At 72.4% G+C, this 109421-nt stretch carries 97 protein-coding genes and 2 pseudogenes; 48 read left to right on the forward strand and 51 right to left on the reverse strand.

The genetic code is table 11. The annotated features are described in order from the left end of the window. The first annotated feature begins 128 nt into the window (after positions 1–128). Positions 129–1427: an aldolase gene (locus tag AB0D93_RS31865; protein ID WP_362126864.1), complete on the forward strand. Its 1299-nt coding sequence runs from the start codon at positions 129–131 to the stop codon at positions 1425–1427. Positions 1428–1548: 121 nt separating this feature from the next. Next, positions 1549–3285 carry a protein kinase gene (locus AB0D93_RS31870; RefSeq protein ID WP_362126867.1) on the forward strand — a complete coding sequence of 579 codons (1737 nt, stop codon included), beginning with the start codon at positions 1549–1551 and terminating at the stop codon, positions 3283–3285. On the opposite strand, the gene AB0D93_RS31875 is transcribed toward AB0D93_RS31870, so the two are convergent. After that, entirely contained in the window at positions 3231–4010 is a 780-nt protein-coding gene (locus tag AB0D93_RS31875) for a hypothetical protein (RefSeq protein ID WP_362126870.1), read from the reverse strand. The two genes, AB0D93_RS31870 and AB0D93_RS31875, sit on opposite strands and share 55 nt — an antisense overlap. Positions 4011–4017: 7 nt before the next feature. Further along, positions 4018–5067, reverse strand: a complete 1050-nt coding sequence (locus AB0D93_RS31880; RefSeq protein WP_362126873.1) for a LacI family DNA-binding transcriptional regulator — start codon at positions 5065–5067, stop codon at positions 4018–4020. 258 nt (positions 5068–5325) lie between these two features. Here AB0D93_RS31880 and AB0D93_RS31885 point away from each other — a divergent pair, with 258 nt between their 5' ends. Beyond that, the gene (locus AB0D93_RS31885; RefSeq protein ID WP_362126876.1) at positions 5326–6276 is read left to right on the forward strand and encodes an ROK family protein; all 951 of its coding nucleotides are present in this window, start codon (positions 5326–5328) and stop codon (positions 6274–6276) included. A gap of 213 nt (positions 6277–6489) precedes the next feature. Here AB0D93_RS31885 and AB0D93_RS31890 read toward each other — a convergent pair whose 3' ends face one another. The 4 genes from AB0D93_RS31890 to AB0D93_RS31905 form a co-directional block, all read right to left on the reverse strand. Further along, positions 6490–8511: an NPCBM/NEW2 domain-containing protein gene (locus tag AB0D93_RS31890; protein WP_362126878.1), complete on the reverse strand. Its 2022-nt coding sequence runs from the start codon at positions 8509–8511 to the stop codon at positions 6490–6492. 213 nt (positions 8512–8724) lie between these two features. Next, positions 8725–9495 carry a maleylpyruvate isomerase family mycothiol-dependent enzyme gene (locus AB0D93_RS31895; RefSeq protein ID WP_362126881.1) on the reverse strand — a complete coding sequence of 257 codons (771 nt, stop codon included), beginning with the start codon at positions 9493–9495 and terminating at the stop codon, positions 8725–8727. Then, positions 9492–9845 (reverse strand): hypothetical protein, encoded by a 354-nt coding sequence (locus AB0D93_RS31900; RefSeq protein WP_362126884.1) that lies wholly within the window; start codon positions 9843–9845, stop codon positions 9492–9494. The genes AB0D93_RS31895 and AB0D93_RS31900 overlap by 4 nt, the downstream gene beginning before the upstream one ends. A 110-nt stretch (positions 9846–9955) precedes the next feature. Then, the gene (locus AB0D93_RS31905) at positions 9956–10288 is read right to left on the reverse strand and encodes a hypothetical protein (protein WP_362126887.1); all 333 of its coding nucleotides are present in this window, start codon (positions 10286–10288) and stop codon (positions 9956–9958) included. An 85-nt stretch (positions 10289–10373) separates the two neighbouring features. Between AB0D93_RS31905 and AB0D93_RS31910 the strand changes: the two genes are divergently transcribed. Then, complete coding sequence (locus tag AB0D93_RS31910) at positions 10374–10637, forward strand: hypothetical protein (RefSeq protein WP_362126890.1); 264 nt, start codon at positions 10374–10376, stop codon at positions 10635–10637. A 160-nt stretch (positions 10638–10797) separates the two neighbouring features. Beyond that, complete coding sequence (locus AB0D93_RS31915; protein ID WP_362126893.1) at positions 10798–11841, forward strand: NUDIX domain-containing protein; 1044 nt, start codon at positions 10798–10800, stop codon at positions 11839–11841. Positions 11842–11987: 146 nt separating this feature from the next. Here the strand turns inward: AB0D93_RS31915 and AB0D93_RS31920 are convergent, their stop codons facing one another. Beyond that, the gene (locus AB0D93_RS31920; protein WP_362126896.1) at positions 11988–13343 is read right to left on the reverse strand and encodes a dipeptidase; all 1356 of its coding nucleotides are present in this window, start codon (positions 13341–13343) and stop codon (positions 11988–11990) included. A gap of 140 nt (positions 13344–13483) precedes the next feature. Between AB0D93_RS31920 and AB0D93_RS31925 the strand changes: the two genes are divergently transcribed. Further along, entirely contained in the window at positions 13484–14725 is a 1242-nt protein-coding gene (locus AB0D93_RS31925; RefSeq protein ID WP_362126899.1) for a geranylgeranyl reductase family protein, read from the forward strand. A gap of 19 nt (positions 14726–14744) precedes the next feature. Here AB0D93_RS31925 and AB0D93_RS31930 read toward each other — a convergent pair whose 3' ends face one another. Beyond that, positions 14745–15203 carry a nitroreductase family deazaflavin-dependent oxidoreductase gene (locus AB0D93_RS31930; protein ID WP_362126902.1) on the reverse strand — a complete coding sequence of 153 codons (459 nt, stop codon included), beginning with the start codon at positions 15201–15203 and terminating at the stop codon, positions 14745–14747. A gap of 126 nt (positions 15204–15329) precedes the next feature. Between AB0D93_RS31930 and AB0D93_RS31935 the strand changes: the two genes are divergently transcribed. The 3 genes from AB0D93_RS31935 (at position 15330) to AB0D93_RS31945 (ending at position 18272) form a co-directional block, all read left to right on the forward strand. Further along, positions 15330–16016 carry a TetR/AcrR family transcriptional regulator gene (locus tag AB0D93_RS31935; protein WP_362126905.1) on the forward strand — a complete coding sequence of 229 codons (687 nt, stop codon included), beginning with the start codon at positions 15330–15332 and terminating at the stop codon, positions 16014–16016. A gap of 370 nt (positions 16017–16386) precedes the next feature. After that, entirely contained in the window at positions 16387–17610 is a 1224-nt protein-coding gene (locus AB0D93_RS31940; protein ID WP_362126908.1) for a sensor histidine kinase, read from the forward strand. Continuing rightward, positions 17607–18272: a response regulator transcription factor gene (locus tag AB0D93_RS31945; protein ID WP_362126911.1), complete on the forward strand. Its 666-nt coding sequence runs from the start codon at positions 17607–17609 to the stop codon at positions 18270–18272. Before AB0D93_RS31940 ends, AB0D93_RS31945 begins: the two co-directional genes overlap by 4 nt. On the opposite strand, the gene AB0D93_RS31950 is transcribed toward AB0D93_RS31945, so the two are convergent. Both AB0D93_RS31950 and AB0D93_RS31955 read right to left on the reverse strand, forming a co-directional pair. Then, the gene (locus AB0D93_RS31950) at positions 18233–18517 is read right to left on the reverse strand and encodes a DUF6332 family protein (protein ID WP_362126914.1); all 285 of its coding nucleotides are present in this window, start codon (positions 18515–18517) and stop codon (positions 18233–18235) included. The two genes, AB0D93_RS31945 and AB0D93_RS31950, sit on opposite strands and share 40 nt — an antisense overlap. A 158-nt stretch (positions 18518–18675) precedes the next feature. Beyond that, complete coding sequence (locus tag AB0D93_RS31955) at positions 18676–20166, reverse strand: MFS transporter (protein ID WP_362126917.1); 1491 nt, start codon at positions 20164–20166, stop codon at positions 18676–18678. An 85-nt stretch (positions 20167–20251) separates the two neighbouring features. On the opposite strand from AB0D93_RS31955, the gene AB0D93_RS31960 reads away from it, so the two are divergent. Then, on the forward strand, positions 20252–20650 hold the full coding sequence (locus AB0D93_RS31960) for a MarR family transcriptional regulator (protein WP_362126920.1): 399 nt from the start codon (positions 20252–20254) through the stop codon (positions 20648–20650). Positions 20651–20657: 7 nt separating this feature from the next. Here the strand turns inward: AB0D93_RS31960 and AB0D93_RS31965 are convergent, their stop codons facing one another. Further along, complete coding sequence (locus AB0D93_RS31965; RefSeq protein WP_362126923.1) at positions 20658–21392, reverse strand: maleylpyruvate isomerase family mycothiol-dependent enzyme; 735 nt, start codon at positions 21390–21392, stop codon at positions 20658–20660. A 331-nt stretch (positions 21393–21723) separates the two neighbouring features. Then, a complete protein-coding gene (locus AB0D93_RS31970; RefSeq protein WP_362126926.1) occupies positions 21724–22902 on the reverse strand; it encodes an MFS transporter in 1179 nt (392 codons plus the stop codon). Positions 22903–23545: 643 nt separating this feature from the next. Between AB0D93_RS31970 and AB0D93_RS31975 the strand changes: the two genes are divergently transcribed. After that, positions 23546–23755, forward strand: coding sequence for a hypothetical protein (locus tag AB0D93_RS31975; RefSeq protein WP_362126929.1), 210 nt, complete (start codon positions 23546–23548; stop codon positions 23753–23755). Between the two features lie 364 nt (positions 23756–24119). After that, complete coding sequence (locus AB0D93_RS31980) at positions 24120–24515, forward strand: luciferase family protein (protein ID WP_362126932.1); 396 nt, start codon at positions 24120–24122, stop codon at positions 24513–24515. 39 nt (positions 24516–24554) lie between these two features. Here AB0D93_RS31980 and AB0D93_RS31985 read toward each other — a convergent pair whose 3' ends face one another. Continuing rightward, a complete protein-coding gene (locus tag AB0D93_RS31985; protein ID WP_362126935.1) occupies positions 24555–25334 on the reverse strand; it encodes a DeoR/GlpR family DNA-binding transcription regulator in 780 nt (259 codons plus the stop codon). 127 nt (positions 25335–25461) lie between these two features. On the opposite strand from AB0D93_RS31985, the gene AB0D93_RS31990 reads away from it, so the two are divergent. Both AB0D93_RS31990 and AB0D93_RS31995 read left to right on the forward strand, forming a co-directional pair. Beyond that, the gene (locus AB0D93_RS31990; RefSeq protein ID WP_362126938.1) at positions 25462–26343 is read left to right on the forward strand and encodes a sugar isomerase; all 882 of its coding nucleotides are present in this window, start codon (positions 25462–25464) and stop codon (positions 26341–26343) included. A 31-nt stretch (positions 26344–26374) separates the two neighbouring features. Then, complete coding sequence (locus tag AB0D93_RS31995) at positions 26375–27232, forward strand: class II fructose-bisphosphate aldolase (protein WP_362126941.1); 858 nt, start codon at positions 26375–26377, stop codon at positions 27230–27232. Here AB0D93_RS31995 and AB0D93_RS32000 read toward each other — a convergent pair. Beyond that, positions 27229–28362 carry a methyltransferase gene (locus AB0D93_RS32000; RefSeq protein WP_362127140.1) on the reverse strand — a complete coding sequence of 378 codons (1134 nt, stop codon included), beginning with the start codon at positions 28360–28362 and terminating at the stop codon, positions 27229–27231. The two genes, AB0D93_RS31995 and AB0D93_RS32000, sit on opposite strands and share 4 nt — an antisense overlap. A gap of 80 nt (positions 28363–28442) precedes the next feature. Here AB0D93_RS32000 and AB0D93_RS32005 point away from each other — a divergent pair, with 80 nt between their 5' ends. Genes AB0D93_RS32005 through AB0D93_RS32015 form a run of 3 tightly spaced genes read left to right on the forward strand, consistent with a single transcriptional unit; the run spans position 28443 to position 31096 of the window. Beyond that, positions 28443–29087, forward strand: a complete 645-nt coding sequence (locus tag AB0D93_RS32005; RefSeq protein WP_362126944.1) for an alpha-ketoglutarate-dependent dioxygenase AlkB — start codon at positions 28443–28445, stop codon at positions 29085–29087. Between the two features lie 48 nt (positions 29088–29135). Beyond that, on the forward strand, positions 29136–30374 hold the full coding sequence (locus tag AB0D93_RS32010; protein ID WP_362126947.1) for an ROK family protein: 1239 nt from the start codon (positions 29136–29138) through the stop codon (positions 30372–30374). Then, complete coding sequence (locus AB0D93_RS32015) at positions 30371–31096, forward strand: NUDIX domain-containing protein (protein WP_362126950.1); 726 nt, start codon at positions 30371–30373, stop codon at positions 31094–31096. The genes AB0D93_RS32010 and AB0D93_RS32015 overlap by 4 nt, the downstream gene beginning before the upstream one ends. A 33-nt stretch (positions 31097–31129) precedes the next feature. On the opposite strand, the gene AB0D93_RS32020 is transcribed toward AB0D93_RS32015, so the two are convergent. From AB0D93_RS32020 to AB0D93_RS32030, 3 genes are all read right to left on the reverse strand, one after another. Beyond that, entirely contained in the window at positions 31130–32041 is a 912-nt protein-coding gene (locus tag AB0D93_RS32020; protein WP_362126953.1) for a phosphotriesterase, read from the reverse strand. After that, on the reverse strand, positions 32038–32622 hold the full coding sequence (locus AB0D93_RS32025; protein WP_362126956.1) for a DUF4865 family protein: 585 nt from the start codon (positions 32620–32622) through the stop codon (positions 32038–32040). The genes AB0D93_RS32020 and AB0D93_RS32025 overlap by 4 nt, the downstream gene beginning before the upstream one ends. A gap of 125 nt (positions 32623–32747) precedes the next feature. After that, entirely contained in the window at positions 32748–33374 is a 627-nt protein-coding gene (locus tag AB0D93_RS32030) for a TetR/AcrR family transcriptional regulator (RefSeq protein WP_362126959.1), read from the reverse strand. 165 nt (positions 33375–33539) lie between these two features. On the opposite strand from AB0D93_RS32030, the gene AB0D93_RS32035 reads away from it, so the two are divergent. From AB0D93_RS32035 to AB0D93_RS32045, 3 genes are read left to right on the forward strand one after another with little or no spacing between them, the layout of a single operon-like run. Beyond that, complete coding sequence (locus AB0D93_RS32035; protein WP_362126962.1) at positions 33540–33830, forward strand: SHOCT domain-containing protein; 291 nt, start codon at positions 33540–33542, stop codon at positions 33828–33830. Continuing rightward, positions 33827–34573 (forward strand): ABC transporter ATP-binding protein, encoded by a 747-nt coding sequence (locus AB0D93_RS32040; protein WP_362126965.1) that lies wholly within the window; start codon positions 33827–33829, stop codon positions 34571–34573. The genes AB0D93_RS32035 and AB0D93_RS32040 overlap by 4 nt, the downstream gene beginning before the upstream one ends. Further along, entirely contained in the window at positions 34570–37131 is a 2562-nt protein-coding gene (locus tag AB0D93_RS32045; protein ID WP_362126968.1) for an FtsX-like permease family protein, read from the forward strand. The genes AB0D93_RS32040 and AB0D93_RS32045 overlap by 4 nt, the downstream gene beginning before the upstream one ends. 44 nt (positions 37132–37175) lie before the next feature. Here AB0D93_RS32045 and AB0D93_RS32050 read toward each other — a convergent pair whose 3' ends face one another. Both AB0D93_RS32050 and AB0D93_RS32055 read right to left on the reverse strand, forming a co-directional pair. Next, on the reverse strand, positions 37176–37877 hold the full coding sequence (locus AB0D93_RS32050; RefSeq protein WP_362126971.1) for an ATP-binding protein: 702 nt from the start codon (positions 37875–37877) through the stop codon (positions 37176–37178). Between the two features lie 255 nt (positions 37878–38132). After that, complete coding sequence (locus AB0D93_RS32055; protein WP_362126975.1) at positions 38133–38456, reverse strand: hypothetical protein; 324 nt, start codon at positions 38454–38456, stop codon at positions 38133–38135. Between the two features lie 416 nt (positions 38457–38872). Here AB0D93_RS32055 and AB0D93_RS32060 point away from each other — a divergent pair, with 416 nt between their 5' ends. Then, the gene (locus AB0D93_RS32060; protein ID WP_362126978.1) at positions 38873–39997 is read left to right on the forward strand and encodes a PLP-dependent cysteine synthase family protein; all 1125 of its coding nucleotides are present in this window, start codon (positions 38873–38875) and stop codon (positions 39995–39997) included. Between the two features lie 12 nt (positions 39998–40009). Here AB0D93_RS32060 and AB0D93_RS32065 read toward each other — a convergent pair whose 3' ends face one another. Together AB0D93_RS32065 and AB0D93_RS32070 are read right to left on the reverse strand one after the other, a co-directional pair. Then, the gene (locus AB0D93_RS32065; protein ID WP_362126981.1) at positions 40010–40471 is read right to left on the reverse strand and encodes an SRPBCC family protein; all 462 of its coding nucleotides are present in this window, start codon (positions 40469–40471) and stop codon (positions 40010–40012) included. Between the two features lie 68 nt (positions 40472–40539). Beyond that, positions 40540–41391: a DeoR/GlpR family DNA-binding transcription regulator gene (locus AB0D93_RS32070; protein ID WP_362126984.1), complete on the reverse strand. Its 852-nt coding sequence runs from the start codon at positions 41389–41391 to the stop codon at positions 40540–40542. A 374-nt stretch (positions 41392–41765) separates the two neighbouring features. On the opposite strand from AB0D93_RS32070, the pseudogene AB0D93_RS32075 reads away from it, so the two are divergent. Next, positions 41766–43951: pseudogene (locus tag AB0D93_RS32075) on the forward strand (hypothetical protein); the annotation flags it as partial. Between the two features lie 83 nt (positions 43952–44034). Here AB0D93_RS32075 and AB0D93_RS32080 read toward each other — a convergent pair. The 4 genes from AB0D93_RS32080 to AB0D93_RS32095 form a co-directional block, all read right to left on the reverse strand. Continuing rightward, positions 44035–46476 (reverse strand): right-handed parallel beta-helix repeat-containing protein, encoded by a 2442-nt coding sequence (locus tag AB0D93_RS32080; protein ID WP_362126986.1) that lies wholly within the window; start codon positions 46474–46476, stop codon positions 44035–44037. A 232-nt stretch (positions 46477–46708) separates the two neighbouring features. Next, on the reverse strand, positions 46709–47314 hold the full coding sequence (locus AB0D93_RS32085) for a hypothetical protein (protein WP_362126989.1): 606 nt from the start codon (positions 47312–47314) through the stop codon (positions 46709–46711). 195 nt (positions 47315–47509) lie between these two features. Further along, the gene (locus tag AB0D93_RS32090; RefSeq protein ID WP_362126991.1) at positions 47510–48334 is read right to left on the reverse strand and encodes an MOSC N-terminal beta barrel domain-containing protein; all 825 of its coding nucleotides are present in this window, start codon (positions 48332–48334) and stop codon (positions 47510–47512) included. A gap of 43 nt (positions 48335–48377) precedes the next feature. Continuing rightward, positions 48378–48815, reverse strand: a complete 438-nt coding sequence (locus tag AB0D93_RS32095; RefSeq protein WP_362126994.1) for a DUF6643 family protein — start codon at positions 48813–48815, stop codon at positions 48378–48380. 293 nt (positions 48816–49108) lie between these two features. Here AB0D93_RS32095 and AB0D93_RS32100 point away from each other — a divergent pair, with 293 nt between their 5' ends. Continuing rightward, positions 49109–50452 carry a TerD family protein gene (locus tag AB0D93_RS32100; protein WP_362127143.1) on the forward strand — a complete coding sequence of 448 codons (1344 nt, stop codon included), beginning with the start codon at positions 49109–49111 and terminating at the stop codon, positions 50450–50452. Positions 50453–50458: 6 nt separating this feature from the next. On the opposite strand, the gene AB0D93_RS32105 is transcribed toward AB0D93_RS32100, so the two are convergent. Beyond that, positions 50459–51622 (reverse strand): glycosyltransferase, encoded by a 1164-nt coding sequence (locus AB0D93_RS32105; protein WP_362127147.1) that lies wholly within the window; start codon positions 51620–51622, stop codon positions 50459–50461. A 69-nt stretch (positions 51623–51691) separates the two neighbouring features. On the opposite strand from AB0D93_RS32105, the gene AB0D93_RS32110 reads away from it, so the two are divergent. Further along, positions 51692–52477, forward strand: a complete 786-nt coding sequence (locus AB0D93_RS32110; RefSeq protein ID WP_362126998.1) for an aspartate/glutamate racemase family protein — start codon at positions 51692–51694, stop codon at positions 52475–52477. 107 nt (positions 52478–52584) lie between these two features. After that, entirely contained in the window at positions 52585–53130 is a 546-nt protein-coding gene (locus AB0D93_RS32115) for a hypothetical protein (RefSeq protein WP_362127001.1), read from the forward strand. Between the two features lie 38 nt (positions 53131–53168). Here the strand turns inward: AB0D93_RS32115 and AB0D93_RS32120 are convergent, their stop codons facing one another. Beyond that, positions 53169–54140 (reverse strand): O-antigen ligase family protein, encoded by a 972-nt coding sequence (locus tag AB0D93_RS32120; RefSeq protein WP_362127150.1) that lies wholly within the window; start codon positions 54138–54140, stop codon positions 53169–53171. 416 nt (positions 54141–54556) lie between these two features. Between AB0D93_RS32120 and lnt the strand changes: the two genes are divergently transcribed. From lnt to AB0D93_RS32140, 4 genes are all read left to right on the forward strand, one after another. Continuing rightward, a complete protein-coding gene (gene lnt, locus AB0D93_RS32125; protein ID WP_362127004.1) occupies positions 54557–56167 on the forward strand; it encodes an apolipoprotein N-acyltransferase in 1611 nt (536 codons plus the stop codon). An 89-nt stretch (positions 56168–56256) separates the two neighbouring features. Next, on the forward strand, positions 56257–56736 hold the full coding sequence (locus AB0D93_RS32130) for an NUDIX domain-containing protein (protein WP_362127007.1): 480 nt from the start codon (positions 56257–56259) through the stop codon (positions 56734–56736). 55 nt (positions 56737–56791) lie between these two features. Continuing rightward, positions 56792–57607, forward strand: a complete 816-nt coding sequence (locus AB0D93_RS32135) for a 3-hydroxybutyrate dehydrogenase (RefSeq protein ID WP_362127010.1) — start codon at positions 56792–56794, stop codon at positions 57605–57607. 76 nt (positions 57608–57683) lie between these two features. Next, complete coding sequence (locus AB0D93_RS32140) at positions 57684–59603, forward strand: GAF domain-containing protein (protein WP_362127013.1); 1920 nt, start codon at positions 57684–57686, stop codon at positions 59601–59603. Positions 59604–59663: 60 nt separating this feature from the next. Here the strand turns inward: AB0D93_RS32140 and AB0D93_RS32145 are convergent, their stop codons facing one another. Together AB0D93_RS32145 and AB0D93_RS32150 are read right to left on the reverse strand one after the other, a co-directional pair. Then, on the reverse strand, positions 59664–61049 hold the full coding sequence (locus AB0D93_RS32145; RefSeq protein WP_362127016.1) for an MFS transporter: 1386 nt from the start codon (positions 61047–61049) through the stop codon (positions 59664–59666). Between the two features lie 301 nt (positions 61050–61350). Then, complete coding sequence (locus tag AB0D93_RS32150; protein ID WP_362127019.1) at positions 61351–62571, reverse strand: metallophosphoesterase; 1221 nt, start codon at positions 62569–62571, stop codon at positions 61351–61353. 618 nt (positions 62572–63189) lie between these two features. Here AB0D93_RS32150 and AB0D93_RS32155 point away from each other — a divergent pair. Continuing rightward, on the forward strand, positions 63190–64374 hold the full coding sequence (locus tag AB0D93_RS32155) for a type III polyketide synthase (protein WP_362127022.1): 1185 nt from the start codon (positions 63190–63192) through the stop codon (positions 64372–64374). Positions 64375–64475: 101 nt separating this feature from the next. Here the strand turns inward: AB0D93_RS32155 and AB0D93_RS32160 are convergent, their stop codons facing one another. Continuing rightward, positions 64476–66644 (reverse strand): SpoIIE family protein phosphatase, encoded by a 2169-nt coding sequence (locus AB0D93_RS32160; RefSeq protein WP_362127025.1) that lies wholly within the window; start codon positions 66642–66644, stop codon positions 64476–64478. Positions 66645–66944: 300 nt separating this feature from the next. On the opposite strand from AB0D93_RS32160, the gene AB0D93_RS32165 reads away from it, so the two are divergent. After that, positions 66945–67148 (forward strand): cold-shock protein, encoded by a 204-nt coding sequence (locus AB0D93_RS32165; RefSeq protein ID WP_020943502.1) that lies wholly within the window; start codon positions 66945–66947, stop codon positions 67146–67148. A gap of 87 nt (positions 67149–67235) precedes the next feature. Next, positions 67236–68957, forward strand: a complete 1722-nt coding sequence (locus AB0D93_RS32170) for a DEAD/DEAH box helicase (RefSeq protein WP_362127029.1) — start codon at positions 67236–67238, stop codon at positions 68955–68957. 402 nt (positions 68958–69359) lie between these two features. Here AB0D93_RS32170 and AB0D93_RS32175 read toward each other — a convergent pair whose 3' ends face one another. The 7 genes from AB0D93_RS32175 to AB0D93_RS32205 form a co-directional block, all read right to left on the reverse strand. After that, the gene (locus AB0D93_RS32175; protein ID WP_362127032.1) at positions 69360–70379 is read right to left on the reverse strand and encodes a histidinol-phosphate transaminase; all 1020 of its coding nucleotides are present in this window, start codon (positions 70377–70379) and stop codon (positions 69360–69362) included. A 3-nt stretch (positions 70380–70382) separates the two neighbouring features. Further along, entirely contained in the window at positions 70383–71402 is a 1020-nt protein-coding gene (locus AB0D93_RS32180) for a ketoacyl-ACP synthase III family protein (RefSeq protein ID WP_362127035.1), read from the reverse strand. Beyond that, entirely contained in the window at positions 71399–72052 is a 654-nt protein-coding gene (locus AB0D93_RS32185) for an SRPBCC family protein (protein ID WP_362127038.1), read from the reverse strand. Before AB0D93_RS32185 ends, AB0D93_RS32180 begins: the two co-directional genes overlap by 4 nt. Beyond that, positions 72024–73781 carry a thiamine pyrophosphate-binding protein gene (locus tag AB0D93_RS32190; RefSeq protein WP_362127041.1) on the reverse strand — a complete coding sequence of 586 codons (1758 nt, stop codon included), beginning with the start codon at positions 73779–73781 and terminating at the stop codon, positions 72024–72026. The genes AB0D93_RS32185 and AB0D93_RS32190 overlap by 29 nt, the downstream gene beginning before the upstream one ends. Then, on the reverse strand, positions 73778–74800 hold the full coding sequence (locus AB0D93_RS32195; RefSeq protein ID WP_362127044.1) for a GlxA family transcriptional regulator: 1023 nt from the start codon (positions 74798–74800) through the stop codon (positions 73778–73780). Before AB0D93_RS32195 ends, AB0D93_RS32190 begins: the two co-directional genes overlap by 4 nt. Before the next feature lie 578 nt (positions 74801–75378). Beyond that, positions 75379–76200, reverse strand: a complete 822-nt coding sequence (locus tag AB0D93_RS32200; protein ID WP_362127047.1) for a hypothetical protein — start codon at positions 76198–76200, stop codon at positions 75379–75381. 3 nt (positions 76201–76203) lie between these two features. Beyond that, entirely contained in the window at positions 76204–77085 is an 882-nt protein-coding gene (locus AB0D93_RS32205; RefSeq protein ID WP_362127050.1) for an alpha/beta hydrolase, read from the reverse strand. Between the two features lie 197 nt (positions 77086–77282). Here AB0D93_RS32205 and AB0D93_RS32210 point away from each other — a divergent pair, with 197 nt between their 5' ends. The 3 genes from AB0D93_RS32210 to AB0D93_RS32220 are packed head-to-tail and all read left to right on the forward strand — an operon-like array spanning position 77283 to position 79917. Beyond that, positions 77283–78482, forward strand: coding sequence for an acetyl-CoA C-acyltransferase (locus AB0D93_RS32210; RefSeq protein WP_362127053.1), 1200 nt, complete (start codon positions 77283–77285; stop codon positions 78480–78482). A gap of 59 nt (positions 78483–78541) precedes the next feature. Continuing rightward, complete coding sequence (locus AB0D93_RS32215) at positions 78542–79171, forward strand: HAD family phosphatase (protein WP_362127056.1); 630 nt, start codon at positions 78542–78544, stop codon at positions 79169–79171. A 53-nt stretch (positions 79172–79224) separates the two neighbouring features. Continuing rightward, a complete protein-coding gene (locus tag AB0D93_RS32220) occupies positions 79225–79917 on the forward strand; it encodes a TetR/AcrR family transcriptional regulator (protein ID WP_362127059.1) in 693 nt (230 codons plus the stop codon). 29 nt (positions 79918–79946) lie between these two features. On the opposite strand, the gene AB0D93_RS32225 is transcribed toward AB0D93_RS32220, so the two are convergent. Continuing rightward, a complete protein-coding gene (locus tag AB0D93_RS32225) occupies positions 79947–80756 on the reverse strand; it encodes an SDR family oxidoreductase (RefSeq protein ID WP_362127062.1) in 810 nt (269 codons plus the stop codon). After that, entirely contained in the window at positions 80749–81399 is a 651-nt protein-coding gene (locus tag AB0D93_RS32230; protein WP_362127065.1) for a carboxymuconolactone decarboxylase family protein, read from the reverse strand. Before AB0D93_RS32230 ends, AB0D93_RS32225 begins: the two co-directional genes overlap by 8 nt. Before the next feature lie 224 nt (positions 81400–81623). Between AB0D93_RS32230 and AB0D93_RS32235 the strand changes: the two genes are divergently transcribed. Continuing rightward, on the forward strand, positions 81624–82820 hold the full coding sequence (locus tag AB0D93_RS32235) for a helix-turn-helix domain-containing protein (protein WP_362127068.1): 1197 nt from the start codon (positions 81624–81626) through the stop codon (positions 82818–82820). A 67-nt stretch (positions 82821–82887) separates the two neighbouring features. Here the strand turns inward: AB0D93_RS32235 and AB0D93_RS32240 are convergent, their stop codons facing one another. Further along, on the reverse strand, positions 82888–84504 hold the full coding sequence (locus AB0D93_RS32240) for a cation acetate symporter (RefSeq protein WP_362127071.1): 1617 nt from the start codon (positions 84502–84504) through the stop codon (positions 82888–82890). Further along, positions 84501–84956, reverse strand: coding sequence for a DUF485 domain-containing protein (locus tag AB0D93_RS32245; protein ID WP_362127074.1), 456 nt, complete (start codon positions 84954–84956; stop codon positions 84501–84503). The genes AB0D93_RS32240 and AB0D93_RS32245 overlap by 4 nt, the downstream gene beginning before the upstream one ends. A 235-nt stretch (positions 84957–85191) precedes the next feature. Between AB0D93_RS32245 and AB0D93_RS32250 the strand changes: the two genes are divergently transcribed. The 4 genes from AB0D93_RS32250 to AB0D93_RS32265 all read left to right on the forward strand — a co-directional run bounded on the left by AB0D93_RS32250 (position 85192) and on the right by AB0D93_RS32265 (position 89719). Beyond that, positions 85192–86199 (forward strand): NADP-dependent oxidoreductase, encoded by a 1008-nt coding sequence (locus AB0D93_RS32250; RefSeq protein WP_362127077.1) that lies wholly within the window; start codon positions 85192–85194, stop codon positions 86197–86199. Then, positions 86196–86999, forward strand: a complete 804-nt coding sequence (locus AB0D93_RS32255) for an SDR family NAD(P)-dependent oxidoreductase (protein ID WP_362127080.1) — start codon at positions 86196–86198, stop codon at positions 86997–86999. Before AB0D93_RS32250 ends, AB0D93_RS32255 begins: the two co-directional genes overlap by 4 nt. Positions 87000–87233: 234 nt before the next feature. After that, positions 87234–88925, forward strand: coding sequence for a hypothetical protein (locus tag AB0D93_RS32260; protein WP_362127083.1), 1692 nt, complete (start codon positions 87234–87236; stop codon positions 88923–88925). A 98-nt stretch (positions 88926–89023) separates the two neighbouring features. After that, the gene (locus AB0D93_RS32265) at positions 89024–89719 is read left to right on the forward strand and encodes a type 1 glutamine amidotransferase domain-containing protein (RefSeq protein WP_362127086.1); all 696 of its coding nucleotides are present in this window, start codon (positions 89024–89026) and stop codon (positions 89717–89719) included. A 75-nt stretch (positions 89720–89794) separates the two neighbouring features. Here the strand turns inward: AB0D93_RS32265 and AB0D93_RS32270 are convergent, their stop codons facing one another. Together AB0D93_RS32270 and AB0D93_RS32275 are read right to left on the reverse strand one after the other, a co-directional pair. Beyond that, entirely contained in the window at positions 89795–90211 is a 417-nt protein-coding gene (locus tag AB0D93_RS32270; RefSeq protein ID WP_362127089.1) for a GNAT family N-acetyltransferase, read from the reverse strand. 209 nt (positions 90212–90420) lie between these two features. Continuing rightward, a complete protein-coding gene (locus AB0D93_RS32275) occupies positions 90421–91698 on the reverse strand; it encodes a vanadium-dependent haloperoxidase (protein WP_362127092.1) in 1278 nt (425 codons plus the stop codon). A 311-nt stretch (positions 91699–92009) separates the two neighbouring features. Between AB0D93_RS32275 and AB0D93_RS32280 the strand changes: the two genes are divergently transcribed. Both AB0D93_RS32280 and AB0D93_RS32285 read left to right on the forward strand, forming a co-directional pair. Further along, positions 92010–92474: a LysR family transcriptional regulator gene (locus AB0D93_RS32280; RefSeq protein ID WP_362127095.1), complete on the forward strand. Its 465-nt coding sequence runs from the start codon at positions 92010–92012 to the stop codon at positions 92472–92474. Beyond that, positions 92368–92970 (forward strand): annotated as a pseudogene (locus tag AB0D93_RS32285) (M4 family metallopeptidase); the annotation flags it as partial. The gene AB0D93_RS32280 and the pseudogene AB0D93_RS32285, both read left to right, overlap by 107 nt. Positions 92971–93094: 124 nt before the next feature. Here AB0D93_RS32285 and AB0D93_RS32290 read toward each other — a convergent pair. Further along, complete coding sequence (locus AB0D93_RS32290; RefSeq protein ID WP_362127098.1) at positions 93095–93979, reverse strand: alkaline phosphatase family protein; 885 nt, start codon at positions 93977–93979, stop codon at positions 93095–93097. A 394-nt stretch (positions 93980–94373) separates the two neighbouring features. On the opposite strand from AB0D93_RS32290, the gene AB0D93_RS32295 reads away from it, so the two are divergent. From AB0D93_RS32295 to AB0D93_RS32305, 3 genes are read left to right on the forward strand one after another with little or no spacing between them, the layout of a single operon-like run. After that, positions 94374–95093 carry an FCD domain-containing protein gene (locus AB0D93_RS32295; protein ID WP_362127101.1) on the forward strand — a complete coding sequence of 240 codons (720 nt, stop codon included), beginning with the start codon at positions 94374–94376 and terminating at the stop codon, positions 95091–95093. Beyond that, positions 95090–96532, forward strand: a complete 1443-nt coding sequence (locus AB0D93_RS32300; RefSeq protein WP_362127104.1) for a hypothetical protein — start codon at positions 95090–95092, stop codon at positions 96530–96532. The genes AB0D93_RS32295 and AB0D93_RS32300 overlap by 4 nt, the downstream gene beginning before the upstream one ends. Continuing rightward, complete coding sequence (locus AB0D93_RS32305; RefSeq protein ID WP_362127107.1) at positions 96529–98364, forward strand: GMC family oxidoreductase; 1836 nt, start codon at positions 96529–96531, stop codon at positions 98362–98364. Before AB0D93_RS32300 ends, AB0D93_RS32305 begins: the two co-directional genes overlap by 4 nt. A 7-nt stretch (positions 98365–98371) precedes the next feature. Here the strand turns inward: AB0D93_RS32305 and AB0D93_RS32310 are convergent, their stop codons facing one another. The 5 genes from AB0D93_RS32310 to AB0D93_RS32330 all read right to left on the reverse strand — a co-directional run bounded on the left by AB0D93_RS32310 (position 98372) and on the right by AB0D93_RS32330 (position 102362). Beyond that, positions 98372–99556, reverse strand: coding sequence for a cytochrome P450 (locus AB0D93_RS32310; protein WP_362127110.1), 1185 nt, complete (start codon positions 99554–99556; stop codon positions 98372–98374). Positions 99557–99593: 37 nt separating this feature from the next. After that, entirely contained in the window at positions 99594–100949 is a 1356-nt protein-coding gene (locus AB0D93_RS32315; RefSeq protein WP_362127113.1) for an FAD-dependent oxidoreductase, read from the reverse strand. Next, positions 100939–101148, reverse strand: coding sequence for a ferredoxin (locus AB0D93_RS32320; protein WP_362127116.1), 210 nt, complete (start codon positions 101146–101148; stop codon positions 100939–100941). The genes AB0D93_RS32315 and AB0D93_RS32320 overlap by 11 nt, the downstream gene beginning before the upstream one ends. Positions 101149–101264: 116 nt before the next feature. Continuing rightward, positions 101265–101489: a translation initiation factor IF-1 gene (infA, locus tag AB0D93_RS32325; protein ID WP_362127119.1), complete on the reverse strand. Its 225-nt coding sequence runs from the start codon at positions 101487–101489 to the stop codon at positions 101265–101267. A gap of 6 nt (positions 101490–101495) precedes the next feature. After that, positions 101496–102362 carry a GNAT family N-acetyltransferase gene (locus AB0D93_RS32330; RefSeq protein ID WP_362127122.1) on the reverse strand — a complete coding sequence of 289 codons (867 nt, stop codon included), beginning with the start codon at positions 102360–102362 and terminating at the stop codon, positions 101496–101498. 547 nt (positions 102363–102909) lie between these two features. Here AB0D93_RS32330 and AB0D93_RS32335 point away from each other — a divergent pair. Beyond that, entirely contained in the window at positions 102910–104199 is a 1290-nt protein-coding gene (locus tag AB0D93_RS32335) for a glycoside hydrolase family 3 N-terminal domain-containing protein (RefSeq protein ID WP_362127125.1), read from the forward strand. Positions 104200–104692: 493 nt separating this feature from the next. Here AB0D93_RS32335 and AB0D93_RS32340 read toward each other — a convergent pair whose 3' ends face one another. Further along, positions 104693–105031, reverse strand: coding sequence for a hypothetical protein (locus AB0D93_RS32340; protein ID WP_362127128.1), 339 nt, complete (start codon positions 105029–105031; stop codon positions 104693–104695). Between the two features lie 343 nt (positions 105032–105374). Between AB0D93_RS32340 and AB0D93_RS32345 the strand changes: the two genes are divergently transcribed. Both AB0D93_RS32345 and pntB read left to right on the forward strand, forming a co-directional pair. Next, positions 105375–106898, forward strand: a complete 1524-nt coding sequence (locus AB0D93_RS32345; protein ID WP_362127131.1) for a Re/Si-specific NAD(P)(+) transhydrogenase subunit alpha — start codon at positions 105375–105377, stop codon at positions 106896–106898. Positions 106899–106900: 2 nt separating this feature from the next. Further along, entirely contained in the window at positions 106901–108370 is a 1470-nt protein-coding gene (gene pntB / locus AB0D93_RS32350) for a Re/Si-specific NAD(P)(+) transhydrogenase subunit beta (protein WP_362127134.1), read from the forward strand. A gap of 66 nt (positions 108371–108436) precedes the next feature. Here pntB and AB0D93_RS32355 read toward each other — a convergent pair whose 3' ends face one another. Next, the gene (locus AB0D93_RS32355; protein ID WP_362127137.1) at positions 108437–109081 is read right to left on the reverse strand and encodes an amidase domain-containing protein; all 645 of its coding nucleotides are present in this window, start codon (positions 109079–109081) and stop codon (positions 108437–108439) included. Positions 109082–109421 lie beyond the last annotated feature (340 nt).

Genomic DNA, 109421 nt, shown 5'->3' on the forward strand with positions numbered 1-109421 from the left:
TGCATCCTGAAGACGGCTCGGTGGCCGACGACCAGGGTGCGGACGGGGTGTTGACCAGCGACAACCACACGGATAACTTCATTATACGGATTGTTGATTCCGTAGAGCGGAAAATTGGAGGGTGTGGGATGGGTCAGCAGGAGAAGGTGGCGACGAGCCTCGCGGGCGCCGTCAGCGAGGAGATCAGCGCCTCCCTCGCACGGGTCGACGCGGAGCTGGAGCGCCGCTACCCCGGGGACCCCGGCACCCGGCAGCCCGTCCACACCGTCTATGTCCCCGGTGACGCCTTCGCCGCCGACACGATCCGCTCGTGGGGCGACCGGGCCCTCGCCGCTCTCGACGAGCACGCCCCGGACGCCGCCTCTTTCGCGGCCGTCCTCGGCCTGTCCGACGAACTCGCCGAGCCGGTCTACTCCCGTGTCCGCGCCAAGCTGGAACGCGAACCGATCGAAGACCTGCGCGTCGACTTCGAGGACGGCTACGGCCCCCGCCCCGACGCCGAGGAGGACGAGACGGCGGCCCGCGCGGCCCGGCTGATCGCGGAGGCGTACCGCAACGGCACGGCGGCGCCGTACATGGGTATCCGCATGAAGTGCATGGAGGCCGCGGTACGCGACCGGGGCATCCGCACCCTCGACGTCTTCCTCAGCGGGCTGGTCGAATCGGGTGGCCTGCCCGAGGGCCTGGTGCTGACCCTGCCGAAGGTGACGTACCCCGAGCAGGTCACCGCGTTCGTACGCCTCCTGGAGGCCTTCGAGAAGGTGCACGGCCTGGACGCCGGCCGGCTCGGCTTCGAGATCCAGATCGAGACCAGCCAGTCCATCCTCGCCACCGACGGCACCGCCACCGTCGCGCGCATGATCCAGGCCGCGGAGGGGCGTGCCACCGGGCTGCACTACGGCACCTTCGACTACAGCGCCTGCCTCGGCGTCTCCGCCGCCTACCAGGCCAGTGACCACCCGGCCGCCGACCACGCCAAGGCGGTCATGCAGGTCGCGGCCGCGGGCACCGGCGTACGCGTGTCGGACGGCTCCACGAACGTCCTGCCCGTCGGCCCGACCGAGAAGGTCCACGACGCCTGGCGCCTGCACTACGGCCTGACGCGGCGGGCGCTGGCCCGCGCCTACTACCAGGGCTGGGACATGCACCCCGGCCACATCCCGACCCGCTACGCGGCCGTCTTCGCCTTCTACCGCGAGGGCTTCGAGCAGGCCGCCGGCCGTCTCGCCCGCTACGTCAACCGGGCCGGCGGCGACGTCATGGACGAGCCCGCCACCGCCAAGGCCCTCAGCGGCTATCTGCTGCGCGGCCTGGACTGCGGCGCGCTGGACATCGCCGAGGTCGCCCGTCTCACCGGCCTGACCCGCGCCGACCTGGAGGGCTTCGCGGCGCCCCGGCGCGGTGACCTGACGGCCTCCGCGAAGTAGAGGTACCGGACCGGTCACAGCCTCCGGTGGGGGGAGTGGACCGTCACCGCCGCCCCGTACGCTGGACGCCACGCATCGACCGGGCGGACGCGGCAGAGGACGACAGAGGAACGGGGCGGCGGTGTCTTCGGGGGAGCAGGGACCGAAGGAGTACGGGCACACGGACGACGGGGCCGGCCGGCTGCTGGCCGGGCGCTACCGCGTCACCGCACGGCTCGGGCGCGGCGGCATGGGCGTGGTCTGGCGGGCGGTGGACGAGGTCCTCGGCCGCGAGGTCGCCGTCAAGGAGTTGCGGACCTACACCGACACGGCCGGGCCCGAACTGTCCGAACTGCGGCTGCGGATGCAGCGCGAGGCCCGGGCCGCCGCCCGGGTCCGCCATCCCGGTGTCGTCGCCGTGCACGACGTCGCCGAGGTCGACGGGCGCCCGCTGATCGTCATGGAGTTGATCGACGGGCCCTCCCTGGACGACGTCCTGCGCGAGCGCGGCACCCTCGACCCGTACGAGGCGGCCCGTGTCGGCGCGGCCGTGACGGACGCGCTGGCCGCCGCCCATCGCGTCGGCGTGCTGCACCGCGACGTCAAACCCGGCAACATCCTCCTCGACCGCTCCGGCCGGGTCGTCCTCACCGACTTCGGCATCGCCACGATCGACGACCCCGGCGACGGCTCGGCCACCCGCCTCACCCGCAGCGGCGAACTCGTCGGCTCCCTGGACTACCTGGCCCCCGAGCGCGCGCAGGGCGCCGAGCCGGGCCCGCCGTCCGACGTGTGGGCCCTGGGCGCCACGCTCTACGCGGCCGTCGAGGGCGCCTCGCCGTTCCGCCGTACGTCCACCTACTCGACGCTCACCGCGATCGTCCTCGACCCCCTGCCCGAGCCCCGCCGGGCGGGCCCGCTGGCACCGGTCCTGCGGCGCCTGATGGACAAGCGCCCGGACGCCCGCCCGGACGCCGAGGAGGCCCGCGAGGCGCTGCGCGAGGTGGCGCGGGCACGGACCGCGGACACCCCGACGACCACCCTGCGCGCGACCCCGTCCCGGCCGTCCGAGCCCACGGACCGCGGCACGCCGCCGGGGTTCGGCCCGGTCCGGCCGGGACCGGCGTACCACTCGGCACCCGGGGCCGGTGCGGCGATGACGCCCTCGTCGGCCGCAGGCGCCGCTCCCCCCACCGGACCGACCTCCGCGTACCTGCCCGGCGCCCCCACCGGCCCCGTGGGCCCCCGCCGCAGGGGCCGAGCCCTGCTCGCCGCCGCTGCCGTGGCCGTCGTCCTCGCCGCGGCCGGGGCCACCGTCGCCCTGATGCGCGACTCGCAGGCAGCGAAGACGGACTCGGCGCCGCCCGCGTCCCGCACGTCGACCACGGTGACGTCCACACGGGCCGGGACCGAGCGGTCCACGTGGCCCGCGGACGCGCGCGGGGGCGGAAAGAAGCGCGCCGCGCCCACCGGGAAGCCGGGCGGTACGGGTGGCACCGAGCCGTCCTCGCGTGCCTCCGCCTCCGCTACGACGCCGGGAAGAACCGCCAACAGCCCAGAACCCACAGCCGGTTCGGAGCACAGCTCCGTCCCGGCCACCGCGTGCCGGTCCGCCGGCGGCGGCAGGTACGACTGTCAGGTGTGGCGCACCGCCAAGTCCTACACGGCCTCCGGCGCCGAGGCCGGGACCCTGAACGCAGGCACGAGCTACTTCTACTGCCAGTCCGACCTGCGACGCCGGGAGACCTACGGCCGGTGGACGAACGTGTGGTGGGCGAAGACCGACGACGACAGCGGCAACACGGGGGTGTACGTCAGCGACGTCTACCTCAAGGGCGGGAACAACGACGAACCGGTGCCCGGGCTTCCGGTCTGCTGACCGTCGGCGTACGGCTCGAAGCCCGACTCCGTCACCCACTTCATCTCGGCGAACAACTGCGTACCCCGCGCGCACAGCCAGGCGTCACGGCGTGCCCGTGCGCAGAACTCCTCCGGTGTGACCCCGAACAGCTCCCGCAACCGCGCCGATCCCGCGAGGAGTTCGCTGAGCAGGGCGTGCTGGTCGCCGGGATGGCGGCGCGGCGTACCGGTGCCGTGGCGCAGCACGCCGTGCCGGTTGACATAGGCGTACGCCCCGGGAAGCGCGGAACCGTCCGGCAGCTCGATCCGCACGACCGGGGCGGGCAGCCAGGACCGCCAGAAATTGGGCTCGCTGGCGTCGATCACGTCCAGCTGCCGCCGGTCCAGCCAGATGACGAACAACTCCCGTAAGGCCTGTGCGGACTTGACCGGGGACGCCGAGACATAGCCCAGGCGGCTGACGTGCGCCGAGACGCCCGTGTCGAGCCCGGACACCCGTGTCCGCACCATCGGCACCGGGGAGTCGATCTCGAACTCCGCCATCTTGTGGCGCAGTTGGCCGGGGCAGGCGTTGGAGCCGACGGCGATCACCGGCACCCGGTCGTCGTACACCAGGCGCTCCAGGGGGAGCATCCGGTCGCCGTCGAGCAGTCCGGAGTCAGCGGGCCACGCGCCGGGATAGGTCAGCGGATGGTCTCGGGGAGCCCCGGCGAGGCCGAGTTCCTCCAGGGTGCGGCCGGTCATCGGCGGCTCAGTCGGCCGGCGGCAGCTCGCCCGAGCCGCGCGTGATCAGCCGGGTGGGCAACTCGATGCGTTCCGGCGCCACGAGCCCGCCGTCCAGCCGGCGGAAGAGGCGCTCGGCCGCGGTACGGCCGAGGGCGGCCGCGTCCTGGGCGACGACCGTGACGCCCGGCTGGAGCAGATCGGCCAGCTCGATGTCGTCGAAGCCGACGAGGGCGACCTGGCGGGAGCGCTCGGCCAGCACCCGGATCACGGTGACCGTCACCCGGTTGTTGCCCGCGAAGACCGCGGTGACGGGGTCGGGCCCGGAGAGCATCTCCTCGGCCGCCCCGCGCACCCGCTCCGGATTCGTCTGCCCGAGGGACATCCACGCGTCCTCCACGGTTATCCCCGCGTCCTCCATCGCCGCCCGGTAGCCGCGCAGTCGCTCGGCGGCGGTGTGGATGCGCGGCATGTCGCCGATGAACCCGATCCGGCGGTGGCCGTGCGCGATGAGATGGGCGACGCCGTCCCGGGCACCGCCGAAGTTGTCGGACAGGACCACGTCGGCGTCGATCCGACCGGCCGGGCGGTCCACGAACACGGTCGCCACGCCGGCCCTGATCTCCGGCTCGAGATAGCGGTGGTCGTCACCGGCCGGGATCACCACCAGACCGTCCACCCGCCGTGCGCACAGGGCCAGCGCCAGCTCCTGCTCGCGCTCCGGGTCCTCGGCGCTGGAGCCGTTGATCAGCAGGGCGCCGTGGGCCCGGGCCACCTCCTCCACGGCGCGGCTGAGCGGGCCGTAGAAGGGGTCGGCGAGATCCTCCAGCACGAGGCCGATGCTGGCGGTACGGCCCTTGCGCAGCACCCTCGCGCTGTCATTGCGGCGGAAGCCCAGGGCCTCGATCGCCTCCTGCACCCGGCGTTCGGTGTCCGGGGTGACGCCGGGCTCGCCGTTGACCACCCGGGAGACCGTCTTCAGCCCGACCCCGGCCCGGGCCGCCACGTCCTTCATGGTGGGGCGGTTGCCGTAACGGTTGCCGGGGAGGCCGGCTGTGCGGCGGGTGCTCTCGGGCACGATGTGGCGTCCTGTCCTGTCGTCCGTCTCGGCCACGGAACCGACGCGCTGTGGGGGTGCGCCGCTGCACGAGAGGTCACGTCCCCCGGGTAGTGCGCCGATCCGTGGTTTGTATGAGGATGTGGCGTCGAGCATAGAGCCTGGACAACGTTGTCAGATGCGCGAGAGACTGTCCACCGCTGATGTCGGCCTGCGCCCCCACCGCTCGACCGGCCTGTTTCTTTGGTTCGCACGCTTCAACGGGGAGATCTGACTCTGATGCACACCGACCTCGTCGCGGCCCTGGACATCGGCGGCACCAAGATCGCCGGCGCGCTGGTGGACGGCGACGGACGGATACTGGCGCGGGCCCAGCGCGGCACGCCCGCCCAGCAGGACGGGGAGACGGTCATGCGGGCCGTGGAGGAGGTGCTCGGCGACCTCGCCGGGGCGCCGCTGTGGGACCGCGCCGGTGCCGTCGGCATCGGCAGCGCCGGTCCGGTGGACGCCTCGGCGGGCACCGTCAGTCCGGTGAACGTGCCGGGCTGGCGTGACTTCCCGCTGGTCGAGCGCGTGCGGTCGGCCACCGGCGGTCTCCCGGTCGAGCTGATCGGCGACGGTGTCGCGATCACCGCGGCCGAGCACTGGCAGGGCGCCGCGCGCGGCCACGACAACGCGCTGTGCATGGTGGTGTCGACCGGTGTGGGCGGCGGCCTGGTCCTGAACGGTCAGCTGCACCCCGGCCCCACCGGCAACGCCGGGCACATCGGTCACATCAGCGTCGATCTCGACGGCGATCCGTGCCCGTGCGGCTCGCGCGGCTGTGTGGAGCGGATCGCCAGCGGGCCCAACATCGCCCGCCGTGCCCTGGACCGGGGCTGGCGTCCCGGCCCCGACGGCGACACCTCGGCCGCAGCGGTGGCCGCCGCCGCGCGCGGGGGCGACCCCGTCGCCGTGGCCTCCTTCGAGCGGGCGGCACAGGCGCTGGCCGCCGGCATCGCGGCCACCGCGACCCTGGTCGAGATCGACATCGCGGTGATCGGCGGTGGGGTCGGCAACGCGGGCGACATCCTCTTCACGCCCCTGCGCAAGGCCCTCACCGACTACGCGACCCTGTCCTTCGTCCAGCGTCTGACGGTCGTCCCCGCGCAGATGGGCACGGACGCGGGCCTGGTCGGCGCCGCGGCGGCCGCGCTGTCCCGTAGGCCGGATGCGACGGCGGGAGTGTGATGCGCGGCGTCCGGTGGGCTCTGGCGGCGGGCGTGTGATCGGCGGCGGAGTGGTGTGCCGGTTGCGTCTGGTGGGTTGTGGCGGCCGGGGCCGGGGGCGCCCCGCAGGCGGCGGTGCCGTGGTTTGGCAGGGGTGCGTGGGAGCTGAGCGGTCATGCCCCCACGCACCCGTGGGCGCGGACGGTCTCCTCCGCCTCTGCGGCGGGGGGCGCCGTCAGCAAGTCAGGCGTGCCTCCGCCCAGTCCGCGTGGTCGGAGTCGTTGCCGTCTCCCGCGTCGGTGACGACGAGGTCGATCACCCGGGCGCCGGCGATGTCGGCGGTGAGGGGTTGCGCGGGCATCGTGTTGGTCAGGGTGCCCGTCGAGGCGACCTTCGTGCCGTCCGCCCAGATCTCGAAGGCGACAGTGCCCTTGGTGCCCTTCTCGTCGTCGACGCCGACGTCCGCGGTGACCTTCGAGCAGGCCTTGCCGGTGTAGAAGGAGACGTCGCTCGGCGCGTGCACGCCGAGGCCCTTCGCGTACACCGTGCCGCCGATGGTGATCGGGTGGCCGTCGCCCGCGTCGCTCTCCCCGTTGCTGGTGTCGCGCTCCACCGGCCCCCAGCCACTGCTCGCCGACAGCCAGGTGAGGTCGCTGAGGTACGACGTCCCGGAGGGCGGCCGTACCACCACGGAGGCGGTCGGCGTCAGGGTGCTGGTGACGCGCTGTCCGTCCGGTGACCGGTATCGCGCCTGGAGCGTGAGGCCGTAGGAGCCGGTCGGTGTCCCGGCCGGCGCGGTGACGCTCCAGCCGGTGCTCAGGGTCTTGCCGGTGGCGAGGCCGTCGGACGTGGTCGCCGAGGTGGGCCGTACGGTCCACCCGTCGGGGGCGGTCAGCGACACGGACACCCGGCGCGCGGGGGTTCGGCCGAGGTCGGTGACGGTGCTGTTCAGCGTCGCCGGCGCACCGGCCTCCAGCAACGGACTGCCGTCCAGGCCCAGTTCGACGGCGGGCGGGTGCGCCGCCCAGTGCGGGTCGGCCGAGACGCGCAGCAGGACCGTGCCGTGGGCGGGGACGGTGGCCGCGAGGGTACCGGCGGTGTTGTAGTCGCGGTGCTGCCACAGGTCCCGCAGGGTGTAGGCGGAGGCGTCGGGCAGGCCGACGGCGGCCGCCGTGGTGGTGATCCGCTGGGTGGTGCCGGACTCGTTGAAGAGGGCCACGGCCCGGCTGCCGTCCTTCATCTCCTTGGCGATCACCCAGCGTCCGCCGGCGGAGGAGACGACGGTGCCCTGCTTGCCGAGCGGATCCTGGTCGACGGCTATGACGTCCTTGTTGTCCAGGATGTCGAAGGTGGCCTGGGAGGCCTTGCGCAGGTCGGTGCCGATGAGCAGCGGCGCCGCCATGACCGACCAGAGGGAGAAGTGCGAGCGGTACTCGGTGTCCGTCATGCCGCCGTTGCCGACCTCCAGCATGTCGGGGTCGTTCCAGTGGCCGGGCCCCGCGTACGGGGCGAGCGGCAGGTTCTGCTTCAGGATCGACAGCATCGAGCCCCAGTTGTCGCTGATGTCGCCCGTGGTGCGCCACAGCTGGCCCACGCCCGACGCCCACTCCCAGGGCTTGTTCTCGCCCCACTCGCAGATGCTGTAGACGATGGGCCGCCCGGTCGCCCTGAGCGCGTCCCGCATGGTGGTGTACCGCTTCTTGGCGTCGACGCCCTGGTTGTTGCAGTTGTCGTACTTCAGGTAGTCCACGCCCCAGTCGGCGAACTGCTGCGCGTCGCTGTACTCGTGGCCGAGCGCGCCCGGAAAGCCCGCGCTGTTGCAGGTCTTGGTGCCGGCGCTGGTGTAGATGCCGAGTTTGAGTCCCTTGGAGTGGACGTAGTCGGCGACGGCCTTGATGCCGTTCGGGAAGCGGGCCGGGCCGGGCACCAGCTTGCCCTCGGCGTCGCGCTGCGGCAGAGCCCAGCAGTCGTCCAGGTTGACGTACTGGTAGCCGGCGTCCTTCAGGCCCTTCGCCACGAAGAGGTCGGCGATGCCCTTGACCATGCTCTCGTTGAAGTCGGCGCGGCAGTGCGTGGAGTTCCAGTTGTTGAAGCCCATCGGCGGGGTGAGGGCCAGTCCGTCGGCCAGGGCGGGCGCGGCGGGTTGCCGGGCGGGGGCCGCCAGGGCGGGGGTGGCGAGGCCCGCCGCGCACAGCAGGCCTGCGGTGAGTGCTCCGAACAGTCTTCGGGCGGTTGTGCGGGTATGAGGGTGACGCATCGTTGACGTTCCTCCGACTCGCGAACGGTGGCTGACGAGACACACCTGCCTGGGTGTCATGTGTGGGTCAGCTGTGCGCGTTTACGGTAGGACCTGTCGGAGTGTGTTGGAAGAGGAGCGGCTCTATTGTTCGATGTCGCGTCAAAAGCCTTGACAATGAGGCTGCTTGGCCCTGTGGGCCCGCTGAGTGTTCGGAAGTGTTTGCTTCCGGGGCTATGCCTCGTCGTCGACGCGGCCCCAGCCGGGCAGTGGGGGCTGGGGCCACGCGGGCGGGAGCGGCAGCGGACGGCCCGGGTGGTCGGTCGTCAGTGCGTCGGCCGGAGTGCGCCCGCTCAGCCAGCCGAGCACCTGGTGCCCGGCCCCGGCGACCGAGGGGCCCTCGGTCGCGACGGTCCAGCGGCGGCCGAGGTCCACGGCCTGGACCGAGGCGAGCGGGAAGCCCTGGGCGCGCAGTGTGGTGAGGGTGTCGTCCAGCGCCCAGGAGACGTAGGCGTCGGGCCACTGCTCGGTGCCGTGGCCGAGACCCAGGTCGAATCGGTGGGTCTCCAGCTCCCGCAGACAGCGCAGCAGGAGGTACCAGGCCGGGTGCCGCCAGCCGGCCAGTGCCGCGACCGGACGCTCCCAGGCCGGGGCGGGCATCTCGCGCGCCTGCGCCGTGAACCGGTCCAGGCTCTCCCGCAGCCGGGTCACGAGCCGGTCGGCGGACAGGGCCGCGTCCCGCTCGATCGCCGCGGACAGCGTCGCCGCGTTCGCGCGCGGACCCGGTTCGCGGCCGGTGTGCGCGAGCCGCATGAGCCACACGTAGGCGTCGACGCTGTGGGCGACGTGGGCGAGCACCTTGCCGCGCGTCCACCCCGGCAGCTCCGACGGGACGCGGAGCCCCGCCCCGGACAGGCCGGCCGCGGCGCGCAGGAGCCGGTCGCCGGAGCGCCGGACGCCCTCGATGTGGTCGCCTCCGGCGCGGAGGGCCGCGAGCTCGCTCACCGGAACTCCCGAACGACTTCGATCCGGCCGACGATGTGGGCGTTGAACTCGTCCAACTCCTTCGCCGGGACCCACAGTTCGAGGATCGTCTCGCCACCGGCCCGCCGGACCGGATAGCGGCCGAGGAACTCCCTGTCGACCTCGAAGCGGGTCACGAAACCGGCGCCGTCGTGCCTGACGTTCCAGTCCCGGGCGATCCGGGTCGCGTAGTCCTCGTTGAGGACCGGGTAGAAGATCGGCTGCTCCGGGAGCCGGGGCGGCCAGGCCCGCCAGTCGAGCGCGCGGACCAGCTCCAGCTCCTTGGGGCCCGTCGGTCGCCAGAGGGTCGTCGTCGGGGACGAGCTGGTCATGATGCCGCATTTCTGGTCGGGGCCCGCCACGGGAGCGGGCGGACCGGCGCGTCGGACGATACCGGCCCCACGGGAGAGCGGACCAGCGGGTTTCGGCGGGCGCCGCACCCTCACGGTGCCGCGAACCGCCGCGCCAGATCGCGGTGTTGGGCCGCGGCCCGCTCCACCCGGGCCCGGTCGGCGGTCGGCCCCGGCTGCCCGGCCAGCCGCTCGAGCCGGTCGGCGAGCCGCTCGTGCCGGTCCCGGGCCTGCTCGCGGCACGGCAGGCAGGTGACGCGCTCGGGGTGCCGGGAGACGAGGGCGCGGGACACGCGCAGCCCGCACCCCGTGGTGGCCTCGGCGGAGAGCGTGCCGATCAGACCGAACGTCGCGGCGATGACGTTGCGCACGGCCGCCGCGTCGCCCTGCGCCTCGACGTGGATGTGACCGTCGGACTTCTCCATGTGCCCTCCCACCGGGACGGTAGCCCCTGTGGCCCGCTCGCGGGTATACGCGTGACCCCTGGGCCGGTCCGTAGTTGATCAGCGCATGAAGAAGCGCAGCATGCTCGCCATCGCCACCCTGGCCACCGGATTCGTCGTGGCCGCCGTCACCCCCTCCCACGCGGCGGACGACGGTTCCCTCGCCGACTTCCCCGTCCTCAGCGTCGTCGACTCGCTCGGCCAGTTGGTGGGCCAGAACCCCTTCGCGGACGACGACGCCTCCCGGGGCCATGAGAACGGCGCCTCCCAGGGCCATGAGAACGGCGCCTCCCGGAGCCATGAGGACGGCGCCTCCCAGGATCATGATTAGGCCACGGTTCACGGTGTATGCCGGTCTCCACGGGCCCACGTGCCGGTGTCCCCGCCGAGGGGGCACCGGCTCTCCCGTTCCGGCGCCCTCACCGGGGCGGGGTTTCCGTGGCAGGGTGGAGCGGGCAAGCCTCAGGGGGCCAACACAAGAGGGGGAGTCAGTGACCGTCGTCTGGATCAACGGCGCGTTCGGTGCGGGGAAGACCACCACCGCACGGGAACTGATCGACCTGATCCCGAACAGCGCGCTCTTCGACCCCGAGGTCGTCGGCGGGACGCTCACACAGTTGCTGCCGGCCAAGCACCTCGCCGGGATCGGCGACTTCCAGGACCTGCCGATCTGGCGGCGGCTCGTGGTCGACACGGCGGCCGCGATGCTCGCCGAGCTGGGCGGGACCCTCGTGGTGCCGATGACCCTGCTCCGCCAGGAGTACCGCGACGAGATCTTCGGTGGCCTCGCCGCCCGCAGGATCCCCGTGCACCATCTGCTGCTTGCCCCGGCTGAAACGATCCTGCGCGAGCGGATAGCCGGGCGGGACGTCCCGCCCGATCTGCCCGACGGCGAGATACGGCAGCGGCAGTGGGCCTACGACCACATCGAGCCCTACCGCGCCGCCCTCGCCTCCTGGCTCACCGCCGACGCCCACCTCGTGGACACCAGCGCCCTCACGCCGTACGCCACCGCCGCCCGCATCGCCGACGCCGTCGGCAGCGGGGCCGTACCGCCGTGCGACATCGTGCAGACCCCCGAACCCACCGCCGAGACCCTCGCCGCCGGCGTGCTGCTCTTCGACGAGGACGACCGGGTGCTGCTCGTCGACCCCACCTACAAGCCCGGCTGGGAGTTCCCCGGCGGAGTGGTCGAGCGCGGCGAGGCGCCGGCCCGCGCCGGGATGCGCGAGGTCGCCGAGGAGACCGGGATACGGCTGAGCGAGGTGCCCCGGCTGCTCGTGGTGGACTGGGAACGGCCGGTGCCGCCCGGCTTCGGCGGACTGCGGCTGCTCTTCGACGGCGGCCGGCTGGAGTCCGGCGAGGCGTCCCGGGTGCTGCTCCCCGGGCCCGAACTGCGCGGCTGGCGCTTCGCCACCGAGCAGGAGGCCGCCGACATGCTGCCACCGGTCCGCTACGAGCGGCTGCGCTGGGCCCTGCGGGCCCGCGAACGCGGTTCCGCGCTCTATCTGGAGGCGGGCGTGCCGGTCGGCTGACCGCCACCACGGCGCCGGAGACAGGCCAGGCCGACGGGGAAACGCAACAGGTGCGGCCGGGGGGAGCGGTTCGATGACGTCCGTGCGGCGACCGCGGGGCGCGCCCCCGCCCGTGGGCGAGGGCGCTGTGCCGTCGGCAGAAGGACTCAGCCCCCCGCGTAGTTGCGCAGGAACAGCGCCTCGGCGACCGACAGCCGCTCCAGCTCCTCGGGGGACACGCTCTCGTTGACCGCGTGGATCTGCGCCTCCGGCTCGCTCAGGCCGATGAGCAGGATCTCCGCCTGCGGGTACAGGCTCGCGAGGGTGTTGCACAGCGGGATGGAGCCGCCCTCACCGGCGTACTGCATGGTCTCGCCGGGGTAGGCGACCGCCATCGCGTCGGCCATCGCCTGGTAGGCCGGGCTGGAGGCGTCGGCGCGGAAGGCCTGGCCCTGGCCGATCTGCTCGGTGGTGACCCGGGCGTCCCAGGGGGTGTGGGCCTGGAGGTGCGCCTGGAGCAGCTTGGTCGCCTCCGTGGCGTCCACGCCCGGCGGCACCCGCAGGCTGATCAGCGCGCGGGCACTGGAGTGCACCGAGGGGGTGGCGCCGACGACCGGCGGGCAGTCGATGCCGAGTACGGTGACGGCCGGACGGGCCCAGAGGCGGTCGGCGACCGAGCCATCGCCGATCAACCCGACCCCGTCGAGCACCTTGGCGTCGGCGCGGAACTGCTCCTCGGTGTACTCCAGGCCGTCCCACTTCCCCGTGGCGTCCAGCCCGTCGACCGTCGTCGAGCCGTCCTCGGCGCGCAGCGAGTCCAGCACGCGGACCAGCGCGGCGAGCGCGTCCGGGGCGGCGCCGCCGAACTGGCCGGAGTGCAGGTTGCCCGCGAGGGTTTCGATGCGCACGCGGACCAGGGTCATGCCGCGCAGCGTGGTGGTCACCGTCGGCAGCCCCACGCGGAAGTTGCCCGCGTCGCCGATCACTATGGTGTCCGCCTCCAGCAGCTCCGGGTGCTCCTCGGCGTACCGCTCGAGGCCACCCGTGCCCTGCTCCTCCGAGCCCTCGGCGATCACCTTGATGTTCACCGGGACGCCGCCGTTCGCCTTCAGGGCGCGCAGCGCGAGCAGGTGCATGATCACGCCGCCCTTGCAGTCGGCGGCCCCGCGGCCGTACCAGCGGCCGTCGCGCTCGGTCAGCTCGAACGGCGGGGTCGTCCAGCCCGCCTCGTCCAGCGGCGGCTGCACGTCGTAGTGCGCGTAGAGGAGAACCGTTTTGGCGCCCTCCGGGCCCGGCAGGTAGCCGTACACGGACTGCGTGCCGTCCGGGGTGTCGAGCAGGGCCACGTCGACGAAGCCCTCGGCGCGCAGCGCGTCGGCCACCCAGCTCGCGGCGGCCTCGCTCTCGCTCTTCGGGAACTGCGTGAAGTCCGCCACCGACTTGAAGGCGACCAGCTCGGCCAGCTCCGCCTTGGCGCGGGGCATCAGCGAGGCGACGGTCTCGGCGACCGGATTCGACGACATGGGCACGCTCCTCGTGGGTGCGACGTTGAACAGCTTGAACAGGGTGTGTGTCCCGATACTCCCACAGTGGCCTGCGACGACGGCCGCCGTAGGATGCGAGGGACACTACGGCAGCGGCTTGATCGGAGCGGTAGACCATCGTGAGCGGCGAGAACTCTTCGGCGGACGACGTGCAGCGGGTGTGGGACGTCGTCGTGGTGGGCGCGGGACCCGCGGGCGCGTCGGCGGCCTATGCGGCCGCGGTCGCGGGACGGCGCGTGCTGTTGCTGGAGAAGGCCGAACTGCCCCGCTACAAGACCTGCGGCGGCGGCATCATCGGCCCCTCGCGCGACGCGCTGCCCCCGGGCTTCGAGCTGCCCTTCCGCGACCGGGTGCACGCGGTCACCTTCTCGAACAACGGCCGCTTCACCCGCACCCGCCGTTCCAAGCAGATGCTGTTCGGACTGATCAACCGGCCCGAGTTCGACCAGCAGCTGGTCGAGCACGCGCAGAAGGCGGGCGCCGAGCTGCGTACGGGCGTCACGGTGCAGCGGGTCGAGCAGCACGGCTCGGCCGTCCCCGACCGGCGCACGGTCGCCGTCGTCCTCCAGGGCGGGGAGACGGTGCTGGCCCGCGCGGTCGTCGGCGCCGACGGCAGCGCCAGTCGCATAGGGGCCCACGTCGGCGTGAAGCTCGACCAGGTGGACCTCGGCCTGGAGGCGGAGATCCCGGTCCCGGAGCCGGTCGCCGAGGACTGGAAGGGCCGGGTCCTCATCGACTGGGGACCGATGCCGGGCAGTTACGGCTGGGTGTTCCCGAAGGGCGACACCCTGACGGTCGGCGTGATCTCCGCGCGCGGTGAAGGCGCCGCCACGAAGCGGTACTTGGAGGAGTTCACCGCGCGGCTGGGCCTGTCCGGCTTCGAGCCGGCCGTCTCCTCCGGGCACCTGACCCGCTGCCGCGCCGACGACTCGCCGCTCTCCCGGGGCCGGGTGCTGGTCTGCGGTGACGCCGCGGGGCTGCTGGAGCCCTGGACCCGCGAGGGCATCTCCTTCGCGCTGCGCTCGGGCCGGCTCGCGGGGGAGTGGGCGGTGCGCGTCGCCGAGGCGCACGACGCGGTCGACACCCGGCGTCAGGCCCTGAACTACGCCTTCGCGATCAAGGCCGGGCTCGGGGTCGAGATGAGCGTCGGCAAGCGGATGCTGGCCGTGTTCGAGAAGCGCCCCGGCCTCTTCCACGCGGCCCTCACCGGTTTCCGCCCGGCGTGGAGGGCGTTCCGGGACATCACCCAGGGCTCGACCTCGCTGGGCGAGCTCGTCCGCTCCCACCCGTTCGCCCAGCGCGCCCTGACCGCGATGGACCGGGGGCAGGCCGTCCCGGCGGAGGAGCCCGCCGGTTCGTGACGGTCCGGGTCCCGGGGGTTCAGTTCGTGACGGCGATCCGGAAGACCGGGTGGTCGCCGGCGCAGGCGATGATCTCCTCGTCGGAGGACTTGGCGGTCACGCCGGCGAAGTACTGGTTGACCTCCCAGCCCCACTTCTCCAAGTAGGTCCGCAGGACGGGGAGCTTCTCGGTGTCGGGCAGCTCCACCGCGGTGAAGGTGCGCACCTTGCGCCCGACGCGCAGCTCGCCGCCGCCCGCGACCCGCATGTTCCGCACCCACTGCGAGTGGCCGCGCGCCGAGACCAGGTACTGCCCGCCGTCGTAGGAGTGCGGGTTCACCGGAACGCGCTGCATCTGACCGCTCTTCCGGCCCCGGACGGACATCTCGGCGCTGCCCGCGAGGCTGATGCCGTGCCGGGCGAGCCAGCCGATGACGCCGTTGAGACGGACGTTCAGGCGGCTGCTCTTGAGGTAGTACGGCGAAGAAGACGACGACATGGTGACCCCCACTGTTTGGGAGAGCGATGCTCTCGGTTGACTCCAGTGTGGAGTATCCCGCCCTGAGAAAGCAAGAGCGATGCTCTCTTTTGTGTGCACCGCTCTCCTTCATGGCACACTGCTGACATGAGCACCCCCCAGGGCGCCCGCGCACGGGCCAGGATCGAAGTCACCGCCGCCATCAAGGAAGCGGCCCGCAGACAGCTGGCGGAGGAGGGCGCGGCCAAGCTCTCGCTGCGGGCCGTCGCCCGCGAACTGGGCATGGTCTCCTCGGCCCTGTACCGCTACTTCCCCAGCCGGGACGAGCTGCTCACCGCCCTGATCATCGATGCCTACGACTCCCTCGGCGAGGCGGCGGAAGGGGCGCGGGACGCCGTGGCCGACGCCGCTCCCGTGGCCCGGTGGACCGCGGTCTGCGAGGCGGTGCGCGGCTGGGCGCTCGCCCACCCGCACGAGTACGCGCTGATCTACGGCTCACCCGTGCCGGGCTATGCCGCCCCCCAGAGCACCGTCCGGGCCGCCGCCCGCGTCGGCCTGGTCCTCATCGGCATCGTCCGCGACGCCCACGAGGGCCCCGGCCTCGCCGGCCTGCCGCTGCCCGCCGAACTCCGCCCCGAGGCCGAGCGCATGGCGGCCGACCTGGCCCCCGAACTGCCTCCCGAGGTGGCCGCGGCGCTGGTCGCCGCCTGGGCGCAGCTGTTCGGGCTGGTGGGTTTCGAGCTGTTCGGCCAGTTCAACAACGTGGTGGAGGAGCGGGAGACCTTCTTCCGGCACGCGGTGACGGGGCTGGCGCACGGGGTGGGGCTGCGGTAGTCGCGTGGTGGGGTTGCGGGGGCACGGGGTGTCCGGCGCACCGGGTGGGGCGGTAGTCGCGGGGCGGGTCGCGTGGGCACGGGGCGGATGCCGTAGTCGCGGCACGGGGCGGGGCTGCGGTGGTCGCGGGCCGGCGACGGGTGTGGTGGCCTCAGGGGGGCGGCCCGACGGCCAGCATGGGGGCGGCTGGACGGCAGAGAAGGCCCGACGCCTTGTGCCGACCGTCGGGCCACCCCCTGTGCCGGCCGCCGAGCCACCCCCTATGCCGGGCGACGTGCACCCCCGCCGGCCTCGTACTTCCCCGGGAGTACGCGTGATCACCTCGCCCGGCTGACGTCCTGCCCCGCCGTCGGCGTCTAGCGTGGCGGGCATGGATGAGCAGCATGCGCCCGCGCACTGGTGGCGGTACGGGCCTCCGTGGCGCAGTGCCCCGGACGGAGGTGAGGCGGAGCCGCGGCGCGGTCGGCGGTGGCCCTGGCGCTCCACCGTGCTGCTCACCGCGTTCGTGCTGATCGGCACCAACTTCGCCGAGCACAGCCAGCCCCAGCGTGTGCCCCTGAACGGCTACGCGCGCGTGCTGCTGCTCGTCGCCTCGGTCCTGCTGCTGTGGCGGCACCGGCACCCGGCCGCCGTGACGTTCGGCACCGCGGCGGTGACCCTCGGCTATCTGGCCGCGGGGTTCCCGTACGGGCCGGTCTTCCTGGCCGTGGCCGTCGGCTGCTTCAGCGCGGTCGTCGCCGGGCACCGGCGGGCCGCCTGGGCCTCGGTCGGCCTGCTGTGGGTCGGCCACGCCCTGGTCGCCCTCTGGCTCTACCGCTGGCTCCCGCCCTCGGGGGACAGGAGCGGGGGCCTCACCCAGGAGATCGTCATCGCCACCTGGGTGCTGGCGATCGTCGCCCTGTCCGAACTGGCCCGGGTGCGGCGCGAACAGTGGGCCCGGGAGCGTGCCGACCGGGCCCAGGCGGCGCGGCGCCGCGCGGACGAGGAACGGCTGCGGATCGCCCGCGAGTTGCACGACGTCCTCGCGCACAGCATCTCCGTCATCAACGTCCAGGCCGGCATGGGGCTCGCGCTGCTCGACAGCGACCCCGAACAGGCGCGCGCCGCGCTCACCACCATCAAGGCCGCCAGCAAGGAGGCGCTCGGCGAGGTGCGCCAGGTCCTCGACACCCTGCGCGCCCCCGGCGCCGCACCGCGCGCCCCCGCCCCCGGCCTGGACCGGCTGCCGGAACTCGTGGAGCAGGCGGCCGCGGCCGGACTGACCGTGGAGATCGAGGGCGAGCCGCCCCGGCTGTCGCCCGGCGCCGACCTCGCCGCCTTCCGCATCGTGCAGGAGGCCCTGACCAACGTCGTACGGCACTCCGGATCGCGGCACGCGCGCGTGCGCTTCGCCCGCGACGCGGAGGCGCTGCGACTGCGCATCGACGACGACGGGCCGGCCACCGGCGCCGACGCCGGCGGCAGCGGGAACGGGCTGGCCGGGATGCGGGAGCGGGCCGCCGCGCTCGGTGGCACCATCGAGGCGGGCCCGCGCGCCGACGGCGGCTTCCGGGTGCTCGCCGTACTGCCGTCACACACCGGGGAGGATCAGTGATCCGCGTACTGCTCGCCGACGACCAGTCGCTCGTGCGGGCCGGTTTCAGGGCGTTGCTCGACGCGCAGCCGGACATCGAGGTGGCCGGGGAGGCGGCCGACGGCGAGGAGGCGCTGCGGCTGGTGCGCGAACTGCGGCCGGACGTCGTCCTGATGGACATCCGCATGCCCCTGCTGGACGGCCTCGCCGCGACCCGGCGCGTCACCGGCGATGCGGAGCTGAAGGACGTGAAGGTGGTCATGCTGACCACCTTCGAGCTGGACGAGTACGTCTTCGAGGCGATCCGCTCGGGCGCCTCCGGCTTCCTGGTGAAGGACACCGAACCGGATGAACTCCTGCGCGCCGTGAGGGCGGTGGTGCAGGGTGACGCGCTGCTGTCGCCGGGCGTCACCCGGCGCCTCATCGCCGAGTTCGCGGCCCGCTCCAAGGAACCCGCGGCCGCGGACGCCCTGGCCCAGCTCACCGAGCGGGAACGGGAGGTGATGGCGCTGGTCGGCATCGGTCTGTCCAACGAGGAGATCGCCCGTCGGCTGGTGGTCAGCCCGCTCACGGCCAAGACCCACGTGAGCCGCACGATGGTGAAGCTGGGCGCCCGCGACCGCGCCCAACTCGTGGTGCTGGCCTACGAGTCGGGGCTGGTACGGCCCGGCTGGCTGGGCTGAGCCGCCCGCCGGAAGCGCATCAGCACGCTGACCACCCGGGCCACGAACACCACCGGCGCGACCGTCATGCCGAGCCGCAGCAGGGCCTTGGACAGCAGGTGCGGCAGTTCGAAGAGCAGGGCGGGACCGGTCAGGGCCCCGAACAGCACCGCCGCCGCGAAGGCCGCGCTCACCAGCGCGTAGCCGATCTCGACCGTGGCCGCGTCCTGTTGGGCTTTGGTGCGGCGTCCCCCGTATGCGTGCATTCCCCCAGTTTCACAGACGCGCGCCCGGCGGGACAATCAGCCCCGCCGGGCGCGCAGTTGGAGGCTTCCCCCTCTGGGACCTGCCATTTGGATCACGCCGCAGACGCGGGGCCGATCAGTCCCGGCGCTGTCCCGCGACCTGATCCAAACGACCGGGCCTAGTCGCGGACCGCCACGCGCTCCGCTTCCGCCTCCTCCACGGTGGACCTGGCGACCACGAGCGACGGCCCGGTACGGCGGCCGCGCAGACCGGTGAGGGTGATCAGCAGGCCGACCGCCGCGATGCCCGTGACCACCATGAAGCCGGGCCGGTAGCTGTCGAGGACGGCCTGCGGGGTCGTGTGCGCGGGAGCGCCCGCGGTCACCACGGCCGTGACCACCGCCAGGAAGATCGCGCCGCCCACCTGTACCGAGGTGTTGAGCAGACCGGAGACCATGCCCTGCTCGTGGTCCTCGACCCCGTTGGTGGCCTGGATGTTGAGAGACGGGAAGACCAGCGCGCAGGCGGCGCCGATCAGCAGCATGGACGGCAGGACGACGGCCGCGTAGACCGGGTCGAGGTCGACGCGCAGGAAGAGCGCGTAGCCGAGGACCATGAAGGCGAAGCCGGTCGCGATCAGCCGCGGCGTACCGAACCGGTCGACGATCGCGCCGACCTTGGTGGAGGACACCGCCACCAGCGCACCCGCGGGCAGGAACGCGAGTGCCGTGTGCAGCGCCGACCAGCCGAGCAGGGACTGCATGTACAGCGTCGTCAGGAACTGGAACCCCACGTACGAGCCGAAGAAGGCGATCGCGCCGAGCTGGGCGCGGACCTGGCTGCCCGAGCGCAGTACGCCGAGCCGGATCAGGGGGCTCGGCGAGCGCCGCTCGACCAGGACGAAGGCGGTCAGCAGCACGGCGACGGCGAGGAACGACAGCAGCGTGCGCGCCGAGGTCCAGCCGGCCTGGGGGGCCTGGACGACGGTGAAAACCAGCAGCAGCATCGACGCGGTGCCGAGGACGGCGCCGGGGATGTCGTAGCCGTCGTGGTTCTCCTCGCGGGCGCTGCGCGGCAGCAGCCGCAGGCCGGCCAGGAGGGCGATCACCGCGATCGGCGCGGGCAGCAGCATGGTGAAGCGCCAGCTGGCCTCGGTGAGCAGGCCGGAGAGCACGAGGCCCATGGAGAAGCCGGTGGCGGCGCAGGTGGTGTAGATGGACAGGGCGCGGTTGCGCAGCGGGCCCTCGGGGAACGTCGTGGTGATGATCGACAGGCCTGCCGGTGCCGTGAAGGCCGCGCTGAGGCCCTTGATGAAGCGGCTGGCGATGAGCAGCGGACCCGAGTCCACGAGTCCGCCGAGCAGCGAGGCGAGCGCGAAGACGCCGAGGGCGACGAGGAAGACCTGACGCCGGCCGAGCAGGTCGGCGGTGCGGCCGCCGAGCAGGAGCAGGCCGCCGTAGCCCAGGATGTAGCCGCTGACGATCCATTGCAGCGTCGACGTGGACAGGTGGAGGTCGGAGCCGATGGACGGCAGCGCGACGCCGACCATCGACACGTCCAGCGCGTCCAGGAACATCGCCGCGCAGAGCACCAGCAGGGTGCCCCACAGCCGGGGAGTCCAGCGAACCGCCGAGGACGCGGACGCGGAGGGGGTGAGCGGAGAGGTCATGCGGACCACACTACATGCGCATGCATCAGATGCAAATGCATTTAATTCCGATGCAATAATCTTGTTTCTCTGCTACGGTGCGCTCATGGCGTCCAACAGGGCCGAGCAGGCGCTCGTGGAACAGTGGCGGGACATCCTCGCGCTGCATGCCCGCACCCAGTGCGAGCTGGACCGGGCGCTGCACGGACACGGCCTGTGCGCCAGTGACTTCGAGGTCCTCGACCTGCTGGCCGAGGGGGCGGCGGCGGACGGCGGCTGCGCCTACCGCGTGCAGGAGATCTCCGAGCGCGTCCATCTCAGTCAGAGCGCGCTGTCCCGGCTGATCGGCCGCCTGGAGAAGGACGGTCTGGTCGAGCGCGCGATGTGTGCCGAGGACCGGCGCGGGGTGCGCGTCGGGCTCACCGCGAAGGGGCGCGCGCTGCACGGCGAGGTACGGCCGGTGCAGCGCGCCGTGTTGACCCGGATGCTGACCGACGCCGACTGATCCGGCGTCAGATCCCGCTCTTCTCCCGCCACAGCGCGGCGAGGGAGCGGTCACCCGACACGCTCGGCACGGGCCTTCGGTTCCACAGCGCCAGATACAACTCGTCGGCGGGCCCGGCCAGTTCGGCCTCGGCCTCTTCCGCCGCGTGCGGTACGGCCACCGGCGGCTCGGCCGTGAGCCGTACGGTCCACACCGCGTCCGCGTCCACCGCGCGCACCCCCAGCACCCGCGGCTCGGGTGTACGCACACGGCTCCTGGAGCGGGCGTGGAAACCGCGCAGCAACTCGTCGATGCCGTCCACCGCGAAGTCCGGCGCGATGGGTGACGCCGGGCCACCGCGGGCGGCCTCGGCGTCGTACCGGTGGACGGTCGTCTCGTGCGCCTGCCGGCGCGTCCAGAACGCCAGCGGTGAGGGGCTGGGTGCCGGATGGAAGGTCCAGCACTCCAGGTCGGCGGGCGCGGCGGTCAGGGTGTCGACCAGGAGGCGGTGGCTGTCCCGGTACCAGTCCACCAGTTCGGCACCGTCGAGGTCCGGGGGGTCGCCGAAGGGGCGGGGCTCCGTGCACCCGCCGGCGACGATGCCCGCGGCCCACCGGTGCACCGCTCCGGTGTGCCGCAGCAGGTCCCGCACCTGCCACTCCGGGCAGGTCGGCACCTTGGCCTCGGTCCCCGCCACGGCGGCCGCCGCCGCGAGCAACCGGCCCTCGCGGTCCAGGGTCTGAAGGAAGTCGGCAGTGTTCATGGTCGAGAGTGTGCCGGATGCGGGGCGCTCGGCGGCCGGGATTTTTCCGGCGCCGCCGCGTCCGTGCCGCTGGGCTGCCGCCGCACGTGCCCGTCCGGCGCGGTGGCAGCGCTTGTCGGTACGGCGCTGTCGGGCAGGCGGTGGTGCGTGGCCGGCGGTGTGGCGGCTCTCGGAGTGGCCGGGTGCGTACGTTCCGGCGGTCGGCTCAGGTGCCTGTCCGGTGCGGTGACCATGTGCTCGTCGGTGCGGCGCCGTCGGGCGAGGAGCCGTGGGTCGCAGGCCGCGCCGAGGCCGTGGGCGCCGCCGGGGTCCTGCCCCGTCGGGTGTTCCCTCAGGTGCCCATCGTCCGTCGTGTGGACACCCCGATGAGCGCGGCGACGGCGGCCAGTGCCGCCACGCTGGTGAGCGCGGTCGGCAGGGAGAACCAGTCGGCCATGAAGCCGATCGCGGGCGGTCCGAGGAGCATGCCGCCGTAGCCCAGCGTCGAGGCGACGGCCACACCCGACGGGCCGGTCAGGGCGCCCGCCCGTTCCACGGCGACCGGGAAGAGGTTGGCGAGACCCAGACCGGTGACGGCGAAGCCGGTCAACGCGGCCCACACGGAGGGGGCGAGCGAGCCGAGCAGCATCCCGGCCGCCGCGACGGTGCCGCCGGCGATCACCGTGCGGGCACGTCCGAGCCGCTCCAGAAGGGTCGTGCCGGTCGCCCGGCCCACGGTCATGGCCAGCGCGAAACACGAGTACCCGGCCGCCGCCACGCCGGACGACGCCGCCAGGTCCTGCTGGAGGTGGAGCGCGCCCCAGTCGGCCATGGCGCCTTCGCCGTAGGCGGTGCACAGCGCGACCAGCCCGAAAACGAACACCAGCGCGCGGCCGCCGGTCCGCTGCGACGCGGTGGGGCCCGGCTCCCGTTGGGCGGAGGGGGCCCGGTCGGCCGGCGCGGGCGGCTCCTGCCGCAGCAGGGTGCGTCCGGCGACGGCGGTGACGAGCAGCCCGATCAGCGTGAGGCCGAGCAGGTGCCGCGTGGGGGAGAGCGCACCGGCGACCAGTCCGCCCAGCCCCGCGCCGATCATGCCGCCGAGGCTGAACGCGGCATGGAACGTGGGCATGATCGGCCGCCGCAACGCGGCCACCAGGTCGACGGCGGCGCTGTTGAAGGCGACGTTGATGCCGCCGTACGCGGCGCCGAACAGGAGGAGCACGGCGCCGAGGGCGGGCGCGGAGTGGGTGAGCGGGGGCAGGCTGACGCTGAGGGAGAGCAGCACCGCGCAGATGACGGTGACCGGATGGCTGCCGTAGCGGCGGCAGAGCCGGCCGGTGAGCGTCATGGTGATGACGGCGCCGACGGAGACGCCGAGCAGAGCCATGCCCAGAGCGCCGGTAGAAGCGTCGGTCTGCTCCTTGATGGCGGGGATACGGACGACCCAGCCCGCGAAGACGAAGCCGTCGAGGGCGAAGAAGGCGGTCAGAGCGATGCGGAGGCGGATGAGACTCCGGTCGGTACCCGGCACGACGCTGTGCGATCGGGGTTTGTTTATTAGCGGCACAAAGTCAGGCTAGGCCGGGTCGCGGGGTGGGGCAAGAGGTGTCGCGGGGCGTGGAGCCGCCGAGGGCCGTACCGTGCCGCTCCGGCCGACGCTGTGCGCGATGGGCAGGGGTGCGGCGTTTTCCGTGCCCTGGCCGCCCTCATGTGCCTGTCCTCGTGTGGTGGCCGGGCCTCGCCGGCGTGTCCGCGCGCCCTCGCACGGCCGGCGGCCGCAACCCGCGAGCCGGCCCGTCCGCCACTCGACGTGCCCGAGTCCTCGCGCCGCTCCGCAGGGGTCCGGTAGGAGCCCTGCCGGGACGCCCTGTCGGCGGACCTGTCCGGCACCGGGCCGGGACCGGGCGCCCGTTACGAGGGACCGGAGGCGTCGGCGCTGTCGTTCACGGCCGAGCTTCGGTACCTGCCGCCACGGCAGCGCGCGGTCCTGGCGCTGCGCGATGTGCCGGCTTCCGTGCCGCCGACGTGGCCGAAGTCCTCGACAGCAGCGGGGTGTCGGGTGAACAGCGTCCTGCTGCGGGCGAGCGCGCTGAACGGCCGGCTGCCCGCGCCCGGACCGGGACCGTGCGCCGCTGCCCCGCTCGGCGCGCGAACGCGCGCTCGCCGGACGGTTCGTGGACGCGATGGAGAACTCCGGCGTCGACGGCCCCGCCGCGCTGCTCGCCGAGGACGCCCGGCCGACGACGCCGCCCGAGTCGCTCGAATACCAGGGGCACGAGGCGACCGCCCGGTTCTACGGTGCCCTGCCCTGGCGGGGTGGCCGGGTGCTCCTTCTGGTGGCCACGCGCGAACGGGCAGTCGGCGTCAGGCAGCCGTCTGCCTGAGCCCGGGGGCTCATCTGCGTAAACGCAGGGGTCCGTTCGCACACGCCTACGGACCGGTCGTTCTCACTCTGCGAGACGACCGGATCGGTGCCCTCACCCCGTTCGGCGAAACCGCCCCTTTCCCGCCACCCGGGCCGCCTCGGACACCCCGCGGCCCGAGCCCGGCGCCCCTCGGACCGCCGATGTGGCCCTGACCTGCGCCGACTTGTGCCGCCAGAGCGCGGGGCGGCGTCAACAGGGCGCTGCCGTACGCCCCGTTCGTGCGCTTCGAGGGTGTCCACGCCCCGCCTCGCGACGGGATACGGCTCGGTTAATGCTTGCTCACGACCTGGTTGCCGAGGGGTGAGCGGTCCATGATGGGCCCATGACGTTGGCCTCGCGCGCTCTCGCGCAACTGGCGATCTGGCCCGACCTGAGTCAGACGGACCCGAGCTGCGGCGTGGGCCAGGCGGTGAGTTCGGCCCAGGGCGAGATCGCCCACTTCCACTCGGACCGCGATGTCGATCTGCGGCTGACCGACCGGGCCATCCGGCGTTTCGCCAAGGATCTGCGGGACTCGGGTGCGATCAGGGTCGTTCCGGGCTCGCAGTGGGTGACCCTGCGCCTGGACGCGGCGAGCGACGTCGACCTGCTGCTCACCCTGGTGAGTGTGGCGCTCCAGGCCCAGCAGACCTGGCCGGATCCGCTCGACCGGCCGGTCACGGGCTGCAACGACCAGCGCGGCGCCGGTTTTGTGAAGGCCGATCTCGGCGGCATCTGAGCCGGAGCGTGCGAAGACCCGCCGGAGCCGGCCCGGCCGTCACACCGTGAGGACCCGGACACCCGCCTCCTCGAAGCGCCGTACCGTCTCCTGCCCCACCGCCGCGTCCGTCACGAGCGTGTTCACCAGTTCCGCCCCGCAGATCCTGGCGAACGCCCGCTGGCCCAGCTTGCTGGAGTCCGCGGCCACCACCACCCGCTCGGCGCGCTCGCACAGCAGCCGGTTGATCGCGGCCTCCGCCTCGTCGTGCGCCGCCGCCCCGTGCGTGACGTCGAAGGCGACGACACCGAGCACCGCCACGTCGAGCGTGATCTGCCCGAGCACCCCGTCCGCGAGCGGACCGATGAGCTCGTACGACTGCGGGCGCGCCACCCCGCCCGTCACCACGATCTTGAACTGGGGCCGTACGGCGAGCTCGTTGGCGATGTTGAGCGCGTTGGTGACGACGGTGAGCGCGGGCGAGCCGGTGGACAGGTCGCCGCGTACGGCGAGGGCGCGGGCCACCTCCGTGGTGGTCGTACCGCCGGTCAGCCCCACCGCCTCGCCCGGCGCCAGCAGATCCGCCACGGCCTTGGCGATGCGCTGCTTCTCCGAGGCGCGGCGGGCCGTCTTGTAGCGCAGCGGGAGCTCGTACGACACCCCGTGCACCACCGCGCCGCCCCGGGTGCGCACCAGCATCTGCTGCTCGGCGAGCTGGTCGAAGTCCCGGCGGATCGTCGCCGCCGACACCTCCAGCTCGGCCGCCGCCTCCTCGACGTCCAGCCGGCCGCGCTCGACGAGCAGTTCCAGCAGCGCCTTCCAGCGGGCGTCCCGGGACATCCGCAGCCTCCGTTCTGAAGTGTTCCCGGCGACCCTAGCGCACCTCCCTCTGCGCACGAATGCTTGATTGTGCTCGAAAGCTCGCTATATCTTGCAGGAACAAGCAGTCAGGGGAGGGGTGTGGGCGATGACCCATGTCGAGGACGAGCTGAACAGCCAGCCGGAGTGCTGGATACGGGCGGCCGAGGAGGCGGGGCGGTACCGGGACGCGCTGCCGGGGCCGGGGGAGCGGGTCGCGATCGTGGGGTGCGGGACCTCGTACTTCATGGCGCAGGCGGTGGCCGGCCTGCGGGAAGGCGCCGGTCTGGGCGAGACCGACGCGTTCGCGGCCTCCGAGTTCCCGTACGGGCGCTCGTACGACCGGGTCGTGACCCTCACCCGCTCCGGCACCACCACCGAAGTGCTGGAGCTGCTGGGCGAGTTGAGGGGCAGGACGCGGACCACGGCCGTCACCGGCGATCCGGACACCCCGGTCGCGTCGGCCGCGGACGACCTCGTCGTGCTGGACTTCGCCGACGAACGCTCCGTCGTCCAGACCCGGTTCGCCACCACCGCCGTCACCCTCCTGCGCGCCCACCTGGGCCTGCACGGCGACTCCGTCGTCACCGACGCGCGCTCGGCCCTCACCACTCCTCTTCCCGAAGGGCTGGTCGGCTGCACCCAGTTCACCTTTCTCGGGCGCGGCTGGACCGTCGGGCTGGCGAGCGAGGCCGGGCTGAAGATGCGCGAGGCCTCGCTGTCCTGGACCGAGGCCTACCCGGCGATGGAGTACCGCCACGGCCCGATCAGCATCACCACCGAGGGCACGGCCACCTGGATGCTCGGTGAGGCACCGGACGGGCTCGCCGAACAGGTCCGCACCACCGGTGGATTGTGGATCGCCGGTCGCCTCGATCCGCTCGCCGAACTTGTCCGGGTCCAGCGGCTCGCGGTGGCCGTCGCCGCCGCGCGCGGACTCGACCCCGACCAGCCGCGCCATCTGACCCGCTCGGTGATCCTCGCCCCCTGAGCCCCGACCCGCGCCCGGAAGGACACCTCACGTGCCCCTTGCGTCCACCGGCGGGCTGGTCACCGCAGCCGCCGAGAACCGCTCCGCCGTCGCCGCGTTCAACGTCATCACCCTGGAACACGTCGAGGCCGTCATCGCCGGTGCCGAGTCGGCCGGCGCGCCCGTCGTCCTCCAGGTCAGCGAGAACGCCGTCAAGTTCCGCTACGGACGGCTGCTGCCGCTGGCCCGCGCGGCCGTGGCAGCGGCCGAACGAGCCGCCGTACCGGTCGCGTTGCACCTGGACCACGTGCAGAGCGACGACCTGCTGCGCCAGGCGCCCGGCGCCGGATTCAGCTCGGTGATGTACGACGCGGCCCGCCTGCCCTACGCCGACAACCTCTCGGCCACCCGGGCCGCCGCCGACTGGGCGCACTCCCAAGATCTCTGGATCGAGGCCGAGTTGGGTCAGATCGGCGGCAAGGACGGCACCCGTCCGCTGGACGCCCACGCGCCCGGCGCCCGCACCGACCCCGACCAGGCCCGCGACTTCGTGGCCGGCACCGGCGTCGACGCGCTCGCCGTCGCGATCGGCAGCGTGCACGCCATGACCACCCGCACCGCCACCCTCGACCACGGCCTGCTCAAGCGGCTGTCCGCCGCGCTGGCCGTCCCCCTCGTCCTGCACGGCTCCTCCGGCGTGCCGGACGACGGTCTGGTCGCGGCGGTGACGGGCGGCATCGCCAAGGTCAACGTGGGGACGGCGCTGAACGTGGCCATGACCGGGGCGATTCGCGCGTTCCTCGCGGCCCACCCGGAGGCCGTCGACTCGCGCAAGTACCTGAGTGTGGGCCGGGAGGCGATGGCCGACGAGGTGGGCCGGATCATCGGAGTCCTCCGCGGGACGGCCTAGCCCTTCTTGACCGCCCTCAGCACCACGAACTTCGGGTCGAAGGCGACCAGTTCGCTGTTCCCGAACAGTCGCCTCAGCTTCACGTGGTACCCCAGGTGCCGGTTCCCGATCACCCACAGCTCGCCTCCCGGCCGAAGCGAGCGCAGTGCCCCCGTGAACATCCGCCACGCCGTCGCGTCCGTCGTGGCCTGGTGGGAGTGGAACGGCGGGTTGTTCAGGACCAGGTCCACACTGCCAGGCGCCACCCCGGCCAGCCCGTCACCGACCCGGAACTCCGCGTGCCCCGGTACCCCGTTGGCCTTGTACGTCGCCTCCGCCGAGGCCACCGCCTGGAAGGACTCGTCCACGAACAGCACCTCGGCCGACGGGTCCGCCAGGGCCACCGCCGTGCCGACGACGCCGTTGCCGCACCCGAGGTCCACCACGCGGCTCGCCCCCGGTCCCGGCAGGTGCCGGAGGAAGAAGCGGGTGCCGATGTCGAGGCGGTCGGCGCAGAAGACGCCCGCGTGGTTGACGACCGTACGCCCGGAGACCGCGCCGACGCCCTCCGGGAGCGCGTAGCTGTACGGCCACGGGTTCACGGGCCGCTCCAGCGCCGGGTCGGGGCTGCACAGGATCAGCCGGGCCTTCTGCCGCGCCAGCGAGGTCCGGGTCGGGCCGAGGACGCGCTCGAACAGCTGGAGCGTGGAGGTGTGGATCTCCTTCACCATCCCCGTGCCGACGACCACCGTGCCCGCGTGCACGGCGGGCGCCAGCCGCAGCAGCTGGTCCTCCAGCAGCGCCAGGCTCTTCGGCACCCGCACCAGGAGCACGTCCACCCGCTCCGGCGGCGGATCCTGGGTCGTCAGCAGCCGGACGGCACCGGGCGCGACACCGGCGCGCGCCAGATTCGCCCGGGTCGCCTCCTGGCTCAGGAAGGAGTCGGTGATCTGCGTCGGCCGGTGCTCGGCGAGCGCCGTGACCAGCGCACCCCAGCGGTCCCCGACCACCACGACCGAGCCCGTGAGCGGCACCCCCTCCTCGGCCAGGTGGCGCAGCAGATACGCGTCGGAGGCGTCCCAGGCACGCAGCCGGTCACGCGGATCCTCGGGGAAGCGGGACAGTTCGACCTCGCCCCACGGTGTCGTCATACGCTCGCTCATCGTGCCTCCCAGGCTAGCGGAGCCGCAGCTCAGGAACGGTGGCGCGGGCCTGCGGCAGGATGGAGCGTGTGGACGCGGAACTGTTTCCCCGGGAGCGCGCGGAAGTCGCGCCGGGCGCCGTGCACGTCCCGGACTGGCTGGACGCCGGCGGGCAGCGCGACCTGCTCGCCGCCTGCCGCGAGTGGGCGCGGCCACCGGCCGGGCTACGCACGGTCCGCACCCCGGGCGGCGGCACGATGACCGCGCGCCAGGTCTGCCTGGGCTGGCACTGGTACCCGTACGCCTACGCCCGCACGGCCGTCGACGGCGACGGCGCACCCGTGAAGCCGTTCCCGGCCTGGCTCGGCGAACTGGGCCGCCGCGCCGCCGTCGCCGCGCTGGGCCCGCAGGAGCCGTACGCGTACGACATCGCGCTGATCAACTTCTACGACGGCGAGGCCCGCATGGGCATGCACCGCGACGGCGACGAGCAGGCGGACGCCCCGGTGGTCTCCCTCAGCCTCGGCGACACCTGCGTCTTCCGCTTCGGCAACCCCGAGACGCGCGCGAAGCCGTACACCGACGTGGAGCTGCGCAGCGGTGACCTGTTCGTCTTCGGCGGGCCCTCCCGGCTCGCGTACCACGGCGTGCCGCGCGTGCACCCGGGCACGGCACCGCCCGGGCTGGGGCTCGCCGGACGGCTGAACATCACCCTGCGGGTGAGCGGGCGGTAGCCGACGGCGCGGGCAACCCGGAGTGCGGATCATGGGAGACTCGCCCTCATGAGCGGCAAGGCGGATCCCCGTACGGCGGGGGAGAGGACCACCTCGAGAGCGCGGCTGGACCGCGGGCGCGGCGCGCTCGGACCCGCGCTGGAGCTGGTGCACACCGGGCGGGCGCCGACCCGCGCCGTGCTCACCGCGGAGCTCGGTGTCACCCGGGCGACGGCGGGGGCGGTGGCCGCCGAACTGGAGGCGCTCGGGCTGATCCGGGTGGACGCCCGGCCGGGTGCCGCGGCCGGCTCCCAGGGCCGCCCCTCGCACCGGCTTCTGGTCGCCGAGGACGGCCCGGTGGCGCTCGCCGCGCAGGTCCACGCCGACGGCTTCCGGGCGGCGCTGGTCGGCCTCGGCGGGCGGATCGTCGCGACCGCGCCCGGCTGCGAGACCGTCGACGCCGACCCGGCGAAGGTGCTCGGCTCGGTGGTGGAAGCGGGCGCCGAACTGCTGCGCACCACCGGCCGCCGCTGTGTCGGCGCCGGACTCGCCGTACCGTCCGCCGTGGCCGAACCCGACGGCCTCGCCCTCAACCCGCTGCACCTGGCCTGGCCCGTAGGCGCCCCGGTCCGCACGATCTTCGCGGAGTGCGTACGCTCGGCCGGCATCACGGGCCCGGCGTTCGCGGGCAACGACGTCAACCTCGCCGCCCTCGCCGAGCACCGGCACGGCGCCGGCCGGGGCGCCCGGGACCTGCTGTGCGTGGCCACCGGACACCGGGGCGTCGGCGGCGCACTCGTGCTGGACGGCCGTCTGCACACCGGCAGTTCGGGCCTCGCCCTGGAGGTCGGACATCTCACGGTCAACCCGGAGGGCCGCCCGTGCCACTGCGGCAGCCGCGGCTGCCTGGACGTCGAGGCCGACCCGCTGGCCCTGCTGATCGAGGCCGGCCGCGAGCCGGGCCCCGAGGTGTCGCTGCTCCAGCAGGCCAACGACCTGCTGCGCACCCAGTACGACGACCCGGCCGTCCGCAGGGCCGCCGAAGCCCTGATCGACCGCCTGGGTCTGGGCCTCGCCGGACTGGTCAACATCCTCAACCCCGACCGCATCATCCTCGGCGGTCTGCACCGCACCCTCCTGGACGCGGACCCCGGCCGACTGCGCGCGGTCGTCGCCGACCGCAGCCTGTGGGGCCAGAGCGGCGGCGTACCGATTCTGCCCTGCACACTCGACCACAACAGCCTCGTCGGAGCGGCCGAACTGGCCTGGCAGCCGGTGCTCGACGACCCGCTGGGGGCGCTGCGGTGACCCCCGCGGCCGTGGAGATCCTGCCCGCCGGGCGCATCCGCCTGGTCGAGACGGCCCTGCCGGAGCTGTCGGGCCGCCACCGCTCGGCGATGGACCGCGCGTGGGAGGAGGCGGTACGCGCCAACCCGGCCCTGTTCGACGGACCGGTGGCCGCGCTGACCGGCCTGGAGCGGGACGGCTCCGACGGCCTGGTGCTCTCCTGGGCCCGGGCCACCTACCGGTACCGCGCCCTGCGCCGGGTGCCCGACGCTCCCGAGTACGCCTCCCTGTTCGTGTCCGTGGTGCAGCCGGCCGACGACGGCCGTCTGCTGGTGGGCCGCATGGCACCCTCCACCGCGTCCCCGGGGCGCTGGCAGCTGCCCGGCGGAACCGTCGAACCACCGGAGGGCGACGGTGAGTTGGACTTCACGACACTGCGCGCGCACGCGGCCCGGGAACTCGCCGAGGAGACCGGAAGCGACACCCCGCCCGACTCCCTGACCGGCTGGCTGACCACCCGGGGCCAAAGCGGCAACGTCGGCGTGATGTTCACCGCCCCGCCCCGCCCCGCACAGGAGTTGTGCGACCGGTATGCCCAGTTGGTGAGGACGGAGACCGCGCACGGTGACGAGCCCGAGTTCGACCGGATCGACCTGATCGGCTCACCCGCCGACCTCGAACGGCTCGAAGGGCCCCTCGCCGACTATCTGAGGCCCGTCGTAGGCGCTCACGCGGCCGCCTGAGCCGCACCCGGGCAGGTACTGGGCGACGGTCCGTCACCGCCAGTCGACCGCGAACGCCCGCCCCGGATGCTCGGCAAGGATCCGCCTCACCAACTCCGCGCCCAACTCGGCCTCCAGCCGCGGCCTAACCCCGCGCAGCAGGTACGGCATGCCGGGCCCGCCGTCGACCGAGCGGGCCCCGGCGACCACCGTGTCCCCGCCCAGCAGCAGCCGGTCGCCGAAGCCGGCCTCGGCCAGGGCCCGTACCGCCTCCGGCATCCGCCAGTCGGTGGCGTGATGGGCACGGGAGGGGCCGTCGAAGGCCAGCCAGCAGCCCGACGATGCGGCCTGGCGCTGCACCACCGGGTCGGGGCAGCGGTTCAGGTGTCCCAGGATCACCCGGTCGCCGGGCACCCCCAACTCGCCGCAGAGCAGGTCGAGTACGTCGAGCGCGCCGGTGCCCAGCTCCAGGTGCACGGCGATGGGCGCGCCGGTGGCGTGGTGCGCCTCGGCCGCGGCGCGCATGGTCCAGCGGGCGTGCGCGTCGAGCGTGTGGAAGCCGCCCGCCACCTTGATCAGACCGGCCCGCACCCCGGTCGTACCGATGCCGTCGGTCAGCTCGGACACGAACAGCTCGCCGAGGTCGCCGCCGCGCAGCCTGGCGAGCAACTCGGAGTCGTAGTGCGCGGCCTGGTGCAGTCCCGTGGCGCAGACCAGCCGCACGCCGGTGGCCCGGGACAGCTCCGGCAGGTCCGCGACCCGCCGTCCCATGCCGTACGGCGTCCACTGCGCGACGGCCGCTCCGCCCGCCGCCCGGAACGCGGCCAGCTCGGCCCGCGCGGCCGACAGGTCCTCGAGCTCCCGGCCCGGCAACCGGGGACTGTGCAGGAAGAGATGGTCGTGCGCGTCGCACACGCCGAGCTCCTCGGGCCTCGTGTCGCCGAGAACCGTACGGACGTGGCTCACCACTGCCGCCCGCGCGGGAGCCGGCCCCGGCCGGGGGCGGACAGGTGCAGCACCTGGAAGAGGTCCCCGTCGGCCTTCGGTGCATCGTGCTCCCAGAGCGAGAAGTGCACCAGTTCCCACGCGCGCGTGTCCACGGCCGCCGCCGCGAGCACCGCGCCGTCCTGCGCGGCAAGCCGCCCGGCCTCGGCCGCGGCGTCCGCCATGAACGCGGCCAACTCCACGCCCTCCGGCACCGGTTGGCGTCGGCGTACGGCGAACGCGGGCGCCGCACCGGCCGCTGCGCCCTCCTCGAAGGCCAGACCCGTCCACTGCCGGATCGCCGGCCGCCCGAAGTCGTCGACGGGCCCCTGGAAGGCTCCTCCCCACAGGAACCTGTTCATGCCCTCCAGGGTGTTCCAGAGGTAGAACGGCCCGTACTGGTTCACCGGTGAGCCGTGCACCCCGCGCTCGCGCAGCACGTACGTCTTGATGCCGAGGCCGTCCCAGTCGTCCAGCAGATGCGCCACGCGGGCGACGCGGGAGCGGATGACGCCCATGTCGTAGTCGGCGGGCAGGGTGTACTCGTACTGCATGGCGTGCATGTCGGGTTTCCCTTCTCGGGTGTGGGGCCGGGCGGTCGTCCGCGTGCGCGTGCCGCTCGGTCGTCGTGCCGTCCTCGGCGGCCTCCACGTCGCCGGGCCCGCCGCCCCGTCCCGGCCGCGCGTGTTCAACGTCCACTTCGCTCCGGGTGCTCACACCGGCTGGCACCGGCATCCGCACGGGCAGGTGCCGCGAGCAGGGAGAGCAGCCCGCGGACCCCGGCGTCGAAGGCGGCGGGGGAGCCGGAGGCGCGGGCGAGGACGTAGCCGCCCTGTACGGTCGCGAGGACGGCCGCAGCGATCTCCTCGCCGTCCAGCGAGGGCGCGAACTGCCCCTCCCGCTTGCCCTCCTCGACGAGCTGGGCGATCCGTGCGCGGATGGCGGCGATCGTCTCGTCCACCGGCGCGCGCAGCTCCTCGCTGGCGATCACGTCGGGGTCCATGGTCAGGCGCCCGACCGGGCAGCCGCGCAGTACGTCACGCTCGCGCAGCAGATACGCCTCGATGCGCTCGTACGGCGTGCCGGGCCCGCCGAGGACCCCCTCGGCGGCGGCGCGCAGCTCCTCCGCGGTCCGCCGGATCGCCGCCAGGGCGAGGTCCGGCTTTCCCTTGAAGTGGTGGTACATGCTGCCCTGGCCGGCGCCCGAGCGCTCCAGGATCGCCTTCGGGCTCGTGCCCACGTATCCGCGCTCCCACAGCAGCTCACGGGTGGACTCGATCAGTCGTTCCGGGGTGCTCATGCGGCCACTGTACATACTAGTAGTTACAGCGCGCCAGTCCGCCGGGAGCAGTTCGCCGCCCACGCCGTACTCCCCGGGAGGTACCCGCACTGCCGCCGGCCGCACGACGACCAGGACCCCTTCCCGGAGGGAGTCTCGTGGCATCCCCGCAGAGCGAACCGACAAGGGAGATGACCCGAGATGCAGACCCTGGCCGACTGGGACGGCGGTCCCGGCCCGTGGATCCTTTTCTTCCCGCTGGTCTGGGCGGCCGTCGTGATCGGCGCCGTCACCTTCCTGCGCCGCACGGCCTGGCGCGGGCGCGGCGGCCCCTGGCGGCCCGTGGACGGCGCACGCCCCGCGGGTGACTCGCCGCTCGCGGTCCTCGGCCGCCGCTTCGCCTCCGGCGAGATCGACGAGGACGAGTACTGGCGCCGGATGTCCGTCCTGGAGGAGCGGTTCGGCGGCACGGGCAAGGGGGGCGCGGCATGACCACGACGGCACTGCGGGTCGCGGCCCGCGTGGTCGGCGCGGTGAAGGTGTACGGCGGTGGCGACACCGCCGTACGTGCCCTGGACGGCGTCGACGTCTCCTTTCCCGCCGGGCGCTTCACCGCGATCATGGGTCCCTCGGGCTCCGGCAAGTCCACCCTCATGCACTGCGCGGCCGGCCTCGACACGCTCACCTCCGGCGCCGCCTGGATCGGCGACACCGAACTCGGCGCCCTCGACGACCGGCGCCTGACCCTGCTGCGCCGTGACCGGGTCGGCTTCGTCTTCCAGGCGTTCAACCTGGTGCCCACGCTGACCGTCGTCGAGAACATCACGCTGCCCCTGGACCTGGCCGGCCGGCGCGGCGACCAGGAGTGGATCGACGCGCTCGTCGACGTGGTCGGGCTGCGCGACCGGCTGCACCACCGGCCTTCGGAACTCTCCGGGGGCCAGCAGCAGCGCGTCGCCGTGGCCCGGGCATTCGCCGGACGGCCCGACGTGGTCTTCGCCGACGAGCCGACCGGCAACCTCGACTCCCGCTCCGGCGCGGAGGTCCTCGGCCTCCTCGGCTCCGCCGTCCGGGAGATGGACCGTACGGTCGTCATGGTGACGCACGACCCGGTGGCCGCCGCGCACGCCGACGAGGTGCTCTTCCTCGCCGACGGACGGCTCGTCGACCGCATGCAGGCGCCGACGGCGGACCGGGTCCTGGACCGCATGAAGGCCTTCGAGGTGCGGTCGTGAACGCGTCGCTCCGGCTCAGCCTCACCTCCCTGCGCGCACACCGGCGCCGCTTCGCGGGCACCTTCTTCGCCGTGTTCCTCGGCGTCGCCTTCCTGACCGGCACCCTCGTCATGGGCGACACGCTGCGCGCGAGCTTCGGCAGCATGTTCGGCGAGGCCACCAGCGGCACGGACGCCGTCGTACGCGGCGCCGACGCCATCACCACGCCGGGCGAGGCCCAGGGCGTACGGCGGCCGGTCGACACCTCGCTGGTGAAGACCATCGAGCGGGTACCCGGCGTGGCGGCCGCCGCCCCGGACATCCAGGGCGCCGGCCAACTCGTCGGCTCCGACGGCAAACCCGTCGGCGGCCAGGGACCGCCCACCCTCGCGGGCAACTGGATCAACGACCCGGGCCTCAACCCGTACCGGATCGCCGAGGGCCGCGCGCCCGCCCGGCCGGGCGAGGTCGTGGTGAACCGCGGTGCCGCGAAGAAGGGCGGTCTCAGGATCGGTGACACCACCACCCTGCGCACCCCCGACCCGGTCAGGGTCACCGTCGTCGGCCTCGCCACCTTCGGCGGCCAGGACGGCATGGCCCAGGTGACGTTCACCGGCATGACCCGGGCCGACGCCGAGAAGTACCTCACCGCGCGGCCCGGCCGGGCGGCGTCCATCGAGGTGCGGGCCGGACCCGGGGTGAGCCAGCAGGACCTGGTCCGGCGGCTGACCCCGGTACTGCCCGAGGGAGTCGAGGCGATCACCGGTCAGCAGTCGGCGCAGGAGAACACCGACATGATCTCCAGCCAGTTCCTGACCGTCTTCACCACCTTCCTGCTCGTGTTCTCCGGCGTCGCCCTGCTCGTCGCCACCTTCTCCATCCACAACACCTTCGCCATCGTGGTCGCCCAGCGCACCCGGGAGAACGCCCTGTTGCGTGCCCTCGGCGCGGCCCGCCGCCAGGTGACCGGGGTCGCCCTTGCCGAGGCCTGCCTCGTCGCGCTCACCGCGTCCCTCACCGGACTCGCGGGCGGCATCGGCATCGCCGCCGGGCTCCAGTCGCTGTTCCCGGCGATCGGATTCCCCTTCCCCGACGGCGACCTGGTGATCAAAACCCTGTCGATGGTCCTGCCGCTCGCGGTGGGGATCGTGGTCTGCCTGGGCTCCGCGCTCCTGCCGGCCCGGCGCGCCGGACGGACCGCGCCGCTCGCCGCCCTGCGCGAGACGGCCGTGGACACCTCCGGTGCCTCCCGGTCGCGCGCGGTCGCCGGAGCCGTCCTCGGCGCGCTCGCACTCGCCGCGAGCCTCGCCGGCGTGCTCGTCACACCCTCCGTATGGCTGGCGGGACTCGGCGCGCTGCTCGCCCTGGCGGCCTTCGTCGTCCTCGGCCCGGTCGCCGCCACCACGGCCGTACGCCTGCTCGGCGGCCCCCTGCACCGGCTGCGCGGAGTCACCGGCTCCCTGGCCCGGCGCAACGCCCTGCGCAGCCCGAAGCGGACGGCCGCCACCGCGAGCGCGCTGATGATCGGCGTGGCCGTCGTGTCGCTGTTCACCGTCTTCGGCGCCTCGCTGAAGGCCACGATGGACCAGACGGTGTCCCGCTCCTTCGCCGGCGACGTCGCCGTCAGCAGCCCGTCCTTCGGGGCGGGCGGCAGCGGACTCAGCCCCCGGCTCGCCCCGGCACTCCAGCGGCTCCCGCAGGTGGACACGGCCGTCGGGCTCGGCCGCGGCGTCGCCGAAGTGGACGGCAAGGGGCGCGCGTTGACCGTCACCGACCCGGCCGCGCTCGCCCGCACCTTCGACCTCGGCACGGTCACCGGCTCCCTTCGGGGCCTCGGCACCGACGGCATCGCCCTCACCCGGAAGGAGGCCGACCGGCAGCATCTGCGGGCCGGCGACACGGCCCGGCTGACCTTCACCGACGGCAGGAGCGAGGACTTCACCGTCCGGGCCGTGTACGGCCGGTCGGAACTCGCCGGGGACTACGTCATCACCCGCGCGGCCTGGGCCCCGCACCGCACCCAGGACGCGGACAGCCTGATCGCCGTCACCTTCAGGCCGGGCGTGAGTGCCGACGCGGGCAAGGCGGCGGTGCGGAAGGTCGCCGCACGGTACGGCAACCCCGAGGTGCAGACCCGCGACGAGTACGCGCAGTCGTCGGCGGGCGGCATCGACATGATGCTCACCCTCGTCTACGCCCTGCTCGTCCTCGCGGTCGTCATCGCCCTGCTCGGCATCGCGAACACGCTGACCCTCGCGGTGCACGAACGCACCCGGGAACTGGGCCTCCTGCGGGCCGTCGGCCAGACCCGCGCCCAGCTGCGGGCCATGGTCCGCTGGGAGTCGGTGCTGGTCGCCGCGTTCGGCACGGTCGGCGGCCTGGGACTCGGCGGCTTCCTCGGCTGGGTCCTGGTGAAGGCCTCGGACGGGGCGAGCGACACCGCGTTCGCCTTCGCGCTGCCGCCCGCGCGGCTCGCCGTGGTGGCCCTCGTCGGCCTCGTCGCCGGCGCCCTCGCGGGACTGCGCCCGGCCCGGCGGGCGGCCAGGCTGGACGTGCTGCGGGCCATCGCCACGGAGTGAGGAGCGGGAGCCACCACCGTCGTACCGGGGAGGTCACCGCCCGGTCAGCCGGAAACGGCCGACCGGGCGGGAGCCTGTGCCCCGGTTCCCACCGGGGCGCGCGCCACGGCGGGAACGGGCGCCACGGCCGGAGCGGCCTGCACCGCGGGGGCCGGCGCCGCGCTCGCGACCGGGGCCCCGGCGCCGATGGGAGCCCCGGCGCCGACAGGTGTCCCCGCGGTCCTGGGTACCGTGGCGGCCACGGGCACCGTCGACCGCACAGGGACGGGCCCGGCCGCCGGCCGGGGCTCCGCAGCGCGGCGCGGTGCGTGGGCCGGATGGGGCCGTACCACCGCCGGGGCGGTCAGCGTGAACCAGACGACCTTGCCGTGGTCGCCGTCCGGACGGGCACCCCAGCTCTCGCTCACGGCCGCCACCATCGCCAGCCCCCGCCCGCACGTGGCCAGCGGGCCGCCGTCCGGGACGGTCGCGACCTCGGCCGGCACGGGAAGACGCGGATCGTTGTCCCGTACCGAGACCGTGAGCCGGTCCGGGGCCAGCTCCAGCTCGACCGTGCACGACTTGTCGGGCCTGGCATGCCGGTGAACGTTGCTCAGCAGCTCGGTCACACCGAGCGCGGCCCGGTCTATCAAGGCGTCCATGTGCCAGTAGCGCAACTGCGCAGATACGATTCTGCGGACCTGGCCGATCCGCGACGGCAAAGCTTGGAGCTCCACCGTGCAGTGCCTGCTTGGGTGACTGATCACGGCTGCGACTCCCCGATGTAGAGGTCCGAAGGGACCGGAAGAACACGGAGAACAACGGATCCAGCAGGGTGCTTGCGTCCAAACGGCCGCCTGCTGTCATGGCCGGCGGGCTGGTTCGCAGCGTTATCGCCGGTAAACCCAGAGTGACGTGAGACCAGCGTGACGCAGCGGATGCGCTCCCGCAACTCGCCGCGACGGACCGCTGCTCGGAGTAACGCGACCGGCCTCTGCCCGGCCGGGCCGCCGTGACGGCTCTCAGCCGCCACGGCCGGCGGCCCGGCGCACCGCCTCGATGAACCGCCGTGCCGTGGGCGGACCGGCCTCGCCCGGAGCCGGGTCCTGCTCGCCCAGCGTCAGCTGGTACCGCGTGCCGTTGACGTCCGCCAACGCCTTGCCGTCCGGCCCGAACCACGGCCTGGAGGCGCGCACCGCCTGCACCGGAGCGCTGTCGATCTCGCTGCCGTAGCTGTTGAGCAACTCCAGCCTGCCGTCGTTGATCCGGACCTGCCCGGCCCGGGTGAGCGAACGCAGCCGCTTGCCGATCCGCACGCCCTTCGCCGTGAACTCCGGCTCCGCCATCCTTCGCCGCCCCCTTGCCCTGTGCCTTCGCGGTCCAGTGTGCGCCCCCTCGTGGCCCGTCCGGCGATTCTCTCCCCTGACCCCGCGCCGTCCGGTACGTGCGAGCGCGAGGCGCCGTGGGTCCCGCCCCCGGGCGGGCGGCGGGAATCGCCGGACAGGTCCTGGGGACGATCGTCCCGTCGCGTGCAGTCTGCCCCGCTACGGCCGGGAGCACCAGTACGCGCGGGGCGCGTACGGCGGTCGTCCGGAGCACTCCCGCCAATGCGCCCCCGGACATCTCGCACGCCTGTGCCCCAGGACGGCTTTGGGTGGCTGAAAGATGCGTTTATGCAGGTGGGAAGCGGTGTGAAAGATGCCTATGCTCGAAGTGCCGGCCGCGTGAGGCGCCGTCGGCGCCGAGCCTAAGGAGCACCGCCGTGAGCACCATCCACCAGACCCGGACCGGCGCCACCCTCGACGTCGACCGCAGCGACGCCGCCTACCGCGACTGGCTGAAAGAAGCCGTCCGCAAGGTCCAGGCCGACGCCAACCGCTCGGCGGACACCCACCTGCTCCGCTTCCCCCTGCCCGAGCAGTGGGGCATCGACCTCTACCTCAAGGACGAGTCGACGCACCCCACCGGCAGCCTCAAGCACCGCCTCGCCCGCTCCCTCTTCCTCTACGGCCTGTGCAATGGCTGGATCCGTCCCGGCCGCCCTGTCATCGAGGCCTCCAGCGGCTCCACCGCCGTCTCCGAGGCCTACTTCGCGAAGCTGATCGGCGTCCCCTTCATCGCGGTCATGCCGCGCACGACCAGCGCGGAGAAGTGCCGACTCATCGAGTTCCACGGCGGCCGGTGCCACTTCGTGGACGACTCCCGGAAGATGTACGAGGAGTCCTCCCGCCTCGCGGTGGAGACCGGCGGCCACTACATGGACCAGTTCACCTACGCCGAGCGGGCCACCGACTGGCGTGGCAACAACAACATCGCCGAATCCATCTTCCGCCAGCTGGAGTTGGAGCGGTTCCCGGAGCCGGCGTGGATCGTCGCCACGGCCGGCACCGGCGGCACCTCCGCGACCCTCGCGCGCTATGTGCACTACATGCAGTACGACACCCGCGTCTGCGTCGCCGACCCGGACAACTCCTGCTTCTTCGAGGGCTGGACCACCGGCGACCCGGAGGTCACCTGCGACTGCGGTTCCCGGATCGAGGGCATCGGCCGGCCGCGCATGGAGCCGAGCTTCGTGCCCGGCGCGATCGACCGGATGATGAAGGTCCCGGACGCGGCCAGTGTGGCTGCCGTACGGGCCCTGGAGCGGGCCATCGGCCGCAAGGCGGGCGCCTCCACGGGCACCGGGCTGTGGAGCGCGCTGAAGATCGTCTCCGAGATGGTGGCCGAGGGGCGCCGCGGCAGTGTCGTCACCCTGCTGTGCGACCCGGGCGACCGCTATCTCGACAAGTACTACTCCGACGCCTGGCTCGCCGAGCAGGGCCTGGACATCACGCCGTACGCGGCGGCGATCGAGACCCTGCTGGCGACCGGGGTGTGGCCGGACTGAGCCCGGGAGCGGTCAGGCCGACCGCCGGTCCAGCGCCGCGACGGCGTTCCGGAAGGCCCGGCCGACGCCGGGACGGATGAGCCTGCACACCTGGCGGAAGGCGGCCGTGCCGTCGAGGGCGAAGGTCATGCGCACCCGGGTCCCCGTACCGGCCGGGGCGAGCCGCCATTCCTCGACCCAGGCACGGGCCCCCGGCGTGTTCGTCACGTCGACCCGGTAGGCGTACAGCGCGGGAGCCTTCGCCGCCAGCACCGTCTCCTCGAAGCGGATGCCGCCCCGCAGCCGTACCTGGCGCCCGCCTCGCGTGGGCCGGACCGAGGCCACCGCCGAGAACCACTCCGGCCAGCCTTCCAGGTCCTCGGCGAGGGCCCGGAAGACCGTCTCCGGGCCGGCGGCCATGTCCCGGGTGAACACGAGCCGTACGGGCGCGGTCTCGACGAACTCCGGCCCGACCGGGCGCAGACGCTGAGCCATGGCGACGAATCCCTCGTGAAGTCCCGTGCGGAGGCGGGGCGTTGGCCGTCAGCCTAGTTGACGGGCCGTCAGATGTCCTCGGTGCCGGCGTCGTCGCCGGTGTCCTCGTCCGGCTCGCCCGCCACGAGCAGCCGCGGCAGATGCTCCGAGATCTCCGCGCGTGCCTCGGCCGGCAGCCCCGCGTCGGTGACGAGCGTGTCCACCTGCTCCAGTGCGGCGAAGGAACTCAGGCCCACCGTGCCCCACTTGGTGTGGTCCGCGACCACCACGACCCGGCGCGCGGAGTGCACCAGCCGCCGGTTCGTCTCCGCCTCCGCGAGGTTCGGCGTGGACAGACCGGCCTCGACCGATATGCCGTGCACACCGAGGAAGAGCAGGTCGAAGTGGAGGGCGCCGATCGCCTGGTCGGCCACCGGCCCCACCAACGAGTCCGAGGGGGTACGCACCCCGCCGGTCAGCACCACCGTGGCCGCGCCCTGCCGCTGGCCCGAGGTGCGCTGCGCCGCGTGGAAGACGTCCGCGACCCGCACCGAGTTCGTCACGACGGTCAGGTCGGGCACCTCCAGCAGGTGCTGCGCGAGCGCGTACGTCGTCGTACCGCCGGACAGGGCGATCGCCGTGCCCGGGGTGACCAGCTTGGCGGCGGCCCGCGCGATGTCCTCCTTGGCCGTCAGCTCCAGGCCCGACTTCGCCTCGAAGCCGGGCTCGTGGGTGCTCGCCTCGACCACGGGCACCGCGCCGCCGTGCACCTTCTCCAGCACGCCCTGGCGGGCGAGGGCGTCCAGGTCACGGCGTACGGTCATGTCCGAGACGCCGAGCTTGCGGGTCAGTTCGTTCACCCGCACACCGCCCCGGCGCCGTACCTCGTCCAGGATCAGGGCGCGACGCTGCTCCGCGAGGAGGTTCTGATTCTCACTCACGTACGCTCCGGTCCTTTCGCCGCCGTCGGTCCCACACGCCCGGCGCACCCTCTCCGACCAGGAGGTTCCATCCGGCCGGAGTGCGCGGGCGTCCCATCCTTTCACGGGTGGGTACCGGTTGCGCCAGCACCTGTCACGACGCGCGCATGTCATGCGCGCCCCGGCCCCGTCACCCGGATCGGGGAGATTCCGCGGCAACGGGTGTGCCCCGGCACCGGAGCGGAGATCCTGAAGCCCGCGTCGACACCTGCCTTCGGGCGCGTCACGGGGGTGCGAGAACAGTGGACCGCGCACAGCACACGGACGGCGTCGCCGGCCCGGAGCCCGAGCTGGAACTGCTCGTGCACGGGGTGGGCGGGACCACATCCGAGAAGATGCTCGACGACCCGCGCACCGTGCGGGTCACCGGCGACGACACGGCGGCCGTCTTCCGCCGCGCCGAGGACGTCGCGGACCCGGAAGGCCCCCGCGACGAACCGGTCCGGGAGGCGTACGTCTGGTGCAACCTGACCTCCGGCGACAGCAGCCGCGCCCTGTGGCTCCTGCTGCTGCCGTTCATGGTCGTCAACCTCGCCCACTGGATGCGCCCCGCCGCGACCGGCCGACACCGCGCCGTCCGCCTGTACGGCTCCTCGTGCGGCTGGCCGCCCTCACGCTGACCGTGCTGCTGGTGGCCGCCGCCTGCGAGGTGGCCCTCGACCTGGTCGCCTGGCAGTGCGCCGGGGTCCACGCCTGCGCCCGCCGGCACTCCTGGCTGGCCTTCCTCGCGGCCCGGCCGGCCGCGGCACCGGGCACCTGGTGGAGCCGGCCGGGCCGTCGGCTCGCGCTCGCCGCGCTGGTGCCGACCGCGCTGACCGTCCTCCTCTGGTACCTCTCGCGCCGCACCTGGAGCGCGTACGAGTCCCACCGGCCGCTGCCCCACGACCCCGAGCCGGACCCCGACGGCAGCGCGCTGGCCCTGCCCGGCTTCTGGTACGGGCGTCGCCTCGTGGCCCGGCTGCGCGCCGCGCACACCGCCGCGGCCCTGCTGACCGTGGCCGCGGCCGTCGCGACCCCGGCGGCCCGCTTCGACCACCGGCCCGGCGGCCCCGCCACCCTGGACGTGCTGAGCCGGCTGCTCACCGCGGCCCTGGTGGCCTGCGCTGCGGTGGCGGTCGGCGTCGTGTGCCGCCGCGGCCGCAGCGAGCACCGTCTCGACCAGCGGCTCGACCGGCACGTCGTACGACGGCTGCCACTCGGGGCGCTCGTCCTGCTGCTGCTCACGCTGATCTACGCCGGCTGGGACCGGCCCGGCTGGCGGTCCACCGGGCGACTGCCGGGCGACCCGGCCTTCGGCGCCCTCATGCTCGCCCAGGGACTGCTGGTCGTCGCGCTCGCCGTGGTGGCCCGGCACCTGTACCGGCGCGGTCCCGATCCGCGCGCCGGGATGCGGGGCCTGTGCGGTCCGGCCGTCACGCTGCTCGCCTGTGCGCTGGGCGGCGTGATGTCCGGCGGGGTCGCGCAGCGTGTCGCGGACTGGCTGGACGGCACCCGGGCCCTGCTCCCCGGACCGCCCGTCCTGCTGACCTGGCAGGCGTCCACGATCCCGCCGGTCCTCGCTGTCCTGCTGCTCCTCGCCGTCCGGCTCGGGTACGGCACCGCCCGGCTGGCCCGTGCCGAACGCGGCCGGGTTCGGCACGACCACCCCGGCGAACCCGAGGACCCGGGCCGTACCCGCGCCATCGCGCACGTCCGCGCCATGGCCACCCTCACCGACCGCGCACCCCTCGTCGTCGCCGTGCTCACCGTCGCCACCCTGGTGCTCGGCGGTGTGGCCCTGGCCGGTGCGCTGGCCACCGGGAAGACGCCCGAGGGCGCCGCCCGCCCCGCCCACGACGCCGTACAGGCCGTCGCCGAGACCTCGCAGACGCTCGGCTCCTGGCTGGTAGGCCTCGGCTTCGTGCTCTTCGTGACCTGGGGCAGGCGCGCCTACAAGGACGCCTCGGCGCGGCGCACGATCGGCATCCTCTGGGACGTCGGCACCTTCTGGCCGCGCGCCGCGCATCCCTTCGCACCGCCGTGCTACGCCGAGCGCGCGGTGCCGGACCTGACCTGGCGCATGGCCACCTGGACCGATCGCACCGGTGGCCGACTGGTCCTCTCCGGCCACTCCCAGGGCAGCGTGCTCGCCGCGGCCGCCGCCTGGCAGCTGCCCCCGTCGGTCCGTGGCCGGATCGCGCTGCTGACCTACGGCTCGCCGCTGGAGCGCCTGTACGGCCGCTGGTTCCCGGCCCACTTCGGACCGCCCGCGCTAGCCGCCCTGCACCGCGACGTCGCCTGCTGGGGCAACCTCTACCGCCGCACCGACCCCATCGGCGGCCCCGTTCGAATCCTTGACGACACCGCCCCCGAGGTCGACCACGCCCCCCTACCGGACCCCCTCGCCTACAGCCGCACGCCCGTGCACCCGCTGCCGGCGCCGATCCTCGGCCACTCCGACTACCAGGCGGACCCGGCCTTCGCCCGCGAACGCTCCCGCCTGCTGAACCGCCTGCGCCCGGCCCTGCCGGGGCCGCGCCCGCAACCGGGCCGGGTGGGAGAGAGCCGGAACGCCGACGGTTAGACCGTGGGACCACCCGCCGGGGAGCCCGCACCGCAGGTCGCTCAGGGCAGCTCCGGCAGGTCCTCCGCGAACAGCAGGGTCAGGTCGTCGGTGCTGGGGTCCGCCAGCTGTGCGACACGGCCCGCGTGCCGTTCCACCATGGCCTCGAAGGTCCGCCGGGCGGTGCGGCCGTTGCCGAACGCCGGGCCCTTCGGGAAGACCGTGAAGTACTTCAGCAACGCCTCGCACGCACCCTGCGTCAGCCGGTACTCGTGCTCGTCGGCCTGCTGCTCCACGATCCGCAGCAGCTCCTCGGGGCCGTAGTCGCCGAAGGTGATGGTCCGGGAGAAGCGGGAGGCGACACCGGGGTTGACGGAGAGGAAGCGCTCCATCTCCGACGTGTAGCCGGCGACGATCACGACCACCGCGTCCCGGTGGTCCTCCATCAGCTTCACCAGCGTGTCGATGGCCTCCTTGCCGAAGTCACGCCCCGCGTCCTCCGGAGAGAGCGCATAAGCCTCGTCGATGAACAGCACACCGCCGCGCGCCCTCTCGAACGCCTCCTGCGTGCGGATCGCCGTGGAACCGATGTGCTCGCCGACCAGGTCGACCCGGGAGACCTCCACCAGGTGGCCCTTCTCCAGTACGCCCAGCGAGGCGAGGATCTCGCCGTACAGCCGCGCGACCGTCGTCTTGCCCGTGCCGGGGGAGCCGGTGAAGACCAGATGCCGCTTGACCGAGGCCGCCTTCAGACCCGCCTGCTGCCGTCGCCGGCCCACCTCGATCATGTCCGTGAGCGCCCGCACCTCCCGCTTGACGCTGTCCAGGCCCACCAGCGCGTCGAGCTCCCCGAGCACGTCCGTCGACGTCCGCGCCGGCTTGCTCCCGGGCTCGGCGGCGGTGACCAGCGGCTCCTGCTCCGTGCTGCGCTGACCGGGGATCGAGCCGAGCAGCCCGGGGGAGTGCGACACCGTCTGTACGACGGTCTCACGGGTCGTGGGCGGCCGCGGACCGCCGCTCTCGTCGCTGGTGCAGTCCTCCACGACGGGACCCGTCCCGGACGCGGCGTCCGGGCCCGCCTCGGCGAACTCGTAACCGCCGCGCGCGCAACGCTCCGTACGGCACTTGCGCAGCGTCGCGCGGCAGCCGTCGATCACATGGAAGCCGTAGCCGCCGCTGCCGCTGACCCGGCAGTTCAGGAAGCTGCCGCGGCCGCCCGCGGAGACGTAGAAGCCCGCCTCGGCGGGGGAGTCGACCGTGCAGCGCTCGATGGTCGGGTCGGCGCCCTTGGTGACGATGACGCCGGTCTGGGTGCCGTCCAGGGTGCAGTTGTTCAGGGTGCCGCCGCTGCCGTGATCGCGGAACCACGCTCCGGTCGCCGCCTCGCGGATCCGGCAGTCGTCGAGCTGGGCGGTCGCTCCGTCGCTCACCGACACCGCCGTGTTGCGCACCTGCGACAGATCGCTGTCCACGACGTCCGCGCGCGAACCACGGTCCAGCACGAACAGGGCGTCCGGCACGTCGTGCACCCGGCAGGAGTCGAGGACGGCGGTGGCGCCGTCGCTGACCCACACCGCCGGATAGTCACCGGTGCTGTCGAAGATCTCGCACTGGTTGGCGTCGACCCGGGTCCCCGGATCCCACACCGACAGGCCGTTGCGCCCGAACTGACGGACCGTCGTCCGGGTCAGCGTGAGCACCGAGCGGGAGCGCAGGTCGACCGCGTTCTCGGGGATGTCGTGGAGGCGGCAGTCGGCCAGCGTGAGCACCGCGTCCGTGTCCAGGGTGACGCCGTCGGCGGTGGTGCGGTGCACGTCGCAGTCGGTCAGATGCGCCGTCGCCCGCTGGGTGACCTGCACACCGGAGCCGCGGACCTCGTAGATCTCACAACCCACGGCCTCCAGCGCGGCGTTCTCGCCCGTCACGGTCACCCCAGTGCCCGAGGCGTGGTGCACCCGGCAGCGCTCCAGCCGCGGATGGGCACCGCCCCGGACGGCCACGCCCGCCTGCCCGGCCGCGACGACCTCGCACTCCTCGAACACCCCGCCCCCGCCGTCGAGTACGGCGACACCGATGCCGGCCGGGTTGTCGATGGTGCAGCGGCGCACGGTGGGGCGGGCGCCGCCGCGCACCTCGATGCCCGTGGCGGACCGGGTGACGATCCGCACGTCCAGCAGCTCCGGCGTGCCCTCCTCCACCAGCAGCGCGGGCGCCGCCGCGTCCTGGCCCTCCACGTGCAGGTCCTGCACCACGGCCGAGGCGCGCACGGTGAGCGGCACGCCGTCGACGGGCGCGATCCGCACCGAGCCGGGGGAGCCCTCGGGGCCACGCAGCGTCACCGACCGCTGGACGACGAGGTTTTCCCGGTAGGTGCCCGGGGCGATGGTGAGGACGTCACCGTCGGTGGCGGCCTCCAGGGCGGCGGCGAGCGATGCGTACTCGCCCGTGCGGCGCCGCCACCGCGACGTACCGGTGTGCGTCACCTGGACCGTGCCCTGTGCCATGGCGTTGCTGTGCCCCCACCTCGTCGTGCTGATGGCTCGCTTCCGCAAGGGCCTTGCCGCCGGTGCCGGGACCGCGACCGTGCTTCAGCCCCTGGGCTGGTGTGCGTTCGCGTTCCCGAAAACCTGTGCGCGTCCCTGCGGTTCGCTCACCCGCGGGTTGTCGCCGAAAGCGCTTCGGCCGGTCCACCGTAGCGTGTGCGTGCAGGGTGGGTTGACCAGAGCGGGAAGGCGGTCAGCTGCCCGTGCCCGCCTTGCCCCAGTCCGGGCCCGCCCGGTCCCAGGCCTGGTCCCAGCGCGCGTACCGCCTGCGGACCAGGCGCCACACCGTCAGCCGCCGGACGCCCTCGACCAGGCCCATGACCGTCAGGGCCGCGCCGATCCCGGCCAGCACCGCGTGTGTCGTGGCGGTGGGGGAGTCCAGCGGGCGGGTCGTTATTCGGCCTTGCGGGTCCGTCCAGAGCCTGAAGTGGTCGCCCGCGTGCGGTGACTTGAGCTCGGCCAATGCCAGACCGTGGCGGTCGGAGCCGTCGGGCGCGGTCCACTCCGCGAGGACCCGGCTGCGGGCCTCGCGCGCCGTGGTCGTGTCGGGGTCGGTCTCCAACGGGGCCTCGCCCAGGTCACGTACGACCGTGGCGGTCACCAGGTGGCGTGTGTGCTGCTGCTCGCGCACGGCACGCTGCAGCGAGTCCTGGGCGGCGGCGCCGGCGAGGCAGCCGACCACGGGCGCGGCGACGGCGATCAGCACCAGCGCCACGAGCGCCACCCATGCCTCGGCCAGGTCGGTCGTGCGGCGCAGCGGATTGCGCCGCCAGCGCCACAGGCCACTGAGAGCGCGCATGTCCCCACCCCCCTTCCGCTCCGTCATAGCCACCGGAACGGGCGCGCATCCGCGCTCCGGGGCAAGAGAGAGCGACATCACGTCCACCGCGGACGGTCATGCACGCGGCGGCTCATGAATCTCTCATGTTCTCCCAACGACGGGGCCCCGCCCTCGGTTCCCCGCTCGTCCGACCGTCGTCGGGTGCTGCTCCGGCTACTCCAGCACGCGGACCGGGTCCCCGATCCTGATCGTGCCGGGCGAGAGGGGCACGAGGTTCTGGCCGAAGATCAGCCCCGAGCCGACCTTGCGATGGCGGGCCAGGGTGCGCAGCGGTTCCCGGCCGCGTACGGCCGTGTCCTGGTCGACGGTGGTGACGACGCAGCGCCCGCTCGGCTTCGCGACGCGGAACAGCACCTCACCGACGGATATCCGCGACCAGTGTTCCTCGGCCCAGGGCTCGGTGCCGGCGACGACGACGTTGGGCCGGAAGCGGTTCATGGGCAGCGGGCCCTCATGGGCGTGGGCACCCTCGGCGATCAGGGAGTTCAGGGCGTCGAGGGAGGCCGTCGTGGCGATCAGCAGGGGATAGCCGTCGGCGAAGCTCACCGTCTCGCCGGGCAGGGCGTACTCGGGATCGACCGGGCGGCGGGCGGCCGGGTCGTCCATGTGCACCAGGCGGACGTCCGCCCGTAGCCAGGCGCTGCACCAGGCGTGCGCGGCCTCCGCTGCCGGGACCGCCTCGACCTTCGTGCCGAAGACGTCCACCGGCACCGTCCCGGCGGGCTCGGGCACGGACACCGTCAGCGGCGTCTGGCCCGGCGCTGACAGACGAACGCCGCCGCCGGCCAGAAGCTCGGCGGCGGCCAGCGCGAGGCGCGGCTCCTGGCGCTGTGTGACGACCTTTCCCCCGTCGTCTACCAGTGTCCAGCGCCGGTCCCCGGCCAGGCCCCAGGGCTCCACCACAGCCTCCCGGGGTGAGAAACCCTGGAACGCCTTGACCGGATGGACGTGGATCGACTGCACTGCGACGTTTCCCATGCCGCCATCGTGCCAGGTGGCACCGACAGCGGCGGGGCGTCGGTCAGTAGCCGCGGTACTGCTGGTTGTTGTACGGATCCTGATAGGGAGTCGGCGCGGGGCGGGGCGCGGCCGGGCGCATGGCCTCGTAGCCCGTGCCCATCCCCATCGGGCGCTGCTGCTGCGGCGCCTGCGGGCCTGGATAACCGCGCGGGGCGCTCGCCTGTTGCGGGATGTACGCCGTGGGCGCCTGCTGCAGCGGCGCGGGCTGCGGCGTCTGCGGGTATCCGTAGGCGGGGGCCTGCGGGGAGGGGGCCGCCGGGAGGGCGGGCAGTGCCGACGGCAGGGCGGGCAGGCTGCTGCCCGTGTCGTAGGCGGCGGGGACCCGGATCGGGGCGATCTGCGGGGTACCACGCTCGGCGACGAGCGAGTCGTAGATCGGGGTGTCCGGGAAGGAGGCGGAGTAGTAGCCGCCACCATAAGTGGAGCGGGGGGAGGTCATGGCACATAAGTTAAGCCCACGATGTGCTCGTTGGGGAGACCGATAAGAGGGTTGTTTTCCGTGTCCGCTGTGACTGGGGATCCCCAATCCGAGCGAACTTGGCAAAATAGGACGCCGTCCGGCGTTTTAATCGTGTAAAGGCCGAGGTCCTGCGGGGGTTACCGGCAGTTGACCGGCGATCTTCCTGCGCCGGTCGTGGGAGTTCGCTGGGCCCGCGAATAGGTTGTGCGGGTAGGGATGACCCGGACGACCGGGGTGCCCGGAAGCCGAGACGGATGGGGGCGGACATGCCAATGCAGAAAGGTTCGAACACGCCGGTGCCGACCACGGCCCTGCGTGTAGAACTGGGCTGGACCTCCGGGCCCGGCGTGCCCGACGCGGACGCCTCCGCGCTGCTGCTCGCCACCGGCAAGGTCCGCTCCGACGGCGACTTCGTCTTCTACAACCAGCCCGACCATCCCTCCGGCGCGGTGCGCCACGAGGGCAAGCGGGCGGCCGGCGCCGGGGTCACCGACACCCTTTCCGTCGATCTCGCGCGGGTGGAGGGCGCGATCGAGCGGATCGTCCTGGCCGCCTCCGCCGACGGCGGCACCTTCGGACAGGTCCCCGGCCTCTACATCGAGGTGACGGACGCCGCGAGCGGCCAGGCGGTCGCCCGCTTCGAGAGCCCCGGCGCGTCCGTGGAGACGGCCTTCGTGCTCGGCGAGTTCTACCGCCGTCAGGGCGGCTGGAAGTTCCGGGCCGTCGGCCAGGGCTACAGCAGCGGACTCGAAGGCCTGGCGACGGACTTCGGCATCACCGTGGACGAACCCCAGCGCGCCGTACCGCCCGCGGCACCGCCTGTCGCGGCGGCCCGGGTGACGCCGCCCCCGCCCGCCGCGGCGGCTCCGGCGCCCCCGCCGCCCGGCACGGCCCCGGTGCCGCTGCCCCCGCCGCCGGCCACGGCTCCCTCACCGCCGCCGGTGACCGCACCGCCCCCGCCCGTGACCCCGCCGGCACCCCAGCCCGTCCGTCTGTCCAAGGTCACCCTCACGAAGGCGGCGCCCTCCGTCTCGCTCGCCAAGCAGGGCGGCACCTCCGGCGCGATGCGGGTGAACCTCAACTGGCAGATGCGGAAGAGCCTTTCCGGCCGCGGCGGCCGGTGGGGACGTGGGCAGGGGGACCTCGACCTCGACCTGTGCGCCCTGTACGAACTCGCCGACGGCCGTAAGGGGGTCGTCCAGGCCCTCGGCAACGCCTTCGGATCACTGCACCGGCCGCCGTACATCCACCTCGACGGCGACGACCGCACGGGCGCCGTGGCGAGCGGTGAGAACCTCACCGTCAACCTCGACCACAAGCAGGACTTCCGGCGCATCCTCGTCTTCGTGACCATCTACGAAGGCGCCAGCTCCTTCGCCGACCTGCACGCCACCGTCACCCTCCAGCCGCAGCACGGCGCCCCGATCGACTTCCCGCTCGACGAGTGCACCGTCCCCTCCACCGTGTGCGCGCTCGCCCTGATCACCAACACGGGCGGCGACCTCATCGTGCAGCGCGAGGCGCGCTATCTGGTGCCGGAGCGCGGAGTGAGCCCGCAGCGGACCATAGACCGCGTCTACGGATGGGGCATGAACTGGACGCCCGGCCGCAAGTGACGGGGTTCAGCCCTCGTCGGGCAGGGCGTCGGGACGGGCGTACGTACGACCCTTCCAGGCGGCCCCGCGCCCGCGGTAGTGCTGCACGGCCGAGTCGACCGTCATCAGGAGGTACAGCAGCGCGGTGAACGGCAGCAGCGGCGCGAGCCACAGCGGCTGCCGGTAGTAGCGCAGCATCGGCGCGTACGTCCCCGCCATCACCGCCCACGCCGCAGCGCCGGCGACCGTGGTCGCCGTACCGCCGCCCGCCGCTCCCACGACCACCGCGGCGGGCGGCACCAGGTACACCAGCACGAGCCCGGCTACCGTCCCGAGGAGCAGCAGCGGGTGGTGCCTCAACTGCGCGTAGGCGCTGCGCGAGACCATCCGCCACAGGTCGTGCAGCCGCGGGTACGGGCGCACGCTGTCCACCCGGTCCGCCAGTCCGAGCCAGACGTGCCCGCCGGCGCCCTTGACCGCCCGCGCCAGCGCCACGTCGTCGATGACGGCGTGCCGGATGGCGTCCGGGATGCGCGCCTTCTCCGCCATCCCCGCGCGCAGCAGGACACAGCCGCCCGCTGCCGCTGCCGTACGCGATCCCCTCCGGCCGATCCGGCGGAAGGGGTACAGCTGCGCGAAGAAGTAGACGAACGCCGGGACCACCAGCCGCTCCCACACGCTCTCCACCCGCAGCCGCGCCATCTGCGACACCACGTCGAAGCCCCCGGCACGGGCCGCCGAGACCAGCGCGCGCAGACTGTCCGGCGCGTGCGCGATGTCCGCGTCCGTCAGCAGCAGGTACTCGGGGTCACGCGCGCGTGCCAGGCCGATACCGTGCCGCACCGCCCAGAGCTTGCCCGTCCAGCCCGCCGGCGGCTCCCCCGGGGAGCCCACGGTCAGCGGCAGTCCGCCGTGCCGCCGGGACAGCTCGTGGGCCAGCTCCCCGGTGCCGTCGGTGCTCCCGTCGTCCACCAGGAAGACCTCGGCTCGTCCCGGATAGTCCTGCGCCAGCAGCGACGGAAGGCTCGCGGCCAGTACGGCGGCCTCGTCACGGGCCGGTACGACCACGCACACGGACGGCCACGCGTCGGGCTCCCGGCGAGGCGGCAGCCGGACGTCCGTGCGCCAGAAGAAGCCCTGGCACAGCAGCAGCCAGCACCAGGCGGCCAGTGACACGACGGTGATCCACATCAGGGCGCTCACGGCCGCAGTCTGCCCCACGGCACCGGCCCGCAAGGCCCGATCGTCTATCGTGGCCGGGTGAAGATCGCGCTCATGGACTCCGGAATCGGCCTGCTTCCCGCCGCCGCCGCGGTACGGCGGCTGCGGCCCGACGCGGATCTCGTGCTCTCCTGGGACCCGGACGGCATGCCCTGGGGCCCGCGCACTCCACAGGACATCACCCGACGGGCCCTCGCCGTGGCCGAGGCCGCCGCCGACCATGAGCCCGACGTCCTGATCGTCGCCTGCAACACCGCGTCCGTGCACTCCCTGCCCGAGCTGCGGGCCCGGTTCGAACCGGACCTCCCGATCATCGGTACGGTCCCGGCGATCAAGCCGGCCGCGGCGGGTGGCGGCCATGTCGCGATCTGGGCGACACCCGCCACCACCGGCAGCGCCTACCAGCGCGATCTCATCGATCGGTTCGCCGCCGGTGTGACCGTCACCGAGGTGCCCTGCCCGGGCCTCGCGGACGCGGTGCACCACGCGGACGAGAGCGCCATCGAGGCCGCCATCGCCTCGGCCGCCGCCCGCACCCCCGAGGACGTGACCACCCTCGTGCAGGGCTGCACCAACTACGAGCTGGTCGGCGAGCGCATCCGGGCGGCCGTCCAGCGGCCCGGCCGCCCACCGCTCGCCCTGCACGGCTCCGCCGGAGCGGTGGCCGCACAGGCCCTGCGCCGGATCGGAGCCGAGCCCGATCCGGCAGCCGTCGCCGACACCACGCTCACGGTGTTGCTCAGCGGCCGCGCGGCCACACTTCCGGACACGGCACTGTCCTACGCGGAAGGCCGTTTCCTGCAGGCGGTCAGCCCCGTCCGCTGACCGGCCTGGTCGCCGCGGACCACGCGGACGCCCGCGGTGGCCCACCCGGGTCAGTCACCCTCCGCTACGCCCTCCCCGCGCAGCGAAACATGAGTAACCTCATAAATATGAGGGACCACCCCCCGGCCGACGACGGCCGGCAGCCCGATGTGTGGACCGGGCGTGCCACGAACCGTGTCCAGTGGCTGCTGGCGCTGGTCGGGGCGGCCTGCATGGCGCTCGGCATCGAGCTGGCCGTGGACTCGGCTTGGAGCGCCGGTACCGCTCCGCTGGTGATGTCCGTCGTGGGCTGCATCGCCGCCGGCCTGCTGGTCCTCTTCGGCACGCTCGCCTTCGTCCACGTCGACCTGAGGCTCGACAGGGAGTGCCTCGAGGTGCGGTGCGGTCATATGGGGCTGCCACGCCGCCGCATCCCGCTCTCCCATGTGGCGGGCGCCGACTTCACCGCCCTCGTCACGCCCCGGCAATGGGGCGGCTGGGGATACCGCTGGCGCCCCGAGAAGGGGACCGCCGTCGTCGTGCGCCGTGGTGAGGGCATCGTGCTGCGCCTGTGGGACGGCCACACCTTCACGATCACCGTGGACAACGCGGAGTCGGCGGTACGGGTCATCAGGGCACGGCTGCGGACGATCACCCCGGGCTCGGCCCGCTGAGGCCGTCCGCCGTGTGTCGGCGCGCGGTATGACACCGCTCAGGGCCGGGGATCCGCGCCTGCCCGTGCCCACGGCCGCGCCGTCGCCATCCCGGCCAGCAGCCCCGCGCCCACGGTCACCGTGGTGAAGCTGAGCGCGTTGCTCACCGTGGCGAGGACGGCCAGTGCGGTGAGGGAGGCGCCCGCGGTCAGGGCGACCGGAGTGGACCGGGGAGAGCGCCAGAGCGCGTGCAGCACCCAGCAGAACGCGGCGACGAACAGGAGTACCCCGACCAGGCCCTGCTCCGCCGCCAGCTGGAGCAGCGCCGAGTGCGGCCTGCCGTCGGCGGAAGGGATCTGGGGCGCCGTGCCACCCAGCTCGCCGAAGCGTCCGGGACCGACGCCGAGCCCCCGGTTCCGTCCCGCCAGGCGAAGGGCGTCCTGCCACAGTGCCACCCGGTGCCCGGTCAGCCGGCCCTCGAGGACCCGGGCGAGGCCGCCCGGCAGCACGTCCGCCGCGAGCGCCCAGGTCGTCCCGGCCACGAGGGCCGCCGCCACGGCCAGACCCAGCAGGGCCACACCCCGGCGGGACACCGCTCCCGCGGCCAGCGAACACGACAGGACGGCCGCGCTCGCCGCACAACCGGCCGCCGAGCCCAGTGCGGCCCCGCTCAGCACGGTTCCGGCGGCCAGCAGCCGCAGCACCAGCCGCAGCTCCGGTGCCGGCGTCGCCCAGGCGGCACCGCACGCGGCTCCGGTGGCCAGCGCCAACAGGGCGGCCGTCGCACCGGCCGGGCCGAGCGGAGCGGCGTACCGGGGACCCGTGGAGAGCCCGGGCAGGGCCACGGCCAGCGCGAGTGCGGTGGCCGCACCGGCGATCGGCGCGGCCACCGGCAGCAGGGCCCCGGAGACCCGGCCGACGGCATGACCGGCGGTCACGGCGAGGACCGCGAGCAGCATGCCCTCGGGGCGTCCGTCGTGGGCCGCCGCGGTGATCAGCGACCAGCCGGCGCAGGCGCCCAGCAGCATCATCCCCGCGCCGTCAGAAACGTTTCGTCTGACGCCGGCCGCGTCCCCGTCCACGCCGACCAGGCCCCCGCCCGCGTCGGCCGCGCAACTCGTCCTGGTCGACCCCACCACAGCCCCTCGTCCCCGTCCCCGACCCCTGCCCCAGGCCACGGCCGGGCGCGGCGCCGGATCCGGCCGCACCGCCGAGGCTGGCCACACCGTAGCGGCTGATGACCGGTTTGGGCACGAGATGCGATGGAAAGTCGCGGTGAGCGGCGGCGGAACGCCGTTGGTACGGGACCGCCGGCGGAGCGGGCACCCCAGCCGTCGGACGCGCGCGGGCAAGGGGGGCGACCAGGTACAACGGTGGGCGGCCGAGCCGGTCCCGCCCCGCGTACCGCGCTGTCGGCGGCCCAGGAAGCGGCCGTACACTCACCCGGGTGACCGTCACCGCAACTTCCGTGGACCAGCCGGACCGACTCCAGCCGTCTCCCGCGCCCAGCGCGTTCCGCGGCCGCCTGCTCCGCCTGGTCCCGGCCGTCGCCTCCGCGCTCTGCGGAGTGCTGCTCTACGTCAGCTTTCCGCCGCGCCCCCTGTGGTGGCTGGCGCTGCCCGCCTTCGCCGGCTTCGCCTGGGTGCTGCGTGGCCGTGCCTGGAAGTCGGCGTTCGGACTCGGCTACGTCTTCGGGCTCGGCTTCCTGCTGCCGCTGCTGGTGTGGACCGGCGTGGAGGTCGGTCCCGGCCCCTGGCTTGCCCTCGTCGCCATCGAGGCGATCTTCGTCGCCCTGGTCGGTGTCGGCATCGCGGCCGTGTCCAAGCTGCCCGCCTGGCCGGTGTGGGCGGCCGCCGTCTGGATCGCCGGCGAGGCGGTACGCGCGCGTGTGCCGTTCCGCGGCTTCCCCTGGGGCAAGATCGCGTTCGGGCAGGCGGACGGCGTCTTCCTGCCGCTCGCCGCGGTGGGCGGCACACCCGTGCTCGGATTCGCGGTCGTGCTGTGCGGATTCGGCCTGTACGAGGCCGGCCGGCTGATCGCCGAAGGGCGCCGGACGCGGACCGTGCGGCGCGGAGCGGCGGCCGCCGCGCTGCTGAGCGTGGCCGTCCCCGTCGCGGGCGCGGTCGCCGCCCGGCCCCTGGTGAGCGACAAGGCCGAGGACGGCACGAGGACCGTCGCGGTCATCCAGGGCAACGTGCCGCGCTCCGGGCTGGAGTTCAGCGCCCAGCGCCGGGCCGTGCTCGACTACCACGTGCGCGAGACGCTCAAGCTCGCCGCCGACATCAAGGCGGGCAAGACGCCGAAGCCCGACTACGTGCTGTGGCCGGAGAACTCCTCCGACATCGACCCGTTCGGCAACCCGGACGCGGCCGCCGTGATCAACGAGGCCGCCAAGGCCGTCGGCGTGCCCATCTCGGTCGGCGCCGTCGTCGAGAGGGACGGCAAGCTGCTCAACGAGCAGGTCCTGTGGGACCCGGCCAAGGGGCCCACGCAGACCTACGACAAGCGGCAGATCCAGCCGTTCGGCGAGTACCTCCCGCTGCGCGGCCTCGTCGGCGCGGTCAACAAGAACTGGACCGGCATGGTCCGGCAGGACTTCAGCCGCGGCAGCAGGCCGGGCGTGTTCGACATCGACGGCGCCAAGGTGGGTCTCGCCACCTGTTACGAGGCCGCCTTCGACTGGGCCGTACGGGACACGGTCACCCACGGTGCGGAGATGATCTCGGTGCCCAGCAACAACGCGACCTTCGACCGCAGCGAGATGACCTACCAGCAGCTCGCCATGTCCCGCATCCGTGCCGTCGAGCACAGCCGCACCGTGACCGTGCCGGTGACCAGCGGCGTCAGCGCGGTCATCATGCCGGACGGGAAGATCACCCGGAAGACCGGCATGTTCGTGCCCGCCTACCTGGTCCAGAAGGTGCCGCTGCGCACGTCCAAGACCCCCGCGACCGAGCTGGGCATCCTCCCGGAGGTGACTCTCGTGCTGGTCGCCGCGGGCGGTGTCGGCTGGGCGATCGGGTCCGGCCTGCGCCGTCGGCGCACCGGTGGCGCGTAGCCGTACGACCGGCGTACGCGCCCTGAACCGGCGCGTACGGCCCCTGAACTGCCAGGAGAGCGCGGGCCCGGCCGGTTAGGGTCGGGCGCATGACTACTCCTGACTTCATCCGCACGCTCCGGGCGTCCGCCGGACAGCAGCTGCTCTGGCTGCCCGGGATCACCGCGATCGTCTTCGACGACGAGGGCCGAGTGCTCCTGGGGCGGCGGACCGACACCCGCAAGTGGTCGGTGATCGGGGGCATTCCGGAGCCCGGTGAGCAGCCCGCGGCCTGTGCCGTGCGGGAGGTCTTCGAGGAGACGGCGGTGCACTGCGTGGCCGAGCGGGTCGTGCTCGTCCAGGCCCTGGAGCCGGTCACCTACCCCAACGGCGACGAGTGCCAGTACATGGACATCACCATTCGCTGCCGCGCCGTCGGCGGCGAGGCCCGGGTCAACGACGACGAGTCCCTGGACGTGGGCTGGTTCGCGGTGGACGCGCTGCCCGAGCTCAACGAGTTCGGGCGCTTCCGGATCAAGCAGGCAATGTCCGAGGCACCCACATGGTTTGACCCTACGACTGTGGGCTGAAGTATGGGTGGCCACCACATGTGGTGACGGCTGGGGCTCCGCCTAGGGTCGGCACATGACCGCGTCCAGCCCCCTGCCCGGCCTTCGCCCGCAGCCCCTTGCCCTCGACCTCGTCGGCCGCACCGCCCTCGTCACCGGTGCCGCCGGCGGCATCGGCCGCGCCTGCGCGCTGCGGCTGGCCGCCGCCGGTGCGCGGGTGCGCGCCGTCGACCGGGACGCGACCGGCCTGGCCGAGCTCGCCCAGCAGGCGGAAGGCGCCGGTGACCTCCCCGGAACCGTCGTACCGCACGTCGTGGACCTCACGGACCTCGACGCCGCCGAAAACGCCGCCGCGGGCACCGACGTGCTGGTCAACAACGCGGGTCTGCAACTGGTGCGTCCCCTCGAGGAGTTCCCGCCCGAGGTCTTCCACACCGTGCTCACCGTGATGCTGGAGGCGCCGTTCCGGCTCATCCGCGGCGCTCTCCCGCACATGTACGCGCAGGGCTGGGGCCGGATCGTCAATGTGTCCTCCGTCCATGGTCTGCGCGCCTCTGCGTTCAAGTCCGCGTATGTGGCCGCCAAACACGGTCTCGAGGGCCTGTCGAAAACGGCCGCCCTGGAAGGTGCCGCCCATGGGGTGACGTCGAACTGTGTGAACCCGGCCTATGTGCGCACTCCCCTGGTGGAGAAGCAGATCGCCGACCAGGCGCAGGCGCACGGCATCCCCGAGGAACGCGTGCTGTCGGAGGTCCTGCTGAAGGACAGCGCGGTCCGGCGGCTCATCGAACCGGAGGAGGTCGCCGAGGCAGTCGCCTACCTGTGCGGCCCCCAGGCGTCCTTCGTCACCGGCACCTCGCTGGTGCTCGACGGCGGGTGGACGGCCCACTGACACCCCCGGCGGCGCCCGGTCCCGGAGTTTTCCACAGGCCTGACCGGCCGGGCGCACGATGCGGAATCCTGTGACCATGTCTCGCGATCACGTTCAGTCGGCACCCATGGGCAGCATCGAGGCCCCGTACCTCGAGCTGCTGGCCCGCGACGCCTCCGCGGAGGCCTACGAGCAGCCGGTGCTGCTCGCCCGCGCCGAGGGCAGGGCGGCCGACCGGATCGCCGCGCTGGAACGGGCCAAGCTGCTCGCCCTGCGTGTCCGCGCCGAGCTGGAGGGACGCCGGCGCCGCGAGGCGGAGCTGTCCGCGCTCTTCGAGACCGCCCACGACCTGGCCGGCCTGCGCGATCTGGACGCCGTCCTGCAGGCCATCGTGCAGCGCGCCCGCTCCCTGCTCGGCACGGACGTCGCCTACCTCACCCTGAACGACCCGGGGCGCGGCGACACCTACATGCGGGTCACGGAAGGTTCCGTCTCCGCCCGCTTCCAGCAACTGCGCCTCGGCATGGGCGAGGGGCTCGGTGGTCTGGTCGCCCAGACGACCCGGCCGTACGTCACGGACGACTACATGAAGGACGCCCGCTTCCAGCACACCCGCACCATCGACGCCGGCGTCGGCGACGAGGGCCTGGTCGCCATCCTCGGCGTGCCCCTCATGCTCGGTCCGCACGTCATCGGCGTCCTCTTCGCCGCCGACCGCAGGGCCCGCGTCTTCGAACGTGCGCAGATCGCCCTGCTCGGCTCCTTCGCCGCGCTCGCCGCGGCCGCGATCGACACCGCCAACCTGCTCACCGAGACCCGGGCGGCCCTGGCCGGCCTGGAGCGCGCCAACGGGATCATCCGGGACCGCAGCGCCGTGATAGAGCGCGCCTCCGACGTGCACGACCGGCTCGCCGAACTCGTCCTGCGCGGGGGCGGGGTGCACGACGTGGCCGCCGCCGTCTCCGAAGTCCTCGACGGCACCGTCGAGTTCACCGAGGCCGCCGCGGCACCGGCCGAGCCGCTGGAGGAGTCACGCGCCGAGGGACACGCCGTACGGCACGACAGCGACTGGATCGCCGCCGTCGCCGCCGGCGGTGAACTCCTCGGCGCCCTGGTCCTGCGCGGCCACCCCGGCCTCGACCCCGTCGACCAGCGCACCCTGGAGCGCGCGGCGATGGTCACCTCGCTGCTCCTGCTCGCTCGGCGATCGGCGGCAGAGGCCGAACAGCGCGTACGGGGCGAGCTGCTGGACGACCTGCTGGACGCGCGCGACCGCGACCCGCGCCTGTTGCGCGAACGGGCCGCGCGGCTGCACGCCGACCTGGACGCCACCCAGGTCGTCCTCGCGGCACGCATCGAGGGGCCGGCGGCCGACGCCGACGAGGAGGCCGCGGCCCGCCGCCGTCTGTGGTCGGCCGCCTCCCATCTCGCCGCGACCCGGCACGGCCTGGCTTCGGCACGCGACGGCGGCGCCGTCCTGCTGCTGCCGCTCGCCCCCGGTGGCACCGCCACGGACCTGGCCCGTCGCACCGCCCGCCAGCTCGGCACGGCCGTGCACCAGCCGGTCACGGTCGGCGCCTCGGCACCGGTCACCGGCCTGACCACCGACCCGGAGACCGTCACCGCCGCCTACGCCGAGGGCCGCCGCTGCCTGGACGCGCTGCACCTGCTGGGCAGGGACGGGGACGGAGCGGCGGCCGAGGACTTCGGCTTCCTCGGCCTGCTCCTCGCGGGCGACCGGGACATCGCCGGCTTCGTCGACCGCACCGTCGGCCCGGTCGTGTCGTACGACGAGCGACGCGGCACGGACCTGCTGCGCACCCTGGACGCGTACTTCGCCTGCGGGATGAGCCCGGCCCGCACCAAGGACGCGCTGCACGTCCATGTGAACACGGTCGCCCAACGGCTGGAACGGGTGGGCCGGCTGCTCGGCGAGGACTGGCACACCCCCGCCCGCGCCCTGGAGATCCAACTCGCCCTGCGGCTGCACCGGTTGGCGGCTCCGGACAGACGCTGACCCCCGTACGGACACGCCGTACGGGGGTCGGGCAAGGGGCGCGCTCGGGGCGCCGGACGGTCAGGCCGTTCGCGCCTCGGCGGCAGTGCTCGCACCGGCCGGCTCCCCGCCCTCGGCGGCCACGTGGGCGAGATCCCGGTGTCGCGTCTCCCGCGCCACGCCCACGGCGATCAGGGTCAGCACCGCGGCGGCGATCACGTACAAGGCGATCGGAGTGGAGCTGCCGTAGTCGTCCAGCAGCGCGGTGGCGATGAGCGGCGCCGGCGCACCGGCCGCCACGGAGGCGAACTGGGCTCCGATGGATGCACCCGAGTACCGCATCCGGGTGGCGAACATCTCGGCGAAGAAGGCGGCCTGGGGCGCGTACATCGCGCCGTGCAGCACGAGCCCGACGGTCACGGCGAGCACCAGGTAACCGAACGACCCGGTGTCCACGAGCGAGAAGAACGGGAACATCCACAGTCCGACACCGGCGGCACCGAGCAGGTACACGGGCCGTCGGCCGACCCGGTCGGACAGGGCGCCCCAGGCCGGGATGACGGCGAAGTGCACGGCGGAGCCGATGAGCACGGCGTTGAGCGCGGTCTGCTTGGAGACGCCGGCCGAGGTGGTGGCGTACACGAGGATGAAAGCGGTGATGACGTAGTAGCTGATGTTCTCCGCCATACGGGCGCCCATCGCCACCAGCACGTCCCGCCAGTGGTGCCGCAGCACGGAGACGAGCGGCAGCTTCTCGGCCTCCGCCGTCTCCTCCGCCTGCCGGGCCTCGGCCCGGGCCAACGCCTCCTTGAACACGGGGGATTCGTCGACGGACAGCCGGATCCACAGACCGATGAGCACGAGCAGCCCGGAGAGCAGGAACGGAATCCGCCAGCCCCACATCCCGAAGGCGTCGTCGGACAGCACGGCGGTCAGCAGCGAGAGCACACCGGTCGCGAGCAACTGCCCCGCCGGCGCGCCCGTCTGCGGCCACGAGGCCCAGAAGCCGCGCCGCCGCGCGTCCCCGTGCTCCGACACCAGCAGGACGGCACCGCCCCACTCACCGCCGAGCGCGAACCCCTGGATGAGCCGCAGGAGGGTGAGCAGCACGGGCGCGGCGGCCCCGACCGTGGCGTGCGTGGGCAACAACCCGATGGCGAAGGTGGCCCCGCCCATCATCACGAGGCTCAGCACGAGCAGCTTCTTCCGCCCCAGCCGGTCACCGTAGTGCCCGAACACGAGCGCCCCGATCGGGCGGGCCGCGAACCCGACGGCATAGGTCAGGAACGACAGCAGCGTCCCGACCAGCGGGTCGGAGTCCGGAAAGAACAGCTTGTTGAACACCAGCGCGGCGGCAGAGCCGTAGAGGAAGAAGTCGTACCACTCGATGGTGGTGCCGATGAGGCTGGCGGCGACGATGCGTGGGAGGCTGGACGGGGCTGGTGGAGCGCTTGCGGGCGACGACATCGGCACCACTTCCTGGCGTTGAACGGGGACGTTTGCGTGTCGCCACACCGTAGGAACGTGCAGGTCAGAGGCGTATGTGGTGGGACACCATAGTTCTAAGCGCTGAAGTGCGTGCGGCCACCATAGTGGCGCGGCGTTGTCGGCCTCGACACGGGGCGGGGTCCGTGGAGTTGGACTCCACACCCGCCACGGCGACACCTGGCGCCCGAAGACCGGCCACCACCCCGAACTCCGTCCTGGCCCACAGTGGTTGACCGATCAGTGCCGCACGACCGGCCTGGGCGTCCCCGGCCCGCCCGGGCTACGGCGAGGTGGGCAGGTGTGGGGAGCGGAGTACGAGCAGGGTGATCTCGCTGGGGGCGAGGACGCGGAACGGCGGGCCCCAGAAGCCGGTGCCACGGCTGGTGTAGAGGAGGGTGCGGGTGCCGTGGTGGCTGAGGCCGGCGAGGGCGGGCTGGTCGAGGCGGACCAGGTGGTGGAAGGGCCAGATCTGGCCGCCGTGGGTGTGGCCGGAGAGCTGGAGGTCGATGCCGGCGGCCGCCGCCCGGTCGACGAACTTGGGCTGGTGTGCCAGGAGCAGGACGGGCAGGTCGGGGTCGGCGCCGGACAAGGCTCCGGCGAGGTGGGCGCGGTGGCCTGCCAGGCCGGAGGACTCGGCGGTGACGTCGTCCACGCCGGCGACCACGAGGGTGTCGCCTCCGCGTTCGAGTAGCAGATGGCGGTTGCGCAGCGGCTCCCAGCCCAGCTCGTCCATCAGGTCGACCCAGCCCTGGGCCTCGCTGTAGTACTCATGGTTGCCGGTGACGTAGACGCGGGCCCGGGTGGCCTGCACGGTACCGAGTGGGACGGCCTGGGCGCGGCGGCGTTCGGCCGTGCCGTCCGCGATGTCGCCGGTGTGGCAGACCAGGTCGGCTTCCAGGGTGTTCACCGTCTCGCACACCCGTGCCGACCAGCGAGCGCGATCGAGTGGGCCGTAGTGGGTGTCGGTGATGAGGACGACGCGGGTGCCGTCCAGCCCGGCGCCCAGGCGCGGGAGTTGCACATCGAGTCGGCGCACGCGTGGTACGCGACGGGCCTCGGCGTACCCCCACGCGAGCAGTACGGCGGTTACGCCGAGGACGGCCCACGTGACGATGCGGGCCCGGTCCTGGCTCTCGCCGACGCCGGCCACGATCAGGGCGAGCCGCAGAAAGACACCGATCAGAACGGACCAGGTGAACAGGATCCAGCTGGTGCCCAGCAGGGTGTCACCGACGATCGCCGCCCGGTCCTGCTGGCGCCGGCCGTGGCCGCGCACCATCGCGAGCGGCATGCATATGAGCCCGAGGGCGAACAGGGCGGTGCCGACCGGTGTGACGGGCAGCGGCCAGTGCTGGCCGCCGTACAGGAGCACCCAGCAGGGCACGGCCCACAGCAGGACGGGGGCGATCAGGGGGATGTAGCGCATCAGGCGGTGCAGTCGGCTCCGCCGTGGCGTTCGCGCTTCATCGTCGGCGGGTCGGATGTTGCTGGTGGTGGTCACGCTTGCCCTCCCTGACCAGGCTGCCGTATCGCGCACTGTATCCGGTCGTCCTCGGGCCGGCCGGACCGGCGTTCATGGGCGCTGCCCTTTGGGACGGCCAAGGCGCGGGACCGTCTCGTCGACGAAGTGGTGGCCACCGTCGAGCAGTTGGTCCCGTCGGCCAAGGCCTGGATCAAGGCGAACGCGGCCGCTCAGCCCCGGCAGCCTGCGGCTGATGACCACGGTCAACGGCGAGACGGTCCAGGACGGCAACACCCGCGACCTGATCTCCCCCACACCCCACCACGCCACCCCGCTCCCGGCGACGCCCTCACCACCTCTGTCGAGGGCATCGGCACCCTCGATCAACACCTCACCGAGCTCTCGGAGGTCGCGGCCGGGCTTGCGGTGCCGCTCCGAGTGGCGCCAACTCCCGTGGTGTGTGCCGTGTCACGCATCCCAACGCCGCCTAAGTTGTCTGCATCACAGCGGAAATGTCCATTTGGCGTCCATGCTCGAAACGGACATCAGCGCTCTAAGTGGAGCCCATCTACCACTCTTTGGGCGATGGGTCACAAAGTGACCCATGCCACAGCGCTCGTGACATTCCCGCTTGTTCCCCCGGAAAGGTGCCCCGCAATGGCCGCTTACCTCTGCCCTCCTGCCGTGATACACGGCGAGCACGCCGTGGAGACCAGCCAGATCGTGGCGGAGGTGCGCGACCGGCATCCGCACGCGGCGTGGGAGCCGCGAATCGACGGCATCGCGGCCAGCACGGGCATCGAGACCCGCGGGTGGATGCTGCCGCTGGAAGCCGCCGTCGCGCCCGGCAACGGCGGTGGTCTCCAGGCCGTGGGCATCGGATCGGCCCAAGAGGCCTTGGCGCGCGACGGGTTCACCCAGCAGGACGTGGACCGCGTGATCGCCGCGCTCGAGGCGATACCCACGCCGCAGACCGTCCAGGAGCGCACCGCGCCGGCCTGGGAGGCCGTGCAGTCCTACGGGGAGCGTGCGGCGCGCGGTGCCCTGCAGATCGCCGGGCTGGACGCCGCGGACGTCGACTGCCTGATCACCAGCAACTCCACCACCCCGGCGCTGCCGGGTCTGGACATCGCCCTGGCCAACAGGCTCCAGCTCCGCAACGACGTGATGCTGCAGCCGGCCACGCAGTGGGCCTGTATCGCGGGGACCCGCTCCCTGGCGCTGGCGGCGGATCTCGTGGCCGCGGATCCCGACCGGGTGGTCCTGGTCGTGATCGCGGAGGCGCTGAGCACCACGTACCAGCCCGCGGACGACACCCTCGAGTCCCTGATCGTCCGGTTGCTGTTCGCGGACACCGCGGTCGCCGCGGTGGTCACGGGCCGTCCGAGGCGTGAATCGATGCTGCGGCTGGACTCCGCCTGGCACCACACCCTGCCCGGCACCCAGGACCTGCACCGCCTGGACACGCGGGCGGACGGGACGCACTTCGTGATGGACCGGCGCGGGCCGCGCGCCGTACAGGAGACGGTCACCGCGATGTGGGAGTGGCTGCGCGTCCGCTACCAGGACCACGCCGACTCCTGGCACCCCGACGTGCTGCTGGCGCACCCCGGCGGGACCCGGGTGCTGGAGTACATGGAGCAGACGATGCCCGACACGTGGCCGTCGGGTCTGCTGGACTACAGCCGGGACAGCTACACCAGCGGCAACAGGGGAGGCGCCGCCGTGTTCGACATCATGCGGCGGGCGCACGACGCCGGGCAGAAGCCGGGCAGTCGCGCCGTCCTGTACGCGGCGGCGCCGGGCCTGACCGCCACAGCCCTCGACGGGGAATGGCTCTAGGGCGAGCCCGCGCCGGCGAACGGGCCCTCGGCGTCACCGGTCACGCCACCGGTACCGCCGAGGGCACCGTCCGTACCCTGGGTGGCGCCGGATGACGGGCGTCACCTGGTGATCTCCGCCCAGACCACCTTGCCCGTGTCCGTCCACCGCACCCCCCACCGGGTGGTGAGCCGGTGGACGATGTGCAGGCCACGACCGCCGTCGTCGAGGAGACCGCCCCCGCCCAGCCGTGGCCTTCCGTTGCCGGTGTCGCCCACCTCGCACAGCACACCGTGCCCGGCCCTGATCAGCCGTACCGTGATGGGGCCGGTGGCGAAGCGCACCGCGTTGGTGACCAGCTCGCTGACCAGCAGGAGAACCTTGTCCCGGGTGTCGTCCCTGGTGCGCCATTGCCGCAGCAGCGCGGCGACGTACGAGCGGGCACGAGCGGGGGCGTCGTAGCGGGCGGGCAGCCGCCAGGTCGCGGTGTCCCCCTTGCGGTAGCCGATCATCCGCGCGAGCAGCAGGGTCACGTCGTCGCGCTGGTGCACGGGTGCCAGGGCGGAGACGACGTGCCGTGCGGCCTGCTGCAGGGAGTCCCAGGGGTGCACCGTGGACACGGCGTCCGCCAGCCTGCCGATGCCCTCGTCGATCGACACGGCCGGATCCTCCACCAGGCCGTCGGTGTAGAGGGCGAGCAGGGAGCCGGGGGGCGCGTCGTACGTGTGCACGTCAAACGGCTCCCGCAGTGCGAACTCGGCGCCCAGGCCCGGGTGAGGGCGGACCACGAGCGGGCCCGCGTGCCCGTCCGGCGAGACCAGTACCGGGGGCAGGTGGCCGGCGCTGGACAGCGCCACGCGGTGGCTGACCGGGTCGTAGAGGGCGATGCAGCAGGTCGATCCGAGGGCGCTGTAGCCGGCCGCCAGCCCGGACTCCGCGTCGTCCAGCAGTGTCACGGTCTCGTCCAGGTGCTCCAGCACCTCGTCGGGCGCGAGCCCCGCGGACAGCAGAGCTCGGGCTTCCGTGCTCAGCTGGCCCATGGTCGCCGCGGCTCCCAGGCCGTGGCCGACGACGTCACCGACCACCAGCGCGGTACGGCCGTCCGGCAGGGGGAAGCTGTTCACCCAGTCCCCGCCGACGCCCGCGCTGTCGGGTGTGGCGGGCTGGTAGACGCTGGCGATCTCGATGGTGTCGCCGCCGGTCCGGGGCAGCAGCCGGCGCTGCAGCGCCAGCACCTGCGTGTGCTCGCGCTGGTGCTGACGCGCCAGGTCGACGTGATGGGCGGTCCTGGCGACCAGTTCCTGCAGGTCGAGCAGCTCGCTGTCGCGGAAGGGGCAGTCCGCCCGGCGCCAGACCTCCGCCACACCCAGCACGACGGGCGGCGCGCCCTCCAGTACCAGCGGTATGCAGGCCACCCCCGCCGACCGGTCGCCGGGCACCAGGGCACGCATCACTCGCGGACTGCCGAGTACCCGCTCGACCGCCTCCCGGTCGGGTATGACGATGGCCTGCGGGGCATCGTCCCGCCGCACGGCCTGCGCCAGCAGGCGGCTCGCGTCGCTCGGGAGATCGTCGCCGGGAGTCACGTAGCCGTCGGGCCATGCCCGGTCCGGCACCAGGGCCGCCCGCCGCAGCCGGATGCGTCCCTGCGGCTGCCCGGTGACCCCCTCGCCCGTCCACACGGCGAAGTCGAGGTCGATGGCCGCCACGTCTCCCCACGCCAGCAGGGACCGCGCCAGCGACTGCGCGGTCTCGCCGATGTCCAGCGACGTGCCGATCGCGGTCTCGGCGGCGTACAGGTGCAGCCTTCTGGCCATGGCGATCACGGAGACGGTCAGGCCCTCCTGCGGCAAGGCGGCGGGCAGGATGCTCATCGAGACCACCAGCTCCGACCCGTCGCCGCGCCGCAGTCGCTGGATCCGGGCGACATGCGCGTCACCGGTCTCCAGGACCTGCCGCAACCGCCGTGTGACCGTCGGTACGTCCCCGCGGGGCAGGAGATCGACGAAGGGACTCCCGATCTCGGCGTCCAGACCCGCGAATACGGGGGCCTCCAGATTGCAGCGGGTGATTCTCAGGTCCCTGTCCAGGTTGACCGCGCCGAGGATCTGGTCCTGGCGGCCGGCTGCCGGGTCGTCGGGCAGGCGATGGCGGGTGGTGCGCTCGCCCTCCGCGTCGGCGGGGCCGGCGCCCGCTGCCCCTCCGCCGCGCGGGATGTAGCGCCCCAGGGCGCTGCTGACGAGGTCGAACGGCGAAGAGGACGAGGGGGAGGGGGAGGATGTGGAGTCCATGCGGCTCTCTCAGCAATCCCCGGCACAGCGCCGAGGCCGTACTCGGACCCGTGCGACGGGGCCCCGAGATCCCTGACCGCACACCTCATTGAATAACACCGGCGGTGGCTTCGCCTACACCAGCCGATCGGCGCGCGCCTCGTCCAACCGCAGCGGGCCGCCGACCTGTGCTACGGTTTCGGTGTTGCAGTTGTGGTACCCATGAACCTATGTGCGCCTGACGGGAATGTTCCTCCTAAGGCGCATTATTTGTTTTCCGGCATCTCCGGATGGGGCCTCTGCCTACAGAAGGAGAAGGCAATGGCACAGGGAACCGTGAAGTGGTTCAACTCTGAAAAGGGTTTTGGTTTCATCGCGCAGGACGGCGGCGGCCCCGACGTCTTCGCCCACTACTCGAACATCGCGACCCAGGGCTTCCGTGAGCTGCAGGAGGGCCAGCGGGTCTCCTTCGACGTCACGCAGGGCCAGAAGGGCCCGCAGGCGGAGAACATCGTCCCCGCCTGATCGCCGGACGCGTATCCGCTCACCGGGGTCCGCACCGTCAGGGTGCGGACCCCGGTTTGTGCTGTTTCCAGGAAGGCATACCACCGCATGTCCCGCAGGCCCCAGAAGCCGAACCGGCGCGCCTCGTCACCCTCACCGTCGGCGTCGTCGCCGAGGGAGTTCCGGCTACCGGAAAGCACGACACCCGCACTCCCCGCCGTCGAGGACTTCGCCCGCCTGGACATGCCCGCGGGGCTGCTGAAGACCCTCACCGCGCAAGGTGTCACCACCCCGTTCCCCATCCAGGCCGCCACGCTGCCCAACGCGCTCGCCGGCCGTGATGTGCTGGGACGCGGACGCACCGGCTCCGGCAAGACCCTCGCGTTCGGCCTGGCGCTCCTCGCCCGCACGGCCGGACTGCGCGCGGAGCCCAAGGCCCCCCTCGCCCTCGTGCTGGTGCCCACCCGTGAACTCGCCCAGCAGGTGACGGACGCGCTGACGCCCTACGCGACGGCCGTGAACTGCCGGCTGGCCACCGTGGTCGGCGGGCTGTCCATCACCAAGCAGGCCGGAGCGCTCCGGCGCGGCGCCGAGGTGCTCGTGGCGACCCCCGGCAGGCTCAACGATCTCGTGGAACGCGGGGACTGCGTCCTCGGCGACGTACGCATCACGGTGCTGGACGAAGCCGACCAGATGACCGACATGGGGTTCCTGCCGCAGATCACCAAGCTGATCCGGCAGGTACGGCCCGACGGGCAGCGCCTGCTGTTCTCGGCCACCCTCGACCGCAACATCGACCGCCTGGTCCAGCAGTTCCTGACCGACCCCGTGGTGCACTCCGTGGATCCGTCCGCGGGAGCGGTGACCACCATGGAGCACCACGTCCTCCACGTCCAGGACGAGACCGACAAGAAGGCCGTCACCACGCGCATCGCGGCCCGTGACGGCCGGGTCATCCTCTTCCTCGACACCAAGCGGTCCGCCGACCGGCTCGCCAAGCGGCTCCTGGCCGTGGGTGTCCGGGCGGCGGCACTGCACGGAGGCCGCTCCCAGCCGCAGCGGACACGCACCCTGGAACAGTTCAAGAACGGCCAGGTCACCGCGCTGGTGGCGACGAACGTCGCGGCCCGGGGCATACACATCGACGACCTCGACCTCGTCGTGAACGTCGATCCCCCCACCGACCACAAGGACTACCTCCACCGCGGCGGCCGCACGGCCCGCGCCGGCGGCTCCGGCAGCGTGGTCACGCTGGTCCTGCCCGCCCAGAAGCGGGACGTGACCCGGCTCATGTCGGACGCGGGTATCCGCCCCCGAACGGCCCACGTCACGTCGGGCGACACGGAACTGGCCACCATCACCGGCGCCCGCGAGCCGTCCGGCACGGCCGTCACCATCGAGGTCCCCCAGCCGGCGACACCGACGGCGTCCCGTCCGGACCGGAAGACCGGTACCAGGTCCGGGAGGCGATCCGGCGGCCGACGCCGAAACGGCGGCGCCGAATCGGCGACGGGTACGGCCACCGGCACGGGCAGCCGGGCCTCCGACCGCCGGGCCGCGCCCGGAGGAGCAGCGTCTGGCGGCACCCCCACGACCGGCGGGCGCGGCTCTGCCCGCCGGGCGGGATCCAGCGGGACCAGGGGAGGCGGAGCGGGCGGCCGCGGTTCCGACCGCCAGCCGGCGACCGGCGCGGCGACCGGCGCCGCCTCCGGCAAGGGCGTCCGCGGATCCGGGCGACGGGCGGTGGCCGGCGGAGCCACGGGCGGCGCTGCCGGGGGCGGCGGCCGCGGATCCGACCGCCGAGGCGGCCGCCGCACCTCTGCCACCTGAGCCGCACCAGGCGAGCTCGGCCCCGGTGACGACGATCCGTGGCCGGGACCAGCCGCTGAAGCAGCTGGTCCCGGCGTGCGCGGCAGGAGGTGCCCGGCGCCCGGACCGACTCGCCCCGGCCCTGGGCCGGTCCGGTCCAGTCGGCGGGCACCTGCGCGCCGTCCGCCTCGGCCGATACCCCGTCACCACGTGCGCCCACGCGCGATCCCGTACGCCGATGAAGATCCAGTCCAGCGCAACGCCTCGCACGGCCGCGTCGCGCCGGACCCGGTGCTGTGCGACCGGCACCCGCAGATCGTGAAGGAGAGCACGGGTTCCGGCGCCGACACCAACGCCCCGAACGGTGCGGACGGCCTCGGTGAGGTCGCGGCCGCCCCCGCCCCGCCGGCGCAGGGGTGTGCTTCACGTCCGCGACGCACTCCGGTGCGCGCGCAGTCCCGCCAGCGCGGTCAGTACCGTGTCGTTGGCATTCCGGTCGCCGACGGTGAGCCGGAGTCCCTCGCCGGGGTAGTGGCGGGCCTCGATACCGGCTTCCGTGAGTGCTGCGGCGCCCGCATCGACCGGATCGGGCGCGGCGAGCCAGACGGAATTGGCGTGGCCGGGGCGTACGCACCAGCCGATGGACACGAGTTCGCGCCGGAGCCGTTCTCGTTCGGCGACGACGGTGTCCACGCGCAGGCGCAGCTCGCTCTCGGCCCGCAGCGAGGCCTTCACCGCCGCGGTCGCCACCGCGTTGACACCGAAGGGCAGCTGTTGCCGCCGGATCCGCGCCACCAGGTCGGGGGCGCCGAGTCCGTAGCCGACCCGCAGGGCGGCGAGGCCGTAGGCCTTGGAGAAGGTGCGCAGGACCAGCACGTTGGGGTGTGCGTCCACGAGCGCGGGTGAATCCGGCAGGCCGGGGTCGCGGGCGAACTCCAGGTACGCCTCGTCGAGGAGCACGGTGACGTGCCGGGGGACCTGACGCAGGAACGCCGACAGCGCGTCGGCGGTGACGAGGCTTCCGCTGGGGTTGTGCGGATTGCACAGCACCACGACGCGGGTGCGGTCGTCGAACGCCGCGAGCAGCGCGTCCAGATCCTGGTGTCCGTCCGGCGACAGGGGTACGGGGACCGGCCGGGCGTCGACCATGGCGGCCAGGAGCGGGTAGGCGTCGAACGTCCGCCAGGCGTGGACCACCGCGTCGCCGGGCCGGGCCACGGCCCGGAGCACCTGCAGGGCCACACCGACCGATCCGCTGCCGACCGCGACGTTGTCGGAAGTCACCCCGCACCACGCGGCGATCAGCTCGGTGAGGTCGTCGGGGTGGAACTGCGGGTAACGGTGCGCCTCCGCGACGGCCCGCTGCATCGCCTCGCGCACCGAGGGCAGTGGGGGATACGGGCTCTCGTTCAGGGCGAGGCGGTGCAGTACGGGGATGCCCATGGCTCAGTCCCGTCCGCCGTGCCAGCGAACGGCGACCGCACCGGCGAAGTCGCCCGCGTGGGCGAATCCCCCGAGCACCATCAGGTCGCCGTCCTTCGCCCGCCGGGAGCTGATCGCGTGGTCCAAGGTGACCGGGATCGCCGCTCCGAAGAGGTTCCCGCATGCGTCGAAGGTGTTCAGGTGCCGTTCGGCGGGCAGCTGCAGCGCCTCTCGCCAGTTCCGCAGGAAGGTGCGGTTGGGCTGGTTGGTGATGAGGACGTCGATGTCGGTGCTCGCCACGCCGAGCCGCCGGCACAGGGCCGTGACCACCTCGGGGACGAGGCGGTTCCCGCGTGCCAGAACCTTGGCGACACTGGCGTCGGTGAAGCCGATCCGCAGTTGGGACTTGCCCGGCTCCCAGTACTTGCGACCGTCGTCGACCGCCACGGTCATGTCGCCGGCGTACTCGCCGATGTGCCGGGTCTCCACGTCGAGGACCGGCGACTGTGCCGACGTCGTCACGTACCCCACACCGCACCCGTCGCCCGGGATCGCCGCCTGGGCGAGTCTGCGCACCTCGGACTGGGTGAACCACTGCCCCGCGGCGCTCTGCGCATTGCATATCAGCGCGCTCTTGGCGTCGGTGGTGGTGAGGATCTGCCGGGCCAACTTCACCATGTACACGAAGGACGCGCACCCCGCGTTGGCCACGTCGACGAGCCACTCCGGGCGCAGGCCCAGCCGACGCGCCACCTCGGTCCCGGCGCCCACGAACGGCAGGTCCGGCAACTGACTGTGCACCAACAGCACGTCGACGCCTCGGATCTCCGCCGCGCCGTGCCGTTCGATCAGGGGCTGTACGGCCCGCTCGACCATGTCCGCGTTGGTCTCGTCCCTGGCCACGTGGTGCCGTAACGGCGGGACCTTGAACATGGGGTGGTTGCGGAGCTTGTCCTCGGCTCCGGGGAAGTCCGTGTAGAACCCGGCGGGGACCGGCTCGCCGGGGAGGTAGCTCGCGACGTCGGTGAGGCTGACCGTGGTCACGGCGCCACCGCCCTCGCCGGAGCCGAACAGACCGGCAGTCCGCCCCGGTGGCGGTGCTCCAGGATGGCCTTGAGGTTGCGCATCTCCACGGTGTGCCCTGCGTAGAAGAGGTCCCAGTAGTCGCCCACCCAGGGGCGGTCCGGTCGGGGCGCCAGGTCGGGGCGCGGGTTGTCGTCGTAGTAAGGGTGCCGGCAGTTGGTCCAGGTGATCACCGAACCCGGCTTGTCGAGTACCAGCGGGGCCGGTACGACACGCATCAGGTAGATCATCCACAGCCTCTCGCCCTGGTCCCAGGAGCAGTGGTAGTCCACGGTCATGGCCTCGGGGTTCGCGAGCACCTTGCAGTAGATGCGGGTGTCCTCCTCCAGCCGGTCGTGGCCGACCCAGAGCCCCGGTGTGCCGGCGGGCGCGAAGTCCCGCAGGCTGCAGGTCCACTCCTCCAGATGGTGCCCCTGGCGCAGGTAGTCGTAGGCCTCCTCCGGAGGGCAGTCGACGTACTCGTGGATGGTGCAGTACTGCCCGTAGACCTGATGGTGGGGGTAAACCGCGTGGGTGAGCTCCATGCAGTGGGCGGTCAGTTCCTCCTTGCCGGTGTTCTCGATCCGGACCAGACCGGGGATGTCAGCCAACGTGGATGACGGCTCGCTCATCTGAACCTTCCTTGCTCTCGGGGGCTTCGGTGAAGGACTGGAAGGGAAGGAACGGGGGGATCTCTCGTGGGTCACAGTCCACTGCGACGAACGCCGGGCCGTCACCCGCGTTGCCGCGCAGCAGTGCCGTGCGCAGTTGCGCCGCGTCGGCGGCCCCCGTCGCCCGAAGGGACGGGAAGGCCGCGGCGACTCCGGCGGCGAGGTCGGTCCGGGCGAACACGTCGTCGCTGCGGACGCCGCCCTGGAGGAACTCCTCCCGCAGTGCGCACATGGCGTGGGCGTTGTTGTTGAAGATCACGAACGTCACGGGTGCGTCGTACTCCACGGCGGTGTGCACTTCCATCCCGTGCATGAAGAAGGCCCCGTCGCCCGCGAGGACGTAGGTGCGGCGGCCGGTGGCGAGTGCCGCGCCGATGCCGGCACCGAAGGTGTAGCCCATGCCGCCCATGCCGACCGCCACCACGAAACGGCCGTGGCGCGGTGCCGGGAGGAGGTGGACCGCGCCGGCCCCCGTGTTGCCGGCGTCCACGAAGACGTGTGCGTCCTGGGGAAGAGCCGCCTCCACCGCGGCGACGGCCTGGGCTTGGGGAACGGTGCGCTCCCGGGCCTGGACGGGCGGACCCGGCATGGGTGTGGGAAAGGGGCCGGCGTGCGGTGGGCACGGACGTGGGTGCGAGGGCAGCCGGGCGGTCACGGCGCGCAGCCCGCTCCGCAGGTTCCCCACGAGTGCGGTGCCTGCCACGAACGGCGGTTCGGGGCCGAGGCAGACGACCTTGGTGGCGGCCAGGGCCCGGTCGAGGCCGCCGCGTGCCAGGAGCGGCAGTCGGGTACCGACCAGCAGGCACAGATCGGCCCGCCGCAGACAGTCCTCCACGTTGGCGTGGCCCATCACCCCGGCCACACCCGCGAATCGGGGATCACGGTTGTCGAAGACGTCCTTGGCGTCCGGGGTGACCGCCACCCATGCCCCGAGGCGCCGGGCCAGTTCGGCCAGATCCTCGCGCGCGTCGGCGGCGGCGACGTCCTCACCCGCGACGACGAGGACGCGAGCCGCCCCGCGAAGGGCGTCCGACACGGCACTGACGGCGGCTGTGTCGAGCCGAGCCGCTGAGCCCGTCGTGGGGTCGCCCGGCGCCGGCGCCGGCACCGCGTCGCGGCCGGGCACCTGGATCCGTGCCTGCTGCACGTCCTTGGGCAGCAACAGTACGGCCGGGCCGCGTGGATCGGCCTGTGCCGCCGCGACTGCGCGGGGCAGCAACTCGATGAGCGAGTCGGCGTCGTCGACCCGGGCGCAGAACCGGGAGACGGGCGCGAAGACCTCCCGTGCGTCGAAGGACCCCGCCTTGCCGCTGGAGTCCTGGAACGCCCCGTGCCCTTCCTGGCCGGTCGGCGGCTGGCCCACCAGGGCCAGCACGGGCACCCGGGAGGCGTACGCCTCCGCCAGACCCGGTACGAGGTTCATCGCCCCACCGCCCGAGGTGGCGGCAACAACGCCCAAGCGCCTGGTGGTTCGCGCGTATCCGTCGGCCATCGTGACGGCAGAGAACTCGTGTTTGGCGACGACGCCGCGGACGGCTCCACAGCGGTGCACCGCGTCGTACAGGTCCTCGATGTTCGCGCCGCCGACGCCGAACACGTGGGTGACGCCGATCCTGGCGAGTTCCCCGGCCAGGTGGTCGACCACGCGTACCGGTTCTCCCTCGCGTAATTCCGAGGTCGTGGTGGTCATACGGGGCTCCCCTCCCTCTCGTGGTGACGGTCGATGAGGCCGGACGGCGAGATGACCTGAAAGCGGTGCCGGTATTCCTTCGGGGTGAGTCCCAGGGTTCGTCCGAAGGACCGGAAGAACGTCTCGGTGGCGGCGAAACCGCAGCGGCCGGCTATCTGGCTGATCGTCAGGTCCGTGGTTTCCAGCAGTTCGCGCGCGCGGGCGATGCGCGTCCGCTCGACGTACTGGCCGGGTGTCGTGCCCACCTCGCGCCGGAAGACCCGGGCGAAGTTGCGCTGGCTCATGTTGGCCTGACGCGCGATCTCGGCCACGGGCAGCGGGCTGTCCAGGTTCTCCAGAATCCACTCCTGTGCTGCGCGGATCGGCGGATGGTCGGCCAACTGGGCGTCGAGGACGGCGCTGTACTGGGACTGTCCTCCGTGCCGTTTGAGGAACAGCACCAGGAACCGCGCCGTCTCCAGCGCGAGCGCCGATCCGTGATCGGCCTCAACCAGAGCCAGCGCCATGTCGATGCCGGTCGACACGCCCGCGGAGGTCACGAAGGGGCCGTCCCAGACGAAGATCGGCTCGGCATCCACCGTCACCGCCGGATAGCGGCACGCCATCGCCTCGCTGTACGCCCAGTGCGTGGTGGCGCGTCTGCCGTCGAGGAGCCCCGCCTCGGCGAGCAGGAAGGATCCGCCGCATACGGAGGCGACCCGGCGCGAACGGCCCGCCGCGCGGCCGATCCAGGACACGAGCGCCTGGTCCCGAAGCGCGTCGTCGAGACTCCATCCGCCCGGCACGAGGAGCGTGTCGATCGGGCCCTGCCCCGCCTCCAGCGGCGATGCTTCGACCACCAGCCCCGAACTCATGCGCACCAGCGGTGCGTCGGCGGAGACGAAGTCGGTCCGGTAGGGAACACCCGAGGGCCCCAGGAGCCGGTTCGCGGTATCGAACACTTCAATCGGTCCGGTGATGTCCAGGGCCATGGCGCCCGCGTACACCACCACAACAACACGTCGCTCCAACACGGTCACAGCCTGTATCGGGAGTCGCACTGGCTGCAATGACAGATTATTGACGCATCCGGCCAACGTGCGGCGTCGCACGGGTGGGAAGGCCGCCCGGCAAGGCAGTTCGTGCGCCGGGCGGGCTGCGCCGCGTGAGGCACTTCACAGGACGGCTCCTGTCGCCGGTGCCCGAGTGCGCGGCGCCTTTCGAACGAGGGGCGTCGGTGGGCCGCCGGCGACCGGCGGGGCCCCACATGTCGCGGCACCCGCTCTCCGGTCCCCGGCGGGTGCCCAAGTCTTCGTCGGCGTCCGACCTGGACAGCGCTGGTCGGACAGCCGGACGCCACGGCCGCGTTCGTCAGTTCCCGGTCGGGCGGCTCGGTGCGGACCGGGGCGTGGAAGAACGCCACGCATCCAGCGGGCACGGCTCCTGAGGGAAGGCCGCCGGGGGGAGAGCCGCGGAATGTCGTGGCGCTCGCCGGCCCCGTCCCTCTGCCACGAGCCGTTCAGGCGACGCAGTCGCATATGGGCCAGGCCCTCCGGAGACCAGCTGGGCGCTCTTCCGGGCCCGCTGCACCGGGGTGCGAAGGCGAGCCGGCCCCGCGTCAGCCCAGTTTGAGAAGCCCGGCTTCGACCACGGCGCGGCCGATCGGGCTCGCGAGTTCGGCGAGGCGTTCACAGCCGGCGTCACCCAGGGCGGCGTAGGCCGGGAGGGCCAGCCGGTCCGTGCGGTCCTCGATGTGCCGGCGCAGAGTCGCGCCCTCCGGGCTGAGGGAGTCGCCGTCGAGAAGGCCCCGCTCGCGCAGACGCTCCCTGGTGCCGGCCCACTCCTCCTCGGGCCAAGCGCGGCTCGCCTTGAGGAAGTCGACGGGAATCTCACCGGTGGCGGCGTGCAGAACCAGGGCCTCCAAGCCACTGACGCCCTCGCTCAGCAGGCACGCGACATGGCCGTCTCCACGGAACTCCCGGAGCAGCGTCTGGGCGTGCCACAACTGCAGCACCGGCTCCTCCGGCCAGGGCAGTGCCGCATGCGCGGCGAACAGCGGGCGGCCCTGGGCGTGTTGGCAGGCCGCCTCGGCGGCACGGCGGGTCAGCGCCAGGACCTCGTCCAGGTCGGGCAGCTCGTGGATTCCCGCCCGCCGCAGGGCTTCACCCGCCGCGCCGTACCGGGCGTCCAGCACCTGCTGCGGAGTCGTCGCGTCCCAGGCCTCGTCGACCGCCTGCCGTACGAAATCGGGGTTGAAGTTGTAGAACGTCGCGATGATCAGCTCGGCGGATGCCCGGCCGAACGCGGCGCTCCGGGAGGTGAAGTACCCGGCGCGTCCGCTCAGTCCCAGGTCCGCGTACCGTCGCCGTGCCTCGGGCACGAAGTAGATCATGCCGTGTACCGGCTCGAGTCGGCGCCAGGCCGCACGCGCTGTCTTCATGGGTCACCTCTTCGGAGAGTCGACGAGCGGGGTGTGCGTCGCGGTCCCGGACCGGCCGTGCGCACGCAGGTGTTCGAGCAGCAGACGGCTGAGCGTCCCGGGTGCCTCCTCGGGAACCCAGTGGCTGACGCCCTGAAGGGTCTCGAACCGGTACGGCCCGCTGACCCACCGCCCGGTCTCCCGTGCCGCCGCCGCGCCGAACGCGCTGTCCTGCGTGCTCCAGACGTACAGCGTGGGTACGTCGATGATGCCGATCGCGCCCTCGGGGCGGCCTGCGCGGTACCAGTTCAGCGCAGCGGTGAGGGCCCCTGGACGGGACAGGTGCCGTACATAGGCCTCGGCACTGTCCTGCGGGACCTTGCCGGCGTAGAGGGCGCGGAGCTCCCGGGCGTCGTGGGCCAGCATGCGCTCTTCGGTCGCGGGCGTCTCGCGCCAGTCGATCATGTAGAGCGAGCGTCTGCGCTGGTCCTCGTCGGTGCGCAGGGTGGTGGCCAGGGCGCCGGGGTGAGGTGTTGACACCACGGTCAGGGTGCGTACCCGGCCGGGATGGGCGTCAGCGGTCCACCAGGCCACCGCGCCTCCCCAGTCGTGACCGACCAGGTCGAACGCCTCCCAGCCCAGTTCTTCCGTGATCGCGACCACGTCGTCGACGAGAAGGCCGATGCGATAGTCCTCGGGCCGCTGGGGACGCGCACCGGGGGAGTATCCCCGCTGGTCGGGCGCCACCACCCGGTAGCCGTCGGCGGCCAGCGCCTCGATCTGCCGCTGCCACGCCAGTCCCGTCTGCGGGAAGCCGTGCAGCAGCAGCACCGGGCGGCCCTCGGGCGGACCCGCCACGATCGCGTCGAACACGCCCGCGACGGTGGAAATGCTCAGCGCGGTCACCCTCCGCCTCCTCATACCGACTGGTCGGTAGCCTTCAGGCGGGAGGGTGGGCTGTCAAGGGCGCGAGCGGGTGGCGTTGATCTAATTGAACCTGACGTCGGATTCAACTATATAGGTCTGCAGGCCGGCGGGCGCAGCCGGACTTCCCGCCCCGAGGCTCCCCGGAGAACCGGACCCACAGGAAGAAGTGAGGCGACATGAGAGAAGCAGTCATCGTTTCGACGGCACGGACGCCGATCGGAAAGGCCTACCGCGGCGCGTTCAACGACACCCAGGCGCAGGAACTCGCCGCCCACGCCCTTTCTCACGCGGTCCGGCGGGCGGGGCTCGAAGGCGGCGAGGTCGAGGACGTGATCTTCGGTTGCGCCGTGCAGCAGGGGTCCGCCGGTTTCAACGTGGCGCGTCAGGCCGCGCTCCGCGCCGGCCTTCCGGACACCGTGTCGGGGATGTCGATCGACCGGCAGTGCTCGTCGGGCCTGATGGCCATCGCGACGGCCGCCAAGCAGATCGTCGCGGACGGCATGCAGATCGCCGTCGGCGGCGGGGTCGAGTCGATCTCCCTGGTGCAGAACGACCACATGAACACCCACCGCATGGCGGATCCCTGGCTGGCCGAGCACAAGCCCGCCATCTACATGCCGATGCTGCAGACGGCGGAGATCGTCGCCGAACGCTACGGCGTGAGCCGCGAACGCCAGGACGAGTTCGCGCTGGTGTCGCAGCAGCGCACCGCGGCAGCGCAGGAGGCCGGCCGGTTCGACCGGGAGATCGTCGCGCTCGACAGCGTCAAGAAGGTGCTCGACAAGCAGTCCGGGGAGGTGCGGGACGAGGAGGTCACCCTGACCCGGGACGAGGGCAACCGCGCCTCGACGACGCTCGAAGGCCTGGCCGGGTTGGCGCCGGTGCTGCCCGACGGTCAGGTGAGCGCGCGTTCCAGCGTGACGGCCGGCAACTCCTCGCAGTTGTCGGACGGGGCTTCGGCGTCGGTGCTGATGGAGTCGGGGGAGGCGGAGCGTCGCGGACTTCAGCCGCTGGGTGTCTACCGGGGTATGACCGTCGCCGGCTGCGGACCGGACGAGATGGGGATCGGGCCGGTGTTCGCCATCCCGAAACTGCTGAAGCAGCACAACCTCACCATCGACGACATCGGCCTGTGGGAACTCAACGAGGCGTTCGCCTCCCAGGCGCTGTACTGCCGCGACGAACTGCACATCGACCCCGAGCGGTTCAACGTCAACGGCGGCGCGATCTCGGTCGGTCATCCGTACGGAATGACCGGCGCCCGTCTGGTGGGACACGCCCTCATCGAGGGCAAGCGCCGCGGGGTCCGGTACGTGGTGATCTCGATGTGCGTCGGCGGCGGAATGGGCGCGGCCGGACTGTTCGAGGTCGCCTGAACCGGGCGTCCCCGCCGATGCAAGTCACCTACGAGAGAGGCATGGACACCGTGTCGAACATGGCGGAACAGACCCGAACCGCGGTCCTGGTGGACTTCGGCGGGGTCATCACGTCCTCCGTACTGCAGGCTTTCACCGACTTCGGCGCCTCGCTCGGCGGCGACCCGCGTCTGGTACTGGACCTTCTCGGCCGGGACCAGCCGTCACGCACCCTCCTGGCCGACCACGAGTGCGGCCGCATCGACACGGAGACCTTCGAGCGGGGATTCGCCGAACGGCTCCGTGTCCACGGCGCCGACGTACCGGCCGAGGGTCTCACGGCCCGGATGCAGGCGGGTGTGACGATCGACGAGCACATGCTCGCGCTGCTCGGTGATCTCCGGGCCGCCGGCCGTCCCGTCGCGCTGGTGTCCAACTCGTTCGGCACCGGAACCTACGACGGCGTCGACCTCGCCGCCGTCGCCGATGTGGTCGTCATCTCCGCCGAGGTGGGGATCCGCAAGCCCTCCCGGCGGATCTACACGATCGCCTGTGAGCGCCTCGGTGTCGATCCCGGGGCGGCGGTCATGATCGACGATCTGCAGCAGAACCTCGACGGAGCGGCCCGGATCGGAATCGGGGGCGTGTTGCACACCAGTGCCGCCGACACCCGCCGACAACTTGCCGAACGCTTCGGGATCACCTCCTGACCCTGCGTCTCGGGCCCCTGACCACGATGTCGGATTCAAGTACAGTTCCCGGGGTGAACAGCACGTCGCCCGAGGAGACCGACGGCGAGAAGGCACCTCCCATGGCGCCCCTCTCGCACCTTCGCGAGCCGCCCACGACGAAGCGGGGAGCGCGGACCCGGGCCGCTCTCGTGAAGGCCGCGCGCACCGTGTTCGAACGGGACGGCTACCTCGACACCCGCCTGACCGACATCACCAAAGAGGCCCGGTGCGCGGCGGGATCCTTCTACACCTACTTCGCCAACAAGGAAGAGGTTCTGGCCGCCGTCCTCCTGGAGGCGCAGGAGGACATGATGCACCCCGGTATGGGCCGGGTGCAGGATGCCGACGACCCCCGTGCGGTGCTCGAGGCGAGCAATCGGGCGTATCTCGAGGCGTACAAACGGAACGCGAAACTGATGGCACTGCTTGAGCAGGTCGCGCAGGTGGAACCGGAGTTCCGTGACTTCCGGAGCCGGCGCGCCGACGCCTTCATCCGCCGCAACGCCCGCGGCATCGCCGACCTCCAGGCGCGGGGTGTCGCCGATCGTGGCGTCGATCCGATGATGGCCTCCCGTGCGCTGTCGGGCATGGTCAGTGTCATGGCCTACAACGCCTTCGTGCTCGGGGAACGGCAGGAGGACGGCCCGCGGGTCGACTTCGAGGAGCTCGTGTCCACGGTCACCCGGCTCTGGGCCAACGCCCTGCGGTTCCCCGGCCACCGCTGACCAGGGGCGAGTGGTGGCAGCCGTTGGGCTCAGACGGTGCTCAGCCCTCCGTCGACCACCAGGCTCTGCCCGGTGATGTAGGAGGCGCGGTCGGAGAGCAGGAAGGCGACGGCTTCGGCCACCTCCCACGCGGTGCCTTGGCGCGCGAGCGGTATGCGGGTGAAGGAGGTGGAACGCGACGCCCGCCGGGCCGAGGCCTCGCGGCCCATCGGGGTGTCGATCAGGCCCGGGACGACCAGGTTGGCACGGATCCCGCGCGGCGCGCCTTCCTTGGCGACATGGCGGGTGAGACCGAACAGGCCCGCCTTGGAACTGTCGTAAGCGGGCGAGTTGGTGGAGGCGCGCAGCCCGGCCACGGAACCGACGAAGACGATCGATCCGCCGTCGGCGATCGCGGGCAGCCCGTACTTGGCGGCGAGGAAGGGAGCGCTGAGGTTGACCGCGAGCACGCGGTCCCACTCCTGCGGCGAGGTGTCCGCCAGGCCCGCACCGAGTCCGATGCCGACGTTGACCACCATCCCGTCCAGCGAGCCGAGTTCGCGGGCGGCCTCGGCGACCATGGCCGAGGACTGGGCGGGATCCGTGGCGTCACCCACCACGGGCAGGCCACGGGCGCCCGTCTCGCCGACCAGGGCTGCGGTGGCCGCCGCCGCAGAGGGGGAGACGTCGGCGCAGGCCACGGCCGCTCCCTCGCGGGCGGCGAGCACGGCCACCGCCCGTCCGTTGCCCACCGGGGCCGCCGGATCGTCGCTGGGACGGGTGCCCGCGCCGACGACCAGGACGCTCCGGCCGGCCAGGAGTCCGACGGGGTGGGTCGCGGGGTGCCGGGACTCAGACATGTCCGGGTGTCCCTTCCGTCACGTCCGCGCCGGCTCCGGTGGGCGCGGGCAGGGTTTCCGTCGCGTAGCCGGGCTCGAGCGGAGTGCCGGCGGAGTTCAGGAAGAACGCCACCATGTGGTACTGGCCGACGAGCAGGGTGATCTCGATCAGCTGTGCCTCGTCGTGGTCGGCGGCGAGCGCGGTCCAGGTGGCCGCGGACAGGCGTGCGTCACGGTGCAGTTCGTCGGCGGCACGCAGCAGGCGGGCGTCGGCCGGCGCCCAACCCTGGGCGTCCGGGCCCGCGCCGACCCGCCGGATCTCCTCGTCGGTGACCCCGGCCTCCCTGGCCAGCGGTACATGCCGCCCCCACTCGTAACCGGCCCGGGTGTTGTACGCGGTCCGCAGGATCAGCAGTTCCCGGGTGCGGGCCGGGAGCCGGCCGTCGCGCAGCAGATGGCTGCCGAACGGCAGGAAGCGCTCGAAGAGGCCGGGGTGCCGCACCAAGGTGGTGAAGACGTTGGCGACGCGGCCGTCGGCGTCCCGGGGAATCGGGGCGAGCAGCTCCCGGGTGTGCGGGTCCATGGCGTCCTCGGCCAGCGGTGCGAGCCGTGGTCCGGTGCCGGCGGCGGGGCGGTGGGGTCGGTGATGGTGCTCGTCGGTCATGGCGGTCTCCGCACTGATCGTCAGGGTGGGGCGGGTGGCACGAGGCCGGGTCGGGGCACGGTCGGCCGGCGGCCTGCGTCATGTGCGCCGAGGCGTTCCTTTCGCCGCCGTGTCACTGTGCTTGCGGAGGTGGGGGGTTGTCGACGGCTCGCCGGCCAAGGACGGAGGTCGGCATATTGTTCAGTCGCACAACGGTCGGTACCGGAGGGGCAGAGGTGAGGTCCATGCCCGGACAGGCGGACACGACGGCGCCCCTCGAGCGGGTCATCGGCGCGATGGCCGCGCAACAGGGGCCCCTGGGCGGGCGGTTGCACGCGGACCTGGTGGAGCAGATCCCGTCCTACCGCGCGGTCCCGCGGGAACTCCTGGACCAGATCTGGCACCTGCACGTCCAGCGGGCCCTCTCGGTGGTACGGAAGGGGACGGTGCCCGCGCCGGAGGACTTCGGCGAGGCCGACGTGGCCCGGGACCGGGTCGCCCGAGGCGTGCCGCTCGGCGATGGGCTGCGCGCCTTCCGCCGGGCGCTGAGCGCGATCCGGGACCTGTTCATCGCCGAGGCGACCGGACACGGGCTGGACCCCGGCCTCATCGTCGACCGCACCAGGTGCCTGTGGGAGCTCGCGGACGTCGCGAGCCTGCGGATCGCCGCGGTGCACCGGCAGGCGGAGGTCGCCGCCGCCGTGTTCGACGCCCGCCGCCGCGCCGACTTCCTGCGCGGACTGCTGTACGGGACGCTGAGCGCCGCGGAGATCCACAGCGGTGCGGCGATCTACGGACTGGACCCGTTGCGGCGGTACCGGGCCGTCAGAGCCCTCCCGGACGGCGACGTCGGCCCGGACGCGCTGGAGCGCTCCCTGGAGGCCCACGGTCGCAGGAACGGCCGAGCCGCGCTGCTCACCGTGCTGGACGAGGCCGTCGTAGGACTCGTCGAGGCAAAGCCGGAGACCGGTGACCTCGAGGTGACGGCGGGGCTGGGCCCGCCGACGGACCTGGATGCGGTGCACCGCTCCTTCCGTGCCGCCGGCAGGATGCTGGCGGCCGCCCGGGCCTACGGCCTGCGCGGTGTGTACGACTTGAGCGACCTGTCCTGGCGGGTGGCGGTCGTCGCCGAACCGGAACTCGCCGAGTTGCTGCTCGACCGCTACCTGCGCCCGCTGGAGGCGGAAGGCGAGTTCGGCGCGCTCATCGAGGAGTCGGTGCGGGCATACCTGGAGGGGGGACGGCGTGTCCGTGAAGTCGCCCGCGGCGCGCACGTCCACGTCAACACCGTCCGCTACCGGCTGCGCCGTTTCGAGGAGCTGACCGGCACCAGCCTGGACGCTCCGGACACCGCGGTCGAGCTCGGCTGGGCCCTGGCGGCACGCGAACTGGGGAGGGCGTCGCGAGGCCGGGCAGGACCTGCCCATGACGGAATCCCTTAGGGGAAGGCTGGGCGGACTGCAGTGGCGGCACCGTGCCCGTGCGTGCAGCCCGCCCGCGCCGACGTGGTCACTCGGCCGCGGCGAGCAGCCGTGCCTCGCTCTCCTCGTACAGCCGCCGGCTCTCGACGCCGGCGGCGGTGCGGCGCCGGTGGTCCAGCCGGCTGCCCAGCCACCCCGCGAGGTAACCGAAGGGGACGGATACCAGCCCGGTGGACTGCATGGGGAACAGGTCGAAATCGGCGTGCGGGAAGACGGCGGACGGTGTGCCCGAAACGGCCTTGGAGAAGATCATGAGCACCAGCGCGCAGGCCGCGCCGCCGTAGAGGGCGGCCAGCAGGCCGGTGCGCGTGAATCCCCGCCAGAACAGAGAGTAGGTGAGCGCGGGTGCGACCGCCGAGGCCCCGATGCAGATGGCCAGCGTGGTCAGCACGCCGACGTTCCAGTTCTGGACCAGGGTGGAGAGCCCGATGGCCACGACTCCCACGGCCACGCTCGTCCACGCCGCCACCGTCATCTCCGTACGCGGCTCGGCCCGTCCCCGCCGTGCCGCGTGGGCGAACAGGTCGTGGGCGAGCGACGAGGCCGCGGCCAGGGTCATCCCCGCGACCGACGAGAGCAGGGTGATGAACACCATGCCCGCCACGGCCGAGTAGAGGATCGTCGAACCCGCGGAGGCGGGGGCGCCGCCCAGCATCTGCGAGAGCATCAGCACCGACGTTCTGCCCTGCGGGTCGGTCGCGGTGATGTACCGCGACCCCACCAGCGCCGCCGCCCCCGTGCCCACGATGATCACGAGCAGGCAGAACGTGGTGACCGTGCCCACCGCCCACGACATGGAGCGCCGCACGGCCGGTGCGTCCTTCGCGGAGTACAGACGCATCGTGATGTGGGGCAGGCAGGCCACGCCGAGAACCACCGTGATCTGCAGACTGACGAAGTCCAGCCGGTCGACGGCCGACGTGCCCAACTGAAGTCCCTGTTGCAGGTAGGCGGGGCCCGCGCCGCTGCCGTGTTCGGCCGCCCTGAGGACGTCGCCGGGGTTCCAGTCGAAGCGGTTCAGTACGAGAACGGCGACGACGACGCTGGTGCCGATCAGGAGCACGATCTTGATCATCTGGATGAGCGCGGTGCCCCTCATGCCGCCGAGCGCCGCGTAAAGGATCATCAGGCTGCCGACGATGACGATGCACGCCGTCCTGGCGCCCGCCAGGTGCGGGATGCCGAGGATGAACGTGAGCAGCGACCCGGCACCGGAGAGCTGGACGACCAGGAAGGGCAGGGTCGCCGACAGCGTCACCACGCAGGCGGCGATACGCACGCCCCCTCCGGGCATGTTGCGGGCCAGGACGTCGCCCATGGTGAACCGGCCCGCGTTGCGCAGGGGTTCGGCCAGCAGGAACATCAGCAGCACCAGGGACAGGGCGGTGCTGACCGCGAGGACGTAACCGTCGTACCCGGCGAGCGCGATGATGCCGGTGGTGCTCAGCACCGTGGCCGCGGAGATGTAGTCGCCAGCGATCGCCAGACCGTTCTTGAGCGGGGTGAGGGAGCGGTAGCCGGTGTAGAAGTTCGTCAGGTCGTCGCGGTCCGGTCCCGCCATCACGCACATCAGCAGCGTGATGGTGACCAGTGCGGTGAACAGGACCAGGACGATGGCCTGCGTGCCGGTGCCGAAGTCGTTCATCTCGCCGTCCCTCTGTGTCCGCCGGCGGGGACCGCCTGCTCCCTGACGGCGCGGGCCAGCGGATCCACCGAGCGTTGTGCACTGCGTCCGTACCAGAAGACCGCCGCGAAGGTGACGACGAGCTGGAGCACCCCCAGGGCCATCCCCAGGCTCAGCTCTCCGGCGATCCTGGCCCCCATCAGGGCGGGTGCGTAGCAGGACAGCACGACATACACCACGAAGGAGCCGAGCGCGGTGAGGGTGGAGATCCGGCGGAGCAGGCGATACGCCGAGCGCAGGGCGGCGAGATCGGCAGCGGGCCGGTGGGTCTCGTACGCGTACGGCTCGTTCCAAGGGGCTTGCCCGTACGTCGCGTACCCCGGGGTGCCGTGTCCGTACGGCCCGGGCCGGCCGTGGGGCGGCGGCCATCCGGTATCGGACGGCGGGTACCTGTTCTCGTCGGCGTACGTCATCGCATGGCCTTCCGCTACGGCTCGGACCGGTGAGGGCTGTGGGGGCGTGGCGGCGCACGTTACCGACTGGTTGGAATGCAGGTAAGGCACTGTGGGTCACGTTTCGGGGTCGGTACGGCCGTCGCGGGCGCCGCCGCCTCGGCCGGTTTGCGCCCGGCGCGTGTCGAACGTCACACGCGCCTCCGTACCTACCGGTCGGTACGCTGCCGTGGAGTCGTGAACTACAGGAGGCGTGATGTCTGCGACCAACCGCCAGATCCGTCTGGCAGCCCGCCCCGTGGGTGAGGTCAAACCCGAGGACTGGCAGCATGGTTCAGTGCCCGTGGACGAGCCGGGTCCGGGCCGGTTCGCGGGCCGGACGCGCGTCATCTCTCTGGACCCGGCGATGCGGGGCTGGCTGGACGACCGTCCCTCCTACCTGCCTCCGGTGGGCATCGGAGAGGTGATGCGCGCCGGATCGGTCATCGAGGTCACCGCCTCCGAGCACCCCGACTTCCAGCCGGGCGATCACGTGGTCGGCACCTTCGGTGTCCAGGAGTACGTGGTCTCCGACGGCAGGGGCGCCCTGAAGATCGACACCTCCCTCGCCCCGCCCTCGACGTATCTCGGCGCGCTGGGCATGCCCGGCATGACCGCCTACTTCGGCCTGCTGGACGTCGGCGCGCTGAAGGACGGCGAGACCGTCGTGGTCTCGGGGGCGGCAGGGGCGGTCGGCAGCATCGCGGGCCAGATCGCGAAGGCCAAGGGCTGCCGGGTCGTCGGCATCGCCGGAGGGCCGGAGAAGTGCGCCATGGTCCGCGACGAACTCGGATTCGACGCGGTGATCGACTACCGCGCCGAGGACGTCAGGAAGGCGCTGCGGCGGCACGCCCCTGACGGCATCGACGTCTACTTCGACAACGTCGGAGGGGACATCCTCGACGCGGCCCTGACGCGACTGGCCATGCACGCGCGTGTCGTGGTCTGTGGTGCGATCAGTCAGTACAACAACACCACGCCGGTCAAGGGCCCTTCCAACTACCTCTCGCTGCTGGTGCGTCGCGCCCGCATGGAGGGCTTCGTCGTGTTCGACTACGCCCAGCGCTACGCGCAGGCCGCGCAGGACATCTCCGCCTGGATCGGAGCCGGCCGCATCAAGGTCAAGGAACACGTGGTGACGGGGACCGTGGACGACTTCCCGGAGACGTTGCAGATGCTGTTCCGCGGGGAGAACGTCGGCAAGCTCGTCCTGGAGCTGTCATGACCGCCGTCGAGAGCGACGCCGCCTCCCGGCCGGGACCGACGGACGGCGCCGCGCTCCGGGGCAAGGTGGCCGTCGTCACCGGCGGTGCCTCCGGACTGGGCCGGGCGACGGCACTGGCGCTGGCGAAGGCGGGGGCACACGTGGTCGTCGCGGACCTCGACGCGCGCGGCGGCCGGGAGGTGGCCGACATGGTCGGCGGGCATTTCCGTGTGTGTGACGTCTCGGACCCCGACGCGAACCGTGCGCTGGTGGACTTCGCCCAGGAGCACTGCGGCGGTGTCGACATCGCGTTGCTCAACGCCGGGGTGGCGACCGGCTGCGGGCTCGCCGAGGACTTCGACCTGGCACGCTACCGTCGCGCGATGGGGGCCAACCTCGACGGCGTGGTCTTCGGCACCCATGCGTTGCTGCCGGCGATGCGGGCCCGCGGCGGCGGGGTGATCGTGGCGACCGCTTCCCTGGCCGGCCTGGCGGCCGTACCGCTTGATCCTCTGTACGCGGCCAACAAGCATGCGGTCGTAGGTCTCGCCCGCTCCCTGGGGCCGGCTCTCGCGCCGGAGAACGTGCGCTTCAACGCCGTGTGCCCGGGTTTCGCCGAGTCACGGATCATCGATCCGCTGCGCGACATGCTCTCCGAGCAGAGGCTGCCGATCATCCCGGCCCAGGTCGTGGCGGACACGGTGCTGCGGATCGTCACGGGCGACGGTACCGGGGAATGCTGGTTCATCCAGGCCGGCCGCGACCCGGAGCCGTTCCGCTTCCGCAACGTCCCCGGTCCGCGCACGCCGGCCGGGGTATGAGAACGACGCCGTTCACCTCGTCCGAGTTCACCTCGTCCGAGTGACCGCGGGTCTTCGCGACCGCTCCGTGCGGCCCGGCCCGGCACGTCACGTGCCGGGCCGGACCGCTGTTCAGAACTCCCGGCTTGCCACCCAGCATGTCGACTTCGCCCACTACGCTGCTCAACGCATCCTTTGCGGCACAAGCGCGATCGGTTCCCGGCGCCTCGGTGGTCGGGTGGTGAGGGACGGTGCATGGACTACTACGACCTCGGCACGTACAGCCGCCCCGTGACGACTTCCTCGCCCGAGGCGCAACTCTGGTTCGACCGCGGACTGGTCTGGACGTACGCCTTCCACCACGAGGAGGCCGTCTCCTGCTTCGAAGCCGCCGCGGCGGCCGACCCCGGCTGTGCCATGGCCTACTGGGGCATCGCGTACGCCCTCGGCCCCAACTACAACAAGCCGTGGGAGTTCTTCGACGAGCAGGACCTCGCGCGCACCGTCGAACGCGCCCACGCCGCCGTGGAACTCGCCCACGAGAGGGCCGAAGCAGGTGCCACGCCCGTCGAACGAGCCCTGATCGGCGCGTTGCGTGCCCGCTATCCGCAGACAAGGGCCGTGGACGACTGCTCCGTGTGGAACGCGCCGTACGCCGACAGCATGCGCTCCGTCCACGAACTCGCCCCGGACGACCCCGACATCGCCACCCTCTACGCCGACGCGCTGATGAACCTCACTCCTTGGCGGCTGTGGAACCTGCGGACCGGTGAGCCGGCCGAAGGCGCCCGCACGCTCAAGGCCAAGGCCGTCCTGGACCGGGCGATCGGAACCGACGTCGGGGCCGGACACCTCGGCATCCTGCACATGTACATCCACCTGATGGAGATGTCCCCGACACCCGAGGCCGCCCTGCCCGTCGCCGACCGGCTGCGAGGCCTGGTGCCCGACGCCGGCCACCTGCGGCACATGCCGTCACACATCGAGGTGCTCTGCGGCGACTACCGTCGAGTGGTGTCGGACAACGACGACGCGATCGTCGCCGACGAGAAGTTCCACGCGCGGGCCGGGGCCATGAACTTCTACACGCTGTACCGGTCGCACAACCACCACTTCAAAATCTACGGCGCGATGTTCCTCGGCCTGTCCCGGACCGCTCTGGAGGCCGCTGCCCAGTTGGAGGCGTCCATCCCCGAGGAACTGCTGCGCGTGCAGAGCCCGCCCATGGCCGACTGGCTGGAGGGCTTCCTCGCCATGCGGGTCCATGTACTGATCCGCTTCGGCCGCTGGAGCGACATCCTGCGGCTGCCGGTGCCCGCCGACCCCGAGCTCTACAGCGTGAGCACGGCGATGCTGCACTACGCCCGGGGCGTCGCGCTCGCGGCCACCGCGCGCATCGCCGAGGCCGAGGCCGAACGACGGCTGTTCGGTGCGGCGGTCGCCCGGGTGCCGGAGACGCGCATGCTGTTCAACAACACCTGTGCCGACATCCTGGCGATCGCGGCGGCGATGCTCGACGGTGAACTCGCCTACCGCAAGGGCGACCATGACGCCGCCTTCGCCGCGCTGCAGCGGTCCATCGAATTGGATGACAACCTTCCCTACGACGAGCCGTGGGGATGGATGCAGCCCACCCGGCACGCGTACGGCGCCCTGCTGCTGGAACAGGGGCGCGTCGCGGAGGCCGAGGCGGTCTACCGGGCCGACCTGGGGCTCGACGACACCCTTCCACGCGCCCTGCAGCACCCTGACAACGTCTGGACCCTGCACGGGCTGCACGAGTGTCTGGTCCGGCTGGGCAAGGAGGGAGAGGCGCAGATCGTGGCCCAGAAGTTGAAGATCGCCACCGCGATGGCGGACGTGCCGGTCGAGGCGTCCTGCTTCTGCCGTCTCGACGCGTTCTCGGGCACCGCCGACGGAGGCGGTTGCTGCGCCAGGGAGGCCTGATCGACTGGTCGTCCAAGAGCAGGCGGCCGGCTTCGTGCCTAGGCTGGAAAACGGTCGAATTCCTCAACGTGCCGAGCGGGACGAGGAGGCTGAGCGTGATGGCGAGAGTACTTTTCATAGTGACTGGGGCGACGTACTGGGTGCTCAAGGACGGCACCAGATACGCGACCGGCTACTGGGCCGAAGAATTCGCCATGCCGTACAAGAAGATCACAGAAGCCGGCCACGAGGTCGTGGTCGGGACACCCGGCGGTGTGACCCCGAACGTGGACATGATGAGCCTGCGCCCGTCGATGGCGGGCGGTGAGGAGGGCGCTCTCGAACTCGAGGCCATCATCCGCTCCGCGGAGGTGATGCGGCGACCTCTCAAGTTGTCGGACATCCGCCTGGAGGACTACGACGCGGTGTACCTGCCCGGCGGGCACGGTCCGATGGCAGATCTGGCGTTCGACGCCGATGCCGGCCGGCTGCTGACGGCGCAGCTCGCCTCGGGCAAGCCACTGGCGATCGTGTGCCACGCCCCCTCCGCCATCCTGGCCACCAGGATCCATGGCGAGTCGCCCTTCAAGGGCTACAGGGTCACGTGTTTCACCGACGAGGAGGAGGAGGCCGTCGGACTGGCCTCCAGGGCACCGTGGCTGTTGGAGACCGAGCTGAAGGACAAGGTCGGCGTCGACTTCAGCCGCGGTCCGATCTGGGAACCGTACATGGTGGAGGACCGCAACCTCATCACCGGCCAGAACCCCCATTCTGCCGGGATTCTGGCGGACCGGCTGCTGGAAATCCTCAAGTGAGCGTGGCGCCTTCGCATCGGCCGGGAAGCGTGCGGCACAACTGCCTTGTGCGGCAGGTCGCTCCACTCTGTGGATCTACGCCTGGTCGAAGGTCCAGACGAGCACCACTTGCTTGTCTTCCGGCACGCCTCCGGCACGACGGTAAGTCGCCCGTGCCGCCACGTTGTCCTCGTCCGTGATCACCCACATGCCGTAGCAGTTGCGTTCGCGCGCCAGGTCTGCAAGCGCCGAAGCCAGGGCCCGGCCGACACCGCGCCCGCGGAACGGCTCGTCCACACCCAGCTCGTACAGGAACATCTCGGTGCCCTTGTCCGGGTGTGTCATCTCGACGCCGGTGACCATCCCTGCTGGGGCGTCATCGACATAGGCGATCAGGAGGTGGTGGCGCTCGTCCGCCAGAAACCTCTCCGTCGCCTCCGGCAGAGGGGACACATCGAAGAGATGCCCGGCGTCCTGGACAGCCTCGGCCCGAGTGATGCGGCGGATCTCCATGGGGGGATCCTGTCAGGTCCCGGCATGAACGGCACCGGTTTCCTCCCTCACCTGAGCTCCGGAACCGTCACACCGCTGATTCCGCCCTCCGCCAGGTCGTCGACACGGCGGACGTTGCCTGCCTCGGCACCAGGGTAGGCAGGCCTGCGCAATGGTGCATCCCGGAGGACCGCTGCCGCGTTGCGAGCGGCCGGTGGAACGGCGGTCCGTCAGAGCCGACCTGCCACGAAGCCGGCCACCTGGGACCCGAGTTGCCGGCCGGAGCGGTTGTCGAGGGAGGTGTGCTGGCCGGCCCAGATCCGGCTGAGCCAGGCTTCGGCGGCGGCGCCCTGGAAGCCGGCGAAGGTGCGGGTGATGCCCTTCGACGTCACCGAGAGACGATGCCGTGCACCGTAGAAGCCGGTGAGCGTCGTTGCCGCCGCCTGGCTGAGAGCGGCGTGAGCGCTGGGATCGGACGGATCCGGGGCGGTCGTCAGCAGGGGGGTCCAGGTGGGATCGCCGACGATGCGCGGGTTGTAGTGGGTGCCGCCGAGCCGGATGGCGGTTACGGGTCGCCACACGCGATAGGCGTACTTGGCGTCGTACATCGCGATCGTGGTGTCGGCCAGGGACAGGTCGAGCCGGGCGAAGACCTTCACCGCCTTCTCCAGAGTCGCGTTCTGGGAGGTGACGAGGTTCTGCGCGATCTGGTTCCAGACGTTCCAGACGGGCGCCGCCGCCCAGAACCTGGCGGCAGCGGTCTGATCGGGGGTGCGGGTGGTACTGGACCTGCTCCCGAGGCCCTTGACCTCGTTCAGGGCCGTGGCATACGCGGCGCTGCCCACGGCCGGCGGCGCCGCCGGGCGGAACTGGTGTCCGCTCGTCAGCACGAACGGCTTGACCGAGCCCCAGCCGGTGAACACCGGTGCCGGGAAGTCGGGAGGGGTGGGCCGGTAGTCACCGGGCCTGTCGCCGGCGCGGAACCGTGGCGCCCTGGATGAGGACCCGTCGTCGGACCGCAGGCTGATCAGCCGGCGGGCGACCTCGGCCCCCACAGCCGTGCCCGCCTGCTTGTCCGGGCCGTCCGGAATCGCGGACAACTGGCTGCTCAGTCGCCGGTCCACTCCCGCTCGCTCGGCCGGGTACAGGGCGACCAGCACATCGTGGGCCGCCTGATCCGCTGCGGCATCCGCACGGGCGCCTCGCGGCGCCGACACCGAGAACTTGTAGGCGGGGCCGGTCCGGGTGATCGACACCACGGCGTCGTACTCGGCGGCCTGGAGGAGAGCGAAGCTGCGCGTGGGCTGGACGGTGGCCGACTGCGCCTTCGGATCGCCGAGGATGGTGATGAGCTCGCGGTTCCACTCCACGACCGACGCCCCCGACCTCGTGGCCGCGGTGGGCACGGCCGACGCGTGAGCCGGGCCGGAACCGAAGGCGGGGCTGGTGAGTCCGGCTGCCAGCGCGGTTCCGGTCAGTACGGCGAGTGTCCTCTGCTTTCCACCCATGTTCTGTGGTCCTTGTCGCCGGTGGCGGGCTGTGGTGACCGTGCTCGAGGCTGCTCGCCAGAGCAAGCCTGCAGGGGCCCGATCCACGCCGCAACTCCGGCTCGTGGTCATGGACCCGAGCCCTTGGCCCGGTGGGCCCGAGGCGGGCAGCCCGATGCCGGTGAAACCGCCGTAGCGATCGCACGTAGGTTTTACCGTCCTGTGCTTGTCTCCCCCTCGGGTACGCCGGACTCTTGGTCACCCTGCCGTCGGGCAAGTGGTTCTGGTGGTCACGGGGGTGCAGGGGCCCTCGCGCTGAGCGGGGAATGTTCATGCACCTCGAGTTCCGGCACCTCCGGGTCCTGCTCACTGTCGCCGAGGCGGGCAGTATCCGCAGGGCCGCCGCACGGCTGCAGCTCTCCCAGCCGGCCACGAGCGCTCAGCTGAAGCGCACCGAACACGAGCTGGGCGGCCCGCTGTTCATCCGAAGTGCCGACGGGGTGGCGCCGAACGAGCGGGGGCAGTACGTCCTGCGCTGCGCGCGGGACCTCGTCGTCGGCTTCGACCGGCTGCGCGAGTACGCGCGCTCGGCGGCCGAGGAGGACAGGCAGGCCGCAGCGCCGCTGAGGGTGGGCGGAACCGCCGGCCCCCTGGTGCCCCTGCTGGTCTCCGCCCTCTTCGAACTCGTCCGACGGCAACGGCACCACCGACCCCGAGCAGGTCGACCTCGACACCATGGGGCACGAGATGACCCACGGCGTCACCTCGGCCACCGCCAACCTGCGCTACAGCGGTGAGTCCGGCGGCCTGAACGAGTCCACCAGCGACATCCTCGGCACGATGGTCGAGTGGTACGCCGACAACCCGGTCGACACTCCCGACTACCTCTTCAGCGACCAGTCCACCCCGCCGTGGCTGCGGCGCTTCGACAAGCCGTCCCTGGACGGCCGCTCGGCCGACTGCTGGTCCAAGTCGGTCGGCCGGCTGGACGTGCACTACTCCTCGGGCGTCGGCAACCACTGGTTCTACCTCGCGAGCGAGGGCAGCGGCGCCAAGCCCATCAACGGCGTCTCCTACAACAGCCCCACCTGCAACGGCTCCACCGTCACCGGCATCGGCAACCAGAAGGCCTCCGCCATCTGGTACCGGGCGCTGACGGTGTACATGACCTCCACCACGGACTACAAGGGCGCCCGCACCGCGACCCTGAACGCGGCGAAGGACCTCTACGGCGCCACCAGCCCCGAGTACGCCACCGTGGCCGCGGCCTGGAGCGCGGTCAACGTCCTCTGACGTACGGACGTACGGACGTACAGACGCAGCGACGCACCGAACAGGACCGCCGCCTCCTGGGAGGCGGCGGCCTTGGTGTCGTTTCACCGGTGCGGGTCGGCGGGTGCGGAACCTGCCCCGGGGGTCAGTTCCAGATGCCGGTGATGTCGGAGGCGCCGGCCGCGGCTCCGGCGTGGGTCGTCAGCCCTGCCAGGTCCTCAAGGGTGCGCAGCGTGTCGTAGTGGTTGTAGTGCGTCGAGGTGGTGCTGCCCGGCGCGACGTGCGCCCCGTAGAACACGGTGGCGATGTGGTTGCTGTGCGAACTGTCGTCCTCGTCGAAGGTGACGGCCAGGATGCTGTTGTGCGTCTGGGCCCAGGTGGCGTAGGCGCTGAGGTTGTTCTTGAGCCAGGTGTCGCCCGTGGCGATGGAGCAGTCGTGCATGTCGTTGCACAGGTTCGGGGTGACGAACGACACCTTCGGCAGGGTCGTGTAGTCCGTCGGGAACTGCGCGAACGTGTGCGCCGTGTTCAGCGGAACGTTGCTGAAGGCGAACCACGGGTTGTGCTTACGGGCGTACTTGGTCGCTGAGTTGGTGCACACCGTGGAGCCCTCGGAGGGCAGGCCCTCGTTGTAGCTGCCCCAGGTCCGGCCGGCGCCGATGAGCTCGGAGCCGAGGTTCGCGGCGCTGCTGAACTGCGGCGTGTAGCAGTTGTCGTTGGTGATGCCCTGGTTGTTGCCGGAGAACAGGTCCAGGTAGTTCGGCTGGCTGGGGTGGGTGATGGCGAACGAGTTGGTGAGGTTGCCGCCGCCGGCCTTCAGGGTGTTGTTCAGGTACGGGGCGCTCGTGCTGCCGATGACCTGTTCGTAGGAGTGGTTCTCGAACACCACCACGACGACGTGGTCGGGGGCGGGAAGAGCGGCGGCCTGCGCGGCCGGGGCGGCGACCCATACCCCCACCAGGGCGGCGGGGAGGGCGGTGGCCAGGGAGAGCGCCCGGCGCGAGCGCTTGGTGCGGGACAGCAAGGACACGGTGGACCTCCTGTGTGAGCGGTTGGGACAGCGCGGGGGGTTGTCTACTGCTCAGGCGGTCGTCTCTGCTCGGGCAGGTAGGAGGCTAGAGCGGCGCGGCGGGGTCTTCAGGTGACTGGCGGTGAAGTCCGGTCGAACAGCCGTCGGCTGCTCGGGACTCATCCGTCTCCGGTATTCACCTTCCGGAGGGTTGTGGTGGTGCCGGCGACGTCGGCACGCCCCGCCTCGGCTCCCAGAGCACCCGCATCCGCTGCCTCGGGCTCGGCCACCACGTCGGGAGCGGCCCCCCGGCGGCCGACCCCGTGCCTGCCCCGTCAACCGTCCTGCGACAAAGGCGTGTTACTCCGACGTGGGCCTGTCCGAGTCGTTGACTTTTCGGATACGCGTTGGTTGAGTGGCTCATCCACTCAGCCACTGGGAGGACAGTGTGGAGGCCCTGCCCCGCGAGACCATCGTGGACGTACTGGAGAGCCGACTGCGTGAGGACATCCTCACCGGACGGCACCCGGCGGGCAGTTACCTGCCGCCTGAACGCACTCTCGCCGACGGCTACGGCGTCACCCGGACCACTCTCAAGCACGCGTTCGGCCGTCTCATGCAGGCCGGCCTGCTGGAGACCCGGCACGGCGTCGGCACACGTGTGCGCGACTACCTGCGCCTGGGCGGTGCCGACCTGCTGCCCATGCTCATACGGCACAGCCCCGACTGGATCGGCGAGGTCTTCGAGGTGCGGCGTCACATCGGAGCGTTGATCGCCGGACGCGCCGCGGTCCGGGCGACCGACCGGCAACGAGCCGAGCTGCGCGCGCTGCTGACGGCGGTGGGCGTAGCGGCGGACGCCGACGCGGTCCAGCTCGCGGACGTGGATGTGCACCGAGCCCTGGCCCGCGCCACCGGCAACCGCGTCTACGTCCTGCTGACCAACACCCTCTTCAACGCCTATCTGCCGGTGCGGTCCGCGCTCAGGGGACCGTTCACCGACGCCGTGGCGGCCCGGGGACGCCTGGAACCGGTGATCGACGCGGTCGAGGCCGGGGACGAGGCCGGTGCGCGGCGGGCGGCCGAGCACTACTTGACCGTGACCGAACGGATCATGCTGGAAGGCCTCGCATGAACGCGGACACGACCCCGCACGCGACCCTGGACGACAGCCGACCGTCCGCCCGCGGCACCGTCTTCGACGAGACGATGCTCGGCACGCTCCGCCTCGACGGCGAGCAGCGCATCCGGCGTGTCCGCCTCGAGCTGAAGGTCGCGGCGAACCACGTCCTGCGGTTGTCCGGCACCACCCGGGCCTCCGCCCGCGGCCGTATCCGGATCGCCGGCTGGACGGACGACCCGGACGCCGAGGGCGAGTTGGAGATATCACCCCTGGCGCGACGGCGTATCCGGTACCGCGTCTCCTTCACCGCCGACGGCCGCCGGCTCGTCCTCGACGGCTGGAAGTCCGTCACCCCGCGCAGGCCCGTGGCCTCGATGACCGTGCTCCCCTACACCCTCTACGAGGACGGCACACGCAAGGGCACCGGCACCCTTCGCTTCCCGCTCGCCACACAACTCCTGCCGTTCCTCATGAGTTTCCGCTTCCCACGCCGGGACAGACCGGACGCGTTCCTCGCGTCCCGCTGGCGCGGCGAGCCCGGCCGTACCGAGGTCTGGTACACCACCGTCACGGATCCGGACACCGGCAGCGGACTGTGGCTGCACCACGAACTGACCGCGCCGGCCGACGGTTCCGAGCCGTACGCCCACGGCTGGGCCGCGGTGTTCCCGAAGGACGGCCCCGTGCGGCACGCCCGCTTCGGCCCCGCTCCGTCAGCGCCCCGCGAGCCCGGCTTCAGCTCCGACGGTGTCACGTACCGGCCCGGACGGCTGTCGGGAACCGCGGAGGAGGGTGCCCTGCGCTGGGATCTCGCCGAACGGCCCACCAGCGGGCCGCTGTTCACCTTTCCCCGCTGGTCCTGGCGTCGCTCTCTGCTGCCGGCCGCCCACATGCTGCCCGCCGCACGCGCCCTGTACGACGGCACCTTCACCCATGACGACACGACACTGACCCTCACCGCGGCCCCGGGCGCGTCCGCCCGGATCTACGGCCACGGCAACGCCCGCCGCTGGGCCTGGCTGCACGCCGATCTCGGCGGCGGAGACGTCCTCGAGATCGTCGCCGCCGTCTCCATGCGCCCGGCCCTGCGCGGACTGCCGCCCCTGGTCTTCCTCCGGCTGCGCCGGCACGGCCGCAGCTGGCCCCGCCGCGCGGAACGGCCGGCCGTCGGGTGGGCCGGCGTGGGCCGCTTCCGCGCCGACATCGGGCTGCCCGTGTGGACGGTCACCGGCCGCACCCTCCTGCGCCGTGTCCGGGTCCAGGTCACCCAGCCCGCGGACCGCACGCTCGCCCTCGACTACACCGACCCCGACGGCCGGCACGCGACCTGCCGGAACAGCGAACGCGCCGACGCGCACATCCTGCTGGACCGATGGTGGTTCGGCGGCTGGCGCACCGAGGCGGAGTGGACGCTGGACGGCACGGCACACGCGGAGGTGGGCACCCGATGACGCTCACCGGGCTCGTCGCCGCTCTCCTCGCGGACGACGGGACGAGCGAGTGGCCCGGCAGGGTCCCCTCCCGGCTGGAGGCCGTCCTGTCCTCGATGCCGCTTGCCGCGCGAGCCGGCGTGCGGGCCATGGCCAAGGGTGTGGACGCATACGCCGTGGCCCGCACGGGACGCACCCTGTCCGGACTCGACCCCCGGCAACGGGATTCGGTGCTGGCCGGCCTGGCCGCACGCCCCGCGCTCCTCCCGTTCCTGGACCTCCTCAAGGTGCCCGTCCTCATGTCCGCCGGCACGGAACGCATGCTGGACGCGGCCGCTGCGCCGCCTGGTCCCACGCGCCAGGACCCCCCGCTCGACCTGACGCCCGCACCCGACTGGCCGGCCCGCTCGACCGCCGACGCGGTGGTCATCGGTTCCGGGGCGGGTGGGGCGATGGCCGCGCGGACCCTGTCCAGGGCCGGGCTCCGGGTCGTGGTCCTCGAAGAGGGCGAGCACCACACCACCGAGTCGTTCGGCAGACGCGCGCCCCTGGACCGCTTCCCCGACCTCTACCGGGACGGCGGAGCGACCTTCGCCGTGGGCAGTCCACCGCTGCTGCTGCCCGTGGGCCGGGCCGTCGGCGGCACCACGATCGTCAACTCCGGCACGTGTTACCGCACTCCGCAGCACGTACTGGACCGTTGGAGCGAACACTTCGGACTCACGCTCGCCGACGGCTTCGACCGGCATCTCGGAGAGGCCGAACGCAGCCTCCAGGTGGCCACCCAGCCCCTCGACGTCCTCGGTGCCAACGGCCGCGTCGCGCTCGCCGGAGCCCGCGCACTCGGCTGGCGGGCCGCGCCCCTGCGCCGCAACGCACCTGGCTGCCAGGGATCCTGCCAGTGCGTCGTGGGCTGCCCGACCGGCGCCAAACAGAGCGTGCAGCTCTCCGTACTGCCCGACGCCTGCACCGCCGGGGCCCGCATCGTCACCGGCGCACGCGTCGAGCGCATCCTCGTCGACCCGGACCGGCCCGGAGGCCCGCGCGCGGCGGGAGTGCGCGTACGACGGGGGAGCGACCGCGGGTTCGAGATCCTCGCGCCGCTCGTCGTGGTCGCGGCGGGCGCGCTGCAGAGCCCGCAACTCCTTCGCCGCTCGGGCCTCGGTGGGCACCACCGCGTCGGTCGCAACCTCAGCATCCACCCGGCCACGAGTGTCGCCGGCCGGTTCGCCGAGCCCGTCACGGCCTGGGAGGGGGTGCTGCAGAGCGTCGGCGTGGAGGAACACCACGCCGAGGGCATCCTCATCGAGGCCACCGCCACCCCGCCCGGCATGGGTTCCTTCGTCCTCCCCGGAGTGGGCGGGGAGCTGCGCCGGGAACTCGAGAGCGCGGACCGGCTCGCCACGCTCGGCGCGATGATCGCCGACCGCCCCTCCGGCCGTGTCCTGGGCCACGACCGCACGCTGATCCGCTATGACCTGGACCGTCGCGACGCGGGCCGTCTGCTCCGGGCGCTGAGCGCGATGGGCGAGCTGCTGTTCGCCGCCGGCGCGGAGGAAGTACTCACCGGTATCCCGCACACACCCCGGGTGCGCAGCCTCGCGGAACTGCGCACCGTGCTCGCCGGCACCGGCGCACGGCATCTGCACCTGTCGGCCTACCACCCCACCGGCACGGTCGCCGCCGGCGCCGACCCGCAGCGCTTCCCGGCCGACCCGGAGGGCCGGCTCCGCGGCGTACACGGTGTGCTGGTCGCGGACGCCTCGGTGCTTCCCAGCTGTCCGCAGGTGAACCCCCAACTGACCATCATGGCTGCCGCATTGGCGATCGCGGAGAATCGTGCCCGCGGATGAGCGCCGGTCACAGGTCTAGGGGCAGGTGGCGGGGGCCGCGGAGCATGGCGTTCTGCCGGTAGGGGGGCGGGTCCTGGGCGAGGCGGGCGGTGCCGAGGTGGGGGAGCAGCGCGCCGAGTGCGGCCTGGGCCTCGAGGCGGGCGAGGGGTGCGCCGTAGCACAGGTGGATGCCACTGCCGAAGCCGAGGTGCTGGTTGTCGGTGCGGGTGGGGTCGAAACGGTCGGGCTCGTGGAACCGTTTGGGATCGCGGTTGCCCGAGCCGAGTACGAGGATCACCGAGGTGCCTCGGGGGATGGTGGTGCCGGCGACGTCGATGTCGGCGTGGGGGATGCGCTCGCGCATGTGGACCGGTGGTTCGAAGCGCAGCAGTTCCTCCACCGCTCGCGGCATCAGCTCGGGTTCGCGGCGCAGGTGGTCGAGTTGTTCCGGCCGGCGCAACAGGGTGAGCACGCCGTTGGTGATCAGGTTGACCGTTGTCTCGTGTCCGGCGATCAGGAGCAGTACGGCGGTTTCCGCGAGTTCCTCCTGGGTGAGCCGCAGGGCCGGGTCCGGCTCGTTGACGAACGCGGAGAGCATGTCGTCGCTCGGATGGCCACGGCGCTGTTCGGCGAGGTTCAGCAGGTACCCGCCCATCTCCATGCGCGCCTGCTCGCCCGCCTTGTCGGTCTGCGTGGCGTCCTCGTCCGGCCTGACGTCGGCGGATGCGACGATGGCGTCGGACCAGGCACGGAACAGTGGCTCGTCCTCGCGCGGCACGCCCAGCAGGCGGCAGATCACGGTGACGGGCAGCGGGTAGGCGAAGTCGTCGACGATGTCGATCCGCCGCCCCGACTCGAAGGACGCGAGCAGTTCCCGGGTGATCCCGTGGATCTCGTCCCGCATGCCGTCGACGCGGTGCGGGCTGTGCGGGGGACCGAACGGCCGCATGGCCAGGGTGCGCTGTCTGTGGTGTTCGGGGTCGTCGAGCCGCAGGAAGGGCAGCCTGGCGGTTCCTTCGCCGCGGGTACGGGGATCGGCGCTCATGCGTGGGTCGTGGAGCAGAGCGGCGATCTCGTGGTAGCCGCCGATCAGACAGGTGTCGCCGGCCTGCCGCACCACCGGGCCGGCCGCGCGGAGTTCCGCGTACAACGGATAGGGGTCGGGGCGGCTCGCGTAGTCGGTGATCCGTGCGAACAAGGTGTCGGTGTCCATGACGGCTCCTCGTGGTGGACATGGACCGGCCGGTGGGTCACACAACCGTCAGCCGGCGGTCGGGGAGGTGACCCGTGAGCGCGACGGTCGGTCCGTGCGACAGCACCGACGGATCCGGTACGTCGGACGGAATCGTGACGTCGGCCGCGATCGCCCGGTCCTGCGCGCCGGGCGGGGGCGGGAACGGTGCGGCCGTCTCGATCAAGTGCCGGTAGTAGTCGATCGACTTGGCCATGTCCACGGTGACGGCGGCGGTGACCCGCCCCTTGTAGCCGTAGACCATGGCAAGACGGCGCGCCTCCAACGAGCCCTGGGCGATGACCACGTGGTCCGAGTAGGTGGGCACGCCCACCGACTTGATGTTGAGCCCGAACTGGGTCGACCAGAAGACCGGGATGGCCAGGTGCGGGCGCTGCAGCGGCCCCGGGTTGACCATGTTGTGGGCCGCCACCTCGGCCTGTTCGACCGCGTTGCCCCAGTGTTCCAACGACAGCATCTGGTAGCCGAAGAGCGGGTGCGGGAAGCGGGAGACGTCGCCGGCCACGTAGACGTCGTCGGTGACGATCCCGTACATGTTGAAGGCGCGGCACCCGGCGTCGCAGGCGATCCCGCGCGGCCCCGCCGCCAGCCCGGAGTCGGCAAGCCACTCCACGTTGCGGATGGCACCCAGTGCCACGACGCACACGTCCGCCTCCACACGGCTGCCGTCGGACAGCTCCGCGCCGGTGAAGCTTCCGTTCCCGCGCAGGGCGGTGACCGTCACCCCGGTGCGCAGGTCCACGCCGTGGTTGCGCTGCATGACCGCCGCGAGCTTCGACAGGGTGCCGCCCAGGGCACCCACCAGCGGTGCGGGCCCGCGTTCGGCGACCGTGACGTTCAGGTCCCGTTCGCGGCAGGCCGAGGCGATCTCGGAGCCGGTGAAGCCGCCGCCGATCACCAGCACCCGCTCCGGCCCCGCGTCCAACCGCTCGGCCAGCCCGGCACCGTCCTCGCGTGTGCGCAGGGTGAACACCCCGTCCAGGGCGGCTTCCTCCGGGGCGGGCCAGGGCCGGGCCCGGGTGCCGGTGGCGATCAGCAGCCGGTCGTACGGCAGCGACTCCCCGCCGTCCAGCAGCACCCGCCTCGCCAGCAGGTCCACACCGGTGGCGCGTACGCCCAGCCGCCAGTCGGCGTCCGGGTCGCGGCGCTGCGGCAGCTCGGTGGTGTCCGCGGTCGCCCGCCCGAGCAGCACCTGCTTGGACAGCGGCGGCCGGTCGTAGGGGGCATGGGGCTCGTCCCCGACCACGGTCAGTGACCCGGTGAAGCCCTCCTCGCGCAGCGCCTCGGCGGCCCTCAGCCCGGCCAGCGACGCACCGACGATGACGACACGGCCGTCTTTCAGATCATCGCGCACCGGTGCTCACCTCTTCGCCGAGGAGGATCGCCTGCACCGGGCACGCCGCCGCGGCCTGGCGTACGCGTTCCACCTGGTCCTCGGGCACGGCTGTGGCGTACAGCAGTCCTTCCTCGCCGTGCAGCTCGAACACGTCGGGCGCGAGGAACACACACTGTGCGTACCCCTGACAGCGCGTGAGGTCGACAACGGTCCGCATGCTCACCACTTCCTCCGTTGTCACACCCCCCTCACCTCCAGCATGGAGGCAGGATCCGAGGCTCGCACGGCGGCGGAATCCAGCGATCGCTCGCCCGGGCGGACCGCCAACGACCGCTACGCCCGGTACCGGTAGCGGATCCGGCCGCGGGTGAGGTCGTACGGGCTGAGTTCCACGAGCACCCGGTCGTACGGCAGGATCTTGATGTAGTTCTTCCGGATCTTGCCGCTGATGTGGGCGAGCACCGTGTGCCCGTTCTGGAGCTCCACCTTGAAGGTGGCATTGCGCAGGCACTCGACGACGGTGCCTTCGACTTCCACGCCCCCTGCTGCTTTTGTCATGGTCTCTCACATCTCCCGTTCTGTGACGGTGTGTTGGGTCGGACAGGCTTGCGGTGCGCGTTCGCGCGCGGTGCCGTGCCGGCGGACGAGCTCCAGGGTGCTGTCCGTGCGCCGGGCGCCAACGCTCTCGAACAGGGCGGTGGCCGCCGCGTTGGACTCGTCCACCTCGGCCCATGCCGCTGTGGTCCCGGAGCGGTGCAGCGCACCCAGCGCATGGGCCAGCAGCGCCCGGGCGATGCCGCGGCGGTGCCTGTCGGCCCGGACGGCGATCAGTCCGATCCGTGGCTGCCGGGGCAGCGGTGCCACCCGGATCAGCCCCACATACTGGCCGGAGTGCCGCGCCACCGCGTACTTGGACGGGGCGAGCAGGGTCGTCCCCGCAGGGCGGGGCAGCACCTCGGCGGGCATCGTCCGCCATCCGACGGCCGCCTCGACCTCGTCGCGGATGACGCGGTCCAGGGCGCGCAGCGGGCCCTCCTCCGCCCTGCCGGCGGGCACGATCGTCACGCCCGACGGGGGCCGCACCGAGCCGAGGCCGGTGACCTGCGGGTCGGTCGGCACGACACAGCCCCACTCGCGGCGTGCGACGGTGAAGCCGGCCCGCTCCCAGGCGGACCTCGAGTCGTGGTCGGCCTCGGCGACGACGGTGTACAGCGGTGTCGGCAGGTCCGCCAGCACCGCGTCGGCGATACGGTCGAAGACCGCGCCCCGCCACGCGTCGATGCTGATGAAGACCCGGCCGTCGGGCCGGCGCGAAGCGTCGCCGCGGCCGACCGTCAGGTTGTCCTCCACGGCGTGCCACTGCAGGGCCGAAACCCGCGTGACCGCGACCGTGTGGTCGCCCCTGCCCGGAGTGGAATGCGAAAGGTTCATAGGTGTTGCCTCTCAGGAGTGCCTTGTTCGAGGCGCTCCCGGCGACACCTATGTCAATCGCCCACCGTGACGAAGAGGGGGAGCACCCACCCGGATACAGCCTGCATGGGGTCTCACCTCCTCGCGTTGTCCCACGGCTGCCCAGACGGTATCAGCGGGGGCCGGTCGGCCCAACTCAATTTCGGTGATCTTCTTCCTCCTGGACGGATCGGCGCACCGGCGGCGACGGTCCCCGCCGCGCAGCGGAGAACCACCAGGCGAGGCGTCCGTTATATTCGCATGTGCCAGTATTGGTCTTTCTTCGAGCTTTCGCTCGGTGGGGGTCTCGTAGATGGTCGCGTGGCGCGCATAACCTGGGCCGGTCCGGGCGTGCTGGGCGCGTGGGGCCGGTGTACGGTCGCAGTACGCCGTGGATACGGCATGCTCCGTCGCCCCTGTGCGAACAAATGCGGGCCGGTGCGCATCTCCCGCTTCGTAAAGCCCCTCACCTGCTCCCACGCCCTCAGCGCGACGGGCACCGTCGCGACTTCCCGAAGGAGGCCGGACGATGAATCTCCCGTCGCACCGTGACCGCAGAAGCGCGACAGCACCGCCGTGGGCCTCCGCCCGGGCCGGAAACGCACGAAGGCTGAGCACGGCCGCCGCCGTGGCGGCGATGCTCCTGGCGGGCTGTGGCACGGCCACCCCCCACGCGGCCACCCCCCACGCGGCCCCGCACTCCAGTGGCCCCGGCGTGACCCCCGCTCCATCCGGCGCGCCCTCCCGGTCCCCGTCACTCGACACTCCGGATCTCGCCACCGTCGCCACCGCGTGCACCAACAGCACGAAGCTGGCCGGATGGTCGAACCGCCGGCTGGCCATGCTGACCATCGCCGTCCCCGTGTCTGAAACCTCGGTGTCCGACGTGACGTCCGAGGTGAGCGCCGGTGCGGGCGGAGTGCTGCTGTTCGGCGGCAAGGCCCCGTCCGACCTGGGATCACGACTGACCGCCCTGAAGTCCCATGTACCCGGCCACCTGGGCCTGTTGGTGATGACCGACGAGGAGGGCGGCGGCATCCAGCGCATGTCGAACCTGGTCGGGAACCTGCCCTGGGCCGCCTACATGGGCGCGCACTGGACCCCGGCCCAGATCCAGCAGAACGTCACGAAGGTCGCCACCAGGATGTCGGCCGCCCAGGTCAACATGAACCTCGCGCCGGTGGTCGACGTCGACGGCAGGAACGTGGCCCCCAGCAAGACCAACCCCGACGGATGGCGGTCCTTCAGCGGCAACACGTCGGTGGTCTCCAAGGCCGGTGTCGCGTACATGAACGGGTTGCGCGCGGGAAACGTGATCCCCGTCGTCAAGCACTTCCCGGGCCTCGGCGGATCCAGCTACAACTCCGACTTCGGCCCCGCCCGCACCCAGCCCTGGTCCACCCTGCAGAAGACGGGCATCCCGCCGTTCACCGCGGCCATCAAGGCCGGTGCCCCGGCCATCATGGTCTCCAACAACGTCGTGCCGGGACTGAGCACCAACCCGGCGAGTCTGTCACCCACCGTCATCAGCTCCGAGCTGCGCGGCAGGCTCGGCTTCAAGGGGCTGGTGCTCACCGACTCGCTCAGCGCCAAGGCGATCTCGGCCGCCGGTTTCAGCGTCTCCGGCGCCGCTGTCCAGGCCCTGCGCTCCGGTGCCGACATGGTCATGCTCGACCTGGGGGGCAACGTCGGCTCCCAGACGTCCTCGATCGCCTCGGCGATCACCGATGCGGTGGCCGGCGGACACCTCGCCCGTAGCCGCCTCATCGACGCGGCGGGGCACGTTCTGGCCGTCCGGCACGTGAATCTCTGCTCCTGAGCCGAAGGGCGACGGGGAGCCGGCTGCCGGCGCTTCGGGGCTGCCGGGCCACGAGTCGCCAGAATGAGTCATGAAATCGAACCCCATGCAGTCCGAGGCGAGTTGGGCCCGGCGGCGCGCGGCAGCCCTGGCTTCCTCGCTGAGCGCGGCGGCCCTCGGATGTACCGCGGTCGCACCGAGCGTGCACCCGACCGGCCCGACCGCACTGGGCTGGGCGCGGGGGCCCTTCGCTGTCTCCGTCGTCCCTTCGATGTTCGTCGTACCCGTGATTCTGTTTGCCTCCTGGGACTGGGAGGCGCCTGTGGTCGCGTTCACGTGCGCGGTGCTCGCCGCCGGTGTGCGGGAGGCCGCCGAGCGGACCGCACCGGCTCCTGGGGCTGTCGCTTCGGTATGACGTCGTGGTGGGGCCCCAGGCCGTGGGAGGGAAGGCGGAACGCGGTCAGCCGACTGCGGACCGCGTTCCGCAAGTTCACCGGTTCACCGGGTCACCGAGTCACTCGATGGTCCAGCCCACCCTGCCGACCCCCGTGCTGTAGAACGCGCAGTGGCCGTTGGATTCGCCGTACTGCCCCGGGTTCAGCGTGACCCAGTTGCCGGAGACGTCCGGCGCCCAGCCGCAGACGATCTCGGCGCGGAACGTGATCGCGTGGTCGGTGTTGTTCGTGCAGCCCGCGATGCCGACGTCCGGATCGTTGTTGTGCACCCAGCCCTCGCAGTCGACGGTCCCCTGGGCAGCGGCCTGCGCCGGAACCGTCACACCGGCGACGGTGAGGGCCACGGCGGAGGCCGCGGTGGCCAGACCGGCCGCGAGGATGCGCTTCCTGCTGTGCATGTGTACCCCCGTGAGGTCGAGTTGCTGTCTTCCTGCGATCAGTGAAGAGCAACCGGGCCCAGGCGTGAACCTGAGACATCCGAGGGTGGCCCCCCTGCGGTCCCCGCGTCGGCGGGTGCCCGCCTGCTGGTGCCCGCGCCGCGAGAGGGGCCCGGTACCGGCGTGGCGTACGGCGTCCGGGCCGCGACGGATGTCGCATTGACGCCATGTGTCTCGCGGATCCTGTCCGGGAAGCCGCTCCCGAAGGTCAATTCGGGTGGCGTGGCCCTGGTCAGGGCGGGCACGCTTCTGGTCGAGTTGGGGCCAGGCCGATGACGGAGAGAGCAGCGAACGGAGAGCACTTGTGATCGTCGGAGTCCTCAAGGAAGCGCGGCCGGGTGAGAAACGGGTGTCGGCCACGCCGGCCACGATCGGGCGGATCTGCAAGCTGGGGTACGACGTCGTCGTCGACCCGGGCGCGGGTCTCGCGTCGAGTTTCGCCGACAGCGCCTACGAATCCGTCGGCGCGAGCATCGGCGACGCGCTGTCCGCTGACGTGGTGCTGGGAGTCAACGCCCCGAGCCCGGCGCAGTTGGACCGCGTGGGGCCGGGCGCGACGGTGATCGCCCTGTTCGCGCCGGCGTTCGACCCGGCGATGGTCGAGGACCTGGCCCGGCGCCCGTTCACGGCGCTGTCGATGGATGCCGTGCCGCGCATCAGCCGGGCGCAGTCGATGGATGTGCTGTCGTCGATGGCGAACATCGCGGGCTACCGGGCCGTGGTCGAGGCGGCACACGAGTTCGGCCGGTTCTTCACCGGCCAGGTGACGGCGGCGGGCAAGGTCCCACCGGCGAAGGTGCTCGTCGCGGGCGCGGGGGTCGCGGGACTCGCCGCGATCGGCGCGGCCGGATCGCTGGGTGCGATCGTACGGGCGACCGACCCCCGGCCGGAGGTGGCCGACCAGGTCCGCTCGCTCGGCGGGGAGTACCTGTCGATCGAGTCCGCGGAGGCCGAGGTCTCGGCGACGGGCTATGCCAAGGAGATGGGAGACGAGTACAAGGCGCGCGAGGTGGAGCTGTACACCGCGCAGTGCCGTGAGGTCGACATCGTCATCACCACCGCGCTGATTCCGGGACGTCCGGCGCCGACGCTGATCACCGCGGAGATGGTGGCCGCCATGACGCCGGGGTCGGTGATCGTGGACATGGCGGCCGCCAACGGTGGCAACGTGGTGGGCACGGTGCCGGGGGAGAAGGTCGTCACCGACAACGGCGTGACGATCATCGGGTACACCGATCTGGCGGGCAGACTGCCGACCCAGGCCTCGCAGCTGTACGGCACCAACCTGGTGAACCTGCTCAAGCTGATGACGCCGGACGAGGACGGCCGGCTGGTGCTGGACTGGGACGACCCGGTGCAGCGCTCGATCACCGTCGTACGGGACGGCGAGTCGGCGTGGCCGCCTCCGCCGGTGCAGGTCTCGGCGACCCCCGCCCCCGCGGCGGCCGCGACCCAGCCGGCGCCGCCGGAGAAGGTGCGGATGACGCAGGCCCAGCGGTTCGGCGCGGTGGCCCTGGGCGCGCTGGCGCTGTTCCTGGCGGCCGGTTTCGCGCCGGCCGCGCTGCTGCCCCACCTGACGGTCTTCGTGCTCGCGATCGTCATCGGCTACTACGTGATCGGTCATGTGCACCACGCCCTGCACACCCCGTTGATGTCGGTGACCAACGCGATCTCCGGAATCATCGTGGTCGGGGCCCTGCTGCAGATCGGGCACTCCGGTACGGCGGTCACGGTGCTGTCGTTCGCGGCGATTCTTCTGGCCGGTATCAACGTCTTCGGCGGCTTCGCGGTGACGCGTCGCATGCTCGGAATGTTCAGCAGGAGCTGAGAATGTCTGCGACCCTCGCCGCACAGGCGGCCTACCTCGTTGCCGCGCTGCTGTTCATCCTGGCGCTGGCAGGGCTCTCCCGGCACGAGTCGGCGCGGCTCGGCAACGCCTTCGGCATGCTCGGCATGGGAGTCGCACTGCTGGCGACGCTCGTGCTCGCGGTCTCCGACGACATCAGTGCCGCCGGCCTGGGCCTGATGGTCGTGGCGCTGCTGATCGGCGCGGTGATCGGCCTGCGGCGTGCCGCCCGCGTGGAGATGACCGGCATGCCCGAACTGATCGCGCTGCTCCACTCGTTCGTCGGTCTGGCTGCCGTACTGGTGGGCTGGAACGGCTACTTGACCGTGGAGAGCCACCGGTCCGGCGCCGAGGCCGCCCGTCTGACCGCGCTCGGCACGCTGGGCATCCACCATGCCGAGGTGTTCATCGGCGTGTTCATCGGCGCGGTGACGTTCACCGGTTCGATCGTGGCGAACCTGAAGCTCTCGGCTCGGATCGACGCCAGGCCGTTGATGCTGCCGGGCAAGAACGCACTGAACCTCGGAGCGCTGGGCGTGTTCGTCGCCTTGACGGTGTGGTTCGTGGCGTCGCCGGCGCTGTGGCTGCTGATCGCGGTGACGGTCGTGGCGCTGGCACTGGGCTGGCACCTGGTGGCCTCGATCGGCGGCGGTGACATGCCGGTCGTGGTCTCGATGCTCAACAGCTACTCCGGCTGGGCCGCGGCGGCCTCCGGCTTCCTGCTCGACAACGACCTGCTGATCGTGACCGGCGCGCTGGTCGGCTCCTCGGGTGCCTACCTCAGTTACATCATGTGCCGGGCGATGAACCGCTCCTTCCTGTCGGTCATCGCCGGCGGCTTCGGCATCGAGGCGCCGTCGGGCTCGGACGTCGACCACGGCGAGCATCACGAGATCACCGCCGAGAGCGTCGCCGAGCTGCTGGAGTCCGCCCGGTCGGTGATCATCACGCCCGGGTACGGCATGGCCGTGGCCCAGGCGCAGTACCCGGTCGCGGAGCTCACCTCGAAGCTGCGCGGCAGGGGCGTCGACGTACGGTTCGGCATCCACCCGGTCGCCGGCCGCCTGCCCGGCCACATGAACGTGCTGCTGGCCGAGGTGAAGGTGCCCTACGACATCGTGCTGGAGATGGACGAGATCAACGACGACTTCGCCGAGACCGACGTCGTGCTCGTGATCGGTGCCAACGACACCGTCAACCCGGCCGCGGCGCAGGACCCCACGAGCCCGATCGCCGGGATGCCGGTGCTCACCGTGTGGGAGGCGGGCCAGGTCATCGTGTTCAAGCGCTCGATGGCCTCCGGATACGCCGGTGTACAGAACCCGCTGTTCTTCCGCGACAACACGGCCATGCTCTTCGGTGACGCCAAGGACCGGGTCGAGGACATCATCGGCGCGCTGGACAGCGGGCCGCGTCGAGTCGAGACCGGTACACCGGACAGGACACCGGCCTGATCCACCGCCCTCGCACGGGCAGGGGCCCCACCGTTCCCACGATGGGGCCCCTGCCCTCTCGGCGATTCAGAACGTCGGCAGATAGGTCGTGTCGATGTGCCACAACCACGCCTTGACCGCCGGATGCTTGTCCTTGTCCTGCAGCCAGCCGGGCTCGTCCTTCTCCGAGTACGTCCAGCCGCGCTTGACGTATCCGGTCGGGTGCGTGTCGTCCGTGCCCCATTCGGCGACTTCGGGGTACTGCCCGGGAGCGATGTCGACCACCAGGGCGAGGTGATCGATCCGCCCGTCGCCCTCCCAGTCGTAGGCGACGATGTCCCCGGGCTCGGCCTGCGGCACCGCGTTGCCGGTGAAGTCCATCTCGACGGGCTTGGTGTAGGGGTACCGCGCGCTGAGGTAGTCCAGGAGCGGCTGCGCAGCGGTGGCAGACGGTGTGCCCGGGCTTTTCTGCAAGCGCCCGTGCTCGCCGTCGGCGTTCCAGCCGGCGTCCTTCGGCAGGCCGCCCGCCCAGAGGGCGTTGGTGACGAACCAGGTGCAGGACGCGGGGAAGGGCTCGGGGTCCTGGGCATGCTCCAGGGCCCAGTCGACCGCGGCCTGCCGGTCGTACGGAGCGTTGCTCACGACGGAGTCGGAGGCCATGGCCGGACCGGCCAGGCCGGCGGCCAGTGACACGGCCAGCGCGGCAGCGGCCACCGCACGTTTGATCTTCAATTGCGCCATCCTCAGGAGCTTGTGAAGCCGTTCACTCAATCGTGGGCACGGCACCGGAGGCACACAAGGGGGTCAAGTGCAGCCAGAGTTGCCGGACGAGTGATGTCCGCCCATGAACATCCAAGTCACGCGCGAGAAGGGGGATCCGCTCTTACGCATCTCTGCGTAGTCGACGCCAAACCTCCGACGTGGCATTGATCACACGGAGTACGCATCTCTGGTCCCTGGCCAACTCACGACGACGCAGACCCTGATGGCGCGCGACGTCGACCTGCCGCGCAGAGGACCGGACCGTTGCTTGACGTCGCACGAGGGAACTGGCTCGCGGGCGGCGCATCGG

The sequence above is a fragment of the Streptomyces sp. NPDC048191 genome (assembly GCF_040652655.1).
In the GTDB taxonomy this organism is placed as follows: Bacteria; Actinomycetota; Actinomycetes; order Streptomycetales; family Streptomycetaceae; genus Streptomyces.

Coding starts and splice junctions, on each gene's coding strand:
- AB0D93_RS32280 (WP_362127095.1), top strand. CDS start 92,010: ATGCACCTCGAGTTCCGGCACCTCCGGGTCCTGCTCACTGTCGCCGAG.
- AB0D93_RS32040 (WP_362126965.1), top strand. CDS start 33,827: ATGACCACGACGGCACTGCGGGTCGCGGCCCGCGTGGTCGGCGCGGTG.
- AB0D93_RS31955 (WP_362126917.1), bottom strand. CDS start 20,166: ATGACCTCTCCGCTCACCCCCTCCGCGTCCGCGTCCTCGGCGGTTCGC.
- AB0D93_RS32265 (WP_362127086.1), top strand. CDS start 89,024: ATGGCGAGAGTACTTTTCATAGTGACTGGGGCGACGTACTGGGTGCTC.
- AB0D93_RS32130 (WP_362127007.1), top strand. CDS start 56,257: ATGACTACTCCTGACTTCATCCGCACGCTCCGGGCGTCCGCCGGACAG.
- pntB (WP_362127134.1), top strand. CDS start 106,901: ATGTCTGCGACCCTCGCCGCACAGGCGGCCTACCTCGTTGCCGCGCTG.
- AB0D93_RS32330 (WP_362127122.1), bottom strand. CDS start 102,362: ATGAACCTTTCGCATTCCACTCCGGGCAGGGGCGACCACACGGTCGCG.
- AB0D93_RS31910 (WP_362126890.1), top strand. CDS start 10,374: ATGAAGAAGCGCAGCATGCTCGCCATCGCCACCCTGGCCACCGGATTC.
- AB0D93_RS31865 (WP_362126864.1), top strand. CDS start 129: ATGGGTCAGCAGGAGAAGGTGGCGACGAGCCTCGCGGGCGCCGTCAGC.
- AB0D93_RS32245 (WP_362127074.1), bottom strand. CDS start 84,956: ATGACGTACGCCGACGAGAACAGGTACCCGCCGTCCGATACCGGATGG.
- AB0D93_RS32210 (WP_362127053.1), top strand. CDS start 77,283: ATGAGAGAAGCAGTCATCGTTTCGACGGCACGGACGCCGATCGGAAAG.
- AB0D93_RS32320 (WP_362127116.1), bottom strand. CDS start 101,148: ATGCGGACCGTTGTCGACCTCACGCGCTGTCAGGGGTACGCACAGTGT.
- infA (WP_362127119.1), bottom strand. CDS start 101,489: ATGACAAAAGCAGCAGGGGGCGTGGAAGTCGAAGGCACCGTCGTCGAG.
- AB0D93_RS32140 (WP_362127013.1), top strand. CDS start 57,684: ATGTCTCGCGATCACGTTCAGTCGGCACCCATGGGCAGCATCGAGGCC.
- AB0D93_RS32080 (WP_362126986.1), bottom strand. CDS start 46,476: ATGGCACAGGGCACGGTCCAGGTGACGCACACCGGTACGTCGCGGTGG.
- AB0D93_RS31950 (WP_362126914.1), bottom strand. CDS start 18,517: ATGCACGCATACGGGGGACGCCGCACCAAAGCCCAACAGGACGCGGCC.
- AB0D93_RS32215 (WP_362127056.1), top strand. CDS start 78,542: ATGGCGGAACAGACCCGAACCGCGGTCCTGGTGGACTTCGGCGGGGTC.
- AB0D93_RS31940 (WP_362126908.1), top strand. CDS start 16,387: ATGGATGAGCAGCATGCGCCCGCGCACTGGTGGCGGTACGGGCCTCCG.
- AB0D93_RS32135 (WP_362127010.1), top strand. CDS start 56,792: ATGACCGCGTCCAGCCCCCTGCCCGGCCTTCGCCCGCAGCCCCTTGCC.
- AB0D93_RS31920 (WP_362126896.1), bottom strand. CDS start 13,343: ATGTCGTCGAATCCGGTCGCCGAGACCGTCGCCTCGCTGATGCCCCGC.
- AB0D93_RS32090 (WP_362126991.1), bottom strand. CDS start 48,334: ATGGGAAACGTCGCAGTGCAGTCGATCCACGTCCATCCGGTCAAGGCG.
- AB0D93_RS32185 (WP_362127038.1), bottom strand. CDS start 72,052: ATGAGCGAGCCGTCATCCACGTTGGCTGACATCCCCGGTCTGGTCCGG.
- AB0D93_RS32085 (WP_362126989.1), bottom strand. CDS start 47,314: ATGCGCGCTCTCAGTGGCCTGTGGCGCTGGCGGCGCAATCCGCTGCGC.
- AB0D93_RS32025 (WP_362126956.1), bottom strand. CDS start 32,622: ATGCACGCCATGCAGTACGAGTACACCCTGCCCGCCGACTACGACATG.
- AB0D93_RS32275 (WP_362127092.1), bottom strand. CDS start 91,698: ATGGGTGGAAAGCAGAGGACACTCGCCGTACTGACCGGAACCGCGCTG.
- AB0D93_RS32230 (WP_362127065.1), bottom strand. CDS start 81,399: ATGACCGACGAGCACCATCACCGACCCCACCGCCCCGCCGCCGGCACC.
- AB0D93_RS31905 (WP_362126887.1), bottom strand. CDS start 10,288: ATGGAGAAGTCCGACGGTCACATCCACGTCGAGGCGCAGGGCGACGCG.
- AB0D93_RS31935 (WP_362126905.1), top strand. CDS start 15,330: ATGAGCACCCCCCAGGGCGCCCGCGCACGGGCCAGGATCGAAGTCACC.
- AB0D93_RS32255 (WP_362127080.1), top strand. CDS start 86,196: ATGACCGCCGTCGAGAGCGACGCCGCCTCCCGGCCGGGACCGACGGAC.
- AB0D93_RS31900 (WP_362126884.1), bottom strand. CDS start 9,845: ATGACCAGCTCGTCCCCGACGACGACCCTCTGGCGACCGACGGGCCCC.
- AB0D93_RS32250 (WP_362127077.1), top strand. CDS start 85,192: ATGTCTGCGACCAACCGCCAGATCCGTCTGGCAGCCCGCCCCGTGGGT.
- AB0D93_RS32310 (WP_362127110.1), bottom strand. CDS start 99,556: ATGGACACCGACACCTTGTTCGCACGGATCACCGACTACGCGAGCCGC.
- AB0D93_RS32335 (WP_362127125.1), top strand. CDS start 102,910: ATGAATCTCCCGTCGCACCGTGACCGCAGAAGCGCGACAGCACCGCCG.
- AB0D93_RS32105 (WP_362127147.1), bottom strand. CDS start 51,622: ATGTGGATCACCGTCGTGTCACTGGCCGCCTGGTGCTGGCTGCTGCTG.
- AB0D93_RS32305 (WP_362127107.1), top strand. CDS start 96,529: ATGACGCTCACCGGGCTCGTCGCCGCTCTCCTCGCGGACGACGGGACG.
- AB0D93_RS32240 (WP_362127071.1), bottom strand. CDS start 84,504: ATGAACGACTTCGGCACCGGCACGCAGGCCATCGTCCTGGTCCTGTTC.
- AB0D93_RS32190 (WP_362127041.1), bottom strand. CDS start 73,781: ATGACCACCACGACCTCGGAATTACGCGAGGGAGAACCGGTACGCGTG.
- AB0D93_RS32175 (WP_362127032.1), bottom strand. CDS start 70,379: ATGGGCATCCCCGTACTGCACCGCCTCGCCCTGAACGAGAGCCCGTAT.
- AB0D93_RS32235 (WP_362127068.1), top strand. CDS start 81,624: ATGCCCGGACAGGCGGACACGACGGCGCCCCTCGAGCGGGTCATCGGC.
- AB0D93_RS32270 (WP_362127089.1), bottom strand. CDS start 90,211: ATGGAGATCCGCCGCATCACTCGGGCCGAGGCTGTCCAGGACGCCGGG.
- AB0D93_RS32010 (WP_362126947.1), top strand. CDS start 29,136: ATGAGCGGCAAGGCGGATCCCCGTACGGCGGGGGAGAGGACCACCTCG.
- AB0D93_RS32065 (WP_362126981.1), bottom strand. CDS start 40,471: ATGGCTCAGCGTCTGCGCCCGGTCGGGCCGGAGTTCGTCGAGACCGCG.
- AB0D93_RS32000 (WP_362127140.1), bottom strand. CDS start 28,362: ATGACGACACCGTGGGGCGAGGTCGAACTGTCCCGCTTCCCCGAGGAT.
- AB0D93_RS32160 (WP_362127025.1), bottom strand. CDS start 66,644: ATGGACTCCACATCCTCCCCCTCCCCCTCGTCCTCTTCGCCGTTCGAC.
- AB0D93_RS31985 (WP_362126935.1), bottom strand. CDS start 25,334: ATGTCCCGGGACGCCCGCTGGAAGGCGCTGCTGGAACTGCTCGTCGAG.
- AB0D93_RS32340 (WP_362127128.1), bottom strand. CDS start 105,031: ATGCACAGCAGGAAGCGCATCCTCGCGGCCGGTCTGGCCACCGCGGCC.
- AB0D93_RS32225 (WP_362127062.1), bottom strand. CDS start 80,756: ATGTCTGAGTCCCGGCACCCCGCGACCCACCCCGTCGGACTCCTGGCC.
- AB0D93_RS32055 (WP_362126975.1), bottom strand. CDS start 38,456: ATGGCGGAGCCGGAGTTCACGGCGAAGGGCGTGCGGATCGGCAAGCGG.
- AB0D93_RS31875 (WP_362126870.1), bottom strand. CDS start 4,010: ATGACCGGCCGCACCCTGGAGGAACTCGGCCTCGCCGGGGCTCCCCGA.
- AB0D93_RS31990 (WP_362126938.1), top strand. CDS start 25,462: ATGACCCATGTCGAGGACGAGCTGAACAGCCAGCCGGAGTGCTGGATA.
- AB0D93_RS32165 (WP_020943502.1), top strand. CDS start 66,945: ATGGCACAGGGAACCGTGAAGTGGTTCAACTCTGAAAAGGGTTTTGGT.
- AB0D93_RS31885 (WP_362126876.1), top strand. CDS start 5,326: ATGCACACCGACCTCGTCGCGGCCCTGGACATCGGCGGCACCAAGATC.
- AB0D93_RS31965 (WP_362126923.1), bottom strand. CDS start 21,392: ATGAACACTGCCGACTTCCTTCAGACCCTGGACCGCGAGGGCCGGTTG.
- AB0D93_RS32100 (WP_362127143.1), top strand. CDS start 49,109: ATGCAGAAAGGTTCGAACACGCCGGTGCCGACCACGGCCCTGCGTGTA.
- AB0D93_RS32200 (WP_362127047.1), bottom strand. CDS start 76,200: ATGAAGACAGCGCGTGCGGCCTGGCGCCGACTCGAGCCGGTACACGGC.
- AB0D93_RS31890 (WP_362126878.1), bottom strand. CDS start 8,511: ATGCGTCACCCTCATACCCGCACAACCGCCCGAAGACTGTTCGGAGCA.
- AB0D93_RS32155 (WP_362127022.1), top strand. CDS start 63,190: ATGGCCGCTTACCTCTGCCCTCCTGCCGTGATACACGGCGAGCACGCC.
- AB0D93_RS32300 (WP_362127104.1), top strand. CDS start 95,090: ATGAACGCGGACACGACCCCGCACGCGACCCTGGACGACAGCCGACCG.
- AB0D93_RS32170 (WP_362127029.1), top strand. CDS start 67,236: ATGTCCCGCAGGCCCCAGAAGCCGAACCGGCGCGCCTCGTCACCCTCA.
- AB0D93_RS32145 (WP_362127016.1), bottom strand. CDS start 61,049: ATGTCGTCGCCCGCAAGCGCTCCACCAGCCCCGTCCAGCCTCCCACGC.
- AB0D93_RS32030 (WP_362126959.1), bottom strand. CDS start 33,374: ATGTACAGTGGCCGCATGAGCACCCCGGAACGACTGATCGAGTCCACC.
- AB0D93_RS32120 (WP_362127150.1), bottom strand. CDS start 54,140: ATGATGCTGCTGGGCGCCTGCGCCGGCTGGTCGCTGATCACCGCGGCG.
- AB0D93_RS32035 (WP_362126962.1), top strand. CDS start 33,540: ATGCAGACCCTGGCCGACTGGGACGGCGGTCCCGGCCCGTGGATCCTT.
- AB0D93_RS31930 (WP_362126902.1), bottom strand. CDS start 15,203: ATGTCGTCGTCTTCTTCGCCGTACTACCTCAAGAGCAGCCGCCTGAAC.
- AB0D93_RS32095 (WP_362126994.1), bottom strand. CDS start 48,815: ATGACCTCCCCCCGCTCCACTTATGGTGGCGGCTACTACTCCGCCTCC.
- AB0D93_RS31980 (WP_362126932.1), top strand. CDS start 24,120: ATGACGTTGGCCTCGCGCGCTCTCGCGCAACTGGCGATCTGGCCCGAC.
- AB0D93_RS31960 (WP_362126920.1), top strand. CDS start 20,252: ATGGCGTCCAACAGGGCCGAGCAGGCGCTCGTGGAACAGTGGCGGGAC.
- AB0D93_RS32115 (WP_362127001.1), top strand. CDS start 52,585: ATGAGGGACCACCCCCCGGCCGACGACGGCCGGCAGCCCGATGTGTGG.
- AB0D93_RS32260 (WP_362127083.1), top strand. CDS start 87,234: ATGGACTACTACGACCTCGGCACGTACAGCCGCCCCGTGACGACTTCC.